The sequence below is a fragment of the Cupriavidus sp. GW823-FHT07A04 genome (assembly GCF_058794615.1).
Genome location: NZ_JBXAHA010000005.1, coordinates 282,503 through 395,465, shown reverse-complemented (window position 1 = coordinate 395,465; position 112,963 = coordinate 282,503). Strand labels below are relative to the sequence as shown.

99 protein-coding genes (2 of these 99 cut by a window edge) are annotated in these 112,963 nt (G+C 66.4%); 59 read left to right on the top strand and 40 right to left on the bottom strand.

Features of this window, described 5'->3' with window-relative positions:
* The 16 genes from AC1Q7Q_RS11655 to AC1Q7Q_RS11580 form a co-directional block, all read left to right on the top strand.
* A protein-coding gene (locus AC1Q7Q_RS11655) for a pyridoxal phosphate-dependent aminotransferase (RefSeq protein ID WP_492372765.1) crosses the window boundary here: on the top strand, window positions 1-1,214 show its 3' portion. It extends 13 nt beyond the left edge of the window; only the last 1,214 of its 1,227 coding nucleotides appear in the window; its start codon lies off the left edge, out of view; its stop codon occupies window positions 1,212-1,214.
* Window positions 1,169-1,993 carry a 5-oxoprolinase subunit PxpB gene (gene pxpB / locus AC1Q7Q_RS11650; RefSeq protein WP_492372764.1) on the top strand — a complete coding sequence of 275 codons (825 nt, stop codon included), beginning with the start codon at window positions 1,169-1,171 and terminating at the stop codon, window positions 1,991-1,993. The genes AC1Q7Q_RS11655 and pxpB (AC1Q7Q_RS11650) overlap by 46 nt, the downstream gene beginning before the upstream one ends.
* Window positions 1,990-2,994 (top strand): 5-oxoprolinase subunit C family protein, encoded by a 1,005-nt coding sequence (locus AC1Q7Q_RS11645; RefSeq protein ID WP_492372763.1) that lies wholly within the window; start codon window positions 1,990-1,992, stop codon window positions 2,992-2,994. The genes pxpB (AC1Q7Q_RS11650) and AC1Q7Q_RS11645 overlap by 4 nt, the downstream gene beginning before the upstream one ends.
* Before the next feature lie 17 nt (window positions 2,995-3,011).
* Window positions 3,012-3,764, top strand: a complete 753-nt coding sequence (locus AC1Q7Q_RS11640) for a LamB/YcsF family protein (protein ID WP_492372762.1) — start codon at window positions 3,012-3,014, stop codon at window positions 3,762-3,764.
* A gap of 91 nt (window positions 3,765-3,855) precedes the next feature.
* On the top strand, window positions 3,856-5,451 hold the full coding sequence (locus AC1Q7Q_RS11635; protein WP_492372761.1) for an ABC transporter substrate-binding protein: 1,596 nt from the start codon (window positions 3,856-3,858) through the stop codon (window positions 5,449-5,451).
* A 78-nt stretch (window positions 5,452-5,529) separates the two neighbouring features.
* Window positions 5,530-6,516, top strand: coding sequence for an ABC transporter permease (locus tag AC1Q7Q_RS11630; RefSeq protein WP_045242101.1), 987 nt, complete (start codon window positions 5,530-5,532; stop codon window positions 6,514-6,516).
* Between the two features lie 10 nt (window positions 6,517-6,526).
* Window positions 6,527-7,363, top strand: a complete 837-nt coding sequence (locus AC1Q7Q_RS11625) for an ABC transporter permease (RefSeq protein ID WP_492372760.1) — start codon at window positions 6,527-6,529, stop codon at window positions 7,361-7,363.
* 4 nt (window positions 7,364-7,367) lie between these two features.
* Window positions 7,368-9,083, top strand: coding sequence for an ABC transporter ATP-binding protein (locus AC1Q7Q_RS11620; protein WP_492372759.1), 1,716 nt, complete (start codon window positions 7,368-7,370; stop codon window positions 9,081-9,083).
* Window positions 9,080-10,342, top strand: coding sequence for a Zn-dependent hydrolase (locus tag AC1Q7Q_RS11615; RefSeq protein ID WP_492372758.1), 1,263 nt, complete (start codon window positions 9,080-9,082; stop codon window positions 10,340-10,342). The genes AC1Q7Q_RS11620 and AC1Q7Q_RS11615 overlap by 4 nt, the downstream gene beginning before the upstream one ends.
* A gap of 55 nt (window positions 10,343-10,397) precedes the next feature.
* Window positions 10,398-11,426 carry a hydroxyacid dehydrogenase gene (locus AC1Q7Q_RS11610; RefSeq protein ID WP_492372757.1) on the top strand — a complete coding sequence of 343 codons (1,029 nt, stop codon included), beginning with the start codon at window positions 10,398-10,400 and terminating at the stop codon, window positions 11,424-11,426.
* Window positions 11,423-12,247 carry an N-formylglutamate deformylase gene (gene hutG / locus AC1Q7Q_RS11605; RefSeq protein WP_492372756.1) on the top strand — a complete coding sequence of 275 codons (825 nt, stop codon included), beginning with the start codon at window positions 11,423-11,425 and terminating at the stop codon, window positions 12,245-12,247. The genes AC1Q7Q_RS11610 and hutG overlap by 4 nt, the downstream gene beginning before the upstream one ends.
* Before the next feature lie 123 nt (window positions 12,248-12,370).
* Entirely contained in the window at window positions 12,371-13,327 is a 957-nt protein-coding gene (locus AC1Q7Q_RS11600; RefSeq protein ID WP_492372755.1) for a LysR substrate-binding domain-containing protein, read from the top strand.
* 262 nt (window positions 13,328-13,589) lie between these two features.
* Window positions 13,590-14,576: an N-carbamoyl-D-amino-acid hydrolase gene (locus AC1Q7Q_RS11595; RefSeq protein WP_253927682.1), complete on the top strand. Its 987-nt coding sequence runs from the start codon at window positions 13,590-13,592 to the stop codon at window positions 14,574-14,576.
* Between the two features lie 42 nt (window positions 14,577-14,618).
* The gene (locus tag AC1Q7Q_RS11590) at window positions 14,619-15,701 is read left to right on the top strand and encodes a threonine ammonia-lyase (RefSeq protein WP_492372754.1); all 1,083 of its coding nucleotides are present in this window, start codon (window positions 14,619-14,621) and stop codon (window positions 15,699-15,701) included.
* An 81-nt stretch (window positions 15,702-15,782) separates the two neighbouring features.
* Window positions 15,783-16,769: a Bug family tripartite tricarboxylate transporter substrate binding protein gene (locus tag AC1Q7Q_RS11585; protein ID WP_492372753.1), complete on the top strand. Its 987-nt coding sequence runs from the start codon at window positions 15,783-15,785 to the stop codon at window positions 16,767-16,769.
* Window positions 16,770-16,781: 12 nt separating this feature from the next.
* Window positions 16,782-18,242: an N-acyl-D-amino-acid deacylase family protein gene (locus tag AC1Q7Q_RS11580; RefSeq protein WP_492372752.1), complete on the top strand. Its 1,461-nt coding sequence runs from the start codon at window positions 16,782-16,784 to the stop codon at window positions 18,240-18,242.
* 68 nt (window positions 18,243-18,310) lie between these two features.
* Here the strand turns inward: AC1Q7Q_RS11580 and AC1Q7Q_RS11575 are convergent, their stop codons facing one another.
* The 8 genes from AC1Q7Q_RS11575 to AC1Q7Q_RS11540 all read right to left on the bottom strand — a co-directional run bounded on the left by AC1Q7Q_RS11575 (window position 18,311) and on the right by AC1Q7Q_RS11540 (window position 25,763).
* Window positions 18,311-19,138 carry a putative hydro-lyase gene (locus tag AC1Q7Q_RS11575; RefSeq protein ID WP_492372751.1) on the bottom strand — a complete coding sequence of 276 codons (828 nt, stop codon included), beginning with the start codon at window positions 19,136-19,138 and terminating at the stop codon, window positions 18,311-18,313.
* Between the two features lie 20 nt (window positions 19,139-19,158).
* Complete coding sequence (locus AC1Q7Q_RS11570; RefSeq protein ID WP_492372750.1) at window positions 19,159-20,502, bottom strand: MFS transporter; 1,344 nt, start codon at window positions 20,500-20,502, stop codon at window positions 19,159-19,161.
* Window positions 20,503-21,038: 536 nt separating this feature from the next.
* Entirely contained in the window at window positions 21,039-21,278 is a 240-nt protein-coding gene (locus AC1Q7Q_RS11565) for an acyl-CoA carboxylase biotin carboxyl carrier protein subunit (RefSeq protein ID WP_492372749.1), read from the bottom strand.
* A gap of 17 nt (window positions 21,279-21,295) precedes the next feature.
* Complete coding sequence (locus tag AC1Q7Q_RS11560; RefSeq protein WP_492372748.1) at window positions 21,296-22,060, bottom strand: LamB/YcsF family protein; 765 nt, start codon at window positions 22,058-22,060, stop codon at window positions 21,296-21,298.
* Entirely contained in the window at window positions 22,053-23,024 is a 972-nt protein-coding gene (locus AC1Q7Q_RS11555; RefSeq protein ID WP_492372747.1) for a 5-oxoprolinase subunit C family protein, read from the bottom strand. Before AC1Q7Q_RS11555 ends, AC1Q7Q_RS11560 begins: the two co-directional genes overlap by 8 nt.
* Entirely contained in the window at window positions 23,021-23,782 is a 762-nt protein-coding gene (gene pxpB, locus AC1Q7Q_RS11550) for a 5-oxoprolinase subunit PxpB (protein WP_492372746.1), read from the bottom strand. The genes AC1Q7Q_RS11555 and pxpB (AC1Q7Q_RS11550) overlap by 4 nt, the downstream gene beginning before the upstream one ends.
* The gene (locus AC1Q7Q_RS11545) at window positions 23,779-25,191 is read right to left on the bottom strand and encodes an acetyl-CoA carboxylase biotin carboxylase subunit (RefSeq protein WP_492372745.1); all 1,413 of its coding nucleotides are present in this window, start codon (window positions 25,189-25,191) and stop codon (window positions 23,779-23,781) included. Before AC1Q7Q_RS11545 ends, pxpB (AC1Q7Q_RS11550) begins: the two co-directional genes overlap by 4 nt.
* 137 nt (window positions 25,192-25,328) lie before the next feature.
* Entirely contained in the window at window positions 25,329-25,763 is a 435-nt protein-coding gene (locus tag AC1Q7Q_RS11540; RefSeq protein WP_253930999.1) for a VOC family protein, read from the bottom strand.
* A gap of 164 nt (window positions 25,764-25,927) precedes the next feature.
* On the opposite strand from AC1Q7Q_RS11540, the gene AC1Q7Q_RS11535 reads away from it, so the two are divergent.
* The 3 genes from AC1Q7Q_RS11535 to AC1Q7Q_RS11525 all read left to right on the top strand — a co-directional run bounded on the left by AC1Q7Q_RS11535 (window position 25,928) and on the right by AC1Q7Q_RS11525 (window position 28,286).
* Complete coding sequence (locus tag AC1Q7Q_RS11535; protein WP_492372744.1) at window positions 25,928-26,806, top strand: LysR family transcriptional regulator; 879 nt, start codon at window positions 25,928-25,930, stop codon at window positions 26,804-26,806.
* A gap of 238 nt (window positions 26,807-27,044) precedes the next feature.
* Window positions 27,045-27,749: a methyltransferase family protein gene (locus AC1Q7Q_RS11530; RefSeq protein ID WP_492372743.1), complete on the top strand. Its 705-nt coding sequence runs from the start codon at window positions 27,045-27,047 to the stop codon at window positions 27,747-27,749.
* A 216-nt stretch (window positions 27,750-27,965) separates the two neighbouring features.
* Window positions 27,966-28,286, top strand: a complete 321-nt coding sequence (locus AC1Q7Q_RS11525) for a calcium-binding protein (RefSeq protein ID WP_183031142.1) — start codon at window positions 27,966-27,968, stop codon at window positions 28,284-28,286.
* Between the two features lie 465 nt (window positions 28,287-28,751).
* On the opposite strand, the gene bglX is transcribed toward AC1Q7Q_RS11525, so the two are convergent.
* Window positions 28,752-31,040, bottom strand: a complete 2,289-nt coding sequence (gene bglX, locus AC1Q7Q_RS11520; RefSeq protein ID WP_492372776.1) for a beta-glucosidase BglX — start codon at window positions 31,038-31,040, stop codon at window positions 28,752-28,754.
* Between the two features lie 241 nt (window positions 31,041-31,281).
* On the opposite strand from bglX, the gene AC1Q7Q_RS11515 reads away from it, so the two are divergent.
* On the top strand, window positions 31,282-32,829 hold the full coding sequence (locus AC1Q7Q_RS11515) for a glucan biosynthesis protein G (RefSeq protein ID WP_492372775.1): 1,548 nt from the start codon (window positions 31,282-31,284) through the stop codon (window positions 32,827-32,829).
* A 70-nt stretch (window positions 32,830-32,899) separates the two neighbouring features.
* Here AC1Q7Q_RS11515 and AC1Q7Q_RS11510 read toward each other — a convergent pair whose 3' ends face one another.
* Both AC1Q7Q_RS11510 and AC1Q7Q_RS11505 read right to left on the bottom strand, forming a co-directional pair.
* Window positions 32,900-34,243, bottom strand: a complete 1,344-nt coding sequence (locus AC1Q7Q_RS11510) for an aspartate aminotransferase family protein (RefSeq protein ID WP_492372742.1) — start codon at window positions 34,241-34,243, stop codon at window positions 32,900-32,902.
* Between the two features lie 29 nt (window positions 34,244-34,272).
* Window positions 34,273-35,739 carry an N-acyl-D-amino-acid deacylase family protein gene (locus AC1Q7Q_RS11505; protein WP_492372741.1) on the bottom strand — a complete coding sequence of 489 codons (1,467 nt, stop codon included), beginning with the start codon at window positions 35,737-35,739 and terminating at the stop codon, window positions 34,273-34,275.
* Window positions 35,740-36,072: 333 nt separating this feature from the next.
* On the opposite strand from AC1Q7Q_RS11505, the gene AC1Q7Q_RS11500 reads away from it, so the two are divergent.
* Entirely contained in the window at window positions 36,073-36,966 is an 894-nt protein-coding gene (locus tag AC1Q7Q_RS11500) for a MurR/RpiR family transcriptional regulator (protein WP_492372740.1), read from the top strand.
* Between the two features lie 15 nt (window positions 36,967-36,981).
* Here AC1Q7Q_RS11500 and AC1Q7Q_RS11495 read toward each other — a convergent pair whose 3' ends face one another.
* Genes AC1Q7Q_RS11495 through AC1Q7Q_RS11480 form a run of 4 tightly spaced genes read right to left on the bottom strand, consistent with a single transcriptional unit; the run spans window position 36,982 to window position 40,828 of the window.
* Window positions 36,982-38,364 carry an AtzE family amidohydrolase gene (locus AC1Q7Q_RS11495; protein WP_492372739.1) on the bottom strand — a complete coding sequence of 461 codons (1,383 nt, stop codon included), beginning with the start codon at window positions 38,362-38,364 and terminating at the stop codon, window positions 36,982-36,984.
* Entirely contained in the window at window positions 38,354-38,557 is a 204-nt protein-coding gene (locus AC1Q7Q_RS11490) for a hypothetical protein (RefSeq protein WP_492372738.1), read from the bottom strand. Before AC1Q7Q_RS11490 ends, AC1Q7Q_RS11495 begins: the two co-directional genes overlap by 11 nt.
* A gap of 1 nt (window position 38,558) precedes the next feature.
* The gene (locus AC1Q7Q_RS11485; RefSeq protein WP_492372737.1) at window positions 38,559-39,893 is read right to left on the bottom strand and encodes an MFS transporter; all 1,335 of its coding nucleotides are present in this window, start codon (window positions 39,891-39,893) and stop codon (window positions 38,559-38,561) included.
* A 23-nt stretch (window positions 39,894-39,916) separates the two neighbouring features.
* A complete protein-coding gene (locus AC1Q7Q_RS11480; protein WP_492372736.1) occupies window positions 39,917-40,828 on the bottom strand; it encodes a glutamate/aspartate ABC transporter substrate-binding protein in 912 nt (303 codons plus the stop codon).
* A 259-nt stretch (window positions 40,829-41,087) separates the two neighbouring features.
* On the opposite strand from AC1Q7Q_RS11480, the gene AC1Q7Q_RS11475 reads away from it, so the two are divergent.
* The 7 genes from AC1Q7Q_RS11475 (at window position 41,088) to AC1Q7Q_RS11445 (ending at window position 48,361) form a co-directional block, all read left to right on the top strand.
* Complete coding sequence (locus AC1Q7Q_RS11475) at window positions 41,088-42,005, top strand: LysR substrate-binding domain-containing protein (protein WP_492372735.1); 918 nt, start codon at window positions 41,088-41,090, stop codon at window positions 42,003-42,005.
* A gap of 129 nt (window positions 42,006-42,134) precedes the next feature.
* The gene (locus tag AC1Q7Q_RS11470) at window positions 42,135-42,608 is read left to right on the top strand and encodes a RidA family protein (RefSeq protein ID WP_492372734.1); all 474 of its coding nucleotides are present in this window, start codon (window positions 42,135-42,137) and stop codon (window positions 42,606-42,608) included.
* Between the two features lie 26 nt (window positions 42,609-42,634).
* Window positions 42,635-43,846 carry an aminotransferase class V-fold PLP-dependent enzyme gene (locus AC1Q7Q_RS11465; protein WP_492372733.1) on the top strand — a complete coding sequence of 404 codons (1,212 nt, stop codon included), beginning with the start codon at window positions 42,635-42,637 and terminating at the stop codon, window positions 43,844-43,846.
* Between the two features lie 288 nt (window positions 43,847-44,134).
* Window positions 44,135-45,271 carry an efflux RND transporter periplasmic adaptor subunit gene (locus tag AC1Q7Q_RS11460; protein ID WP_492372732.1) on the top strand — a complete coding sequence of 379 codons (1,137 nt, stop codon included), beginning with the start codon at window positions 44,135-44,137 and terminating at the stop codon, window positions 45,269-45,271.
* A complete protein-coding gene (locus tag AC1Q7Q_RS11455) occupies window positions 45,268-45,963 on the top strand; it encodes an ABC transporter ATP-binding protein (RefSeq protein WP_492372731.1) in 696 nt (231 codons plus the stop codon). Before AC1Q7Q_RS11460 ends, AC1Q7Q_RS11455 begins: the two co-directional genes overlap by 4 nt.
* The gene (locus AC1Q7Q_RS11450; protein ID WP_416052122.1) at window positions 45,950-47,158 is read left to right on the top strand and encodes an ABC transporter permease; all 1,209 of its coding nucleotides are present in this window, start codon (window positions 45,950-45,952) and stop codon (window positions 47,156-47,158) included. The genes AC1Q7Q_RS11455 and AC1Q7Q_RS11450 overlap by 14 nt, the downstream gene beginning before the upstream one ends.
* A gap of 3 nt (window positions 47,159-47,161) precedes the next feature.
* On the top strand, window positions 47,162-48,361 hold the full coding sequence (locus AC1Q7Q_RS11445) for an ABC transporter permease (RefSeq protein ID WP_492372730.1): 1,200 nt from the start codon (window positions 47,162-47,164) through the stop codon (window positions 48,359-48,361).
* A 608-nt stretch (window positions 48,362-48,969) separates the two neighbouring features.
* Here the strand turns inward: AC1Q7Q_RS11445 and AC1Q7Q_RS11440 are convergent.
* The 6 genes from AC1Q7Q_RS11440 to AC1Q7Q_RS11415 all read right to left on the bottom strand — a co-directional run bounded on the left by AC1Q7Q_RS11440 (window position 48,970) and on the right by AC1Q7Q_RS11415 (window position 52,844).
* The gene (locus tag AC1Q7Q_RS11440) at window positions 48,970-49,326 is read right to left on the bottom strand and encodes a calcium-binding protein (protein ID WP_492372729.1); all 357 of its coding nucleotides are present in this window, start codon (window positions 49,324-49,326) and stop codon (window positions 48,970-48,972) included.
* Window positions 49,327-49,543: 217 nt separating this feature from the next.
* Window positions 49,544-50,830 (bottom strand): RNA polymerase sigma factor, encoded by a 1,287-nt coding sequence (locus AC1Q7Q_RS11435; RefSeq protein ID WP_492372728.1) that lies wholly within the window; start codon window positions 50,828-50,830, stop codon window positions 49,544-49,546.
* 5 nt (window positions 50,831-50,835) lie between these two features.
* Window positions 50,836-51,252, bottom strand: coding sequence for a VOC family protein (locus AC1Q7Q_RS11430; protein ID WP_492372727.1), 417 nt, complete (start codon window positions 51,250-51,252; stop codon window positions 50,836-50,838).
* Window positions 51,253-51,310: 58 nt separating this feature from the next.
* The gene (locus tag AC1Q7Q_RS11425; RefSeq protein ID WP_492372726.1) at window positions 51,311-51,847 is read right to left on the bottom strand and encodes an SRPBCC family protein; all 537 of its coding nucleotides are present in this window, start codon (window positions 51,845-51,847) and stop codon (window positions 51,311-51,313) included.
* A gap of 57 nt (window positions 51,848-51,904) precedes the next feature.
* Complete coding sequence (locus tag AC1Q7Q_RS11420) at window positions 51,905-52,318, bottom strand: YciI family protein (protein ID WP_492372725.1); 414 nt, start codon at window positions 52,316-52,318, stop codon at window positions 51,905-51,907.
* Between the two features lie 172 nt (window positions 52,319-52,490).
* The gene (locus AC1Q7Q_RS11415) at window positions 52,491-52,844 is read right to left on the bottom strand and encodes a YciI family protein (RefSeq protein WP_492372724.1); all 354 of its coding nucleotides are present in this window, start codon (window positions 52,842-52,844) and stop codon (window positions 52,491-52,493) included.
* 215 nt (window positions 52,845-53,059) lie between these two features.
* Between AC1Q7Q_RS11415 and AC1Q7Q_RS11410 the strand changes: the two genes are divergently transcribed.
* From AC1Q7Q_RS11410 to AC1Q7Q_RS11385, 6 genes are all read left to right on the top strand, one after another.
* Entirely contained in the window at window positions 53,060-54,577 is a 1,518-nt protein-coding gene (locus tag AC1Q7Q_RS11410; protein WP_492372723.1) for a hypothetical protein, read from the top strand.
* A gap of 68 nt (window positions 54,578-54,645) precedes the next feature.
* The gene (locus tag AC1Q7Q_RS11405) at window positions 54,646-55,698 is read left to right on the top strand and encodes a helix-turn-helix domain-containing protein (RefSeq protein WP_492372722.1); all 1,053 of its coding nucleotides are present in this window, start codon (window positions 54,646-54,648) and stop codon (window positions 55,696-55,698) included.
* A gap of 118 nt (window positions 55,699-55,816) precedes the next feature.
* A complete protein-coding gene (locus AC1Q7Q_RS11400) occupies window positions 55,817-57,052 on the top strand; it encodes a SpoIIE family protein phosphatase (protein WP_492372721.1) in 1,236 nt (411 codons plus the stop codon).
* Between the two features lie 28 nt (window positions 57,053-57,080).
* Window positions 57,081-57,650 carry a SiaB family protein kinase gene (locus AC1Q7Q_RS11395; protein ID WP_492372720.1) on the top strand — a complete coding sequence of 190 codons (570 nt, stop codon included), beginning with the start codon at window positions 57,081-57,083 and terminating at the stop codon, window positions 57,648-57,650.
* A gap of 29 nt (window positions 57,651-57,679) precedes the next feature.
* Entirely contained in the window at window positions 57,680-58,069 is a 390-nt protein-coding gene (locus tag AC1Q7Q_RS11390; RefSeq protein WP_043354443.1) for a DUF1987 domain-containing protein, read from the top strand.
* A 7-nt stretch (window positions 58,070-58,076) separates the two neighbouring features.
* Window positions 58,077-58,814, top strand: coding sequence for a GGDEF domain-containing protein (locus tag AC1Q7Q_RS11385; RefSeq protein WP_492372719.1), 738 nt, complete (start codon window positions 58,077-58,079; stop codon window positions 58,812-58,814).
* Between the two features lie 88 nt (window positions 58,815-58,902).
* Here the strand turns inward: AC1Q7Q_RS11385 and AC1Q7Q_RS11380 are convergent, their stop codons facing one another.
* The 3 genes from AC1Q7Q_RS11380 to AC1Q7Q_RS11370 all read right to left on the bottom strand — a co-directional run bounded on the left by AC1Q7Q_RS11380 (window position 58,903) and on the right by AC1Q7Q_RS11370 (window position 61,629).
* A complete protein-coding gene (locus tag AC1Q7Q_RS11380; protein WP_492372718.1) occupies window positions 58,903-59,871 on the bottom strand; it encodes an ABC transporter substrate-binding protein in 969 nt (322 codons plus the stop codon).
* Window positions 59,872-59,891: 20 nt separating this feature from the next.
* Window positions 59,892-61,001 (bottom strand): LLM class flavin-dependent oxidoreductase, encoded by a 1,110-nt coding sequence (locus tag AC1Q7Q_RS11375; RefSeq protein WP_492372717.1) that lies wholly within the window; start codon window positions 60,999-61,001, stop codon window positions 59,892-59,894.
* A gap of 238 nt (window positions 61,002-61,239) precedes the next feature.
* Complete coding sequence (locus tag AC1Q7Q_RS11370; protein ID WP_492372716.1) at window positions 61,240-61,629, bottom strand: hypothetical protein; 390 nt, start codon at window positions 61,627-61,629, stop codon at window positions 61,240-61,242.
* 207 nt (window positions 61,630-61,836) lie between these two features.
* Here AC1Q7Q_RS11370 and AC1Q7Q_RS11365 point away from each other — a divergent pair, with 207 nt between their 5' ends.
* Window positions 61,837-62,694, top strand: coding sequence for a hypothetical protein (locus tag AC1Q7Q_RS11365; protein ID WP_492372715.1), 858 nt, complete (start codon window positions 61,837-61,839; stop codon window positions 62,692-62,694).
* A 247-nt stretch (window positions 62,695-62,941) separates the two neighbouring features.
* Window positions 62,942-63,796 carry a hypothetical protein gene (locus AC1Q7Q_RS11360; RefSeq protein ID WP_492372714.1) on the top strand — a complete coding sequence of 285 codons (855 nt, stop codon included), beginning with the start codon at window positions 62,942-62,944 and terminating at the stop codon, window positions 63,794-63,796.
* Window positions 63,797-63,833: 37 nt separating this feature from the next.
* On the opposite strand, the gene AC1Q7Q_RS11355 is transcribed toward AC1Q7Q_RS11360, so the two are convergent.
* Window positions 63,834-65,246, bottom strand: coding sequence for a lysozyme inhibitor LprI family protein (locus AC1Q7Q_RS11355; protein WP_492372713.1), 1,413 nt, complete (start codon window positions 65,244-65,246; stop codon window positions 63,834-63,836).
* Window positions 65,247-65,407: 161 nt separating this feature from the next.
* Between AC1Q7Q_RS11355 and AC1Q7Q_RS11350 the strand changes: the two genes are divergently transcribed.
* The 6 genes from AC1Q7Q_RS11350 to AC1Q7Q_RS11325 all read left to right on the top strand — a co-directional run bounded on the left by AC1Q7Q_RS11350 (window position 65,408) and on the right by AC1Q7Q_RS11325 (window position 72,379).
* A complete protein-coding gene (locus AC1Q7Q_RS11350) occupies window positions 65,408-66,838 on the top strand; it encodes a leucyl aminopeptidase family protein (RefSeq protein ID WP_492372712.1) in 1,431 nt (476 codons plus the stop codon).
* Between the two features lie 35 nt (window positions 66,839-66,873).
* A complete protein-coding gene (locus AC1Q7Q_RS11345) occupies window positions 66,874-68,463 on the top strand; it encodes an ABC transporter substrate-binding protein (protein WP_492372711.1) in 1,590 nt (529 codons plus the stop codon).
* Between the two features lie 16 nt (window positions 68,464-68,479).
* Window positions 68,480-69,445: an ABC transporter permease gene (locus tag AC1Q7Q_RS11340; protein WP_492372710.1), complete on the top strand. Its 966-nt coding sequence runs from the start codon at window positions 68,480-68,482 to the stop codon at window positions 69,443-69,445.
* A 16-nt stretch (window positions 69,446-69,461) separates the two neighbouring features.
* Window positions 69,462-70,412, top strand: coding sequence for an ABC transporter permease (locus AC1Q7Q_RS11335; protein WP_492372774.1), 951 nt, complete (start codon window positions 69,462-69,464; stop codon window positions 70,410-70,412).
* Window positions 70,409-72,136 carry a dipeptide ABC transporter ATP-binding protein gene (locus AC1Q7Q_RS11330; protein ID WP_492372709.1) on the top strand — a complete coding sequence of 576 codons (1,728 nt, stop codon included), beginning with the start codon at window positions 70,409-70,411 and terminating at the stop codon, window positions 72,134-72,136. The genes AC1Q7Q_RS11335 and AC1Q7Q_RS11330 overlap by 4 nt, the downstream gene beginning before the upstream one ends.
* 69 nt (window positions 72,137-72,205) lie before the next feature.
* Entirely contained in the window at window positions 72,206-72,379 is a 174-nt protein-coding gene (locus AC1Q7Q_RS11325; protein ID WP_416052102.1) for a hypothetical protein, read from the top strand.
* Between the two features lie 80 nt (window positions 72,380-72,459).
* Here AC1Q7Q_RS11325 and AC1Q7Q_RS11320 read toward each other — a convergent pair whose 3' ends face one another.
* From AC1Q7Q_RS11320 to AC1Q7Q_RS11295, 6 genes are all read right to left on the bottom strand, one after another.
* A complete protein-coding gene (locus AC1Q7Q_RS11320; protein ID WP_492372708.1) occupies window positions 72,460-73,230 on the bottom strand; it encodes a ferredoxin--NADP reductase in 771 nt (256 codons plus the stop codon).
* Between the two features lie 235 nt (window positions 73,231-73,465).
* Window positions 73,466-75,352, bottom strand: a complete 1,887-nt coding sequence (locus AC1Q7Q_RS11315; RefSeq protein WP_492372707.1) for a family 2A encapsulin nanocompartment cargo protein cysteine desulfurase — start codon at window positions 75,350-75,352, stop codon at window positions 73,466-73,468.
* Complete coding sequence (locus AC1Q7Q_RS11310) at window positions 75,327-76,259, bottom strand: family 2A encapsulin nanocompartment shell protein (RefSeq protein WP_492372706.1); 933 nt, start codon at window positions 76,257-76,259, stop codon at window positions 75,327-75,329. Before AC1Q7Q_RS11310 ends, AC1Q7Q_RS11315 begins: the two co-directional genes overlap by 26 nt.
* 183 nt (window positions 76,260-76,442) lie before the next feature.
* Window positions 76,443-76,703, bottom strand: a complete 261-nt coding sequence (locus tag AC1Q7Q_RS11305; RefSeq protein ID WP_150986150.1) for a helix-turn-helix domain-containing protein — start codon at window positions 76,701-76,703, stop codon at window positions 76,443-76,445.
* Window positions 76,700-77,653 (bottom strand): serine O-acetyltransferase EpsC, encoded by a 954-nt coding sequence (epsC, locus tag AC1Q7Q_RS11300; RefSeq protein ID WP_492372705.1) that lies wholly within the window; start codon window positions 77,651-77,653, stop codon window positions 76,700-76,702. The genes AC1Q7Q_RS11305 and epsC overlap by 4 nt, the downstream gene beginning before the upstream one ends.
* Window positions 77,654-77,756: 103 nt before the next feature.
* The gene (locus AC1Q7Q_RS11295) at window positions 77,757-78,224 is read right to left on the bottom strand and encodes a rhodanese-like domain-containing protein (RefSeq protein WP_441639719.1); all 468 of its coding nucleotides are present in this window, start codon (window positions 78,222-78,224) and stop codon (window positions 77,757-77,759) included.
* 301 nt (window positions 78,225-78,525) lie between these two features.
* On the opposite strand from AC1Q7Q_RS11295, the gene AC1Q7Q_RS11290 reads away from it, so the two are divergent.
* Window positions 78,526-79,374: a class I SAM-dependent methyltransferase gene (locus tag AC1Q7Q_RS11290; protein ID WP_492372704.1), complete on the top strand. Its 849-nt coding sequence runs from the start codon at window positions 78,526-78,528 to the stop codon at window positions 79,372-79,374.
* Window positions 79,375-79,391: 17 nt separating this feature from the next.
* On the opposite strand, the gene uca is transcribed toward AC1Q7Q_RS11290, so the two are convergent.
* From uca to AC1Q7Q_RS11275, 3 genes are all read right to left on the bottom strand, one after another.
* The gene (uca, locus tag AC1Q7Q_RS11285; protein WP_492372703.1) at window positions 79,392-82,991 is read right to left on the bottom strand and encodes an urea carboxylase; all 3,600 of its coding nucleotides are present in this window, start codon (window positions 82,989-82,991) and stop codon (window positions 79,392-79,394) included.
* A gap of 13 nt (window positions 82,992-83,004) precedes the next feature.
* Window positions 83,005-84,858, bottom strand: a complete 1,854-nt coding sequence (gene atzF, locus AC1Q7Q_RS11280; protein ID WP_492372702.1) for an allophanate hydrolase — start codon at window positions 84,856-84,858, stop codon at window positions 83,005-83,007.
* Window positions 84,859-85,190: 332 nt separating this feature from the next.
* Window positions 85,191-86,177, bottom strand: a complete 987-nt coding sequence (locus tag AC1Q7Q_RS11275; RefSeq protein ID WP_492372701.1) for a LysR substrate-binding domain-containing protein — start codon at window positions 86,175-86,177, stop codon at window positions 85,191-85,193.
* A gap of 146 nt (window positions 86,178-86,323) precedes the next feature.
* On the opposite strand from AC1Q7Q_RS11275, the gene AC1Q7Q_RS11270 reads away from it, so the two are divergent.
* The 5 genes from AC1Q7Q_RS11270 to AC1Q7Q_RS11250 all read left to right on the top strand — a co-directional run bounded on the left by AC1Q7Q_RS11270 (window position 86,324) and on the right by AC1Q7Q_RS11250 (window position 93,189).
* Window positions 86,324-87,346: a tripartite tricarboxylate transporter substrate binding protein gene (locus AC1Q7Q_RS11270; RefSeq protein ID WP_492372700.1), complete on the top strand. Its 1,023-nt coding sequence runs from the start codon at window positions 86,324-86,326 to the stop codon at window positions 87,344-87,346.
* A gap of 6 nt (window positions 87,347-87,352) precedes the next feature.
* Window positions 87,353-88,876, top strand: coding sequence for a UxaA family hydrolase (locus AC1Q7Q_RS11265; protein WP_492372699.1), 1,524 nt, complete (start codon window positions 87,353-87,355; stop codon window positions 88,874-88,876).
* A 465-nt stretch (window positions 88,877-89,341) separates the two neighbouring features.
* The gene (locus AC1Q7Q_RS11260) at window positions 89,342-90,826 is read left to right on the top strand and encodes an NAD-dependent succinate-semialdehyde dehydrogenase (RefSeq protein ID WP_492387160.1); all 1,485 of its coding nucleotides are present in this window, start codon (window positions 89,342-89,344) and stop codon (window positions 90,824-90,826) included.
* Window positions 90,827-90,872: 46 nt separating this feature from the next.
* Window positions 90,873-91,676 (top strand): 4-hydroxy-2-oxoheptanedioate aldolase, encoded by an 804-nt coding sequence (hpaI, locus tag AC1Q7Q_RS11255; RefSeq protein WP_492372182.1) that lies wholly within the window; start codon window positions 90,873-90,875, stop codon window positions 91,674-91,676.
* Window positions 91,677-91,788: 112 nt separating this feature from the next.
* Window positions 91,789-93,189 carry an FAD-binding oxidoreductase gene (locus AC1Q7Q_RS11250; RefSeq protein ID WP_492372278.1) on the top strand — a complete coding sequence of 467 codons (1,401 nt, stop codon included), beginning with the start codon at window positions 91,789-91,791 and terminating at the stop codon, window positions 93,187-93,189.
* 151 nt (window positions 93,190-93,340) lie between these two features.
* On the opposite strand, the gene AC1Q7Q_RS11245 is transcribed toward AC1Q7Q_RS11250, so the two are convergent.
* The gene (locus tag AC1Q7Q_RS11245; protein ID WP_492372183.1) at window positions 93,341-94,540 is read right to left on the bottom strand and encodes an MFS transporter; all 1,200 of its coding nucleotides are present in this window, start codon (window positions 94,538-94,540) and stop codon (window positions 93,341-93,343) included.
* A gap of 93 nt (window positions 94,541-94,633) precedes the next feature.
* Between AC1Q7Q_RS11245 and AC1Q7Q_RS11240 the strand changes: the two genes are divergently transcribed.
* The 8 genes from AC1Q7Q_RS11240 to AC1Q7Q_RS11205 all read left to right on the top strand — a co-directional run bounded on the left by AC1Q7Q_RS11240 (window position 94,634) and on the right by AC1Q7Q_RS11205 (window position 103,654).
* Window positions 94,634-96,028 carry an aminotransferase-like domain-containing protein gene (locus AC1Q7Q_RS11240; RefSeq protein WP_492372184.1) on the top strand — a complete coding sequence of 465 codons (1,395 nt, stop codon included), beginning with the start codon at window positions 94,634-94,636 and terminating at the stop codon, window positions 96,026-96,028.
* 106 nt (window positions 96,029-96,134) lie between these two features.
* Window positions 96,135-96,680: a DUF1697 domain-containing protein gene (locus AC1Q7Q_RS11235; protein WP_492372185.1), complete on the top strand. Its 546-nt coding sequence runs from the start codon at window positions 96,135-96,137 to the stop codon at window positions 96,678-96,680.
* A gap of 38 nt (window positions 96,681-96,718) precedes the next feature.
* A complete protein-coding gene (locus tag AC1Q7Q_RS11230; RefSeq protein WP_492372186.1) occupies window positions 96,719-97,312 on the top strand; it encodes a thioredoxin domain-containing protein in 594 nt (197 codons plus the stop codon).
* Window positions 97,313-97,381: 69 nt separating this feature from the next.
* Window positions 97,382-98,191: a YbaY family lipoprotein gene (locus AC1Q7Q_RS11225; protein ID WP_492372187.1), complete on the top strand. Its 810-nt coding sequence runs from the start codon at window positions 97,382-97,384 to the stop codon at window positions 98,189-98,191.
* A gap of 482 nt (window positions 98,192-98,673) precedes the next feature.
* Entirely contained in the window at window positions 98,674-99,126 is a 453-nt protein-coding gene (locus AC1Q7Q_RS11220; protein ID WP_492372188.1) for a hypothetical protein, read from the top strand.
* Between the two features lie 299 nt (window positions 99,127-99,425).
* Window positions 99,426-99,800, top strand: coding sequence for a DUF2946 domain-containing protein (locus tag AC1Q7Q_RS11215; protein ID WP_492372189.1), 375 nt, complete (start codon window positions 99,426-99,428; stop codon window positions 99,798-99,800).
* 84 nt (window positions 99,801-99,884) lie between these two features.
* Window positions 99,885-102,203, top strand: a complete 2,319-nt coding sequence (locus AC1Q7Q_RS11210; protein WP_492372190.1) for a TonB-dependent receptor — start codon at window positions 99,885-99,887, stop codon at window positions 102,201-102,203.
* 11 nt (window positions 102,204-102,214) lie between these two features.
* On the top strand, window positions 102,215-103,654 hold the full coding sequence (locus AC1Q7Q_RS11205) for a PepSY-associated TM helix domain-containing protein (RefSeq protein ID WP_492372191.1): 1,440 nt from the start codon (window positions 102,215-102,217) through the stop codon (window positions 103,652-103,654).
* Here the strand turns inward: AC1Q7Q_RS11205 and AC1Q7Q_RS11200 are convergent.
* The 4 genes from AC1Q7Q_RS11200 to AC1Q7Q_RS11185 all read right to left on the bottom strand — a co-directional run bounded on the left by AC1Q7Q_RS11200 (window position 103,638) and on the right by AC1Q7Q_RS11185 (window position 109,177).
* Complete coding sequence (locus AC1Q7Q_RS11200) at window positions 103,638-105,761, bottom strand: TonB-dependent receptor (RefSeq protein ID WP_492372192.1); 2,124 nt, start codon at window positions 105,759-105,761, stop codon at window positions 103,638-103,640. The two genes, AC1Q7Q_RS11205 and AC1Q7Q_RS11200, sit on opposite strands and share 17 nt — an antisense overlap.
* 204 nt (window positions 105,762-105,965) lie before the next feature.
* Window positions 105,966-107,159, bottom strand: a complete 1,194-nt coding sequence (locus AC1Q7Q_RS11195; protein WP_492372193.1) for a CaiB/BaiF CoA transferase family protein — start codon at window positions 107,157-107,159, stop codon at window positions 105,966-105,968.
* Between the two features lie 52 nt (window positions 107,160-107,211).
* Window positions 107,212-108,180 carry a tripartite tricarboxylate transporter substrate binding protein gene (locus tag AC1Q7Q_RS11190; protein WP_492372279.1) on the bottom strand — a complete coding sequence of 323 codons (969 nt, stop codon included), beginning with the start codon at window positions 108,178-108,180 and terminating at the stop codon, window positions 107,212-107,214.
* A gap of 115 nt (window positions 108,181-108,295) precedes the next feature.
* Window positions 108,296-109,177, bottom strand: coding sequence for an HpcH/HpaI aldolase/citrate lyase family protein (locus tag AC1Q7Q_RS11185; RefSeq protein ID WP_492372194.1), 882 nt, complete (start codon window positions 109,175-109,177; stop codon window positions 108,296-108,298).
* Window positions 109,178-109,272: 95 nt separating this feature from the next.
* Here AC1Q7Q_RS11185 and AC1Q7Q_RS11180 point away from each other — a divergent pair, with 95 nt between their 5' ends.
* The gene (locus AC1Q7Q_RS11180; protein ID WP_492372195.1) at window positions 109,273-110,142 is read left to right on the top strand and encodes a LysR substrate-binding domain-containing protein; all 870 of its coding nucleotides are present in this window, start codon (window positions 109,273-109,275) and stop codon (window positions 110,140-110,142) included.
* A gap of 39 nt (window positions 110,143-110,181) precedes the next feature.
* Here the strand turns inward: AC1Q7Q_RS11180 and AC1Q7Q_RS11175 are convergent, their stop codons facing one another.
* Complete coding sequence (locus AC1Q7Q_RS11175; protein ID WP_492372196.1) at window positions 110,182-111,087, bottom strand: LysR family transcriptional regulator; 906 nt, start codon at window positions 111,085-111,087, stop codon at window positions 110,182-110,184.
* A gap of 149 nt (window positions 111,088-111,236) precedes the next feature.
* On the opposite strand from AC1Q7Q_RS11175, the gene AC1Q7Q_RS11170 reads away from it, so the two are divergent.
* Window positions 111,237-112,403 (top strand): serine hydrolase domain-containing protein, encoded by a 1,167-nt coding sequence (locus tag AC1Q7Q_RS11170; protein WP_492372197.1) that lies wholly within the window; start codon window positions 111,237-111,239, stop codon window positions 112,401-112,403.
* On the top strand, window positions 112,400-112,963 hold the beginning of the coding sequence (locus AC1Q7Q_RS11165; protein ID WP_492372198.1) for an MFS transporter. It continues 660 nt past the right edge of the window; 564 of the gene's 1,224 nt are visible here — the first part of the coding sequence; its start codon is at window positions 112,400-112,402; the stop codon falls past the right edge of the window. The genes AC1Q7Q_RS11170 and AC1Q7Q_RS11165 overlap by 4 nt, the downstream gene beginning before the upstream one ends.

The window sequence follows — 112,963 nt, the reverse complement described above, 5'->3', positions numbered from 1 at the left end:
GCTTAGATACCCGCCTGGCGTCCCGCCTGAGCGCCGCGCGGCCGTCGGCCACGGGGGCTGTTGCCGAAGCCGCCCGCCTCATGGTGGCGCAAGGCCGCGCAGTCATCAGCCTGGCCGAGGGGGAACTCGACTTCGATACGCCCGCGCACATACGGCAGGCTGCCGTCGCCGGCATCATGGACGGGCATACGCGCTACACAAACGTGGCAGGCACGCCCCAACTCAGGGCCGCGATCGTGCGCAAGTTCGTACGTGACAATGCCCTGCACTACGACGAGAGCGAGGTCATTGCCGCGACGGGCGCAAAGCAGATTCTCTTCAATGCCTTGCTGGCCACCGTCAACGACGGGGACGAAGCCATTGTCGTGGCGCCCTGCTGGGTGTCCTATTCCGAGATGGTGCGCATTGCCGGAGGCACGCCAGTGGCGGTGACGCCGGCGGCCGATGCCGGCTTCAAGCTGACGCCGGACGCACTCGCCGCCGCCATCACGCCCAGGACACGCTGGCTGATGCTGAACTCACCCTGCAATCCTTCCGGATCACTCTACTCCGCCGACGAACTGCGTGGGCTGGCGGACGTGCTGCGCGCACATCCCCGCGTGCTCGTGATGTCAGACGACATCTATGAAAAGATCGTGTTCGAGGGCGAGTTCTGCTCCTTTGCGCAGGCGGCGCCGGACATGAAGGCGCGCACGCTCACCGTCAATGGCGTCTCCAAGGCTTACGCCATGACGGGGTGGCGGCTGGGCTATGCCGGCGGCCCGCGGTGGCTGGTCAAAGCGCTGGAGATGTTGCAATCCCAAAGCACTAGCAACCCCAGCTCGGTTAGCCAGGCCGCGGCCATCGCCGCGCTCGACGGGCCGCAGGGTTTCCTGGAGGACTGGATGGCGCGCCTGCGCTGGCGCCGGGACCTTGCCATCGATCTGCTCGCGGGGGCGGCGCCGCTGTTGACCATGCGCACGCCGCCCGCGGCCTTCTACCTCTATGCGGATTGCAGCGGCACGCTTGGCATGCGCACGCCGGGCGGCAGCCTCATCGAAAGCGACCTGGACCTGGCGCGCTACCTGCTGGAGGAAGCGGGTGTCGCGGTCGTGCCTGGCACGGCATTCGGCCTGGCGCCGTACCTGCGGTTTGCCTATGCGGTCTCCGATGACCGTCTGCGCATGGCATGCGAGCAGATCGTCCGGGCCTGCCGCAGGCTGTCCAGGCCATGAAAGCGGCGGACATGGATGCACCGGCGCAACCCGGGAGCGTGGCGGAGCCCGGGCCTGCGCACCAGCGCCTGCGCGACGGATGGCACATCGAGCCCGCCGGCGACCGCTGCCTGTTGATCCGCCTGGGCAACCGGGTCGATGCCGAAGTCAGCCAGACAGTGCACGCGGTGACGGCATGGCTGTCCAGCCACGCCCTGCCTGGCGTCGTCGACGTGGTGCCGGCGTTCACCACGGTGGCCGTCCACTACCTGCCCGCCCAGTTGCCACGCGGCGAGGGCTCCGCCTCGCAGTCCCTGAGCGCGACCATAGACCATCTCCTGTCACAAGGCGTGCCCAGGATCGCGGGCTCCGCACGCCTGGTGGAAATTCCGGTGTGCTATGGCGGCGAGTACGGCCCCGACCTGGAAGACGTCGCGCACCAATGCAGTATCTCCACCGGCGAGGTCATCCGCCTGCATACCGCCGCGCCGCTCGTCCTCTATACGTTCTTCTTCGCGCCGGGCACCCCGTTCGCCGGACCGCTGGATCCCAGGCTGCAGGTGCCGCGCCGTGCGGTGCCGCGCACCCGTGTGCCGGCCGGGTCCGTGGCGATCGCCAACGGGATTTCCTCCATCTACCCAACTGAATCCCCCGGCGGGTGGAACCTCATCGGCCGTACGCCCTGGACCTTGTTCGACATCCGCAAGAGCCCGCCGACGCGCCTGCAGATCGGCGACCGCCTGCAATTCATGCCGATCACGCCACGCGAGTTCGAAGCGCTGCTGGAGCCGCACCAATGAACCATATGCTGGTTGAGAAGCCCGGGGTGTTTTCCCTCCTCCAGGACACGGGGCGCAACGGCTACCAGCGCTATGGCGTACCGGTCAATGGGCCGATGGACGAGTGGGCGCACCGCGTCGCCAATACCCTGGTAGGCAATGGCGAGGAGGCCGCCACCCTTGAGTGCACGCTGAAGGGACCCAGCATCAGCTTCTCCCGCAACACCCTGATCGCCCTGAGCGGCGCGGATATGCGGGTCACCGCGGGCGGTGCGCAGATACCGATGCACTGTGCCGTCGTGCTGCGCCACGGCGTACGCCTGGAGTTCGGCGAGCGCAGGTCGGGTGCCCGCTCCTATCTCGCGGTGCGGGGCGGATTCGATGCCCCGCTCGTGCTGGGCAGCCGCAGCACCTACGTGCGGGGCGGCTTCGGCGGCTTCGAAGGCCGCGCGTTGCGCCGCGGCGACCGGGTGCCGGTGGCATCGCCAAGGGGCGAAGTCCTGGAACTCGAGCGCATGATGATCCAGAGCGGCATGCCCTTCGTCGCCGCGGCGGCGCCGGACACCACACCACTGTCATCGGCCACGCAGGCGCTGCGCTTCGTACCTGGCCCGCAGTGGCAGTCCTTCACCAGCCAGGCGCGGCACGATTTCGAATCCGGGTGTTTCCGGGTTTCGGCGCAATCCGACCGCATGGGCTACCGGCTGGAAGGTCCCGAGTTGAGATTGGCGCAGCCACTGGAAATGATCTCCGAAGTCGTGACCTTCGGCACCGTCCAGGTGCCACCGGGCGGTAGTCCCATCGTGCTGATGGCCGACCGCCAGAGCGCCGGCGGGTATCCGAAACTGGCCTATGTCGCCAGTGCCGACCTGCCGTCGCTGGCGCAGGCCCTGCCAGGCGATGCGCTGCGCTTCCAGGCCATCACCCAAGCCGAGGCAGAGGCACTCTGCCTGGAAGTCGAAGATCGCTTTGCCCGCGTCAGCGTACTGGGCGCAAAGGCGCTTGGCCTCTCCATCCCATAACGCAAAAGGAATCCATCATGCCGTTCATCGATATCAACTGCGATATGGGCGAGAGCTTCGGGCCCTGGGTCATGGGCAACGACCGCGCGATCCTGCAGCATGTCACCTCCGCCAACATTGCCTGCGGATTCCATGCCGGGGATCCGGACACGATGCTCGAGACGGTCCGTGCGGCCGCGGCCGCCGGCGTGGCGGTTGGCGCGCATCCGGGACTCCCCGATTTGCAAGGCTTCGGCCGCCGCGCCATGGCCATGATGCCAGGCGAGGTCTATGCCCTCATCGTGTATCAGGTGGGAGCCATGCTGGGCGTCACCCGCGCGGTGGGGGTCCCCCTGCACCACGTGAAGACACACGGCGCGCTCTACAACATGACCGCGCGCGACCCGGCGCTTGCCCAGGCGGTAGCGCAAGCCGTGCACGACATCGATCCCAAGCTGATGGTCTACGTCGCCAACGCCAACATGGCGAGCGCCGCCCGCGCGATGGGCCTGCGCGTGGCCTTCGAGGTCTATGCGGACCGCAGCTACCAGGACGACGGCACGCTGACCCCGCGCTCCGAGCCGCACGCGATGATCGAAGACGTGGCGGAATCGATCGCCCAGGTCAAGCGCATGGTGACCGATGGCAGCGTGATCTCGCTCGCAGGCAAGACCGTTCCCATCGCAGCCGACACGCTCTGCATCCATGGAGACCAGCCCGGCGCGGCGGTATTCGCGGCGCGTATCCGCGCCGCGCTCGATGCCGATGGCATCGGCGTGCGGCCCGTCTGACGTATTCCGCCACCGATGCACGAAACGCTCACGAAACGCACACGCCCCGCGCCCCATTCCGACCGACCCTCCCCACACCAAGGTGATCCTCATGTCATCCAAGCTGACTCCGCGCCCCAAGCGCATGCTCAACCTCGCGGCGTGCGCCGTTGCGCTGGCACTCGGCACGCTCGCTGGCACCGGCGCGCATGCGCAGACGCGCGGCGGCACGTTGCGCGCGATCGCGCAGCCCGAGCCACCCACGCTCATGCTCGGCCTCAATCAGCAAACGCCCACCCAATACGTGGCGGGCAAGATCTATGAAAGCCTGCTGACGTGGACGCCGGACATGAAGCCGAAGCCGGGCCTGGCCAGGTCCTGGACCATCTCGCCCGACGGCAAGGTCTACACGTTTGAGTTGCAGCCGAACGTCAAGTGGCACGATGGCAAGCCGTTCTCGGCAGACGACGTTGTGTTCTCGGTCGACAAGTTCCTGCGCACGGTGCACCCGCGCGCGCGGGTCATCATCGAGCAGTTCGTGGACACCGTGAAGGCACTCGGCCCAAACAAGGTGCAGATCACGCTGAAGGCGCCATTTGCTCCGTTTCTGAAAGCCTTCGTCAGCGACAACATGCCGATCGTGCCCAAGCACATCTATGACGGCACCGACTACGCCAAGAACCCGGCCAACCAGACGCCAATCGGGACCGGCCCGTTCAAGTTCAAGGAGTGGAAGAAAGGCGCGTACATCATCCTCACGCGCAACCCCGATTACTGGCAAGCCGGCAAGCCTTACCTGGACGAGATCGTCTTCAACGTGATTCCCGATGCAGCCTCGCGCGCGGTTGCTTTCGAGCGCGGCGACGTTCAGGTGGTGAGTGCAGGTGACGTGGACAACGTGGAGGTGAAACGTCTCAAGGCGCTGCCGGGCGTGCAATACACGACGAAGGGCTGGGAGATGTTCTCCAAGCTGGCCTATATCCAGATGAACCAGCGCAAGCCGCCTTTCGACAACGTCAAGGTGCGCCAGGCCGTGATGGAGGCCATCAACCGCAAGTTCGTCGTGAACAGCATCTTCTTCGGTCTCGGCAAGGTTGCCACAGGTCCGATTTCTTCCACCACGCCCTTCTACGATGCCAACGTGCCGGCCTACAACTTCGAACTGAAGAAAGCACGCGCGCGGATCAAGGAGTCGGGTGTCGACCCCGCGAAGACGCCGATCAAGATCCTGTCGTATCCCTACGGCGCGACCTGGGACCGGCTCGGCGAGTACACGCGCCAGAGCCTCGAACAGCTTGGCTTCAAGGTCGAGATAGAGTCGGCGGATGCGGGCACGTGGGCCAAGCGCGTCTCGGATTTCGATTTTGACCTCACCTTCAGCTTCACGTCGCAATATGGCGATCCGGCACTGGGCGTCTCGCGTCTTTACCTGGCCCGCAACATGGTCAAGGGCTCTGCATTCGTCAACAACCAGGGATACCGGAACGACGCGGTTGACGCGATGTGGGACAAGGCAGCCGCCGCGACCTCTAACGACGAGCGCCAGAAGCTGTACTCCAGCATCCAGAAGACACTCGTGGAAGAGGTGGCGAACGGGTACCTGTTCGAGATGGAGATTCCGACGCTCTACAACGCGAAGGTGCACAACCTGATCCAGACGGCGATCGGTCTTAACGACACATTCGCCGATGCCTACATCGACAAGTAAGCACCGGTGCGCGGCGATGCGCCGGGCAAGTGGCACGGCGCATCGCTCCTCCTCGTCAACCTTCTTGGAATCTATCCCGTGGATAAGGCACTGTCAGTGTTCGCGCGGCTCGGCAAGGCAGCCCTGGTCGTGCTGGGCGTCGTCGTCGTCAACTTCCTGTTGATCCGCCTGGCGCCGGGCGATCCGGCCGCCGTGCTGGCGGGCGAATCGGGGGCCTCGGACCCCACCTACGTGGCACAGCTACGGCAAGAGTTCGGCCTCGACAAGCCGGTCTATGTGCAACTGGCGAGCTACCTGAACGGCGTGGCGCACCTCGACCTGGGCTACTCATACCGTGAGCGCTTGCCGGTGCTCGATATCATTCTCGACCGCCTGCCCGCCACGCTGCTGCTGATGTCGTGCGCGTTCGCCTTCGCGCTGGTGTTCGGCGTGTTGTTCGGTGTGGTGGCCTCGCGCAGCCGCTATCAGGGCACGCACCCATGGCTCGACAGCGTGCTGATGACGGGATCGCTTCTGATCTACGCCACGCCGCAGTTCTGGCTGGCACTGCTGGCCATTCTCTTCTTTTCCCTGCACCTGGGCTGGCTGCCGCCCTACGGCATGGAGACAGTCGGGGGCGCGTTGACCGGCTGGGCGCGCGTGCGCGACGTTGCGCATCACCTGGTGCTGCCTACCGCGTCGCTCGGCTGCTTCTTCATGGCGGTCTACGCGCGGCTGACGCGCGCTTCCATGCTCGAAGTGCTGGGCATGGATTTCATCAAGACGGCGCGCGCCAAGGGGGTTTCAGTGGGCGGGACCATCCGCCATCACGCGCTGCGCAATGCCTTGCTGCCGGTGGTGACTTTCGCGGGGATCCAGCTGGGGCAGATGGCCGGCGGCGCGGTGCTTACCGAAACCGTATTCGGATGGCCCGGCATCGGACGGCTGATGTTCGATGCGCTGCTCCAGCGCGACTATCAATTGCTGCTCGGTGTGTTCCTGGTGACATCGACGATGGTGGTGGTCTTCAACCTGCTCACCGATCTCGCCTACCGGCTGATCGATCCACGCATCCAGCAAGCCTGAGGAGCCTCACATGTCTTTCCTGAAACGATTCGTCGCCAACCGCGGCGCGGCCGTCGGCCTCGCGCTGCTACTGGTGGTGATCCTGACGGGCATCCTTGCCCCGACGCTCTATCAAGATCCCCCATGGATGATGGTGGCGGAGCCGCTGCTCGGCCCGTTCGCCGACACCGCGTATCCGCTGGGCACCGATATGTTGGGCCGCGACATCGCGGCGGGCCTCGCCTACGGCGCGCGGGTGTCGCTGATGATCGGCGTGATCTCTACGCTGGTGGCGGTCCTGATCGGCCTCGTGGTGGGTGCCCTGGCGGGCTACCACGGCGGCCGCGTGGACGACGCCCTGATGCGGGGGACGGAGTTCTTCCAGACCATTCCACAGCTGGCCATGGCACTCGTCCTGGTGGCGATCTTCAAGCCGTCGCTGTACTCGATCGTCGGGGCCATCTCCATGGTGTCGTGGCCGCCGGTGGCGCGCCTGGTGCGATCCGAGTTCATGACGCTCAAGCAGCGGGAATTCGTGCAGGCCGCCATCGTGATCGGCCAGAAGCCGGCCCGGATCATTTTCACCCAGATCCTGCCCAATGCCGCCTCGCCGATCATCGTGACGGCCTCGCTGATGACCGCGACGGCCATCCTGACCGAATCGGCGCTGTCTTTCCTCGGGCTGGGCGACCGCAACCTGATGAGCTGGGGATTCATGATCGGCGCCGCGCGCACGATGCTCCGCGAAGCGCCGTGGATGAGCCTCTGGCCCGGCATTGCCATCATGCTGACGGTGCTGGCCATCAATCTGATCGGCGAGGGGCTCAACGACGCCCTCAACCCTCAACTGCGCAAGCGGGGAGCTTAATACCGTGGCTACAGGCAATCCAGGCAATCCAGGCCAGGGCGCCGCCCTGCTCTCCATCCGCGGATTAAGCATCCCGCTTCCGGCTGGCGGCGACCGCCAGTATGCCGTGCGCGATGTGTCGTTCGACATCCGCGCCGGCGAGATCCTCTGCATCGTCGGCGAATCCGGATCGGGGAAATCGATGAGTGCCAACGCCATCATGGGCTTGCTGCCCACCTATCTGCGTCCGCAGCAGGGGCAGATCCTGCTGCACGGCGAGGATCTGCTCGGCATGGACGAGGCGGCGCTGCGCGGCATGCGCGGCAGGGACATGGCGATGATCTTCCAGGAGCCGCTGTCGGCGCTCAACCCGCTGCAGCCGGTGGGCGCGCAGATCGCCGAGGTCATGCGCGTCCATGCGGCCTATCCAGGTCCGGCACGCGAGGCCCGTGTACTAGAACTGCTCGACTTCGTCGGCTTGCCGGATCCGGCAGGGTTGTTTCATGCCTGGCCGTTCAGCCTTTCGGGTGGCCAGCGCCAGCGCGTGATGATCGCGATGGCGCTGGCGCTGGAGCCGGCGCTGCTGATCGCCGACGAGCCCACCACGGCGCTGGACGTCACCACGCAGGCGCAGATCCTCGCGCTGATCGCCCGCATCCAGCGCGAGAAAGGCATGGGTGTCATGTTCGTGACGCACGATTTTGGCGTCGTGGCCGAAATCGCGGATCGTGTCGTGGTGATGGAGAAGGGCCTGCTGGTCGAGGAGGGTACGGCCGACCAGGTGCTGAACCGCCCCCGCCATCCCTACACGCAGCGGCTGATCGCCAGCGTGCCGTCACGCCGGCCGGGCAATCGCGAAAACAAAGACCCGGCCGACGCAGCGAACGGATATCCGGTGCTGCGCGTCGAAGCGCTGCGCAAGACCTATGTCAGCCCGGGCGGGCTGTTCAAACGCAAGCGCGTGGTCGAAGCCGTCAAGGACGTGAGCTTCTCGGTCGGCGCCGGCAAGACGCTGGGTATCGTCGGCGAGTCGGGTTCAGGCAAGTCCACGATCGGCAAATGCCTGCTCAAGCTGACCGGAACCGACGGCGGTGGGATGTATTTTGATGGGCGCGACATCGCCCCGTTGAGCGAGCGGGAGTTCCGGCCGTTACGCCGCCATATCCAGATGATCTTCCAGGACCCGTTCGCCTCGCTCAATCCGCGCCATACGGTGGGGCGCATCCTCTGCGATGGCCCGCTCGCGTGTGGCGTGTCCCGGGAACAGGCACTGGCGAGAGCGCGCGAGCTGTTGCAGCTCGTCGAGCTCGATGCCTCGGCATTCGACCGCTATCCGAGCCAGTTCTCCGGCGGCCAGCGCCAGCGCATCGGCATCGCGCGGGCGCTGGCGATGGAGCCGCGGCTGATCGTGGCCGACGAATCGGTATCTGCGCTCGATGTCTCCGTGCAGGCGCAGGTGCTGCGGCTGCTTCGCGCCGTGCAACAGCGCCTCGGCATCGCGCTGGTCTTCATCACCCACGATCTGCGTGTGGCGGCGCAGATTTGCGACGCGGTGCTGGTCATGCACCGGGGCAGCGTGGTCGAACAGGGCAGCCCTGCCCAGATCTTCGAGACACCCCAGCATGCCTACACGCGCCAGCTCATCGACGCGATGCCGGGGCGTGACTGGGATCCGTCACTTGCCAAGCAGACGGCCACGCAAGCCGAGGTGCAGGCAGACACGATGGCAACCATCCCATGACCATCGCCGAACCGGATTTCGCCCTCGCCACCGCGCTGTTCGACCGCTTGCGCGAACAAAGTTTTGACGGCGTCGGCGTCACGCGAGACAGCTACGGCGCAGGCGAGCAGCGGGCGCACCGGCTTGTCGCCGACGCCGCCCGCGCGCTCGAACTGCAGGTGGCGACCGATGCGGCGCTCAATCTCTATCTGACATTGCCGGGCACGGATCGCGGTGCTGCAGCGGTCATGACGGGTTCGCATCTCGACTCGGTACCGCGCGGTGGTAATTTCGACGGCGCCGCCGGGGTCGTCGCCGGTCTCGCCGTGCTGGCTGGCTGGCGCAAGGCGGGCTTTGTGCCGCGTCGCGAAGTCACCGTAGCCGCAATCCGCGCCGAGGAGAGCGCTTGGTTTCCGGTGTCCTATGCCGGCAGCAAGGCCGCCTTCGGACTACTGGAGCCGCAGGCGCTTGACAGCGTGCGTGCCGACACCGGGCGCAGCCTGGCCGACCATCTGCGTGAAGCCGGCGGACGGCCGGACGACGTCCGCGCGGGCCTGGCGTATCTGTGCGCCGACCGCATCGATTGTTTTGTCGAACTTCATATCGAGCAGGGACCGGTGCTGCTGGAGGCGGGCGACGTCGTGGGCATCGTCACCGGCATCTGCGGCAGCCAGCGCTACCGGCATGCCCGCGTGCAGGGAGCCTATGCGCATTCCGGCGCGACGCCGCGCAGCCACCGGCAAGACGCCGTGGTCGCGACCGCGGCGCTGATCCACGCGCTGCAACAGGACTGGATCGCACTCGAGGCGCAAGGGCATGAACTCACGCTGACGTTCGGCCGCTGCATGACGGACCCGTATCAGGCCGACTTCAGCAAGGTCGCCGGCCTGGTCGAATTCAGTATCGACATGCGTTCCCGCAGCCGCGCCACGCTCGACCTGATGGATGCGCGGGTACACGCTGCCGCGGCAGGCATTGGCACGCAGCACCACGTGCAAGTCGATCTCGGTGCCGCGTCGTCCAGTGCCGCGGCACAGATGGATCCGTCGCTCCAGCACGCCCTGCTCTGCTCCGCGAGCCAGGGCGGCGTACGCGCGCGGGCCATGCCCAGCGGCGCGGGACATGACGCGGCACTGTTCGCCGCCCAGGGCATACCCGCTGCGATGATCTTCGTGCGCAATGCCCATGGCAGCCACAACCCCGACGAGTCGATGGACCTCGCCGACTTCACCGTCGCCACGCGGCTGCTGGCCGGCACGTTAGCAGCGCGTGCGGGCTAGGATGCCTGCAGCACGACCTGCAGCACAACCCACATCGCCATTCACAACACACCCCATGCCTGATTCCCGTGCAACGCCCATGCCAGTCTGCCTGATTACCCAGCCCATCCACCCCATCGGCGCGGAGCGCCTGCGCGCCGCGGGCTTCGATGTGCGCCCGGGCCAGGCCGGTGACGAAGCCGCTCGCATCCGTGAAGTCGCGGGCGCCGACGCTGTGATCGTGCGCGAAGGTCTGACCGCCGCGATGATCGATGCCGCACCGCGGCTCGCAGTCATCAGCAATCATGGCACTGGCACCGACAAGATCGCGGTCGCCCATGCGCATGAGCTGGGCATCCCGGTGGTGTCCACGCCCGACGCCAACATCGGCGCCGTGGCCGAACACACGCTGATGCTGATGCTCGCGGTCGCGCGCCGGGCGCCGCTGGCCGACGCAGCCACGCGGCAGTCAGACTGGCGCTACCGATACGCGGCACCGATGCTCTCGCTCCGTGGCAAGACCCTCGGCGTGATCGGCTTCGGCCGCACGGGGCGCCTGGTCTGCGACATGGCGCGCGCGGGACTCGGCATGCGCGTGCTGGTGTGGTCGCCCAGCGCGCCGACGTGCGAGGTCGAAGCGCACGGCGCGACGCGGGTATCGGCGCTGCCCGAGCTGCTGGCGGCCTCCGACGTTGTCTCCCTGCACCGTCCGCTGCGTGCCGACACGCGCCACACGCTCGATGCGAAGGCGCTGCGCAACATGAAGCCACGCGCCATCGTCATCAATACATCGCGCGGCGGGCTGATCGACGAAGCCGCGCTGGCCGCGGCGCTAAAGGAAGGCAGGCTCTTCGGCGCCGGACTGGACGTTTTCGCGCAGGAGCCGCTCTGCGCGGCGTCCCCGCTGGCCGGGCTCGACAACGTCGTGCTGAGCCCGCACCTTGCCGGCTCCACCGAGGAGGCGCTACATGCCACGGCACTCCAATGCGCCGAACAGATCATCGACGTGTTCGCGGGGCGGCAACCGAAACACCTTCTCGACGCGCGCGTGTGGTTGCGCAGGCGCGTTCCCGTTATCACGCCATCCAAGGAAGTCCAGTCATGAATCCCCCCGTTTGCAAGCTGACGCAGGGCACCATTCCCCTGGTAGTCTCGATTCCGCACGGCGGCGAGCTGTTGCCCGACGCGTTCGCCGCGCAAATGCAAGACGTGGCGCGCGTGCGTGCCGATACCGACTGGCATCTGGGGCGTCTCTACGCGTTCGCGACAACGCTGGGCGCCTCCGTCGTGGCAGCCAACTACTCGCGCTACGTGATCGACGTGAACCGCCCCGCCAACGGCGAAAGCCTCTATCCGGGCCAGAACACCACGGCGCTTTGCCCACGCGACACATTCCTGGGCGAGCCGCTGTATCCCGATCCCGAGTCTCCGTCCTCCGCCGAGATCGCGGACCGTATCCGCGATTACTGGAATCCGTATCACAGCACGCTGGCCGCCGAGATCGCGCGCCTGCGCCAAGTGCACGGGCACGTGCTGTTGTGGGAAGCGCACTCGATCGCCAGCGTGCTGCCCCGCCTGTTCGCGGGCCGCTTGCCAGATCTGAACATCGGCACCAACAGCGGTGCCAGTTGCGCGCCGGCGCTGCGCGAGGCCGTCATCGCCGCCGCGTCGGCCAGTCCCTTCTCGTGGGTCGCCGACGATCGTTTCAGAGGCGGGCATATCACGCGGCACTACGGCCAGCCGCAGCGGGGGGTGCACGCGGTGCAACTCGAAATGGCGCAGGCCATCTACATGGATGAAGCGGCACCGTTCGGCTACCGTGAAGACCTGGCCGCGAGGCTGTGGCCAACACTGCGCGACATGGTAGGCGGAGCGCTCGCGGCAATGGCAACGCTGCGGCCCGTCGCGGCCGACGCACAGGCTTGAATCAGGCTTGACACCTCGCTCGCGCCCGACGGTCGGCGTGGATCCGCCGCCCGATGGCGCGCTTCTTGCGTCGTCACGGGCCCCTCTTGCCGTTACCGCGCTTGTGCCTTGGCGCCACCTTGTATGTCAGCCGTTAGCAGGCCTCCCGCCATACCCCTGAACCTTCGCCAGATCGAAGTCTTCCACGCGATCATGGTCACCGGCTCGCTGAGCGAGGCCGGGCGCATGCTGTGCGTGTCACAGCCGGCAATCAGCCGGGTGCTGGCAACCGCGGAAAGCCGCCTGCGGTTCCTGCTGTTCGAACGGGTCAAGGGACGGCTGCAGCCCACGCCGGAGGCGCGCCGGCTGTTCGAGGAAGTCGAGGTCATCCTCAAGGGCGTCGCCCAGTTCAATGCGGTGGCCAGCAGCCTGGGCGAACAGAACCAAGGCAAGTTGTCGATTGTCTCTAGTCCGAGCTACAGCGAATGGCTGATGCCGCGCGCCATCCAGCGCTTCCGGCTGCGGCATCCCGCCGTCCGTGTCCACTACCGGCCCATGCCGTTCGACGCCTTGCTGCCGTTCGTGGTGCAGGGGCACGCAGACCTCTGCATTGCATCGATGGCGCCGCCCGACGGCGCGAATCTCCGGACCCGGGAAATCGGCGAGGGGCGGATCCTGTGCGCGCTGCCCAAGGGACACGCGCTAGCGGCGCTGGACGTTGTGACAACCAGCAACTTGCGCGGCCAGACCTTCATCGGCTATGGCGCAGACACCCCTTTCGGCCAGCTCTCCTCGCATTTCCTGTCGTCGGGCCAGGGGCCACTCACGCCGGACATCGAGATTCGCTCGACACCCGAAGCCATGGCGCTGGTGCGCCAGGGTGTCGGGGTGGCCTTGGTGGAGTCGTTCGGATACACAGCATCCGCATCGGACGACGTCGTGCTCAAGCCGATCAGCCCGGCGCTCAGTCACAAGATCTACCTGATCCATTCGCGGCAGAGCCCGATGTCGACCCTTGCCAAAGGCTTTCTTGCCACGCTCGTGCACCTGCTGGACGCCGCACCGCGTGGGGATGCGCAGCGCCCGCCGATGTTCGCCTGAGCGGCGGTTGGCGGCGCGGTGGCGCGATTGCCACAGACCACCACCGCGCCCCATCACATATTGCCCAGGACCCATAACGAGGGGCTATGAGGCGGCTGCGAACCGGGGCTGCTCCCGAGGCATTTGTTCCTTTCAAATCAATGCGTTGGGCTTGCGAGACGGCGCCAATGCGCGCACTGCCGGCGCGCGGGGCGCCGCATTTCAAGGGCGGTATCGCGTCCCTATACTCGACACCACCCCATCGCACCAGAGGCTCCAGTACATGTCCAGCATCATCACCGTCGCCGCCGCCCAGCTCGGGCCCATCCAGAAGTCCGAAGGACGCGAGATCGCGGTCGCGCGGATGGTCCAACTGCTCGAACGTGCCTATCGGCGCGGCGCACAGGTCGTCGTGTTCCCCGAACTCGCGCTGACCACGTTCTTTCCACGCTGGTACCACGAGGACCTCGACGAGGCCGACCGTTGGTTCGAGGCGGCGCTGCCCTCGCCGGAGACTGCGCCACTGTTCGAGGCAATCCGCCGCTTTGGCCTGACGGTTTATCTGGGCTACGCCGAGATCGCTTATGAACCCGATGAAGCCGGTGTCATGCGTAAGCGCCGGTTCAACACCTCGGTGATCATCGCACCGTCGGGCGAGGTGATCCTCAAGTACCGGAAAGTCCATCTGCCCGGCCACGCAGAGTACGCGCCGGCGCGCAAGGTACAGCACCTCGAGAAGCGCTATTTCGAAGTCGGCAATCTCGGCTTCCCGGTGGTCCGGGCGCCGGTCGGCGAGGCCGAGGGCGTGAACATGGGCATGATGATCTGCAACGACCGCCGCTGGCCAGAGGCCTGGCGCGTGCTCGGGCTGCAGCAGGTCGAGCTCGTCATGCTGGGCTACAACACGCCAAGCATGAACATGGAGAATCGCGGCTTCGAGGCTCATCACCTGCGCGTGTTCCACTCCCAGCTGTCGATTCAGGCGGGCTGCTATCAGAACGCGTGTTTCGCGGTTGCCGTCGCGAAGGCCGGGACCGAGGACGGCCACGAAATGTTCGGCCATTCGATCATCGTCAATCCCCAAGGCGAAATCATGGCGCAGGCCACCAGCTGGGACGACGAGCTCATCGTGGCCGACTGCAACCTGGACCTGTGCAAACTGGGCCGGTCTACCGTCTTCAACTTCGGTTTGCATCGCCGCGTCGAGGCGTATTCACGCATCACGGACCAGGTCGGCAGCGTGGCTCCGCCGACCTGGCCGGCGCGCTGATCCCGTTTCCTGTCTTTCTTCGACCACCCACGGGCCTTCTCCATGCAGCCAACCGAAACCCCGGATGTCCATCCGGCACGACCACGACCCGCGCACGCGATCCGGCACGAGATGCTGGGTGACATGCGCGTCCCCGATTTCACCGACGTCGAGCTGGCGGCCCTGGACATCGCGCCCCATGTCGTTCGCACGCCGTTGCTGCGTTCGGCGGCACTCGACGCCATTGCCGGCGCGCCGGTCTGGCTCAAGGCCGAGAACCTGCAGGTCACGGGCTCGTTCAAGGCACGCGGCGCCTTCAATGCCCTGCTGTCGCTGCGCGGCGACCAGCGCGCGAAAGGCGTGATCGCCTATTCCACCGGCAATCACGGGCAGGCGATCGCCTGGGCCGCGCGCCAGCTCGGTGTGGCGGCGACCATCGTGATGCCGATCGATGCGCCACGCAACAAGGTCGAGCGCGCGCTGGCCCAGGGTGCGCGCGTCGTTCACTACGACCGCCTCCATGAGAGCCGCGAGGCGATCGGGATGCGGCTGCTCGGCGAAACCGGCGGCACGCTGATTCCGCCGGGCGACCATCCTGCGGTGCTTGCCGCCCAGGGCACGGTGGCCCTCGAGGCGTTGCAGGACCTGCCCGAGGCCGCGCTCGACAACCTCGGCCTGTTCGCCGCGCCCTGCGGCGGCGGCGGGTTGATGGCCGGTTGCGGCCTGGTTGTCGACGCATTGAATCCAGGCACGCGGCTGATCGCGGCCGAGCCCGCCGGTTTCGACGACACGGTGCGCTCGCTGCGCAGCGGCCTCAGGGAAATCAATGCGGCGGGCGCCACAACGCTCTGCGACGCGTTGCAGGCCACCACGCCAGCCGAACTACCCTTCGAGATCAACAAGCGCTTTCTCGACGGCGCGGTGGCGGTCACGGATGCGCAGGCCCGCGCCGCCATTCGCTTCGCGCTCGAGGAGCTTCGGTTGCTGGTCGAGCCCGGCGGAGCCGTCGCGCTGGCGGCCTTGCTCGCCGGCGTGATCGATCTCGAAGGCCGCGACGGCGTCATCGTCCTGTCCGGCGGCAACATCGATCTGCCCTTGCTTCAAACGATGCTGCAGCCCACTGCAGCCGCCGTGCACGGTACCTAAGACAGCCGTGTCACCGGCCCTGCGCGCATTGGCGCGAGCCGGCCTAGATGCCAACTTGCCTACCACGAAAGGAATACCACCATGTCTCTCCTCCGCCATTTCGACCGGCTACTCAGGCGAATGTCGCTGACGGCCGCCGCCATGCTGCTCACGGCGAACGCCTTCGCAGCCTATCCCGAGCGCCCCATCACGCTGATTGTCCCATTCAATGCAGGTACGACGCCCGACATCGTCTCGCGCTTGCTGGCCGATGCGGTCGGCCATGAAATCGGGCAGCAGATCGTGGTCCTCAACCGCGTGGGCGCGTCCGGCATCATCGGCACGCAGGCTGTGATCAACGCGCCGGCCGACGGCTACACCATCGGCTTCGCGAACGCCGGCACATTGGCCATCAACCAGTCCCTGTACAAGAAGCTGCCCTACGACGCCGACAAGCAACTGGCGCCCGTAGCCCTGACCGGATTCGTGCAGAACGTGCTGGCCGTGCGCAAGGACCTCGGCGTGAAATCGGTCTCCGAACTGATCACGCTGGCCAGGAGCGCGCCGGGCAAGCTCTCCGTCGGCTCGGGCGGCAACGGCACCACGGGCCATCTGAGCGCCGAGATGTTCAAGGCGATGGCGGGTGTGTCCATTACACATATTCCATACAAGGGCGGTCCCGAAGCGGATCTGGCGCTGATGCGCGGCGAAGTGGATCTGGTCTTCGAGAACATTACGTCGATCTCGCCATATCTGAAGAACGGCAGCGTCGTGCCGCTCGCCGTCACCGGTGCACGCCGCGACAGCCGCCTGCCGAAGCTGCCGACCATGGCGGAGACGGGGTTGAAGGATTACCAGGCGGTGGCATGGACCGGCTACGTCGCGCCCGCCGCGACCGACCCGCAGATCCTCGACTTTCTCAACAAGGCCTTCAATAAGGCGGCCAACTCGGACGCCATGAAAGCGCGGCTGGCCGACATGGCGTACGAGGTCACCACGGGGCCGCGCGGCGCGTTCTTCGATCTTGCCCGCAAGGAGCGGCCGGTCTGGGCCGCAGTGATCAAGAGTTCCGGCGCGGCAATCGACTGAGGCGCAAGGAACATGGCGCAATTCGACATACTGATTCGCGGCGGCACGGTGATTGACGGCACCGGCGCACCGCGCAGGCTCGCCGACATCGGGGTCGACGGATCGCGTATCACGGCACTGGGCGCGCTGGCGTCCGACTCCGCGGCGGTGGTGATCGATGCGCGGGACCGCATCGTCGCCCCCGGCTTCATCGACTCGCATACGCACGACGACCGCTATCTGACGCTCGATCCACTGATGCCGGCCAAGCTCAGCCAGGGCGTTACCACGGTCGTGACGGGCAATTGCGGGATCAGCCTGGCGCCCTGGCGTGCGCCTCCGGGACAGACCGTTCCGCCGCCGCTTGACCTGCTCGGCGCCGACCCGGCCCTCTTTCGTTACCCCGCGTTCGGCGACTATCTCGCCGAGCTGGCGCAGCATCCCGCTGCCGTCAACGCGGCCTGCCTGGTCGGCCATACGACGCTGCGGGCCGCGGTGATGGACCGGCTGGACCGGGCGGCGACGGACGCAGAGATCGCGGCGATGCAGGCATTGCTGCGCGGCGCCATGGAGAGCGGCGCCATCGGGCTCTCGACCGGGGCCGCCTATCCTGCCGCGATGTCCGCCACGACTGGCGAAATGGCCGCCGTGGCGGCGGTCATGCGCGGCTACGGCGGTGTCTACGCCAGCCATATCCGCGATGAGGGCGATCGGATCCACGAGGCGCTTGACGAAGCGTTCGAGGTCGGCGCGGCGGGCGGCGCGCCAGTCGTGGTCTCGCATCACAAGCTGATCGGCCCAAAGAACCACGGACGCTCGGTCGACACGCTGAGGCACATTGCTAACGCGGCGCAGCGTCAGCCGATCGGACTCGACTGCTATCCATATAACGCTGGTTCCACAATTTTGCGAAAGGACCGGCTCGCGGTGTCGAGCCGCGTCATCGTAACGCGCTCGGTACCACATCCCGAGTTCGCCGGACAGGACCTCGACGTCATTGCGGCAACGATGGGCCTCTCGCCCGAGGACGCCGTCGACGCGTTGCAGCCGGCAGGCGCGATCTACTTCCTGATGGACGAGCAGGATGTGCAGCGCATCCTCGCCTATCCCGAAACCATGATAGGCTCCGACGGGTTGCCCCACGACGCCGCGCCGCATCCGCGTCTCTGGGGCACGTTTGCGCGCGTGCTGGGGCACTACTGCCGGGACCTCGGCCTTTTCCCGCTCGAGCAGGCCGTGCACAAGATGACGGGCTTGACGGCCCGCTACTTCAGGCTACCGGGGCGCGGGATACTGTCACCCGGGAATTTCGCGGACATCACCATCTTCGATGCCGCCAGCGTGGCCGATATGGCGACTTTCGCGCGCCCTGTCGCGCCCGCGAGGGGCATCGAGACGGTGATCGTCAATGGCGCCATCGCGTGGAGCAGCGGCGAGAGCACCGGCGCCCGCGCCGGGGCGGTGATCCGCCGCAACGATACCGCCCGAGCTTAGCGCACGCATTTGCGTGCGGTTCCCGCTAGCTCCAGTGCCATCCTTCGTGACACCTCATCTCCCTGCGCTCAGAGTAACCTCAACCCATCGGCAGGCACGTCGCACACCAGCATGTGCCCCGGCGCATGGGTGATGCACAGCGGCGGACGCGCCATCATGGCCGCCGCCTGCGGCGTCACCCCACACCCCCAGAACACCGGAATCTCCCCGGCCAGGATCGCGGTCGGCTCGCCTTCGTCCGGGCGGCCGATGTCCGCGATGCCGATCGCGGCGGGGTCGCCCATATGCACCGGCGCCCCGTGCGCCCCCGGCAAGCGGGTGCACACGGCCGAGGCGATGGACGCCTCTTCCGGCGTGTAAGGCCGCATCGACACCACCATCGGCCCATGGAAGGCGCCGACGCGCGTGGTCTGGATGCTGGTGCGGTACATCGGCACGATCTTGCCTTCGTCCACGTGCCGCACGCGCAAGCCAGCGCGTTCCAGCGCGTCCTCGAACGACAGCGAGCAGCCCAGCACAAAGCCCACGAAATCGTCCTGCCAGAGCGTGCTGATATCGTCGCGCTCCTCCACCAGTTCGCCATGGCGCCACACGCGGTAGCGCGGCACGTCGGTGCGCAGGTCGATATCGCCGCCGAGCATCGGCACCGCCGGGCTGCCCGCTTCGGTCATGCCGATCAGCGGGCATGGCACCGGGTTGGCCCGGCAGTACCCGAGGAAATCCCCGGCCCAGGCCTTGGGCAGGATCATCAGGTTGCCCTGCCCATGGCCGGGCGCCATGCCGCTGGTATTGCCGTTGTACCGGCCGCTGCGGATGCCGGCACGGGCGCCAGCCGGCGTGGCGGCCCAGCCGGGGGCAAGCCCGGCCGCGGCGTGGATGCTTCTTTCCATCTCCATGCTCCGGTTGCGCTCCGTCATCAGTCGAGGGCCTGGCGGGCGGTTTCCTTCACGCCCAGCAGGGCCAGCAGGCTGACTGCCGCGCCCCCCATGAGCAGGTAGGCCGGGCTGAGCAGGTTGCCGGTGCTGCCGATCAGCGCGGTGGCCACATACGGCGTGAGCCCGCCGCCAAGGATGGCGCCGATGTTGAAGCTGAACGCCATGCCGGTGTAGCGCACGCGGGTCGGGAACTGCTCGGCATAGGTCGGGTAGCCGACGGACTGCACGATGGGCATGGGCAGCGCCACCACCATCATCGCGAGAAAGGCCAGGCCGATGCTGTGGTTGTCCATCAGCATCATCATCGGCAATACCAGCACCATGTAGGCGCAAAAGCCGATGGCAAGCACCTTGCGCCGGCCGAGCCGGTCGGACAGCCCGCCCCACAGCGGCATCAGCATGGCCATGGTCAGGCTGACGAACGCCATGATCCAGTACACCGTTGCCTTGTCGTACTTGAGATAGGTGGTCATGTAGATGTTCATGAACACCAGCCCCACCCAGTAGCCCACGTTCTGGCCGAAGGACAGCAGCACCACCTTGACCACGGCGGGCATGTGCGCGGTGAAGACTTCCTTGAGCGGCGCCTTGGGCGGCTCGCTGTGTTCCTGGAACTGCTTGAAGGCCACGGACTCTTCCACGCGCTTGCGCACCATCGACGAGATCACCACCATCGGGATCGCCATCAGGAACGGAATGCGCCAGCCCCACGCCTGCATCTGCGCAGGCTCCAGCAAGCCGGTGGTGATGCCGCACACGGTCGCAGCCAGCGCGCCGCCCACGGCCACGCCCACCGGCGTGAAGGCGCCGTAGAAGCCGCGCTTGCCCTTGGGCGCGGACTCAGCCACATAGGCAGCCGCGCCGGTGACTTCGCCGCCGGCGAAGAAGCCCTGCGCCAGGCGAATCGCCAGCAGCAGCAACGGCGCGACGATGCCCGCGCTGGCAGCCACCGGCAGCAGGCCGATGATGCCGGTGGCGATGCCCATGCCGATCACGGTGACCAGTAGCACGGCACGGCGGCCAACGCGGTCGCCCAGGCGCCCAAGCACGATGCCGCCGATCGGGCGCATCAGGAAGGCGCTGCCGAACACGGCCAGGATGGCCAGCAGCGAAGCCGTGGCGCTGTCGCTAGGGAAGAACAGCGGGCCGATGGTAGAGGCCATATAGCCGTACACGCCGAACTCGTAATACTCGATGGCGGTACCGGCGGCGGCGGCCATGGCGGCTTTGCGGGCGACGGCATTGCCGGTTGCCGGCGCCGTGGCAGGGGTGGATGCCGGCGCCACGTCGGGCATCGGCAGGGATGAGGTGGGGGCGTTGGACATATTGTCAGTTTCCAGGATGCAACGGGGTAGAAAATCCAGTCCAGGCGTGGTGAAACGCCTGGATGAACCAGCGCTGAAGCACGAATACCTGCCGCGATGGCCGTCCTGTGCCTGAAACTTCCTGGCGCACAGGGCGGGCTCGCGTCTTGTTTTTATTTCCGGAGAGCTAACCACCTGCCGGGAATCGCGGGCCTTTAAATGCCGCCGGGATTCATGCTTCATCGATTACACCGGATACTTTGCAACAAGCATGCCAGCGGCTATTTCGTTAAAAACACGGAATTCCGGGCGTTACGATTCCTGACTAAAAAAAGCCATCTGACTCGGGGATTCAATGCGCCCCGCCGCACCACAACAATGAACCTTTCGTCCCGCCTGGGGCATGGAACGCACCGAAACCGGTATCGTTCACAGCCAGCTGGTGATTAATCTCCCAACCCACGGAATCATTGAGAAAACAGCCAGGCCGTGCGGCCGGGCCGACGCCACAAAATCAATGTCAGCGGCGGATTTACAGCTTTATCAATAGCGCGATTTCAAGCAGCGGGAATAAAACTGCCCAATACCTGCCCTTCTTCCACCATCTCACCCTCGGCCACGCAATACGATTCAATATAACCAGCCGATCCGGCCTCAAGCGGTATTTCCATTTTCATGGATTCGATAATCAGCAGCGTGGCATCCTTTACCTGCATCTCGCCAGGCTGCGCCACGAGTTTCCAGAGGGTGCCGGCGGTGTCTGCCACGATGGATATGGGGGATTTTGTGTGGGGCATATTCTGTTTGTCCGTTGCTATCGTGATTGCGGTGCACGCACCGTGATACCTTCCGCCTCCAGCGCGGCGCGGATGCGGCGGGCAAACCCGGCCGCACCCGGCTGGTCGCCGTGGATGCAGAGCGTGTCCGCCCGGACCGGCACGTCCACGCCACCCAGCGAGCGCACCACACCGTCGCGCACCATGCGCAATACCTGCGCGATGGACGCCTCCACGTCGGTGATCATGGCGGCGGGATGGCTGCGCGGGGTCAGCGAGCCATCGTCCTGATACGTGCGGTCGGCAAAGACTTCCTGCGCCACCGCGAGTCCGGCCTCGCGCGCGGCCGTGACCAGCGCGGAGCCGGCCAGGCCGTAGAACACCAGCGACGGATCCACATCGCGCACCGCCTCGCACAGCGCGCGCGCCATGACGCCATCGCGCGCGGCCTGGTTGTACAGCGCACCGTGCGGCTTCACATGCGCGAGCCGGCTGCCGGCCGCGGCGGCAAACGCCTGCAGGGCGCCAACCTGGTAGACCGTGATGTTGTAGACCTCCTCGCGGCCGAGCTGCATGGCGCGCCTTCCAAAACCCTGCAGATCCGGAAAGCCCGGATGCGCGCCGAGCGAGACGCCGAGCGCACTGGCGGCGCACACGGTAGCTGCCATGGTCTGCGCATCGCCTGCGTGAAAACCGCAGGCGATGTTGGCGGAGGTGACATGCGGCAGCACGGCCGCATCGTCGCCAAGGCGGTAGATGCCGAAGCTCTCGCCCATATCGCTGTTGAAATCGATCTCATCCATGCGCGTGCTCCCCTGCCGTTTGCGTATCCATGGCGTCGAATACTGCGTCTTGCAGCATGGCAAGGCGTTGGGCTTCCGGCAGATCGATCAAGGCAAAGCGCACCGTCTCGCCCGGCATCTTTTGCGCCAGGCGCGGCAGGTCCACCGCGCACACATGGGCAATCTTGGGATAGCCGCCAGTGGTCTGGCGGTCCGCCATCAGCACGATGGGCTGGCCGTCGGGCGGCACCTGGATCGTGCCGAAGGCCACGGCCTCGGACAGCATCTCGGCAGGCGCAGCCAGCGCGAGCGGCAAGCCTTCCAGGCGATAACCCATGCGGTCCGATTGCGCGCCAATGCGAAACGGCTCGCTGACAAGCGCATGCCTGGCGGCGTCGGAGAAGCGCGCCCATTCGCGCCCGGCGACGATGCGTACAGGCTGATCGGGCGCGGTGAGGACATCGGCCGGAAACGCCGGAAGCGCCGGGAAACCGGCATCGCGGACCGGTGCGGGCACGCCGCCACGCAAGGCAATGCGGTCGCCCTTGCGCAACGGCTTGCCGGCCGCGCCGCCATAGCCGCCGCGCACAAAGGTGCTGCAACTGCCCATCACCGGCGTCAGCGCAAAGCCGCCCTGCGCCGCAAGGTAAGCGCGCAGGCCGCTGCGGCGCTTGCCGAAGGCCAGCACCGCGCCTGCGGCGACGGGCACCGCACGGTTCATCGGCACGGGCGCGCCGTCGAGCATGGCATCCAGATCCGCGCCGCACACGGCAATCACGGCCGGCACATGGAACCGCAGCGTGGGGCCCATCAGCGTGATCTCCAGCGTGGCTTGCGCCGCGGCGTTGCCGGCCAGCGCGTTCGCCAGCCGGTGGGCGCGCTCGTCCATGGCGCCATTGGCCGGCACGCCGAGTTGCTGGTAGCCGTTGCGGCCGAGATCCTGGAAGGTGCTCAACGCACCGGGCTTGATGACTTCGATGCTCATGGTTGCACGCCTCCGCCCGCCAGCATGGATTCAAATACGTCGGAAGAGATCGGCACGAAGCGCACACGATCGCCGGCGGCCAGCAGGCACGGCAACGCGCGATGCGGGTCAAACAGCGCCACGGGCGTGCGCCCGATCAGGTTCCAGCCACCCGGCAAGGTCATGGGATAGATCACGGTCTGCCGATTGGCCAGGCCAATCGAGCCCGCCGCCACCGCGGTACGCGGCGTGCTGCGGCGCGGCGGCGAAAGGCGCGCGTCGAAGCGGCCCACATAGGGATGCCCCGGTGCGAAGCCCAGCATCAGCACATCGACCGGCTCGGCACCATGCAGCGCGATGACCTGCTCGGGCGACAGGCCACAGGTGGCTGCCACATCGTCCAGGTCGGGACCGTGCTCGCCGCCATAGCAGACGGGAATATCGATCACCAGCGGCGCGCCCGCGTTTGACGAAAGCCCTTCGCACAGGAGTTCGCCGATCATGGCCGAAAGCGCCTCGAACGGGGCGCTGGTACCCATCGCGCGGGCCACGGCAATCGGCTGGTAGTGCACGCCCACGGTGGTCAGGGCGGGCACGATGTCGGTCACGCCGGGCAAGGCCGCGGCGGCGATCCGCACCGCTGCCGCGCAGGCTTGGCGATTGATGGCGATTTCCGCCACCGTGCCGAACTCGACAATCAGGCAGCGATCGCCGGACGGCGCGATCCGCCAGGACGCTTGCGCGTCCGGCGCGGCATGTTGCGTGTCCTGCGCGATCATGCCCGCACCGCCACGGCGGATGGCGCGGGCACTGCCACCGGCGCGGCCGACTCGCCCACCAGCACCGCCAGCTCGCGCTCCACAAAACCGGTATCGACGCGGCCGGCCCGGAAGTCCGCATGGTCCAGCACGCGGCCAAGGAACACGGCGTTGTGCCGGATGCCTTCGATCACGGTTGCACCGAGCGCCGCCTGCATGGTGGCGATGGCGGCTTCGCGGTCGGTGCCATAGGCAATCAGCTTGGCGATCATCGGATCGTAGAACGGCGTGATCGCATCGCCCTGGCGCACGCCGGTGTCCACGCGCAGCCCGGCCATGCCCGTCGGAAGGCAAAAGCGCGCCAGCTTGCCCGGCGATGGCATGAAATGGCGCGCCGGGTTCTCGGCATAAAGCCGGCACTCGATGGCCGCGCCTGCCCGCCGGATATCATGCTGCGCGCTGGGTGCGAGCGTGCCGGCGGCGAGCCGGATCTGCGCCTGCACCAGGTCCCAGCCGGTGATGGCCTCGGTCACGCCATGCTCCACCTGGATGCGCGTGTTCATCTCCAGGAAGAAGTACTCGCCGCTGTCCGCGTCGAGAATGAACTCGACCGTGCCCGCGCCGCTGTAGCGCTGGTGCGCGGCCAGCGCCACCGCAGCCGCGCTCATGCTGGCCAGCACGGCGGCCGGCACATTGGGCGCCGGGCTTTCTTCAATGATCTTCTGGAAGCGGCGCTGCACCGAGCATTCGCGCTCGAACAGGTGCACCGCCGTGCCGTCACCGAAGCCAAACACCTGCACCTCGATATGCCGGGCGCGCGGCACGTAGCGCTCCAGGTAGATGCTGGCGTCGCCAAAGGCCTTCAGGGCCAGCGCCTGGGTGGACGCCACCGTGGCCGCCAGCGTGTCTGGCCCGTCGACGCGTTTCATGCCGATGCCGCCACCGCCGCCGGCGGCTTTGACCAGCACGGGATAGCCAACGCGCCGGGCCTCGGCGTGCAGGCGCGACAGGTCTTCGGGCAGGAAGCGGATACTGCCGGGCAGCACCGGCACGCCGCACGCGGCGGCAATATCGCGGGCGCGGTTCTTGTCGCCCATGTTCTCGATCGACTCGACGCACGGGCCGATCCACTGCATGCCTTGCGCTTGCGCCGCACGGGCAAACGCGGTGTTCTCGGAGAGGAAGCCATAGCCTGGGTGCACGCCATCGGCGCCATGCGCCGTGCCCGCGGCGAGCACCGCCTCCACATTCAGGTAGCTCTGCGCCGCCGGCGCGGGCCCTACCGCGACGGCAATATCGGCCATCTCGCAGTGCAACGCGCCGGCATCGGCGGCGGAATGCACGGCGATGGTTTCCATGCCGAGCGCCTGCGCGGCGCGGATGATGCGGCAGGCAATCTCGCCACGGTTGGCAACCAGGATTCTTCGCATATCGACTAACTCTTGCAGCTACTGCGTGGGGGCGATGCACGCGGGGCGGGTAAGCCCTGCCCCCGCGTGCGGCGGCCGGCCTTGTGGCCGGTCTCACTCTGGTCTGACGTGGATCCGATGTGGATCCGATGTTCGTGTTACTTGGCGAACAGCGAAGCGATATTGGCAAAGGCCTTGAGCTCCAGCGCATTGCCCGACGGATCGAGGAAGAACATCGTGGCCTGCTCGCCTACCTCGCCCTTGAAGCGGATATGCGGCTCGATGATGAACGACAGGTTGGCGGCCTTGAGCTTGTCGGCAGCGACATGCCACTGATCCATCGGCAGCACCACGCCAAAGTGGCGCACCGGCACGGCATCGCCATCCACGGCGCTGGTGTGGCGGTGGCCTGCTTCTTCCGGCGCCAGGTGGGCCACGATCTGGTGGCCGTAGAAGTTGAAATCCACCCAGTCCGGCGCGCTGCGCCCTTCGGGGCAGCCCAGCAGGTCGCCGTAGAATTCGCGCGCGGCGGCGATGCTGTGGACGGGGAAGGCAAGGTGGAACGGGGCGAGGACGGGAGTGATTTCGCTCATGGCGCTTGGGGATCGAAGTGTTCGAAGTGTTGTGTGGGTCGGGTCTTGGCCCGCCGCCGGCAACGCCGGCCGGTGAACCAATGAGGGAAAGTCTAGGCATGGCAACCAATTAAAAAAAGCGATATATTTTTGACCTTAGCTACACGAAAATTGATGAAACGATCATGCTGCGCGAATTCAAGACCTTTATCGCCGTAGCCCGGCACGGCACCTTTGCCAGCGCGGGCGCGCGCATCGGGCTGACCCAGTCGGCTGTCAGCGCGCAGATCCACCGCCTCGAGCAAGAGCTTGGCTTCTCCCTGTTCGACCGCACGGGCCGCTCGGCGCGGCTGAACGCCGCCGGCCGGGAAACCCTGGCGCTGGCGGAGGAACTGATGGCGCTCTACGCGCGCATCGGCGAGCACGGCGGCGCCACGGAGCGCAGCGGCATGGTGCGGGTGGGCTCGATCGCCTCGGCTCAGGTGTCGTTCCTGATCGACGCGATGGCCGCCTTCCGCGCCGAGCTGCCCGGCTGCAGGATCCGCGTTGTGCCGGGCGTGTCCCTGAACCTGCTTGGCCAGGTGGATGCGGGCGAGATCGATATCGCGGTGATGATCCGGCCTCCCTTTGCGCTGCCGTCGGAGCTGGAGTGGCGCACGCTGGTGATGGAGCCGTTCGTGCTGCTGGCGCCGGCCGCCATGGCAGGCCAGGCCTGGAGCGACGCGCTGGAATCCGCGCCCTTTATCCGCTATGACCGCAGCTCGTTCGGTGGCCGGCTGGTCGACCAGTTCTTGCGACAGTCACGGCTGGCGGTACAGGACGCCATCGAGCTGGACGAGCTGCAGGGCATCGTGCAACTGGTGGCGCGCGGCCTTGGCGTGGCGCTGATTCCGCAAACGGCGGCGCAAGGCCCTTGGCCCCACGGCGTGACTGCCCTGCCGCTTGGCGACGATACCTTTCACCGCGAGATCGGCCTGGTGGAGCGGCCACGCCATAGCCGTCAGCCGGTGGCAAGCCGGCTCGCCGAGTACATCAGCGAGGCGGCGTCGGGCAGCAAGGTGTAGGCAGGCGCACATCCCGCCCGCCACCGGCTTGCACGATGTCGCCCCCCTCCCGCGCGCCCCGCGGCTGCCTGACACGCGAGGCGCAAGGTTGTCCCCTCGTTAGGGGGATATGGGTTGCACCCGCATCCCGGCGTAATCTCTGCTCATGATTGGCACGCTGAATCCATCCGACGCGGCATGACGATGTCCCGCGCGGGTCATGCAGGCTTGCCTTATAAAAACAGAGAGGTCTCAGGGAATGCATAACGATAGCGACGCAAAGTCGCGTAGCGCCAATCGGGTCAATGCGCGCAACGGCGGTGGATTCTCTATCAGATTCATCCGGCCACAAGTGCGTGAGATGGTGATGGAGGTGTCCGCGCGCCTGGGCGTCGTCCTGTTGCTGAGCCTGTTCGCCTATAGCGCTTACGCGCAGTGGCGCCTGGCGCCCGAGCGCATCACCTTGCTGCTGCTCGTGGTTGCCACGGTGCTGACCGTAGGTTTGTCGCTGTTCTCGCGGATCCCCGAAAGGCGCGACATGCGCCCCTTGAGCTTTGTGATGTCGATTGGCGGCAGCTTCTACTATCTCGGGATCGAACTCGACCCCGGCGTTCGCCTTGTCCCCGAGACAGTCGGCGCAACGCTGGAAATCACCGGCATCCTGTTCCAGCTATTCGCCAAGCTATCGCTGCGCGGCTCCTTCGGCATCCTGCCCGCCAATCGCGGCGTGGTGTCGCGCGGCGCGTACCGGCTCGTGCGCCACCCCATTTATCTCAGCTATCTGGTGACGGACCTTGGCTTCCTGCTGGCCAACTTTGGCTGGCGCAATGCACTGCTCTACGGCGGCCTTTATGCCTTGCAAACGGGCCGGATGTTCAGGGAAGAACAACTCCTGGGCCAGGATCCCGCCTATCGCGCGTATCAGGCCAATGTGCGATATCGCGTCATTCCCGGCGTGTTTTAAGTGGCGCTAGGGATTACCCGGCTCGCCCCCCTGGATTGGGAAAATTCTAATCTCAGATCCCGAAATATCTAAATACCCGAACACCGGAAAGCCAACGATGATCATAGCCAAGGATCTGGGGGAATCGATTGCTCCCCGATTCCTGCAAAAGCCCGCCGATCGCGGACATCCGCCAGACCGGCAGGCCCCACCATCGAAGTGTTCAAGGAGACGCTAATGATTCCACGGCTAGTATCAACAGCCAGCCTGGCGCTGCTCGCCTTTTTCGCCGCCGGCAGCGTCGGCGCGCAACAGCAGCCGATGAATGCAAAGGAAGCCAAGGCAAAATTCGCGGAAAAGTTCGCTGCTGCCGACACTAATCACGACGGCAAGCTGACGAAAGAGGAAGCGGAGGCGGGCATGCCCGAGGTCTACAAGAATTTCGACGCGATCGACGCCAAGAAGAAGGGCGAGATCACGCAGAAGCAGATTGGCGCGTACTGGGCGGCCAAGTCCAAACAGCGCGCTGCGGCACAAAATCCGGGAAGCCTGAACTGAGCTGACGGCGCTGGCCCTCAAGGTAGGGTCAAGGCGAGTTCCCCGGCGTGCTGGCCAGAACCAGGCCAGTGCCGGGGAGCTTTAGTGCTTATTTAATGCTTATTTAATGCTTATTTAATGATGGACGGTCCCTGGCGATATTCCAGTCAGGTCAGGAGGTTGAAGGCGAACCCTAGCGCAATCGCGCCGCCTAGCGCTTCCACTGCCGCCAGCGCGAGAAGGTTTTTCAAAACGAATGCATCGTCCTGCTTGGTCACCATGGTGTTGTCTCCTGAAGTAGGAATCCACGGCTGATCATTTGTGGAAAGCACGGCAGTATCTGTTCCACACGCCAGCCACGTCTCAACTCGCTTTCAGTAGACCGCAACGCGGCGCCGGCGAAAAGCTGGCATAAACCCCTATTCAGGCCAGCGGGCTGAGACCGCGCGCGCAATCAACGCACTTTCCCAAGCCCTCACCTCTCCCCTACTGCAGCACAAAGCCCTGCTCACGCACAGCTTGCGAATCCAGCCCGATCTGGACCTTGAACTCCCCCGGCTCGGCGGCATAGTCAAGTTTGGCATTGAAGAACTTCAGCTTGTCCTCATCGAGGGCAAAACGCACCACGCGCTCCTCGCCTGCCTTGAGCATGAGCTTGTGGAAGTCCTTCAGTTCCTTCACCGGCCGCACCACGGAAGCGGCAACGTCCTGGATATAGAGCTGGACCACGGTTTCGCCATCGCGCTGCCCGGTGTTCTTCACCGTCACGCTCGCCTCGATGCGGCCACCGCGCGGCATGGTGGGGCTCGACAGCGTGATGCCGGATACGCTGAAGTCCGTATAGCTCAGTCCGTAGCCGAACGGGTACAGCGGACCGGACGTTTCCTCGAAGTATTGCGAGGTGTAGTTTGGCGGCTGGCCCGGCACGAACGGGCGCCCGATACGCAGCTGGTTGTAGTAGGTGGGGATCTGCCCGAGCGAGCGCGGGAAGGAAACGGGCAGCTTGCCCGAAGGGTTGTAGTCCCCGAACAGCACGTCGGCAATGGCATGGCCGCCTTCGGTGCCGGCGTACCAGGTCTCGAGCACGGCGTCGGCGTTGTCCTTCACCCAGTTGATGGTGAGCGGGCGGCCGTTCATCAACACCACCACCATCGGCTTGCCGGTGGTCTTGAGCGCCTTGAGCAGCGTCTCCTGGCTGCCCGGCAGCGACAAGGTGGTACGACTCGAGGCTTCATGCGACATGCCGCGCGACTCGCCCACGGCCACCACGATCACGTCGGCGCCGCGCGCTGCCGCCACGGCTTCGGCAATCATGTCCCCCGGGGCACGCTTATCCTGGACAATCTCGGGCTTGTCCCAGTTCATGAAGTTCAGGTACCCGACCACGCCAGCGTCGTCGGTCACGTTCGCGCCGCGGGCATAGACCACGCGGCCATTGCCGCCGAGCGCGTCGCGCACGCCTTGGAGCAGCGTCACCGTCTGCGCGGATTTGCCGGCAGCCGACCAGCTCCCCATGGTGTCGATGGGCGCATCTGCCAGCGGCCCGACGAGCGCGACCGTGCCGGCCCTCTTCAGCGGCAGCGTGCGCTCGCGGTTCTCGAGCAGCACCAGCGACTTGCGCGCGGCGGCGCGTGCGGCCTCCCGATGCAGGCGGCTCGGCGCGTCGACGTCGGCCGGGTCCTGCTCCGCGGCGCCGATGCGCTTGAAGGGTTCCTGGAACAGTCCCAGGTCGTACTTGGCGCCCAGTATCTCGCGCACCGCGTCGTCAATGACGCGCATGGGCACTTCGCCGGATTTCACCAGTTCGGGCAGGTGGTCCCGGTAGGCGGAGTCGTGCATGCTCATGTCGACGCCGGCCAGGATGGCGAGCTTGGCGGACTCGCGCGCATCCTTGGCCACGCCATGCTTGGTCAGCTCGTCGATGGCCCCGTGGTCGCTCACCGTGATGCCCTTGAAGCCCCAGCTCTTGCGCAGCAGGTCCCGCAACAGCCATGTGTTGGATGTGGCCGGCACGCCGTTGATCGAGTTCAGCGCAATCATGACGCCGCCGGCGCCGGCATCGATGCCGGCGCGGTACGGCGGCAGGTAGTCCTGGTACATGCGCAGCGGGCTCATGTCGACCGTGTTGTAGTCGCGCCCGCCTTCCACCGCGCCGTACAGCGCGAAGTGCTTGACCACCGCCATCACGCTATCTGCGTTGGCCAGGGAGGTTCCCTGAAAGCCCCTGACGCTGGCCTGCGCGCACAGCGAGACCAGGTACGGATCCTCGCCAAACCCTTCCGACGTGCGCCCCCAGCGCGGATCGCGCGAGATGTCGACCATCGGCGCGAAGGTCATGTCGAGGCCATCCGCGCTGGCTTCGATGGCCGAGACGCGCGCGCTCTGCGCCACGGTTTCCATGTCCCAGCTCGATGCCAGGCCCAGGCTGATCGGGAAGATGGTGCGTTGCCCGTGCACCACGTCGTAGGCGAAGAAGATGGGGATCTTCAGGCGGCTGCGCTCCACCGCCGCCTGCTGCATCGGCCGGTTGTCCTTGCGCGTCACCGAGTTGAACGTGCCGCCTACCCGGCCCGCCGCGATCTCCTTGAGCAATTGGGGCTGGGGCATGTCCTCGCCGATGCTGATCAGGCGCAATTGCCCGATCTTCTCCTCCAGCGTCATCCGTCCTATGAGATCGGCGACGAAGGCATTCTTGTCGCCGGCGGCAGCCGGCGCGGTACCGGCAAGAACCGGGGAACAAACCAGGCTGGCCGACAGGGCCAGCAAAGAGAGCATTCTCATCTGAGTGTTATCCAGGTGGCGCGACAAGGTAGCTGCCCCGCAGGTGGTGCGCGTTTCCTGCCTGACAGGCACGCGAAGCGAAATACGCTATCGTTTATCTTTCTGCACTGCGAGCGCAGTTTACCGCCACTACACTATCTGCTGCCGCCGCATGTGACGCGGCAGCCTTGCTTAACCTGTTTTTCTGGAGAGATTCGTGGTTCTTGCCGTCATCGCCGCGTCGTTTCGTAACAAGATGCAAATCGCCTTGCCAACGCTGCTGGCCGCGGGGGCGTTGCTGGCGGGCAGCCAGGCCAGCGCGTTCTCCCTGGACGACGTGGTGCCCCGCGCCAAGACCCTGGCCGACAAGCCCTATGCCGCACCGGTCAGCAACCTGCCCCCGGTGTTCAGCCAGATGCAGTTTGCCGACTACATCAAGATCCAGCCCCAGCGCGACAACCTGGAGTGGAAGGACCAAGGCACGCCGTTCCGCCTGGGCTTCTACCACCAGGGCATGCAGTTCGGCAGCCCGGTACGCATCAACGAGATCGTGGGCGGCGCGGTCCATGAGATCAGGTACGATCCCGCGCGCTTCGACTTCGGCGACCTGAAGCTGGACAAGTCCGCGACCGGCAAGCTCGGCTATGCCGGCTTCCGGGTGCTCTACCCGATCAACCGGGCCGACAAGCTCGACGAGATCATGAGCGTGCTGGGCGCCAGCTACTTCAGGGTCATCGGCAAGAACCAGGTCTATGGCCTGTCCAGCCGCGGCCTGGCCATCGATACCGGGCTGCCCATCGCAGAGGAGTTTCCGGCCTTCCGCGAGTTCTGGATCGAGCGGCCGGATCCACAGGACAAGCACCTGGTGTTCTATGCGCTGCTTGATTCCCAGCGTGCCACCGGCGCCTACCGCTTCGATCTCTACCCCGGCGAGGACGCGGTCCTCAAGGTGCAGGCGCGCATTTTCCTGCGCGGCCCCGTCGCCAAGCTCGGCGTGGCGCCACTGACCAGCATGTTCCTGTTCGGGCCGAACCAGCAGCGCGACCAGTACAACTTCCGCCCGGCCCTGCACGACTCCAACGGCCTTGCCATCCATACCGGCAGCGGCGAATGGCTGTGGCGCCCGCTGAACAATCCGCGCAACCTCGCCATCAGCACCTTCCAGGTCACCAACCCCAGGGGCTTCGGCCTGCTCCAGCGGGGCCGCGAGTTTTCCTCGTATGAAGACCTGAAGGACCGTTATGACCTGCGGCCAAGCGCCTGGATCGAGCCCCAGGGCGACTGGGGCAAGGGCAAGGTCGAGCTGGTGGAAATCCCCACGCCTGACGAGACCAACGACAACATCGTCGCCTTCTGGACGCCGGACCAGTTGCCGCCCAAGGGCCAGCCCCTGAAGGCGGACTACACGATGCACTGGACCCTTGACGAGCGCGCCCTGATGGACAAGAACCTGGCCTCGGTCAGGCAGACGCTGCGCTCCGCAGGAGAAATCACGCAGGCCAACCTGATCCGCCACCTGGATGGCAGCACAGGCATCGTGGTTGACTTCGAAGGCCCCGTGCTGGCGAGCCTTCCCCCGGGCACGCAGGTGGGCGCGCAGGTCAGCGTGAGCAGCAACGCCGAGATCATCGACAGGGTGGTGGAACCCAATCCCGTCATCAAGGGCTGGCGGCTGAACCTGCGGATCAAGGTCAAGGATCCGAAGCAGGTGGTGGAAATGCGCGCGGCGCTGGTGTCCGGCGACAAGACGCTGAGCGAAACGTGGAGCTACCAGATGCCGCCGTATTCGGTCGGCGGCAAATAATACGGGCAATACGAAATACGACCGCCTGTTGCGCCGTGCCGCCCCCCCGTCCTGCGCCTGGCGTCCCGGCTCAGGCGAGCGCGCCGCGGGTCGCCGGCATCACGGTCTGCACCGACGCGGCAAAGCGCTCGACGATGCGGTCGATATCCTGCGCCGTGCAGATGAACGGCGGCGCAAAGAGCACGTGGTCGCCCCGCACGCCATCCACGGTGCCGCCCATCGGATAGATCAGCAGCCCGTTGTGCATGGCGGTGGACTTGAGCCGGGCATGCATCTTCAGGGCGGGGTCCAGCGTCGCCTTGGTCTCGCGGTCGGCCACGAACTCCACGCCGACAAAGAGGCCGCGGCCGCGGATGTCGCCAACGTTGGGGTGGTCGCCCAGCGTTTCGCGCAGCCGCGCGCGGAGCTGCTCGCCGCGCGCCAGCACGTTCTCCAGCAGATGGTCCCCGGAGATGGTGCGCTGCACGGCCAGTGCCGCCGCGCAAGCCGTGGCATGGCCGATATACGTGTGCCCATGCTGGAAGAAGCCGCTGCCGCCCACCACCGCGTCATAGATGCGGCTGCTCGATATCATTGCGCCGATCGGTTGATAGCCCGCGGCCAGGCCCTTGGCGATGGTCACGATATCGGGCACCACGCCATCCTCCTCGCACGCGAACAGGTAGCCGGTGCGGCCCATGCCGGACATGATTTCGTCGAGGATCAGCAGCACGCCGTACTTGTCGCAGACAGCGCGAATACGCCTGAGATAGTCCGCCACCGGCGGCACCGCGCCGGCGGTCGCGCCCACCACCGTCTCCGCCACGAACGCGGCGACGCTCTGCGGGCCAAGTTCGAGGATCTTGGCTTCGAGCTCGTCGGCCAGGCGCTGCGCGTACTGCTGGTCGGTCTCGCCCGCTTCCTGGTCGCGGTAGGCGTAGCACGGCGCCACATGGTGCGCCGGCACCAGCAGGGGCAGGAACGGCTCGCGACGCCATGCATTGCCGCCGATGGCCAGCGCCCCCAGCGTGTTGCCATGGTAGCTCTGGCGGCGCGCGATGAAGTGGCGGCGCTGCGTTTGCCCGATCTCCACGAAATACTGCCGCGCCAGCTTCAACGCGGCCTCGACCGCCTCCGAGCCGCCCGAGACAAAGTAGACGTGGTTCAGATCGCCGGGCGCCGCTTGCGCCAAGGTGCGGGCCAGTTCTTCCGACACTTCGGTGGTGAAGAACGACGTATGCGCGTAGGCGAGCGAGTCGACCTGCTGCTTGATCGCCTCGATCACCCTGGGATGCCCGTGGCCCAGGCAGGACACCGCGGCCCCGCCCGAAGCGTCGATATAGTGCTTGCCATTGCTGTCGATGAGCTCGATGCCCTTGCCGGAAACTGCCACGGCAAGCGTCTGGCGGGGATTGCGGTGGAATACGTGGGTCATGGTGTCTGGTGTGGAAACGAAATGTCGAATTAGGGACGCGGGCGGTGCGTCAGAACCTGGCCGGAAAATGCCGGGATAACGTGTGTGTTTTCCCACACGCGCTGGCCATTGACCCAGACGCCGTGGATGCCCTCGCTGAGGCGGATCGGATCCTCGAAGGTGGCGTGGTCCTGCACACGTTGCGCGTCGAACAGGACCAGGTCGGCGAACTGGCCGGCCCGGACCAGCCCGCGGTCCGTGAGTCCGTATTGCTCGGCGGCAAGCCCGGACATCTTGTGAACGGCTTGCTCAAGCGTCATCAGCCCGGACTCACGCACCATCCGCGCGAGGATGCGCGGGAACGTACCCCACTGGCGCGGGTGGGGCCGTGGGTCGAACGGGAGCCCGTCCGAGCCAAAGATGGTCAGGGGAAAGCTGGCGATGCGCTCGACGTCCGCCTCATCCATGATGAAGTAGATGGCGGCGGCGGGCTTCAGCCGTTCCAGCAGGCCATGTTCGTCCAGCCCCAGTGTCTGCATGAGTTCCTGGAAATCCCGGCCACCCGCTTCCGGGTAGCCTTTGGACCAGGTGATCATGGTGCGTGTGGATTGCCGTACGCGGTCCAGCCGGAGCATGGTCGAGGTTGCGGGATAGGGATGGCAGTCCAGGCATAGCGGCTGCAGCCTGGAGGCTTTCTCCAGGATGGCCAGGGTCTCCACGGAGCGGCCATGATTGCGTTTGCCTGCCACCTTGTGATGCGAGAAGACGATGCGGCAATCCAGCGCCCCACCGATCCTGAGCGCCTCTTCGATCGAGGGCACGATATCGTCGGTCTCGTCACGCAGGTGGGTGGAGTAGATGCCCCCGAATGCCCGCAGCGGCTCGCAGACCTGGATGATCTCCTGCTCCGTGGCGGCAGCGGCCGGCGGATAGAAGGTGCCAGTGGATACGCCGAAGGCGCCTGCCTGCATGGCTTTTTCCACCTCCACGCGCATGGCGGCCACTTCCTGCGCATTGGCCTCGCGGCTCACGTCCGGCATGGCCTTGACGCGCAGCGTCGAGTGGCCGAGCAACGGCACCACGTTCACGTTGGCCGGCTTGGCGCGCATGGCATTCAGCCAGTCGGCGAACTCGGCGAACCGGAACAGTTCCGCCGGCCCCAACAGGTCCAGTGGCTGTGGCGGATCGCCGATGACCAGCGGCGCCACGCTGATGCCGCAGTTGCCTGTCACCACCGTGGTGATGCCCTGCGAAACCTTGGGTTCCATCTCCGGATGCACCAGCAGGTACCCGTCGTCGTGCGTGTGGGAATCGATGAAGCCCGGCGCCAGCACGCGGCCCGCCGCGTCGATCACTGCCCTGGCCTGCATGCCGGCCAGGTCGCCGACGGCAACGACCCGGCCGCCGGCGACGGCGACATCCGCGATCCGCCGCGGCGCGCCCGTGCCATCGACCAGCGTCGCGCGCCGAAACAGCAAATCTGCAATGCTGGCGGCCTCCATGGGTAATGCCGACATGACTTCTCTCCCCTGCTTACCGTGGTTCGATTCCCGCTTGCTTGACAACCTCCGCCCACCTCACGCCCTCCAGGGCCGCAAAGCTGGTCCGCGCCTGTGCGCCTGTGCGCATTGGGGCCGCGAACTTCGCCTTCAAGGCGGGACCGGCCAAAGAAGCGCTGCCGGCGTCGGTGAAGTATAAGAAAGCGCGCCCGCTTATGCAACATATGTTTCTTTGCAAATAAACGAGATTCACTCGATTCATTCCGCACCAAGCCACGCCGGAGGCACGCCCCGTGCGTCGGGTGACTAGTTGTGCAACAATCGTTACATCCGTCAATCAGGACACCACCCATGCCTACCGAAGTCTCCATGCCGCCGCAGAGCCTGGATGAACTACTTGTTCATCTCCGGGAGAACTTCGCTACGCTTAGTACGCAGTTCCAGGGCGGGGCGCGCTACCTGCTCGATCATCCGCAGGAGATTCCCATCCTGTCCATGCGCAAGATTGCCGCGAATGCAGGTGTCCAGCCGGCCACCCTGGTGCGCCTGGCGCAGTTCCTTGGCTTCGAGGGCTGGCAGGGCCTGCGCGAGCTCTTTGTCGAGTCGATCCGCGGCGGCCCGCAGCCCTACGCCAAGCGTGCCAAGAAGCTGGTACGCGAGAGCGGGTCAAGCCGGATGCTCACGGAAATGCTCGACGCCCAGCACCGCAACCTGGACCTGACCGGGGCCAACAATGCCGAGTCGATGCCGCAGGCTGCTGACCTGCTCAGCGCCGCGCCCAATGTGTATGTAGCGGGCTTTCGCTCGTGCTACCCCATCGCGTTCACCCTGCACTACGTGTATCGGCTGTTTCGCCCAACGGTGCACCTGATCCGTGGCGATGCGGGCACGCTCGAGATGGAGCTGCGCGCCCTGACGGCCAAGGATGCCGTGGTGGTCGTGAGCTTTGCGCCCTACTCGCAGGAGAGCATCCGCGTGGCCGATGCCGCGCGCGAGGCCGGCTGCCGCGTGGTGGCCCTGACCGACAGCACCGTGGCGCCGATTGCCTTGCATGCCGATTGCACCCTGCTGTTCTCCATCGACAGCCCGTCGTTCTTTCCCTCCATCACGGCCGGCGTGGCGGTGGCGGAAGCCCTGGTCGAGCAGTTGCTGGCCAAGAAGGGCAAGGGCGCGATCAAGGCGCTCGAACTCGCCGAAGGCCAGTTGCACCAGACCGGCGCCTATGTCCCGGCCAGGCGGGGCTAGCTGGCCGGACATGCGCTAGGCGAGCTGGCTGCAGCCGGCCCGCGCATTGCGGCAAAGCCCTTGCGCTTCCAGGAACAACGCCACGTCCAGGCACCTAGTTTCCTGCCACGGCGGCGCGATTAGCTGTACGCCGAGGGGCAGGCCGGCCACGGCGCAAGGCGCGGCGACCACGGGCAGCCCCGCCAGCGAGACAGGGCGAGTCAGGTGGCCGGCATCTGCGCGCGGCACGTAGCCCCGCTTGCTACCAACGATCTGCTCCGCCCCGATCAGGGGTGCGGCGTACGGCGTGGTGCACGCCAGCAGCAGGTCAACCTCGTCGAACAGTGCTTCCAGCTTTTGGCGCCACACGGCCTGGTAGGCCTTGGCCAACTGGTACCAGCCCTCGGGGATGGACAGGCCGGCCAGCATGCGCCGGCGCACAAAGGCGCTATAGCCAGGATGGCGCTCGGCGAATCCGCGCTGAACATGGTTGCGCCCGACTTCAAACGCGGAAATGATCGACGCGGCGTCGCGTGCAAGATCGGCTTCGGGTAAATCGATCTTCCGTACAGCATCAAACGCCGAGGCAACGCGCAGCACGGCATCCTGGGCCTCGTCCTGCGCGAAATCGCCAAAGCCGGCTTGCAAAATCCCCACGCGCAGGCCAGCCATCGACACGCCGGCAGGCCGCATCGGCTCGCCGGGTCCGGGTCCGGCTCCGGACCCCAGCATCGCGCGGTACGCCATTGCCAGCCCGGTTGCATCCGAGGCCATCGGACCCACCGCGTCCAGGCTCTCGGCATACGGAAAGCACCCTTGCGCCGAAATGCGGCCCGTGGTCGGCCGCAGGCCCCAGATGCCGCAGAACGACGCCGGCGCGCGAATGGATCCGTTGGTATCGGACCCGATGCCAATCGGTGCGATCCCGGCTGCAATCGCCGCGGCGGTGCCCGCCGACGATCCGCCGGCGATCCTGGACGGATCCAGCGGATTGCGCACCGGTCCGCCGATCACGTTCTCGCCAGTAGCGCCGCAGGCATACTCGTCCATCTGAGTCAGCGCCACCGGGATCGCGCCGGCCGCCATCAACGCCTGCACCACGGCGGCGCTGCGGGTGGCGGGCGGCTCGTTCGCCCGCGCATGGGCGCCGGCAAGCGTCGCGTGGCCTGCCACGTCCAGCAGGTTCTTGACGACAAAAGGCACGCCAGCCAGGGGAAGCGGGGCCTCGCCGGCGAGGCGGGCCGTGTCACAGGCGCCTGCGCCGACAATGGCCTCCCGCGCCAGCAGCCGGGAGACACAGTTCAGCGACGCCACCTGCGCCGCCCTGGCAAGGCTGGCCCGAACCACGTCTTGCGCGGTATGACTCCCGCCGCGGAGCTGCGCCGCGATGCCAGTGACGGACTGCAAATCAAGCGCCATCGCCGCCCCCCACCCTGCTCCGCGCCTGCCCGCTTGCCAAGGCATTGGCAAGCCCCTGCGCCATGCCCTCCATGCCCTGCACCAGCGCCACAACAGCCTCGATATCCTCCGCCGAAACCGGCGGCAGGACTTTGCCGATGGCGGTATCGACGGCAGCCAGCAGTTCCGCCTGCGTCATGCGTTGCGTCGCCATCTCACACCTGCCGGTCGGACATGAGTTCGCGCGGAATGGCGAGGATCAGCGCCGCGGCAATCAGCATCATGGCGGCCAGTGCCAGCACCCCCAGCGAGATGCTGCCGGTGGACTGCTTGATGCCACCCATGAGCACGGGGCCGATCAAGCCAGCGAGGCTGGCGGCACTGTTGATCATGGCGATGCCGCCTGCGGCGGCCGTACCGGCCAGCACGCGGCCCGGCAGGCCCCAGAACATTGCCAGCGTCGCCATCAGGCCGGAGATGCCGATGGTCAGGAACACCATGGCCATGACGGTATTGTGCGCAAACAGCGTGCTGGCCCACATGGCGGCGGCCGCGACAAAGAGCGGGACGGCGGCATGCAGGCGCCGCTCGCCCACGCGCTGCGCATGCGCCGCGTTGCGGTTCATCACCACGCAGGCAACGCCATACGGGATTGCCGTCAGCAAGGCAATCTCGAGGGGAGACTGCATGCCCGTGGACTGGATGATGGTCGGGAGCCAGAACACCAGGCCATAGTTGCCGATATTGAACAGCAGGCAAATGCCCATCAGCATCCACAGCACCGGAGACTTGAGCGCGGCCACGAAGCTCGTGTTCTTGCGGGCGTTCTCCGTGGATAGCGTGGTGGTGATCGCCGCCGCTTCCGCCTTGGTCAGCCAGGGCGCGGCCTGAGGCGACTCCGGCAGCATCTTGAGCACGAGCAGGCCCAGCACGATCGCCGGCAACGCTTCGATCAGGAACATCCACTGCCAGCCCTGCAAGCCATGCAGATCATGCGTGCCGGACATCAGCGCGCCAGAAATCGGCCCGCCCAGCACCATCCCCAGCGGCATCGCCAGGAACAGGATCGACATGATCTTCGACTGCCGGGCCGCCGGATACCATTTGTTCAGGTACATGACCGCGGCAGGGAAGAAGCCGGCTTCCGTCACGCCCAGCATGAAACGTGCGAAGTAGAACTCCGCTGGCGTGCTCACCAGCATGGTCGCGGCGGAAACCAGCCCCCACACGATCATGATGGCGGCCATGCTCTTGCGCATGCCCAGCCGGTAGATCAGCAGGCTGCTGGGCACCTGGCAGAGCATGTAGCCCCAGAAGAAGATACCGGCCCCGATGCCGTACACCACGTCGCTCAGCCCCAGCGCCTGCTGCATCTGCAGCTTGGCAAAGCCAACATTCACCCGGTCCAGGTAGCTGAAGAAATAGCAAAGGACGATGAACGGCACGATGCGCCTGGTCACCTTGGCGAAGGCGGCGGCGTCCAGCCCGCTCTCAACGCGGGGCGCTTGCCCCGCGTCACCCAGGGTGGCGGGGTTCTTGACAACGGTCATGCTGGTCTCCTGCTGGTACGGGATTACTCAAACGCTTCGTCGTTGGGCTGGTCGTAAGCTCTCTTGACCGCGGCGCTCATCGGGAACTCGAAATTGATGTTCTTAGGCGGCACCGGCTTGCTGAACCATTTGTCGTACAGGCCTTTGATCTCGCCGCTCTTCATCAGGCCGGTGATCACGCCGTCGACCAGCTTCTTGAACTCGGGATCGTCCTTGCGCATCATGAAGCCGTAAGCCTCGAACGATTGGGGCGTGCCAACCACTTCCCATTCCGCCGGGTTCGGCGCCAGCGTTTTCGCGCCCGACAGCAGCACGTCGTCCATCATGAAGGCCCAGACGCGGCCCGATTGCAGGATCAGGAACGACTCGCCGTAGTCCTTGGCGCTCTGGATCGTGATGTTGGCCTTCTTGTCGTCGTTGAGCTTGCGCAGGATCCGCTCGGACGTGGTGCCCGCGTTGGTGACCACGGCCTTGCCGCTAAGGTCCGGGAAGTCGTGGACCGGGCCGCCCTTCTTGACCAGCAGGCGCGTGCCGGCAACAAAGAAGGTGGTGGAGAACGCCACCTGCTGCTGGCGCGCTTTCAGGTTGGTGGTGACCCCGCACTCCAGGTCGACTGTGCCGTTCTGGACCAGGGATATGCGGTTCTGCGACGTGACCGGCACCATGCGCACGTCAAGCTTGGCCAACCCCGCCTGCTTCTTGACCTCGGCCACCACCTTGTCGCAGATGTCCTGCGAGTAGCCGATCACCTTCTGGTTGCTGTCGTAGTAGGAAAACGGGATCGAGGTGGTGCGATGCCCGATCGTGATCGTCCCCGACTCCTTGATCCGGGCCAGCGTGGGGCTGGCAGCCACATCCGAGGCCTGGACCGCCCCCACGCCAAGCATCGCTCCCAGCATTGCCAATCCGAGGCAGGTGGCTTTCACAGCTTTCATTTATCGCTCCTTGTTTAGCAGACATGCGACGGGCCATCGCGTTTGAATACTATTCACTGAGCAACAACTGTTCCATCATGGATAACCATGAAACATATGTATTTTTTACGGGAAAAATGAAGTAACAGACGCATCACGCACCAAATAAGGCGATACAAATGGTGCATGACCAGCCTCGTTTTGAGGCATGACGGAACCAGCAGGCCTGCGCAACCAGGCGTAGCATGTCGCGCTCGCCTCCAGCTTTTGACCCAGCCTCATGCGTTCCATGCGATCCCTGCCGCCTCTCGTCACCCTGCGCGCGTTCGAAGCTGCCGCCAGGCGCCTGAGCTTCAGCCTGGCGGGCCAAGAGCTTTTTGTGTCACAAAGCGCCGTCAGCCACCATATCCAGCGCCTGGAGAACGACCTGGGCGTGACGCTGTTCGAGCGGCGCGCGCGCGCGGTTGCGCTGACGCCCGCGGGGCAGGCGTATTACGCCAAGGTGCACGCGGCGTTCGAACTGCTGCGCGACGGCACCGAGCAGGTACGGGCGCCCAGCACGGCGCGCACGACGCTGACCGTGGGGCTGCTGGCGTCGTTTGGCACGCGCTGGCTGGCGCCACGCTTGCAGGCGTTCTCGCTGGCGCATCCCGGCATCGACCTGCAATTGCGGCCCGATATCGGCCTGGCGGATGTGGCCGGCGGCGAGGTCGACGTGGCGATCCGCTACGGGCGCGGCGCCTGGCCGGGCGTGCAGGCGCAGCAACTCATGCCGGAGCGCCTGTCGGTGGTCTGTGTGCCCGGCCTGATCGCCGGGCCGGATCGGCCCGCCAAGCCACAGGACCTGCTGCGCTTTGCGTTTTTATCGTCGCATGCCCGGCAGCCGTTCGAGTGGGACGCCTGGTCGCGCCGCTTTGGCCTGGACCTGAGCCAGGCGCAGACCGTGCATCTGCACGACTACAACATCGTGGTGGAAGCGGCGCTCGCCGGCCAGGGCATCGCCATGGGCCGCCACCGCCTGATCGCCCAGCAACTGGCCAGCGGCGCGCTGGTGCAGGCCCTGCCCGACGCGGTACTGGATGATCCCGGCATCGGCTGGTGGCTGGTCGCGCCGCGCGGCGCGCTGGGCGAGGCCGCGTCGGCATTCCGTGGCTGGCTGATGGCGGTGGCCACCGAGGATGCGCTGGACCGCGCCTGACGCCGCGTGGCGCCACGTGATCACCCACGGATTAGTTTTGCTCATGTGTGGCGAAGCAAGAATTGATTGGTTTCCCGGCCACCAAGCCGATAGGATGGGCCTTCCCAATCCCTTTCCCGCGCAACCCACATGACCCTCTCCCTCTCCGCCCGCGTGGCCGAACTCGGGCTGACCCTCGAAGCCGCGGCCGCGCCCGCTGCCAACTACGTATCGTTCGTGCAGGACGGCAACCAGCTCTATATCTCCGGCCAGATCTCCCGCGAAAATGGCCAGGCCGCGTACCTGGGCCGCCTGGGCGACACTATTTCGGACGAAGACGGCGTGCGGGCGGCGCGGCTGTCGGCGCTCGGCATCCTGTCGCAGATCGCCGCCGCCACGGGCGACCGGCTCGACCGGGTGGCCCGTGTGGTGCGGCTGGGCGTTTTCGTGGCTTGTACGCCGGACTTCAATCGCCAGAGCGCCATCGCCAACGGTGCGTCGGACCTGATGGTGCAGGTCTTCGGCGATGCAGGCCGCCATGCGCGCAGCGCCGTGGGCGTGGCCTCGCTGCCTGCCGGCGTTGCCGTGGAAGTCGAAGCGGTCATCGCGCTGACCTCGCCCTGAACCGGACACGCATCCCAGGAACCCCCATGCCAGCCCCCCTCACCGCTGCTCCCCTTTCCGCTGCCGCCGTCGACGCCCTGCGCGCCCTTACCCCGGGTGCGCAAGGCACCACGCACTTCAACCACGGCGGCGCCTCCCTGCCGTCAGCGGCCACGCTCGAGGCGATCTACAGCCACCTGCAGCGCGAGGCCACGCTGGGACCGATGGAAGCCGGCGTCGCGGCGCGCGAACAAACGGAACGCGCGCGTACCCTCGCCGCGCAACTGCTCAACGCCCAGCCGGCGGAGATCGCGCTGACCACGGGCAATTCGCCCGGCTGGGGCGCCGCGTTCGCCGCCCTGGGAGCCTGGCAACCCGGCGACCGGATCCTGGTCGGGCGCCACGAATGGGGCGGCAACCTGGCCGCCATGCGCCTGACTGCGCAGCGCGCGGGCGCGTCGATCGAAGCCATTCCGTCCGATAGCAGCGGCGCGGTGGATCCCGAGGCGCTGGAGGCCATGCTGGACGACCGCGTGCGCCTGATTGCGCTAACCTGGCTGCCGGCCAACGGCGGGCTGATCAACCCGGCAGCGGCCATCGGGCAAGTGGCGCGGCGCAACGGCGTCCCCTACTTCATCGACGCGGCGCAGGCGGTGGGGCAATTGCCGATCGATGTGGCCCAGTTGGGCTGCGACGTGCTCAGCGGCGCCGGACGCAAGGCACTGCGCGGCCCAAGAGGCACCGGCCTGCTGTATGTGCGGCAGGACTTCCTGCCTCGGCTCACGCCGGCATTCGTCGACACGTACTCCGCGCCGCTGGACGCGGACGGCGAGCCGGTACTGCGGGCCGGCGCGGCCCGCTTCGAATCGGCGGAAGCATCGATGGCGCTGCGCTGCGGCCTGGCCAACGCCTTGCAGGAAGCGCTGGAGATCGGCCTTGAGAACATCCGTGCGCGGATCGATGCCACCGCGCAGGCGCTGCGTGCGCAACTGGCCGGCATACCCGGCGTGACGGTGCTGGACCAGGGCCACGAGCGCTCCGGACTGGTGGCGTTCAACCTGGCCGGCCAGGACCCAGTGTCGGTGCAGCGTAGCCTGGCGGCGCAGGGCGTGGTGATCGGCAGCAACGGCGTCGCTTATACCCCCCTGGATATGCACGCCCGCGGACTCAGCCAGATCGCCCGCGCCTCGGTCAGCTACCTGACCACCGAGGCAGAGATCGGGAGGTTGCTGGAGGGCTTGCGGGCGCTGGTGCGTTAGGGTGCCGGACCGGGCTTCTCATCGTGATGCGCATCGTGCGACATCGAGGCCAGTCATGCTAGCCAACTTGGGCGAACGTCCAATTCCTGGGGAGGCGGCGGGGCAGATGCCTCATGTGGCGCTTGATGGCGCGACGGGCTAGGATACAGAGACTGCGGGACGGTGAGGCTGATGCATCGCAGCATTCGCAGCCGACGTCTTCGCATCTCTTACCCTATGCCAGACAAGCCCCTGTCTCCGCCAGGAACGCTGACTCGCAACCGCCTCGTCAGGCGCATCGCGATTGTCGTGGCGATACTCGCAGGCCTCGTTGGCACAAGCTGGTACGCAACCCGAGCCAAGCCGGTAGCGGTACTGACGGCCAAGGTCGAGCAGGGGCGCGTCGAGGCCACTGTCGCCAACACACGGGCGGGCTCGGTCTCAGCCTGCCGGCGGGCGAAGCTGGCGCCTCCGGCGGCCGGACGCATCGAGGTGCTGAATATCCACAAGGGCGATCGCGTGAAGGCTGGCCAGGTACTTCTCGTCCTGTGGAACGAAGACCTGGTCGCGCGCGAACAACTCTCGCAACACCAGTTGCTGACAGCCACCGCGCACGTGCGCGAAGTGTGCGAACTAGCCAAGGTGGCGGCAAGCGACGCCAGGCGCTCGCGGGAACTGGTGGCGAAAGGCTTCGTCTCACCCCAGGCGGTGGAGCGGACCGATGCCGACGCCGACTCCAGGCGTGCCGCGTGCGAATCCGCGAAGGCGCAGGTGAAGGAGGCCGGGGCGCGTATCGCCGCCTCGCGCGCGGATACTGCGCGCACGGTGCTGAAAGCGCCCTTCGACGGCGTGGTGGCCGAAGTCAACGGCGAGATTGGCGAGTACCTGACGCCCTCGCCGCCCGGCATCCCGACGCTGCCTGCCGTGGACCTGATCGATGATTCGTGCCTCTATGTATCCGCGCCGATCGACGAGATCGACGCGGCTCGCCTGCAGGTAGGCATGCCGGCGCGGGTCACCCTGGACGCCTATCGCGGCAGGCATTTCGAGGGCAGGTTGCGGCGCGTCGCGCCCTACGTCCTGGCGCTGGAGAAGCAGGCCCGCACCGTTGAGGTCGAGGTCCAGTTCGACAGTCCCGACCTAGTCCGCCATCTCCTGGTGGGCTATAGCGCCGATGTGGAAATCGTGACCGATGCCCGCGACCAGGCGCTGCGCATCCCTACCACGGCGCTGGCATCCGGCAACCGCGTGCTGGTGCTGACCCCCGCCGGCAGGCTGGAAGCGCGCACGATCGGCACCGGGATTGCCAACGCGGAGTTCACCGAGGTGACCGCGGGGCTCAGGCGCGGCGAGCGCGTCGTCACCTCACCGGAACGGATTGGTCTCCAGGCGGGCATCGCCGCTGTCGAGGAAGAACCGGCTACAGCGGAGATGCGAGCAAAATGATCCGGCTCGACGGCATCGGGCGGACGTTCGTGCTGGGCGGCGAGGCTGTGCACGCGCTTCATGGCATCGACCTGGCGGTTGCTCAGGGAGAGTACCTTTCCATCATGGGCCCATCGGGCTCCGGCAAGTCCACCTTGCTCAATATCCTGGGCCTGCTGGACCGCGCCGACACCGGGGCTTACCAGTTGGGCGGCCGCGACGTCACCGCTCTCCCGGACGACGAACTGGCGCGCCTGCGGCGTGAGAAGATCGGCTTTGTATTCCAGTTCTTTCACCTGGTGCCGCGCCTCACCGCCGCCGCGAACATCGAGCTGCCGATGGTGCTCGCAGGGATGGACCCGGCCGAACGCCGGCGCCGCGTGGACGCGCTGCTAGGTGAGTACGGCCTGCAAGACCGCGCCCGGCACCGGCCCGACGAGCTCTCGGGCGGGCAGTGCCAGCGGGTTGCCATCGCCCGTGCCATGGCCATGCGCCCGGCGATGATTCTCGCCGATGAGCCCACCGGCAACCTGGACCGGCATACCGGCCAGGAAGTCATGGCCGTGCTGGAAGGCCTGCATGCACAGGGGGCAACGCTGATCGTGGTCACGCACGACCCGGAAATTGGCGCCCGCTCCCGGCGCAGGCTGCGCATGGTGGATGGCGGCATTGCCGGTGACGAGGCGCGGCAGGATAGCCATGCGGCTCACTGACGTTCTCGACTTCACCTGGCAGGTACTGCGCGGCTACCGCTCACGCAGCCTGCTGATCCTGCTCGCGATGGGCATCGGCGTTGCCGCCGTGGTGGCGGTGAGCGCGCTCGGCGAGGGGGCAAGGCTATATGTGGTGAACCAGTTCGGCGCACTTGGCACCAACCTCGTTATCGTGCTGCCCGGGCGCAGCGAAACAGCCGGCGCAGCGCCAGGGATCGTGCTGGGCGCAACCACGCGCGACCTGACGCTGGACGATGCGCTCGCACTCAGGCGCAGTCCCGCCGTCGCGCGCATCGCGCCGCTCATTGTCGGGAATGCGGATCTGCATGTCGGCGCGCGGCGACGCGAGGCGCCGGTGCTGGGGTCCACCGCCGAATTGCTGGCGGTGCGCCATATGGCGCTGGCCCAGGGCAGCTTCCTGCCCGAGGGCGATCCGCACCATGGCCAGCCCGTATGCGTGATCGGCACCAGGGTAGCGATGGAGCTGTTCGGCACGCGCCAGGCGCTGGGTGAGTGGCTGCGCATCGGAGATCGGCGCTTTCGCGTGATCGGGCTGCTGGCCGGCCAGGGTGAATCGCTGGGCTTCAACACGGACGAGCTGGTCATCGTTCCCCTTTCCGCGGCCCAGGCGCTGTTCAACACCGACTCGCTGTTCCGCATCCTGATCGAGGCCAAGACCCGCGAGCAGATCCAGGGCGCCAAGGCCGACGCCGAGGAGATCATTCGCCAGCGCCACGAAGGCAAGCGCGACGTGACCGTCATCACACAGGACGCGGTACTCGCCACGTTCGACCGCATCCTGCGCGCGCTCACGCTGGCGGTGGGCGGCATCGCGGCCATCAGTCTTGCCGTGGCCGGCATCCTCATCATGAACGTCATGCTGATTGCCGTGACCCAGCGGCAGCGCGAAATCGGGTTGCTCAAGGCGCTCGGCGCCACCGCCGGCCACATCCGGCTGCTCTTTCTCACTGAAGCCGTACTGCTGGCGCTCGGTGGCGTGGCCGCGGGCCTGGCTGTGGGCGAAGCCGCGTGCAGGCTTGCCGTACAGCTCTATCCGGCGATTCCCTTCACGCCGCCTTGGTGGGCCTTGCTGGGGGCGCCGGTCATCGCCGTCGTGACCGCCATCGCCTTCACCGTGGCACCGGCCCAACGCGCGGCAAAGCTGGATCCGGTGCTGGCCCTGTCGGGACGGTGACCCATGCGCTACGCAGACTTCATCCATTTCACCGTCGCCTCGCTGGCTGCTCACCGGCTACGCACCTCGCTCACCGCGCTGGGCATTGCCGTTGGCATCGCCGCGGTCATTTTGCTGACCTCGATCGGCGAAGGGCTGCATCGCTTCGTGATCGAAGAGTTCACCCAGTTCGGCACCAACCTGATCGGCGTGACGCCAGGCCGCACCCAGACCCACGGCGCTTCGCTCGGGTCGATCAACACCGTGCGCCCGCTCACGATCGAAGACGCCATCGCCCTGCGCCATGCCCCCCACGTGCACGTGACCAACCCACTGGTGCAGGGCAATGCTGAAGTCGACTACCTCGGCAAGAGCAGGCGGGTGACGCTGTATGGTGTCGGGCCCCGCTTCACCGAGGCGCTGAGCATGCGCGTGGCCACCGGGCAATTCCTGCCGGATGACGATCCGCGCGCCGCGCGGACGCTGGCGGTACTCGGCGCAAGAGTGGCGCGCGAACTGTTCGGCGGCGACAACCCGCTGGGCGCACGCATCCGCATAGGCGGTGAACGGTATCGCGTGGTGGGCGTGATGGAAGCGAAGGGCCAGATGCTGGGCTTCGACCTGGACGATACGGTCTATATACCGGCTGGCCGTGCCCTGGACCTGTTCAACCGGGAAAGCCTGGTCGAGATCGAGGTCACCTACGATCCCACCGCCCCGCTCCCCGACGTGGAGGACGGCATCAAGCGCCTGTTGAGCGCGCGCCATGGTGCCGAGGACTTCACCGTCACGCCCCAGCAAAAGATGCTAGAGGTGTTCGGCACCGTGCTCGATGCCATCACCTTCGCGGTAGCAGCGATCGGCGCCATCTCGCTGATCGTGGGCGGCGTGGGAATCCTCACGATTCTCACCATCGCTGTGGCCGAACGCACATCCGAGATCGGGCTCTTGCGCGCCATCGGGGCGACCGAGGCACAGGTCATGCTCCTCTTTCTTGGTGAAGCCGCGCTGCTCGCCGCCATCGGCGGCATAACCGGACTGCTGCTGGGATGGGGCATCGCGCTGGTGCTCGCGGCGGCGTTGCCGACGCTGCCAGTCCACACACCGTGGTCCTACGCCGTGCTGGCTGAGCTGGTGGCGGTGGTGATCGGTCTGGCTGCCGGGGTGCTGCCGGCACGCCGGGCGGCACGGCTTGCTCCGCAGGAGGCCTTGCGCTCGGAATAGAAACTGGAAACTGGAAACTGGAAACTGGAAACTGGAAACTGGAACCCGAACCGCAGCTTTCTCGGCTTCCAGGCCAGCGCTCCTCCGGCTGCCTGAATAGGGGTTTATGCCAGCTTCTCTCCGGCTCCGGGTTGCGGTCTACTGGAAGCGAATCAAGACGTGGCTGGAGCGTGGAATGGCACTGCTTAGCTTGCCACTACATACCAGCCGTGGGATTCCGACTCCAGGAGACAACACCATGGTGACCAAGCAGGACGAAAGCTTCATCTTGAAGAACCTTCTCGCGCTGGCAGCAGTGGAGGCGCTCGGTGGCGCGATTGCGCTAGGGTTCGCCTTCAATCTCCTGACCTGACTGAAAGAACAACAGAGATCCGCCGTCGTTGTCAGGTATCAAAGGTATAAAGAGAATCCAGGAAGCAAGGAATCTAGGCATCAAGGAATCAAGGAATCAAGGAATCGTTAAAGCTCCCCGGCACTGGCTTTGATCCGGCCAGTTTTCCGGGGATCTCTGTCGTCAGGGACCCGCATTTGCGATACTGTCCCACCGTCCGCTGCCGGCGGAACCTGGGCGCATTTCAGCTCGCAAGCTCCCTGCCGGCACCGCCAGGTCAGTTCAGGCTTCCCGGATTCTGCGCCGCGGCTTTCTGCTTGGCCTTGGCCGCAAAGTACGCACCAATCTGCTTCTGCGTAATCGCGCCCTTCTTCCTCGTATCGATCTTGTCGAAGTTCTTGTAGACCTCCGGCATGCCAGCCTCTGCTTCCTCGCGGCTCAGCTTGCCGTCGTGGTTGGTATCGGCGGCAGCGAACTTCTCTGCGAATTTCGCCTTGGCTTCCTTTGGATTCATGGGCGCTTGCGGCGCCGCCTGGGGTGCGGGTTGTGGCGCGGGTTGTTGCGCGCCGACAGTGCCGGATGCAAGGAATGCGACCAGCGCCAGGCTGGCGGTCGACAGTAGCCGTGGAATCATTAGAGTCTCCTGGAACACTTCGATGGTATTGCCCGCCGGTCCCGCGGGCGTGGGCGACCGGATGGCTTGTGCAGAGATCGGGAGCAATCGATCCCCCGGGCCCGTGGCTAAGATCATCGTCGGCTTTCCGGCATTGCGGAATTTAGTTATTTCGGTATCTGATATTAGCGTTTTGCCAGTCAGGCGGTGGTGACGCGCGGCAATGCGCGCTGGCGGGTCAGGGCCGGGGAGCCCCCGCATCCCGCGCCCGCCCCAGCAAGAATTCGCGCTCGCGGGTGTTGCGGGTCATGCCGGCCGCGCGCTCGAACTCGGCGCGGGCCTCGGCGAAGCGGCCGAGCTTGTACAACAAGTCGCCGCGCACGCTGGGCAGCAAGTGGTACTTCGCCAGCGAGGATTCGGTGAGAAGCGCATTCACCAGTTCCAGGCCGGCCTCGGGGCCGAAAGCCATGCCGATCGCCACCGCGCGGTTCAGCTCCACCACGGGTGACGGCGCCACCTCCGACAGCGCGTCGTAGATGGCGGCGATCTGCGCCCAGTCGGTATCAGCCGCGGCGCTGGCGCGGGCGTGGCAGGCGGCCAGCGCCGCCTGCAAGGCGTAGGGGCCGAGCGCCCCGCCCAGCTCTTGCGCGCGCGCCAGCGCCGCCTGCCCGCGCCGGATCAGCAGGCGGTCCCAGCGGCTTCGGTCCTGTTCCAGCAGCAGCACCGGGCGGCCTTGCGCATCGACCCGTGCATGCGTGCGCGAGGCCTGGATCTCCATCAGCGCTACCAGGCCGTGCACCTCGCTTTCCTGCGGCGCCAGGCCGGCCAGCGTGCGGCCCAGGCGCAGTGCTTCCTCGCATAGCGCGGGGCGCATCCAGTCATCGCCAGCGGTGGCGGAATAACCTTCGTTGAAAATCAGGTAGATCACCTCCAGCACCGACGCCAGGCGCGGCGCGCGTGCCTGCGGGCCGGGCACTTCGAAAGGCACGCGGGCCGCACCGAGGGTGCGCTTGGCACGCACGATGCGCTGGGCAATGGTGGCCTCCGGCGTGAGAAAGGCGCGCGCGATTTCCTCGGTGGTCAGCCCGCCCAGCAGGCGCAGCGTCATGGCAACCCGCGCATCCGTGGAGAGCACCGGGTGGCAGGCGGTGAAGACCAGCCGCAGCAGATCATCGCCGATGTCATCCGCGCGCGCGGCATCCAGCGCATCGACAAAATCCGGCACCACGTGAGCCTCCATCGCTTCGAGATCCTGGCCGATCTGCTCGTGCTTGCGGGCGTGCAGCGCTTGCTGGCGCAGATGGTCGAGCGCGCGGTTCTTCGCCGTGGTCATCAGCCAGGCGCCCGGGTTGTCCGGCACGCCGGTCTCGCTCCAGCGCTCCAGCGCGGCAACGAGCGCATCCTGCGCCAGTTCTTCGGCCAGGCCCACGTCGCGCACCACGCGCGCAACGTGGGCGATCACCTTGGCGGATTCGATGCGCCAGACGGCTTCGATCGCCCGCTGCGTCGGTGTCGTCGTCACCATGTGTTTCAGGCCGCGCTGGTCGCGCCGGGTGCCGAGGGCTCCATATACACCAACTCCCAGATATGCCCGTCGAGATCATCGAACCCGTGCCCGTACATGAAGCCGTGGTCCTGCGGCGCGCGCGGCGCCGTTGCGCCGGCGGCCACGGCTTTGGCGACCAGGGCGTCCACCTCGGCGCGGCTCTCGCAGGAGATGCAGATCAGCACTTCGGTGCTCTCGGAGGTATCGCACAGCTTGCGGGTGGTGAAGGTCTGGAAGAATGCATGCTTGAGCAGCATCGCGTGGATGTTCTCGCCGATGACCATGCAGGCAGCGCTGTCGTTGGTGAACTGCGGGTTAAAGGTGAACCCCAGGCCCTTGAAGAAATCCTGCGAGCGCTGCAGGTCGGCCACGGCGAGGTTCAGGTAGATTTGCTTATGCATGATTCGTCCTAGGATTCGGTTTCGCGTGATTGGGTGGAAGCTCGGCGGGTTGCCCCGCTTACCGGGCCGCCGGCGCCTCGGCCAGTGTCTTCAGGTTGACCAGCCCTTGCTCGAAATCGTTGCCGACCATCTTGTCCATATTGAAGACCAGGTGCATCAGCTTTGCAAAGTACGGCACGCCACCTTCCATCGACCAGGTCACGTTGGTGGCATCGGCCTGCGGCCTGAGCGTGAATTCGACGGTGTTGTGCGCCTCGAACGGCTTGATGAAATCCAGCCGCATCGTGACCTTGGAGGCCGGCACCGCATGGAGGATTTCCATGCTGCCCACGCCCACCTTGTCGCTCTCCCAGGCGTAGGCGGCGCCCTGCCCGCTGCGCGTGGCGCCGTAGGTGCCCTTCAGGGACGGGTCCTTCTTTTCATAGGGGTTCCACTGGTTGAAGTTGTGGAGGTCGTTGATGAGCGCGAACACGCGCTCCGGCGGCGCCTTGACGCTGGCGCTGCGCTCGACCCGGAAGGTATCGGGCCGCGTGGCGGCGTAGATCAGCAGCAGGGCAATGGCGCCGAAAGCGGCGAGCAGGATGGGCTTGAGCATGGTGTCGGATCCGGCAAAGGGTGGGTTGGGCTAGAGTGAGATCGTGGGATCGTTGGCTCAGTGCTGGCCGACATCCAGGTCGCGAATGCGCTCCACCGCAGGGCTCGGCGCGAAGTCCTCCAGCTCGAACAGCTGCCGTACCTCGATCTCGCCGTCGGCCATATCGCCATGCGGCGACGGGAAGCGCCGCGCCCATTCCATGGCTTCCTCGCGGCTGCGCACCTGGATCAGCGTGTAGCCCGCCACTATCTCCTTGCTTTGCGCAAATGGCCCGTCGATGACGGTGCGCTGGCCGGCGGCATAACGGATGCGCCATCCATTGGCGGTGGGCTTGAGGCCAGCGGCGTCCAGCAGCACGCCCGCCTTGGCCAGTTGCTCGTGATACGCGGCCATCGCCGCGAAGAGGCTTTCGTCCGGCATCGCGCCGGCCTCGCTGTCTTGCGTGGCCTTCACCAGGATCATGAATCGCATCGCGGTTCTCCTTAGCTTGAGTTTGTCGGTGGTAAGCCATGGCGGTGGCAGGGCGCTGCCATCTCGCTGGCTCTTACCGGTACGACGAACCGCGCGCCGCCGGATCGACATCCGAGGCAAAAAAACCTCAAGACCAAGGGTAATTACCTAGGAAAGCCCCTCGCCGGCTGCCTTACAGGAAGCAAGGCCCGACCTCGCGGACCTCCACGGCGCACCATGCCGCGGCGGGGCACTCGGCGGCGATGGCAATGGCCTCGTCCTGCGTGGCGCAGTCAAGCAGGAAGTAGCCGCCGATCATCTCCTTGGCCTCGGCAAAGGGGCCGTCGAGCAGGTCGCGGCGGCCTTCGCGCACCTGCACGCGCACGCCATTGGCCTGCGACGTGAGCGAGTTGACACCCAGCAGCAGCCCGCGCTCATTCAGGCCTTCGGCAAAACGCTGCATGCTGGCGTAAGCCTGGCGCCCTTCTTCCGGCGAACGCTCGGCGCGCTGGCCAACGGGTTCGACAATCAACAGCATGTACGACATAGGGTCTCCACTTTGATTTGCGCATTTTCGGGTATGGCTTACCGCCCACATCCTGCACGCCGCGGCCGCCGGCCGCAAGCGGCCGGCGCGCCACTGATGGATGGCAGAAATGCTTGGCCGTTAATTGCAATGGCCGAGGATTCGCCAACCATTGCCGATCTGGGCGGACAGTTTAATATGTCGACCTTGCTCCACTCGGCACCCAACGCCTTCCCATGACCGCATCGCGCCAGCCAACCAACCATCCTTCGTACTTCATCGAGGGCGACACCGTGATCTGGTCGCACGGCGACCGGCCGCTCTGGGCCAAGGACGGCAGCCCGCTGCCCATTGCCCATCCACAGGCGTTCCGCTGCATCGCCGGGCGCTGGTTCACCGACGGCGAGCACGTCATCGTGCAGGCTCAGCAAGGCAGCGGTGCGGCCTGGTACTACTTCTACCGGATCGAGAACGCCGACATCGCCACCTTCGAAGTCCTCAACGAGCGCTACGCCCGCGACGCCCGCCAGGCTTACTTCATTACCGGCAAAACCATCCGCACCCGCAGCCCGCAGGCTTTCCGGCCGCTGGTCTATCAGGACTGGCGCTGGCCGGAGAATGGCCCGCTGGAGCCGGTGACCTACATGCATGACTACTACGCCGTGGACGCCGAGTCGGCCTACTTCAACGGCAAGCGCGTGATCGGCGCGGATGGCGCCACCGTGGTGGGCTTGCCGGGCAACTACATTGCCGATGCTGGACATGTGTACTACTTCGGCCAGCGCATCGAAGCCGACCGCGCCAGCCTGGTGGTAGCGCCCAGTGGTGACGGCCCGCTGCGCATGACCGACAAGATCGGCCCCATCGACGACGGCCAGCGCATGACCGCGCTCGACCACCGCCAGGTCGAGCACTGGCGGGACTTCTTCACTGCCCTGCCCGCGCTGCAGGACTACTGGTGGCACCGCCTGCAGGCGCCAGCCGCGCAAGCCACGCCAGTGCAAGAAGTGGAATACGAGGGCCATCGCCTCACCGGGCTCGATCCGGCCACCTTTGCCGCGAGGGAAATGCCCGTTGGCCACGGCCTGATGGGCGTGTTCTGTGGCGATGCGCATGGCATCCACTGGCTGCACTGGTACGCCAACGGTCCGTGCGAGCTAACCTTGCTTTCCTCGCGGCCGATCACCAGCCTGCAAGCGCTGGGGGATGGCTATCTCAGTGACGGCGTCACCGTGTTCTACGCGCCGAACCATTACCAAACGCCGCAAGCCCTGCGCAAGGTCGATCCCGCCGGGTTTACCGTGCTGCAGGGCTCGTGGGCCCGCGATGCCAGCCGTGCCTTCTATCGCGGCAAGGCCAAGAAAGGCGTGAACCCGGATGCCTTGCGCATCGCAGGCTGCTACGCGTGGGACGACGCGCAATTGTTCTGCGACGACAAGCCGCTCAAGGTAGCCGTGCCGCACGATACGCTGCAGGTACCGCACCCTGGCTTCCTGCTGGCGGGCGACCAGTTGTTCTTCGGGCGCCGGCCGGTCTCGGCCAAGCGCGTGCACCTGCCCACACTGGAGTTCCTCGACGCGGACTTTGCGCGCGACCGCAAGCACGCCTATATCATCGGCTATGTGAACCTGGTAGCAATCGACGGCGCCGACCCGGCCAGCTTCCGCGTGCTGGAAAACGGCCGCGCCGCCGATGCGGCGCGCGAGTACGACGCGGCCGCACTGAAGGAAGCGAGCGCACCGGCAACCGACTAGCCTCTGAGCGTCATCGGTACAATGGCTCGGACTAGGGACGCGAGCTATTTCCTGACCCCGACGCCATCATGACCCAGGCTTATTCAGACACCGTCAGCCGGATCCTGGCTTGCCATCTGCAAAGGCATGCCCAGCCGGCTGCGTCCGCCAGCCCTGCCACCGCCCCGGCGCCGATCGTGCACCAGCATTTCACCGTCGCGAACGAGGCGGTGACGCTGCAGTTGCCGGCCTGGCGCGACTATGTCGGCCGCATACTCGATGTCCCGGTTTCGCGCGCGCAGGTTGCCGGCGGCTTCCGGGGCGAGATCGATACCTATGTGCTCAAGGACCTGACCTACCTGGACAGCCGCACCGATCCGGTGGGCCAGATTCGCACTACCGCGCGCATCTCCACCGACAGCGTGCGCGACTACGTCTTCCATGTGGCCGTGGACGGGATCGCCGAAACGGTGACGGACTTCTCCCGGCAGCGCAAATCCGCCCAGTTCGTGCCTGGCATCCTGGCGCTCGACATGAACCAGCCGATGCACATGCACCGCCCCACGCGCGCCCGGGTGCTGGCTTTCTTCGTGCCGCGCGCCACGGTGGAGGCGGCCATTCCCGATGCCGAGTCCATCCATGGCCGCGTGGTGACCTATACCTCGCCGCTGACGCGCCTGATCTTCGATCACGTGACGGCGCTCTGCCGCAACCTCCCGGCACGGTCCGAGGCCGATGCGGAAACAACCATCCGCGACTGCGCGCACCTGATCGTTGCCGCATTCGGCAAGCAGGCGCGCCTTGCCGGCAACGCGCGCGCGGCCGCCCGCGCCGCCATGCTGGAGCAGGTGCAGCGCTACGTGCAGGCCAACTTGCACCACGAGGACCTCTCGCCCGAGAGCATCCTGCAAGCGTTCGGGCTGCCGCGCCCAACCCTGTACCGGATGTTCGAGCACGAAGGCGGCCTTGGCGCGTATATCCGCAACTGCAGGTTGCGGGCGGCGGCCGACGATCTCCTGCGCCTTGCACACATCAGCATCGGCGAGATCGCCTATGGGGCCGGCTTCAACAGTGCCTCTGACTTTACCCGCGCATTCCGTCGGGCCTACGGCGTGTCCCCAAGGGATTTCCGGGGATTCTGAGCGCTGGCGACGGCGTCCGCGAGATGCCCCCGGACGGGCCGCATGCGCCATATGTCACATGACTGTCATGCGCGAGCCATACAATCGGCGGCTTCCCAATAGTCCGAATGCCCTGGCGATGCCTGACGTTCCGGTTGACTCACACTTGGCTCGTTCCCGCTTCCGGCAGCCCTGTGCCGAGGATCTCTGCGTCGCCACGCCATCGGTGACCACGGAACAGAACAATCAGGAAGTCCTCGATGTGTTCGGCAAGCACCGGGACCTTGCCAGCTTGCCGGTGACCGAGAACGACACGCCGATCGGCTTGATCAATCGCGCGATCTTCATGTCGCAGATGAGCAAGCCCTATCACCGCGAGCTGTACAACCGCAAGAGCTGTATCGCCTTCATGGACAAGGAGCCGCTGGTGGTCGATGCGGCGATGAGCATCGAAGCCCTGACCTTCAAGGCGGTGGAGTACGGCGAGAAGGCGCTTGCCGACGGCTTCATCATCGCGCGTGACGGCCGCTTCCTTGGCATCGGGCATGGCTTGCAGCTGATGCGCGTGGTCGCGGACATGCAGGCCGAGAAGAACCGCCAGATCATGCACAGCATCGACTACGCCAGCACCATCCAGCGCTCGATGCTGCGCCCCTCGCGCGAGGCGCTGGCCAGGACGCTCGGCGACGCTGGCCTGGTGTGGGAGCCGCGCGATGTGGTTGGCGGAGATTTCTATCACTTTGCCGCGTTCGAGGACGGCTGGTTTGCCGCGCTGGCCGATTGCACGGGCCACGGCGTACCGGGCGCGTTCCTGACCTTGATCTCCTCGTCCATCCTGATCCAGGCCATCGAGCAGCGCGGCCCGCGCGACCCTGGCGCGCTCCTGATGGCGGTGAACCGCGGCATCAAGCAGATGCTCGGGCAGCTCGACGGCGATGATGAAACGCCTGGCTCGAATGACGGCATGGATGCGGCGTTCTTCTGGTTTGACAACGCCAGCCGCCAGCTCGTGTTCGCCGGCGCCAAGAGCGCCCTGTTCGTGCTCCAGCCCGGCGAGGAGGAAGGCGAGATCGTGGACGGCGAGCGCATGGGCGTCGGCTATGTGGACACCGACCTGGACTTTGCCTGGCAGAACCGCTTTATCCAGACCCAGCCGGACAGCGTGGTGTTTGTGACCACCGATGGCCTGATCGACCAGATCGGCGGCCCCAAGGAAATCGCCTTTGGCAAGCGCCGCATCCGCGAAGCGATCCGCGGCAGCCGGCATGCCTCGGCGGCGCAGATCAACGACGCCGTGCTGGACCAGTATCGCGCGTGGCAAGGCCATCACCGCCGCCGCGACGACCTCACGTTTTTCTGCTTTCGCGTTCAATAGTCCTGCAATGGCCTGCTATAGCACTGAGATGAACGGTAATTCGATTGACCATGAATATGGGCCATTCTTTGAAATGGCCCGGGAACGCAACGTGATCTTCTACTACGTCGGCTACTTTTCCCAGAACATCATCGCGGCAATGTCCGATGCAGTCCGGCTGCAACTGACGGTGAGTGGCGTCGATGGCTCGACCCGGCGCAAGCTGTTCTCCTCGTTCGTGGAGATGGCGCAGAACATCGTCCACTATTCGTCCGACGCGCTCACGCCGCCCACCCAGGACACCAACCAGCTGCGCCACGGTTCGGTGTGCATCTGCATGGTGGAAGACCGCTACCGGCTGATGTGCTCCAACCCGGTGGCGCTCACCCGCGTGGGGCAACTGCGCGCCGCGCTGGAGCCGTTGCGCACCATGACGCTGGACCAGATCAAGCAGGCCTACAAGGAAACCATGCGCGCCGAAGCGCCGGAAGGCAGCAAGGGCGCCGGCCTGGGATTCCTGACAGTAGCCCGCGACGCCAGCGCGCCGCTGGAGTACAGCTTCCAGCCCATCGACGCGGACCCGGTATCGACGATGTTCTTCCTTACCGCAACCATCTGAATGACTGAACGGGATCGAAAGGGAAACTGATGGAAAACCTGTTCATTGCCGCCACACCGACCTCGCCCGAGGTGAGCTTTGATTTCAAGCAGCACACGCTCTCCCTCAAAGGCGAGTCCTATCCGGAAAACGCCGCGGTATTCTACGGCGACGTGATCCTGCGCCTGCGCAAATACCTGGCGGCCTGCGAGGACACCGAAGTCACCGTGCATGTGGCGCTGACGTACTTCAACAGCTCCAGCACCAAGGTGCTGTTCAGCATGTTCGACGCCATGAACGACGCAGCCGACAAGGGCAACCGGGTCATCGTGCACTGGTATCACGACGTGGACGACGACACGATCCTGGAATTCGGCCAGGACCTGCACGCCGACTTCCCCGCCATCGATTTCCTCGACCACGCCACCACGGCGAGCTGAGCAGCGCATGTCCGAGCCAGATCTCTTCGAGTCGGAAAACGGCGTCCTGGCGGGCGCCAGGGCGGTATTCGGCAATCCTGATGCCGGTGCCCAGGCATACCGCGACACGCTGGGCGAGCTGATCGGCTACTACGAGCGGCTGATGCGCGAAACCCGGCGCCTGATACGGCGCAGCGACCGCGAAGAGCTGGAAATGAACCGGCTCAACCATCGCCTGCAGGACCTGGCCCGCGAGCTGGAATTCCGCGCCACGCGCGACACGCTCACCGGCGCGCTGAACCGTGGCGCCATCATCGAGCGGGCCGGTGCGGTGCTGGCGAGGGACAGCCTGTCATTGATCGTGCTCGACATCGATCACTTCAAGCGGGTCAACGACTCGATGGGCCACCCTGTCGGCGATACCGTGATCTGCGGCGTCGTCGACTGCCTGGAGCGGTCGGTGCAAGGCGCGGGCGTCATCGGCCGGGTGGGCGGCGAAGAGTTCGCTGCGCTGCTGCCGGCGCGCGCGCTGGACGCCGCTGTCGAACTGGCGGAGCGCATGCGGCTGCAGATCGAGCAGCACGTGTTTCCGGTCAAGGCGGGGCTGCAGGTGACGGCTAGCTTCGGCGTGAGCTGGAGTCCCCCTGGGACGAGTTTCGAGCAGGCCTATGCGCGCGCTGATGAGGCGTTGTATCAGGCCAAGCGGAGCGGGCGTAACCGGGTTGTCAGTTTGCTGGAGAGCGAACTGGTGGTGCCGTTGCATTGAGGCGCCGCGCCGGTCAGGTTCACGCAAGACGCCAAGCCACAACATGCCGCGGCGCGCTCGGCGCCACCTGCGGCCCCCTGCGGCCCGGTCAGCTCGCCGGGTTGACCTGCACCGCCAGCGGAAAGCCGGCATCGAACGTGGTCCGCACATCCAGCCGCTGCTTGAGCAGCCCTGCCTTCAGGTAGAAATCCGCCGTGCGCTGCTGCTCGGCAATCACTGCCGCATCGATGTTGCGCCACCGCGTACGGCGCCGCTCAAACTGCAGCCGTGCGGCTTCCGGCGAGATGCCGATGATGCGCGCCAGCGCAGCGGAAAAGCCGTCCACATGCTGGTACGACCACACCTGCGCGCGCACCACGCGCTGCAGGAAGTCGCGCAGCACCTCGCGCTTGGCGGCCAGCGCGCTGTCCGTCGCCGCAAGATAGCTCAGGCCGGACCACAGCCCGCGCCCGCTCACCAGCACGCGTGCATGGCCGCTGGTCTCGGCCAGCGCGGTGTACGGCTCCCATGTGGCCCACGCATCGATCGAGCCGTTGACCAGCGCCAGCTTGGCGTCCGCCGGCGGCAGGAAGCGCAGGCTGGCGTCCTCGGGCTTCAAGCCGGCCGATTCGAGCGCCTTCAGGGCGACGAAGTGACCAATGGAGCCACGGTTGGTGCCGATATTCTTGCCGCGCAGGTCCGCCGCCGTCTTCAAGGGCGAATTGGCGCGTACCAGCACGGCGGTGCCGAACGGGTCCGAGCGGTTGGCGCCGATGATCTTGATCGGCGTGCCAGCGGCCAGCGCGAAGATGGCGGGCGCATCGCCGATCGGGCCGGAATCCACCGCGCCGGCGTTCAGCGCCTCGGCCAGCGGCGCGGCGGCGGGAAACTCCGTCCACTGGATGTCGTAGGCCAGGCCCTTGAGCTCGCCGGCGCTCTCCAGCAGGGCACGCAGGCCACCCTTCTGGTCGCCGGCCTTGAGCACGGGCCGGCCCTGGGCCGACACGGTAAACGGCAAGGCGCCGCTGGCCGCCGCCAATGCGGCGTAGCGCAGGAATTGTCTTCGGGATGCCGTCATGTTGCCGCTCGCCATCCCCTTCAGGCTGCCTTGCGGCCAGCACCGGCACCAGCGCCGGCCGCGGCATCGCGCTGCGCCACCAGCGCGCGCACGCGGGGAATCAGCTCGCGGCCGTAGTCCACGGCATCCTCGAGCGGATCGAAGCCGCGGATCAGGAACGTGGTCACGCCAAGGTCGTAGTAGTCCAGCAGCGCGTCGGCGACTTGCTCCGGCGTGCCAACCAGCGCGGTGGAGTTGGAGCGCGCGCCGGTGAGCTTGGCGATCTCCGTCCACAGGCGCTTGTCCACACGCGGGCCCTTGTCGGCGGCGGCCAGCAGGCGGCGCGCGCCTTCGCTTTGCTGCGGGCCGCCCTGCCCCAGGCCAGCCGCTTCGCGCAGGCGGCGCGTTTCTTCGAGGATGGCATTGGCGCGTGCCCATGCCGCCGTCTCGGTTTGCGCCAGGATCGGCCGGAACGAGACCGAGAAGCGCACCTGCCGCCCATGCGTGGCCGCCTCGGCGCGCACCCGCGTGGTGATGTCGCGGACCTGCTCGAGCGATTCGCCCCACAGTGCGTAGACATCGGCGTGACGTCCGGCGACTTCAATCGCCGCGTCCGAAGCCCCACCGAAGAAGATCGGCACGTGTGGCTTCTGCGCCGGCTTCACTTCGGAGAAGCCCTGGGTGAAGCGGTAATACTTGCCTTCGTGGTCGAACGGCTTGTCCTGCGTCCAGATGCGCCGCAGGATGCCAAGGTACTCGTCGGTGCGCGCATAGCGCTCGTCGTGGCTGAGGAAATCGCCGTCGCGCTGCTGCTCGGAATCGGAGCCGCCGGAGATGAAGTGCACGCCAAGCCGGCCACCGCTGAACTGGTCAAGCGAGGCGATCTGCCGGGCCGCCAGCGTGGGCGCGGTAAAGCCCGGCCGGTGCGCGAGCATGAAATGCACGCGCTCGGTCACGGCGGCCGCATAGGCAATGGTGAGCGTGGCGGACGGGCCGGTGGAGTGATGCGGCACCAGCACGCGGTCGAAGCCGGCGTTCTCATGCGCTTGCGCAAATGCCCGCACATAGTCGCGATCCACGACCGGTCCGCTGGCCGGATGGATCTCCGACTGCTTCTGGCTCTGGATCATGCCAATGATTTCCACGCTCATCGTAGGCTCCTGTTCCTGGTTTGCGATGATTTGAAGCGGCTGCGGGGGAGTTGCGCGCCGTATCGCCAAAGCATGAACATACGCCGTGGATAAGCGATTCTTAAGGAATAAGAACGAGGGAAGATATGCGGTTTTGCACGATGAGGGGCAGCCCTTGCCTGGCTGGCGCCGAACCAGCGCCATCTTCCGTTAGCGCTGGTTCAGGCAGCCGAATGCGATCTTTTTCGGCGCTGCGTGATTAGCCGGCAGCCGCGCTCTTCAAACCGTCCGACACGCCTTGTGCCGAGTCTTTGCACCACTGCTTGGCGCCAAGCGGGCTGCCTTCAATCCCTTCTTCCTTGCCGTCCGGCATCAGCACGTTACCGCGCAGCCCCGCGGCCTCGCTGGCCTCGCCACCACTTGTATCTACCCCCGGGATCCCCGCGATCAGACCGACCATCTTCCTGGCGTTCTTGACACTGTCGGCTTTCAGGAAGCCCTTTCCGACACAGTAGCTGGTGAGACCAGCGACGTTGCGGGACATGTCATACATGCCCTTGAGCACGGCCGGGTCTGCTTGCGCATGCGCCGGAGCGGCAAGCACGATCGTGCTTGCCGCCATCAGGATTGCTGGCATCTTCTTGTTCATGGTTCTCTGTGTTTCCCATCATTGGTGCCCGGCTTCAATTAGCCGGATTTGCCAAGTATACTGGCAGTCACATCGGGCTTCGTGGCCTGCCGTCAAAGCGGACCCTTCGGGGCCCGCTTTCTTGTTGATCGGACTGACACCCTCCTACCTTTTCCTCCTCTCTGCATGGCTCTTCGATTTCGTCCCATCCCCTTCGCTCTATCGGCCTTGCTTCTTTTCGCCGTCGCCGCCTCGCCCCATGCCCTGGCCAACGATTACGTCCTGGTCCCGATCACCGGCAGCGAGCCGGAGACCAGGGAGGTTTCCGTGCTGGAACCGGCCGTGGCCCGATTTGCCGGCCTGGCTTCCGGCTCCTACTACTGGGAGGACGGGCTGCTGGCCGAGCAACTGCTGACCGGCCTGGCATCGCGCCCGCACAGGTTGGAGCAGGCGCTGCCTGATGGCCTGCGCCTGGTGGCGTCGCGCCGGGAGTTTTCCGACGGCGCCGAGCGCGCGGCCGTGCTGGTCGACGCGCGCGGCGCCGTGCTGGCCGCGGCGCTGGTGCACCGGCAGTGCGGCAAGGAATCCGTCTGCCAGGACAGCCAGCACGCCGTGCTGTCGGTTTTCCTGCGGCCCGGCTTCGACCGCGCCCAGGCGCAGCCGCTGGTCGCGTGGGGCCAGGATGTGCCCAAGGACCTGAAGCTTGGCAGGGGCGAGACGATCGCCACGGTGGAGACCATCACGCTGGATGCCAGCCGCACAGGCGCCAGCCCGGTCCAGCGCCCCACGGGATTCCCGGCGCAGGTGCCGCTGTACCCGAGGGCCATCCTCTATCGCACCGGGCAGAATGCATTGAGCGACGCCAGGGCCAGGCGCGTGGTGCGGCTGCAGACCACCGATAGCATCGAACAGGTGCTGGCCTTCTACAAACGGTTGTCGCCGCCGATGGGGCAACTGGAGACCGGCAAGAATGACAACAGCGGCTACGTGAGCGGCAAGCGCAAGGGCGTGGCGTTTTCTGTCGAGGCGCAGCGCAATGAGCACTTCCCAAGCCTCACCAACGTGGAGGTGGAGATCGCCGACTGAGCGCGGCGAGCACGATGTGGGAGCCATGTCAAGCCGGTCGCCGCCGTCGCTGTCGGCCCCGCATCGATCGCCCCGGCATTACAAAGTATACTTACGATCACATCAGGCTTCGCAGCCTCCCGTCAAAACGGACCCTCCGGGGCCCGTTTTCTTGTTGAGCGGACTGACAATCCCTACCATTTTTCCTCTCCTTTTTCCTTTCCGTATGGCTCTTCGATTTCGTCCCGCCTCCTGTGCAGCGCTGGCATTGCTGCTTTCCACCCTCGGCACCGCGCCCCTTGCCCTGGCCGCGGATGCCGTCCTGGTCCTGGACACCAGCCACCAGCAGGAAACCCGGGAAGCCCCCGCGCTGGATCTCGCCATCACCCGGTTCGCCGGCAATGCGTCCGGTACTTACTACTGGGAGGACGGCCTGCTGGCCGAGCAGATCCTGTCGGGGCTGCAGTCGCGCACCAACCGGGTCCAGCAGGAACTGCCCGATGGCCAGCGCGTGCTGTCGTCGCGCCGCCAGCTATCCCATGGCGCCGAGCGCGCGGCCGTGCTGGTAGACGAGCGCGGTGACGTGCTGGCCGCTGCGCTGGTGCACCGCGAATGCGGCAAGGATGGTTGCCAGGACGACCAGCACGGCCGGCTGTCCGTCTTCCTGCGGCCTGGCTTCGATCGTGCCAAGGCGCAACCGCTGGTTGCGTGGAGCCAGGACGTGCCCGAAGACCTGCAGACCGACTCCGGCGAGAAGATCGCCAAGGTGGAGACCATCACGCTGGATGCCGCCAACACCGCGGCCAAGCCGGTCAAGCTCCCCAAGGGATTTTCGTCGCAAGTGCCGCTATACCCGCGGGCCATCGTTCACCGCACCGCGCAGGATGCGCTGAGCAACGCCAAGGCCAAGCGTGTGCTCCGGCTGCAGACCACCGACAGCATCGAGCAGGTGCTGGCCTTCTACAAGCAACTGACGCCGCCGCTGCAGGATGCTGTGTCCGACCTGGATCGCAACACCGGCTTCATGGCGGGCAAGCGCAAGGGGGTGGCGTTTACCGTCAACCTGAAGGAGGACAAGCACTTCCCGACCATCACCAACATGGAGGTCGAGATCAGCGAATGATCCGGCTGCCGGGCGACGAGCGGCGGCAAGCGGTAGATTACATGCCGTTGTCGCCCTCCACCTTGCCGATCGACGCCTTGATCCCGACAGCGGTGCGCAAGCCCTTGACGGAATACGTCCGCGCTTGCGCCTGCTCTTGGTCCTCCGGCTTGCGCATCCACAGTTGCGCGAACAGCCCGTCCTTGGGTGAATAGCCGCCAAACCAGTCGACCAGTTGCCCGATGTAGCACTGGCGCCCTACCCAGACGGGCATGTCTGCCACGATTTCAAAGGTGTAGTGGCCCGGGCCGTAGCTGTAGTAGACACCACGGTCATCGCCCTTGACCGTGTCCGGAACCGGGCAAAGGGGCTTGTCCATGGTGCCGGCATCGCGTGCCACCTCGCTGCTTGCCTGCGCAAGCGCGCGCGTCAGGGCGGCATGCAGGGTGCTGTCCAGCGTGGTCACCGCGCCCTTCTCTTCGTCCTTCTGGATCCTGGGGATGGAGAGCTGGTAGCGGTATTGCACAGCAAGCCTTGGCACCTCGCCAACCACCGTCAGCGGCCTGAGCAGGTGAACGTTGTCCACCCCGTAGTAACTGCTCCGGTACGCTACATATACGCGTCCGCGCAGGCGGACCCAGTCCGCCGCCTGGTTGGCGCCGCGTCCGTTGACCGAGTAGAGGTAGCTTCCTTGCTCCAACGCGTCGGCCCGGCCCGTCGAGCCATCGGCGCCTGCGAATTTTCCGCCCTCGCGCCGCAGCGCGCTCACGTAGGAAAACAGCCCGGTCCCACCGGAATAGGTGTCGATGATGAGATCACGCTGGCCGTCGCCGTCGATATCCATCAGCGTGTAGGAAGCGTTGCCGTTCTCCCCTCCGCCTTCGATGCCGGAGGCCTGCAAAGCGCGCCATTCGTCGCTGGTGACGCCCGGGGGGCGCGTCGCCGGGAAATGCGCGTCGTCGCCCGTCTGCTTGCCGTCTTTCACGTTGGCGAACGTCGTCACGCCCGTCTTGATGCGGATCGCATCGAGGGCCTTCTCAAGCGGGAATACCGGCTCGGTCTTGCGCATGGCTTCCACGGCTTGGCGCAGGTCCTCCAGCGCCTGCCGGTCCACGCTGTCCGGCTTGTAGGCGGCGGCTTCGCGCAGCTGCGCCTGCAATGCCGCAAGCCGCTCGTCATACTGCGCGTTGATACAGCTCTTGTCCGCGCCACACTGATCCCGGGTCTTCAGCCACGCAAGCTGGGCTTGCCGTAGTGCGGCACGCTGCTGGGCCTGGGCGCTGGCGAGTTTGCCATACACGGCCGAGAGCTTGCCATCGAGCTTGCGCAGATCCTCGTTGGCGCAGATCGCGATCTCCGTGCTGCTCGCCGCGCGCTCGCATTGCATGCCGGCCTGCGCCGCCTGTGCGGCAGGGACATACAGCGCCAACAAGGCGATCAGCGACGAGTAATTCCTGATTTTCACATTCACAACGCGCGTTCTCTTCTGAGTGGTTCCAGCCTGGGAAGGCAAGCAGGCACTGCCCCCTCAACAAGCGCATATGGAAGCGCAATATGCTTCTTTGTGCCGATGCGCACCGGCCGGTAGTCTAGCAAGTCCTTGTTCATGGCAAGCCTGCCGCTACCTGCTCCATGCCTCAAAGCTTCTCCGCGCTGCCCGATGGCGCCATCCCGCTCCACGTGGCGGCACCGCAAACGCTTGCGGCCTTGCTGGAACAACTGCCGCCGGTGCAAGCGCAGTGGGCACGCGCAACCGGCTTCGTCCCGTTGCCTGGCAAGACGCTGCTGCTGCCGGATGCCGAAGGCGCTCTGGCGGGCGTGATCGTTGGCGCCGATCCGGCCCAGCCGTTGTGGCAACTGGCGGGCCTGCCGAAGCAGTTGCCACCGGGGCGCTATGCCATCACCGCCGCGCAGGACGAACCGCCGCTGGCCGCGCTCGGCTGGGCCATCGGTGCCTTGCCCGCGAGCTGGGACGACACCGAGGACGACACGGTGGACGACGCGGCGAATGGCGCCGAAGACCTCGCGCAACTGGTCGTGCCACAGGCCACGCTGCAAGCCCTCCAGCCCCTGGCCGCGGCCATCGGCCTGGTACGCCGGCTGGTCAACACACCGGCCAACGTCCTCGGCCCAGCACGCTTGTCGGAAGAAGTCCGCGCACTGGCGCGGGCGCATGGCGCCGAGTTCCGCGAATGGATCGGCGACGCCCTGCCGGATGCGGGCTTCCCGCTGGTCCACGCCGTCGGCCGCGCGGCTGCCGAAGCGCCGCGCGTGGCCACGCTGCATTGGGGCGACCCGGCTGCGCCGCGCGTGGTGCTGGTCGGCAAGGGCGTGTGCTTCGATTCAGGCGGGCTGGATATCAAGCCGGCGCAGGGCATGCGCTGGATGAAGAAAGACATGGGCGGCGCGGCCCACGCCATTGCGCTGGCGCGGCTGGTGATGCAGGCGCGCCTGCCCGTGCGGCTGACCCTGGTGGTGCCGGCCGTGGAAAACGCCGTCGGCGCCGGCGCGCTGCGCCCAGGCGATGTGATCCGCGCTGCCAATGGCACGTCGGTGGAAATCGAAAACACCGATGCGGAGGGCCGGCTGGTGCTGGCCGATGCCCTGCATCACGCGCTGGGTGAGCGCCAGGAGAGCGCCGCCATCGCCATCGACCTGGCCACGCTGACCGGCGCGGCCCGCGTCGCGCTTGGGCCGGAGCTGCCCGCGCTGTTCAGCAATGACGACGCCCTTGCAGCTGACCTGCTCGCGCAGGCCCAGCGACTGGCCGATCCGCTGTGGCGCATGCCACTGTGGCAGCCCTATCGCGCCATGCTGAAGTCGTCGTTCGCGGATACGCAGAATGCCGCCGCCGCGCCGCTGGCCGGTGCCATTACCGCTGCCCTGTTCCTGCAGCGCTTTATCCCGGACGGCACGCCCTGGCTGCACCTGGACCTGTTCGCCTGGAACCAGGAAGACCGCCCGGGCCGCCCGCGCGGCGGCGAGGCGCAGGGACTGCGCGCGCTCTTTGGCTTGCTGGCGCAGCGCTTTCCCGCGGTTGCCGGCGAGCCCACGCATTCCTGATGACAAGACAACTACCGTAAGTGAGAACAACCGACATGATCCAACGACTGGCGCTGGCCGCCACCCTGGCCGCCGCATTGCTGGCCGCTCCCGCGCTGCACGCCGAAACCCTGCGCTGGGCGCGCTCGGCCGACGCATCCACGCTGGACCCGCACGCCGTCAACAACGGGCCCAACCACAACCTGCTGCACCAGGTCTACGAGCCGCTGATCATCCGCACCGCCGATGGCAAGCTGCTGCCCACGCTGGCCAGCTCGTGGCGGCGCACGGACGACCCCACGGTATGGGAGTTCCAGCTGCGCAAGGGCGTGAAGTTCCACGATGGCAGCGTATTTACCGCCGACGATGCGGTGTTCTCTCTGTTGCGCGCCAAGTCGCCCACCTCGGACATGAAATCGCTGCTGGTCTCGATCACCGAGGTGACCAAGGTTTCTCCCTTCGTCATCCGCATCAAGACCGCCGGCCCCAACCCGCTGCTGCCCGACAACCTGACCAATATCCAGATCCTGAGCGCGGCATGGTCCAAGTCGCACAACGTGGAGCAACCGCAGAACGCCTCGGCCAAGGAAGAGACCTACGCCACGCGCAATGTGAACGGCACCGGCCCGTACACGCTGGTGTCGCGCGAGCAGGACGTGCGCACGGTGCTCAAGCTCTTCCCGCAGTACTGGGGCCGCGGCCAGTTCCCGCTGGAGATCGACGAGCTGGTCTACCTGCCGATCAAGTCGCCCGCCACCCGCGTGGCCGCGCTGCTCTCCGGCGAGGTGGACTTCGTGCAGGACCTGCCGATCCAGGACACGGCGCGGCTGCGCGCCGACCCCAGGCTGCGCGTGAACCAGGCGGCGGAAAACCGTGTGATCTTCTTCGGCCTGAACGTGGGCAACGCGCCCTTGAAGTACTCGGACGTGAAGGACCGCAACCCACTGGCCGACCGCCGCGTACGCGAGGCGTTCCAGCTCGCCATCGACCGCAATGCCATCAAGACGGCCGTGATGCGCGGCCTGTCGGTGCCGACCAATATCATCGCGCCGCCGTTCGTGCATGGCTATGACAAGGCCTTCGACGTGGTCGGCAAGCCCGACGTGGCGCGCGCCAAGGCGCTGCTGGCGCAAGCAGGCTATCCCAACGGCTTCGGCATCACCCTGCATTGCACCAACGACCGCTACCTCAACGACGAAGCGATCTGCCAGGCGGCTGCCGGCTTCCTGGGCCGCATCGGCGTAAAGACCACGGTGGTCTCGCGCCCGCTGGCGATCCAGACCGCCGCCATCAACAACCTGGATACGGACTTCTACCTGTACGGCTGGGGCGTGCCGACCTACGACTCCGCCTACATCTTCGACTACCTGGTCCACACGCGCGGCAAGAATGCGCGCGGCGCCACCAATGCCACGCGCTACAGCAACCCGGAGCTGGATGCGAAGATCGTTTCGCTCTCAAGCGAGGGCGACCAGAAGCAGCGCGACGCCACCATCAAGAGCATCTGGACCACGGTGCAGAACGAACTGGTCTACCTGCCGCTGCATGACCAGATCCAGACCTATGCCATGGTGCGCAAGTTCGACATCCCGGTGAACCCGTCGAACACGCCCTACTTCAAGCTGTTCAAGCTGGCGAAGTCGTGACAATGGGCGCGCGCTGATGCTGGTCCACCTTCTCCGCCGCCTCGGCCAGTCGCTGCTGGTGCTGCTGGCCGTGTCCTTTATCGCCTTCCTGGTGTTTCGCCATATCGGCGATCCCACGGTCAGCCTGCTGGGCGAGGATGCCTCGATCGAAGACCGCCAGGCGCTGGTGGCCGAACTGGGCTTCGACCGGCCCGTGCCGGTGCAGTACGCGCGCTATCTCGGCAACGTGCTGCATGGCCAGTTCGGCATCTCGTACCGGGTCAAGCGGCCGGTGACGCAAGTCATCCTGGAGCGCGCGCCTGCCACGCTGGAGCTGGCGCTGGTGGCGGCGGTGGTCGCCGTGCTGGGCGGCGTGGCGCTGGGCGTCTACACGGCGATACAGCGCGACGGCTGGGCCAGCCGCGTGCTGATGACGGTGTCGCTGGTCGGTGTCTCGCTGCCGACCTTCCTGATCGGCATCCTGCTGATCTACCTGTTTGCCGTGGAGCTGCGCTGGCTGCCCTCGTTCGGGCGCGGCGACACCATAGCCGTGGGCGGGTGGAACACGGGCCTGCTCACGCGCTCCGGCTGGGCCTCGCTGGTGCTGCCGGTGGCCACGCTAGGCCTGTTCAAGCTGACACTCATCATGCGCCTGGTGCGCGCGGAAATGATGGAGGCGCTGCGCACCGACTACGTGCGCTTTGCCCGCGCGCGCGGCCTGCCCGAGCGGCGCATCCACTACGGCCACGCGCTGCGCAATACGCTGATCCCGGTGGTCACCATCACCGGGCTGCAGATCGGCTCGCTGATCGCCTTTGCCATCGTCACCGAGACGGTGTTCCAGTGGCCCGGCGTTGGGCTGCTGTTCATCTCATCGATCCAGGCGGTGGACGTGCCGGTGATCGCCGCCTACCTGCTGATGATCGCGGTGCTGTACGTGTGCATCAACCTGGCGGTGGACCTGGTCTACCTGCTGGTGGATCCGCGCCTGCGCCGTGCCTGATCTCTCCATGACCTCAATGCAAAACGCCCCCGCTCCTGCCGCCCCGGCCGCCCCGGCGCAAGCCCGCTGGCGCAATGCCGAGTCGCCCGTGGTGCGGGCGCTGGCGCGCTCGCGTACCACGCAATTTGCCGTGCTGCTGCTGGCGCTGCTGGTGCTCGCCGCCCTGTTCGCGCCCTGGCTGGCGCGGCAGAACCCCTTCGATCCCGCCGGGCTGGAGTTGCTCGATGCCTTCACGCCACCTTGGCAGCATGGCGCGTCCGGCGCGTTCTATCCGCTTGGCAGCGACGACCAGGGGCGCGACATTTTCTCCGCCATCCTCTACGGCTTGCGCATGTCCCTGCTGGTGGGCACGGCGGCGGTGGCGCTATCGCTGGCCATCGGCGTCACGCTTGGCCTGGTGGCCGGCTATGCCGGCGGCTGGTTCGATACCGTGGTGATGCGCCTGGCCGATGTCCAGCTCACCTTTCCGGTGCTGCTGGTGGCGCTGCTGATCTTTGGCATCGCACGCGGCATCCTGCCCGCTGGCTACCGCGACGAGATGGCGCTCTACGTGATCGTGACCGCCATCGGCCTGTCGGAATGGGTGCAATACGCGCGTACCGTGCGCGGCGCGGTGATGGTGGAAAAGCACAAGGATTACGTGCTGGCGGCCCGCATCATCGGGCGCTCGCGCACGGCGATCCTGCTGCGCCATATCCTGCCCAACCTGCTGGCGCCGGTGCTGGTGATCGGCACCATCAGCTTTGCGCTGGCGGTGGTGGCAGAGTCCACGCTGTCCTATCTGGGCGTGGGCCTGCCGCCCACCCAGCCCTCGCTGGGCACGCTGATCCGCGTTGGCCAGGGTTTCCTGTTCTCCGGCGAGTGGTGGATCCTGCTATTGCCCGCGCTGGTGCTGCTGGCGCTGGCGCTCTCGGTCAACCTCGCGGGCGACTGGCTGCGCGACGCACTCAACCCCAAGCTCCAATGACCAAGATGCCTGTGAACCAGCCCGTCCTGAGCGTGCGCGGCCTGTCCGTGGCGTTCGACACCTATCGTGGCACGGTGAACGTGCTCGACGACGTGTCCTTCGAGATCGCACCCGGCGAGATCCTGGGTGTGGTGGGCGAATCCGGCGCGGGCAAATCGATGACCGGCAATGCCGTCACCGGCCTGATCGAGCCGCCCGGGCGCATCAGTGCCGGCAGCGTGACGTTGCGCGGGGAACGCATCGACACCTTGCGCGGCGAAGACATGCGCCGCGTTCGGGGCAAGCACATCGGCATGGTGTTCCAGGACCCGCTGACCAGCCTCAACCCGGTCTGCACCATCGGCCACCATCTCACCGAGACCATCCGCACCCACCTGCCGCTATCGCCCGCGCAGGCACGCCAGCGCGCGCTGGCATGGCTCACGGATGTGGAAATCCCCGACCCCGCCACGCGCTTCAACCAGTACCCGCACCAGTTCTCCGGCGGCATGCGCCAGCGCGTGGCCATTGCGCTGGCGCTGTGCGGCGAGCCCGAACTGCTGATTGCCGACGAGCCGACCACCGCGCTCGATGTGGTCGTGCAGGCGCAGGTGATCCAGGTGCTGCGCCGCGTCTGCCGCGAGCGCGGCACCGCCGCCATGCTGATCACCCACGACATGGGCGTGATCGCCGGGGCCGCCGACCGCGTCCTGGTGATGTACCAAGGCCGCGTGCTGGAAACCGGGGCGGTACGCGACATCCTCGACCACCCCCGCGCGGCTTACACGCGCACGCTGATGGCCGCCATTCCCTCCGTGCACCAGCGGCTGCACCGCCTGCCGGTGCCGGACGAAGGCGCCGTGGCGCCGCTGCCAGCGCAGGCATCCCGCCCCGAGGCCAGGCAAGACACCGCGCCACTGGTGCAGGTGCAGGGCCTGTCGCGCGACTTCGATCTCTCCGCCGGCTGGCTGCTGCGCACCCTCGCGCGCCAGCCGCGCAAGGTGCTGCACGCGGTGCGCGACGTCAGCTTCGCCATCCCGCGCGGCACCACCTTCGGGCTGGTGGGCGAATCCGGCTCGGGCAAGTCCACCGTGGCGCGCATGATTGCCGGCCTGACCCGGCCCGGCGCCGGACGCATCGTGATCGACGGCGTGGACCGCTGGGCGGACCGCCAAGCCGCAGCCACCCTGCCCGGGCGTTTCCAGATGATCTTCCAGGACCCGTACGCCAGCCTCAACCCGCGCTGGCGCATCGACCGCCTCATTGCCGAGCCGCTGCAAGCGCTGGGACTCAGCAAGAGCCCGGAAGACACCGCGGAACGCGTGGCGCAGGCACTGCGCCGCGTGCGCATGTCGCCGGACGCCGGCCGGCGCTATCCGCACCAGTTCTCCGGCGGCCAGCGCCAGCGCATCGCCATCGCCCGCGCCCTGGTCAGCCACCCCGACTTCCTGATCTGCGACGAGCCCACGTCATCGCTGGACGTCTCGGTGCAAGCCCAGGTACTCAACCTGATGCGCGACCTGCAGGACGAATTCGGCCTGACCTACCTGCTGATCAGCCACAACCTGGCGGTGATCCGCCAGCTATGCGACCAGGTGGGCGTGATGCAGCGCGGGCAATTGGTCGAAGTCGGGCCAGCGGATGCGGTCTTTGCGGCACCCCGGCATGGCTATACGCGCACGCTGATGGCTGCGGTGCCGGATGTGGGGCGGGTACGGGGGTTGCCGGTGGTGGCGGTGGCTTAGTGGTGGCTTAGTGGTGGCTTAGTGGTGGCGCACTTGGTGAGTAGCACTCGTCAGCGAAGGAACGCAAGCATGACGCAAGAGAACCATGGCAGGACGCGCAAATGGCACGGGCGTGCGGGCACGGCCGCCGGCGCTGCGGGGCTCTATCTGTCGCTGGGGACGGAACTGGCGTGGATACAGCTGGGGGGTGTCTTCCTGACCACCCTGGGGATTCACTTCTGGGTGATGTCCCGCCAGCAATGATGTCCCGCCAGCGGGATTGAGCGATCACCGGGGAACCCCGGCGATCGTCATGACGCAATGGCCTTCAGTGGCCGGTACGCTTAGCCAACAAATGCCTTTTCAAGCACAAAATGGCCAGGCTCGCTCATGTTACCTTCCGTGAAGTGCTGCTCGGTCAGCATCGCGCGGATGTCCTTGAGCATGTCCGGGCTGCCGCACAGCATGATGCGGTCGTTCTCCAGCGAGAACGGCTCCACGCCCAGGCGCTCGAACAGCTCGCCGTTGGCGATCAGGTCGGTGATGCGGCCCTGGTTGTCGAACTCTTCGCGGGTCACGGTGGGGAAATAGACCAGCTTTTCGCGGATCAGCTCGCCCAGGTGTTCGTGCTGCGGCAGGTGTTCCTGGATCAGCTCGCGGTAGGCCAGTTCCTCGACGAAGCGGCAGGTGTGGGTCAGCACGACCTTGTCATAGCGCTCGTACACTTCCGGATCGCGGATGATCGACAGGAACGGGGCCAGGCCGGTGCCGGTGGCCAGCAGCCACAGGGTCTTGCCGGGCAGCAGGTTGTCGACCAGCAGCGTGCCGGTGGGCTTCTTGCCGACGAAGATCTGGTCGCCTTCCTTCAGGTGCTGCAGGTGCGACGTCAGGGGGCCGTCCGGCACCTTGATGCTGAAGAACTCCAGCGTTTCCTCGTAGTTGGCACTGGCGATGCTGTAGGCACGCAGAAGCGGACGACCGTTCACTTCCAGACCGACCATGGCGAACTGGCCGTTTTCGAAGCGGAAACCGGGGTCGCGGGTGCAGGTGAAGCTGAAGAGCGTGTCGGTCCAGTGGTGGACGGAGAGGATGGCTTGCTGGTTGAGATTGCTCATGAATAAGGCGCTATATGCGCTGGATGGCGCCGGCGTCGATGGCCTGTTGTGGCCTGATACCAAAGGCTTGGCGGTAGCTTGCCGGTTGCGTTCAACAAGGCGGGCTCCGGTCCGAAGGCTGGAAGGCGCGCCGATCAAGGTGAGAAGATAGCGGATTTTAGAAGAAAACGCAGGGCGCGTCCCGATTCATGCAGTTTCAGGGGGGTTATAAGCCCCACGCCCTGCGTTTTCAGGCTCAACGGCGCCCCGAAAGCCGCCTGACCACCGAGATCAGCCGGTCCACCTCGTCCGTAGTGTTGTAGAAGGCCAGCGACGGCCGCACCGTGGCCTCCACGCCAAAGCGGCGCAGGATGGGCTGGGCGCAGTGATGCCCGGAGCGCACGGCGATGCCTTCCTCGTTGAGCGCGCGGCCCACTTCCTCGGTCTCATAGCCCTTGAGCACGAAGGACAGCACGCTGGCCTTGTCGCGCGCCGTGCCTACCAGCCGCACGCCCGGGATGGGCTGCAGCAGGTGGGTGGCGTACTCCAGCAGGTCGTGCTCGTAGCGGGCGATGTTCTCGATGCCTACCCGCTCCACGTAGTCCAGCGCGGCGCCCAGCCCCACCGCATCGGCGATGTTGCCGGTGCCCGCCTCGAAGCGGTTGGGCGGCGGCTGGAACACGGTGCGCTCGAAGGTCACGTCGGCAATCATGTTGCCGCCGCCTTGCCAGGGCGGCATGGCCTCCAGCAGCTCGCGCTTGCCGTAGACCACGCCGATGCCGGTGGGCCCGAACACCTTGTGGCCCGAGAACACGAAAAAATCCGCATCGATGGCCTGCACGTCCACCCGCATGTGCGAGACCGACTGCGCGCCGTCGACCAGCGCGCGGGCGCCGGCACGGTGAGCCAGGTCGACGATCTCCTTGACCGGCACCACGGTGCCCAGCGCATTCGAGACCTGCGTCACGGACACGATCCTGGTGCGGTCGTTGAGCAGCCGGCGGTACTCATCCAGCAGCACCTGCCCGGAATCGTCCACCGGAATCACCCGCAGCCTGGCCCCGGTCTGCGCGGCGAGCTGCTGCCACGGCACGATATTGGCGTGATGCTCCAGGTGCGAGACGATGATCTCGTCGCCCTCGCCCACGTTCTGCACGCCCCAGGTCTTGGCGATCAGGTTGATGGCCTCGGTGGTGCCGCGCACGAAGATGATCTCGTCGGGCGAGGATGCGCCGATAAAACGCTGCACCTTGCTGCGCCCGGCCTCGTAGGCATCCGTGGCGCGCCCTGCCAGTGCATGGGCGGCGCGGTGGATGTTGGAGTTCTCGTGCGCGTAGAAGTACGAGATGCGGTCGATCACCGACTGCGGCTTGTGCGTGGTGGCGGCGTTGTCGAACCACACCAGCTGGCGGCCGTTGACGCGCTCCTGCAGGATCGGGAAATCGCGGCGAATCGCGTTGACGTCGAACGGCACGCGCGCCGAAGACGATGCCCACGGCAGCGTCCGCTCTTGCTCGCGCCCATAGCCGTAAGCGCCCGCCCCTTGCTGCGGCAGATGCAGCGAGAGCGGATCGCCGAACGCGGCGATCTCGCGCAGGCTCGACGCGCCGCCATGCAGGTCGCGGCCCGCGCCCTCCAGGAAGTAGTAGGCAGGCGCGGCCGAGGACTGCGGCGATGGCGCCGCCGCATGCGGCACGCCCAGCGCCTGGCCGCCGAAGCGGCTTTCCACCGCGGGCGCCACCGTGGCGACCGTGTCGGGCAGGCCATTCTGCGCCACCGAGGCCGGCCGCAAGGCCGGCGCGCGATTAGCCAGCGAGAGCACATGGGTCGGCGCGGCGGGCAGCAGGTTGGCGCCGGGCACGTGGCCCTGCGGGATCGCCGCACCCGGCACGCCGGTGCCCGTGCCGCCAGGACCCGCCACGGGCGAGCCAGGCGGCGCCGGGTTGTTTACCACGGGCAGCGACTGCGCGGCAGCCGGCGATGTCCCCGGCAGGGCCGAGAAAAACGCCCCCGCCAGGCGCGCCAGCACCGCCGGATCCGGCAGGCCGGGCGGCACCGAAGGCGCGCCCGGCAGCGCGGCCGACGGGCCGGCCGGCGGATTCGGCGGATTCACCGGATTACTTGTAGGTGTCAGGATAGTCATGGTACTTGCCGATCTCCACGTCATCGAGAACCGCCAGCGCATCCGGCGCGTGCACGGCCAGCGAGCAGTACAGCGAGATCAGGTACGAAGCGATAGCCTGGTCGTTGATGCCCATGAAGCGCACCGACAGGCCCGGGCCCTGCTCGCCCGCCACGCCCGGCTGGAACAGGCCGACCACGCCCTGGCGCTTGTCGCCCACGCGCAGCAGCAGGATCTTGCTCTTGCCATCAGCCACCGGCACCTTGTCCGACGGGATCAACGGAATGCCGCGCCAGGTGATGAACTGCGAGCCGAACAGGCTGACGGTCGGCGGCGGCACGCCACGGCGCGTGCATTCGCGGCCAAAAGCGGCGATCGCCAGCGGGTGGGTCAGGAAGAACGCGGGCTCCTTCCACACCTTGCTCAGCAACTCGTCCATGTCGTCCGGCGTGGGCGCGCCGGTCAGCGGAAATACGCGCTGATCTTCGGCCACGTTGGCCAGCAGGCCGTAGTCCGGGTTGTTGATCAGTTCGCCTTCCTGGTGCTCCTTGATGGTCTCGATGGTGAGACGCAGCTGTTCCTTGATCTGGTCGTGCGGGCTGCTGTAGAGGTCCGAGACGCGGGTATGCACGTCCAGCACCGTGCTGACCGCGTTCAGGAAATACTCGCGCGGCTGCTCTTCGTAGTTGACAAAGGTGCGCGGCAGCTTGCCTTCGTCGTCGCGCTGGGTGCAAGCAACCTTGACGGACTCGGGGTCCTGCACCTTGTTGAGGCGGTAGATACCGGCTTCCACCGGCACCCACTGCAGGAAATGCGTCAGCCAGCGCGGCGTGATGGTCGCGAGCTGGGGGATGGTCTTGGTGGCATTGGCTAGTTGCCGTGCTGCGTTATCGCCGAGCGCCGTCTGGCCGCTCCCGTTTACCGACATGTGCTACTCCGTTTAGCTGTGAGCTGATGGCTGATGGCTGATGGCTATATGAGAAAAACAAGAATCGTTATTACCGCAGCGATTATCGGGAGACGGCCCGGCCCGTTCAACATGCTATAGACGGCAATGCGCATGGATTTGCGCATGGATTTGCGCGTGGTTCGTGGCGATCCGCGGCGGTGGCTAAGACCGCGTGCCTACCACCTGCGCATCACGCAGCGAGACGTGTGCGGCGCCCGATCCGAGCAGCCACGAGATCGGCACGCCCAGCGCCACGGCCAGCTTTTCCACCGTGACGATCGAGGCAATCGCGCTGCCGCGCTCGATCTCGCCGATATACGAGCGATTCATGCCCGCGTGCTCGGCAAGCTCTTCCTGCGACCACGCATGCGCCTCGCGCAACTGGCGCACGGTGGCGCCCAAAGTCCGCACCAGGTCCGTCATGGCAAGCTCGCCTCGATCACGCGCGCCAGCTCGCCTGCGCCCGGCACCCTGGCGGTCTCGTTGCGCGATACGGCCTGCGTCACATGGGCGCCGGCGGCAACATCCTGCGTGACCCACACATTGCCGCCGATCACCGCGCCGCGGCCCAGCGTGACGCGGCCAAGGATGGTGGCGCCGGCGTAGATCACCACATCGTCCTCGACGATGGGGTGCCGCAGCAGGCCCTTCTCCAGCTTGCCCGTGGCGTCGCGCGGAAAGCGCTTGGCGCCGAGCGTCACCGCCTGGTACAGCCGCACGCGCTCGCCGATGATGGTGGTCTCGCCAATTACCACGCCCGTGCCGTGATCGATAAAGAAGCCGCCGCCGATCTGCGCGCCGGGATGGATGTCGATGCCAGTCTCCGCATGCGCCAGCTCCGCCACGATGCGCGCCAGCAGCGGCAGCCCGAGGCCATAGAGCGCGTGGGCGATGCGGTGATGGATCATCGCCAGGATGCCGGGATAGCAGAGCAGGACTTCATCCACGCTGCCGGCCGCGGGGTCGCCATGGAAGGCGGCGAGCACGTCGCTGTCGAGCAGGCCGCGGATGCGCGGCAACTCGGCGGCGAACTCGCGCACGGCCGTCAGCGCGCGCGTCCTCAGCGCGGCTTCATCGCGTTCGGCATGGCGTGCGGCGTAGTGGAACTCCAGCCTTGCCTGGGCCAGCAGCCCGTGCAGCGCCGCGTCCAATGAATGCGCGATATAGAGGTTCTCGCTTTCCTGGCGCAAATCGGGCGGCCCCAGCCGCATGGGAAACAGCACCCCCTTGAGGGTGGCGACCACCTGCGCCAGCGCATCGCGCGAAGGCAGGTCGCGCCCGCCCGGCTCCAGCAAGCGTTGCTGGCCTTCTCTCCATTGCTGGCGCACCTGCTGCAGGGCGAGCACGATCTCGCCGATCTCGAAGTCAGCCACTGTGGTACTCCCCGTTCTGCGTTGTCCGCGCGATGGTTCGCGCGGCTTGTTGATCGCCATGCTTGTGGATCTCTATCGATTGATTGCTTGCGCCAGCCGCGGCTCAGTCCTGGATCCACGGCAGATCGTGAAAGCGCCAGCCGCCGCTCTTGCCGCGCCGTTGCCGCTCGTCGATCTCGCCTTCGAAGCCTTCGAGCACGTTGAACACATGTGCGATCCCCGCCTTGGTGGCGGCTTCGGCAGCCAGCGCGGAGCGGTTGCCGCTGCGGCACAGCAGCAGCACCACGGCGTGCCTGCCGGTCTTGGCTTCCAGCTCGCGCGCAAAGCGCGGGTTGCGGGTCAGGCTGGTGCCGGTGGCCCAGGGCACGTGCAGGGTATCGGGCACATAGCCGACGAACTTGCGCTCTTCCGCCGTGCGTACATCGACCAGCACCGCATCGCCGGCGCTGAACAGCGCCCAGGCCTGCTGCGGCGTGACGCGGCCGGCATAGGGCAGGCCGGAGGAACGTGCCACGCCGCGCGCGGCTTCCAGCACGGGATGCTTGATCTTGTCTTCCAATGCGACTGTCATGAAACGCTCTCCTTGCAGCATGTTGTCCGCGTGCGGGCTAAGCCGGGCCTGCCCGATGCACGCTTTTTCGTTGACGGCAACCGCCTATAGCCATCACGGCTCAACTATGAAATGACGCTGCTGGATTGAGAACGAATAAAAACGCATTTCCTAAGACGCTTCCTTGAGGGCACCCTCGGCCAACGCGGGAAAGGCATGAACCGGCTTGACAAACCTGCCAGGCTGCGTCCAGATTCGAGGGCGGCTAGGGATAGCCACCGCTCACCGCGCCGTTCACCACTCACCTTCAGCAAGGAATGCCATGACTCCCTCCCCTGCCCGGCGCCGTTTCGTGCGGCACGCCCTGCTGCTGGCCAGCGCCGGCATGTTGGCCAGCGCGGCCAGCGCCGCGCCTGCCGCAGGAGACGAAGCCCTCGCCGCCGCCATCGCCGGCCCGCAGCGCAGTGCCGCCAACAAGGCCCGCGACGTGTACCGCCATCCGCTGCAAACGCTACGGTTCTTCGGCTTGCAGCCGGACCAGGCAGTGATCGAAATTGCGCCGGGCGGCGGCTGGTACACGGAGATCCTGGCGCCGGTGCTGCGCGACCACGGCAAGTTATACGCCGCGCACTACGATGTGAGCGCCGCGGATGCCAGCGAGCAAGGCAAGCGTTCAAGGGCGAACTTCGAGAAGAAACTGGCGCAGGATCCGGGCAACTACGGCAAGGTCACGGTGGGCACGCTGCCGGTGCGCGCCTTTACCGATATCGCCCCGCCGGGCGGCGCCGACCTGGTGCTGACCTTTCGCAACATCCACAACTGGATCAAGGACGGCCACCTGGACGACAGCCTGCGCGCCTTCTACGCCGTGCTCAAACCTGGCGGCGTGCTAGGCGTGGAGGAGCACCGGGCCACGCCCGGCACCTCGCTGGAGCAGATGATCGCCACCGGCTACGTCACCGAAGACTACGTCATCGACCACGCCCGCGCGGCTGGCTTTGCGCTTGCCGGGCGCAGCGAGATCAATGCCAACCCGCGCGACAGCCACGACCATCCCGATGGCGTGTGGTCGTTGCCGCCGACGTTGCGCGGCGGCGAGCGCGAGCGCGCGAGCTTCATGGCCGTCGGCGAATCGGACCGCATGACGCTGAAGTTCATCAAACCGCGCTGAGGCACGCTTCACGCTTGTCAGGCGATGGACGCCAGGCGGTCGCCCACCTTGATCGCCGAGCCCGCGCGGCAGCGCATGGCCAGCAGCGTGCCCGCCACCGGGGCCAGCACGGTCAGCTCCATCTTCATGGCCTCGACCACCAGCAGCGGCTGCCCGGCCCGCACCTGCTCGCCGGGCTGAACCAGCACCTTCCACACGCTGCCGCTCATCTCCGCCATCACGGCATGGCCGTCGTGCTCGTCATGGCGCAAGGCGGCCGGCACTTCGATGGGCGCGGCGTTGGCCTCATGGGCTTTCCAGTGCGCCACCTCCGCGCTGAAGGCCGCCTGCTGCCGCGCCTGGAAGGCAGCAATGCTGTGCGCGCTGTCCACGAGCGACTGGCGGTACGCGGCAAAGTCGAAGACATCGTGCTCGATGCACACCGTGGCGCGTCCTTCGCGGAAATCCTCGCGCAGCCGGTCCAGCTCCGCCTCTGACACGGGGTAGAACTGCACCTGGTCAAAGAAGCGCAGCAGCCACGGCGCGCCGGGCGCGAACACCGGGTTCTTGAGGAACTTGTTCCAGATCGGCAGTGTGCGCCCGATCAGCTGGTAACCGCCCGGGGAGTCCATGCCATAGATGCACATATAGACCCCGCCGATGCCGACCGTGCCTTCCGCGGTGAAGGTGCGCGCGGGGCTGTACTTGGAGGTGAGCAGCCGGTGGCGCGGGTCAAGCGGCACGGCGCAAGGCGCGCCAAGGTAGACGTCGCCCAGCCCCAGCACCAGATAGCGCGCCGCGAACGCAATGTCCCGCACCTCGTCGCGATGCGCCAGGCCGTTGATGCGCTGGATGAAGTCGACATTGTTCGGCAGCCATGGCGCGTCGGCGCAGACCGTCTCGCGGTAGCGCTGCACGGCATCCAGCGTGGCGCCATCCTCGAAGGCCATCGGCAGGTGCACCACGCGCGTGGGGATCTTCAGCATGGCCACGTCCGGCAAGCCGGCCTCGATGGCGAGCAGCGCCTCGATCAACGCCGCCTGATGGATGCGCTGGCCGTCGTAGCGCACCTGCAGCGAGCGCACGCCGGGCGATAGCTCCAGCACGCCGTCTACCGGCTGCGCCGTGAGCGCCTCCATCATCAGGTACACCCGCAGCCGCAGGCCGATGTCGAGCACGTTCTCGCCGTACTCCAGCAGCAAGTAGCCATCGCCCGCCTGGCGGTAGGCGATGGCCGGGTGATGCCCGCTGGCCGCGCGCCCGGCAAGGATGGCGGTGGAACGCGCCGGCGCCGGCAGCGGCGGCGCACGCGTTATTTGCCGCAGCCCGGCAATGTCCCGATCCTGCGCCGCCTGCAAGGCACGCGCGGCATCGAAGCTGATTGGCCGGAAGCGGATCCGGTCGCCTGGCTTGACCTGGCCAACCTTCCATAGCTCGGCCTGGGCGACCGTGACGGGACACACAAAGCCGCCGAGGCTCGGGCCATCATTGGTGAGGATCACCGGGAAGTCGCCGGTGAAGTTGATGGCGCCGATTGCGTATTCGCAGTCGTGCACGTTGGATGGGTGCAGTCCCGCCTCGCCGCCGTCGCGCCGCGCCCATTCGGGCCGGGGCCCGAGCAGGCGCACGCCAAGGCGGTTGGAGTTGTAGTGCACCTCCCAGTCCGTGGCGAAAAAAGTCTCCATCGATGCCGGCGTAAAGAAGTCGGGAGCGCCATGCGGGCCATGCAGGACCGCGATCTCCCAATGCTGGCCGTAGGCCGGCACCAGTGCCGCGGGTGCGGCCTGCGGCGCTGTCACCGGGGCCTCGATGCCGCTGGCAGCCAGATGTGGCTGGCCAAGCGGGAGCATGTCGCCCAACCGCAGCGTGCGGCCGGCATGCCCGCCGAACTGCCCGAGCGCGAAGGTGGACCGGCTGCCCAGATAGCGCGGCACATCGAAACCATTGCGCACAGCAAGGTAGGTGCGGCAGCCTTGCGTGGCCTTGCCGAGCGCCAGGACCTGCCCAGGGGCTACGCTGATTGGCGCCCAGAACGGGACGTTCATCCCGTCGAGTGTTGCCGTGCAAGGCGCGCCGGCCAGCGCCACCACGGCCGCGCCATGGAAACGCAGGCGTGGCCCCACCAGCGTGCATTCCAGCCCGGCCGCGCCCGGATGATTGCCAACGATGCGGTTGGCCAGCCGGAAGGCGTAGTCGTCCATCGGGCCGGACGGCGGCACGCCGATATGCCAGTAGCCCGTGCGGCCCGGCACGTCCTGGATGCTGGTGTAGGTGCCTGGCTCCAGCACCTCGATGACTGCCGGCGCGTAGGGAAAGCGGTCGAGCATGCGCGTGAAGGCGCGGCCCGTGGTGAACTCGGGCGAGTCGACGATCTGGCGCAGGTAGTCCAGGTTGGTGGCGATGCCGCACAGGCGCGTGGCGGCCAGCGCTGCCGCGAGCCTTGCGCACGCGGCAGCGCGGGTGGGGCCGTGGACAATCAGCTTGGCCAGCAGCGGATCGTAAAAGGCAGACACCTCCGTGCCGGTCTCGACCCAGCCGTCGACGCGCACGCCGTCCGGAAAGGCCACCTCGGTCAACGTGCCCGGCGAGGGCTGGAACTGCTTGAGCGGATCCTCCGCATAGAGCCGCACCTCCATGGCCGCACCCTGCGGCGGGCGGGAGATGGCATCCCAGTCCAGCGCATCGCCCGCGGCCACCTTCAGCATGCACGCGACCAGGTCCAGCCCGGTCACCAGCTCGGTCACGGGATGCTCCACCTGCAGCCGGGTATTGACCTCCAGGAAGTAGAAATCCTCCCGCTCCACGTCGTAGATGAACTCCACCGTGCCGGCAGAGCGGTAGCGCACCGATTCGCCCAGCTGGATCGCGGCCCGATGCAGCGCGTGGCGTGTGGTCTCGCTCAGGTGCGGTGCCGGGGTTTCCTCCACCACCTTCTGGTTGCGGCGCTGCGTGGAGCAATCCCGCTCGCCCAGCGCCACCACGCGGCCCGCGCCATCTCCAAAGATCTGCACCTCGATATGCCGCGCGCGGTCCAGGCAGCGCTCGATAAAGACGCCGCCATCCTTGAAGAATTGCTCGCCCAGCCGCTGCACGCTGTCAAAGGCCGCGCTCAGCTCGGCGTCATCAGCGCAGCGCGACAGGCCGATACCGCCCCCGCCGGCCGTGCTCTTGAGCATGACGGGATAGCCGATGCGCGCGGCCTCCCGCAGGGCTTGCTCCACGCTGGAGAGCAGGCCGGTGCCGGGCGTCATCGGTATCCCCGCTTCGGCGGCCAGCTCGCGCGCCCGGTGCTTGAGCCCGAACTCGCGGAGCTGGTGCGGCGTCGGGCCAATGAACACCAGGCCCGCCGCCTCGCAGGCCTCGGCAAACGCCGCGCTCTCCGACAGAAAGCCGTAGCCGGGGAAAACGGCTTGGGCGCCGGTATCCAACGCGGCTTGCAGCACGCGCTCGGCCACCAGGTAGCTATCCGCCGCACGCTCGCCACCCAGCGGCACGGCCACATCGGCCAGCCGGGCATGCGCGGCATTGCGATCGGCATCCGAATACACGGCCACGCTCTTGATACCTAGCGCACGCAGGGTGCGAATGGCCCGCACGGCGATCTCGCCACGATTGGCGATCAGTACGGTGTGGAACATCGGCGCTCCCGGGTCAGGTTGCGTTGGCGTCCGCGCTGGCGAGATAGGCGCGCCAGCCGCCAAATGCCGTGATATCGCTGGCGCCTTCCAGGCCTCGGGGTTCGCAGATGAACCCGGTAACTTGCCGGCCGTCTTCCAGCAGCAGCTTGCCGATGCCAAGGGGCGCGGGAATCTCCGCGACGAAGGCGCCAAAGCTGGCCAGTGGCACATCCCAGAGCTCGACTTCGATCGGCGCGCCCTGCCCTGTGCCGATATGCACCAGCCCGGGCTTGGGCGGGATCGTGTCCGCCAGCGCATAAAGCCGGTAGCACGGCGCCGTGTTGCAAGCCTCCACAAAGGCCGCGTGGCGCGTGAGCAGTTGATGGTTAAGCGGCATGCCGCTAAGGTGGGCGCCGACCACGGCCAGCCGCACCGATCCCGGCGTGACCGGCGTCGCGCGCTGCGCACCAACGGGACAAGCCCGCCCGGTGGCGCCCAGCGGCAACGCTTGCGCCGTCTGCCACTGCCGGCCAAAGCGGGCCAACGCGCGGTCCGCCCAGGCCGGGGCAATCAGCGTGATGCCGGCAGGCAGGCCGTCCTCGCGCGCACCGGCCGGCAGCGCCAGCGCCGACAGGTCAGCCAGGTTGGCGAAGTTGGTATAGGTGCCAAGCCGCGCGTTCAGGCGGATCGGATCGTCCTGCACCGCGGCCAGCGTATAGATCGACGGCGCGCTCGGCACCACCAGCGCATCGACCGTTGCCAGCGCCAGGTGGATAGCGCGGGTCAGCGCCGCGCGCCGGTACTCGGCGCTGAACGCGTCCATCGCGCTATAGCGGCCCGCTTCCTCCACGATCACGCGAACGACCGGATCGATGGCTTCCGGCTGGCTGGCGTGAAGCTGGCTCACCGCCAGGAAGCGTTCGGCCACCCATGGCCCCTGGTAGAGCAGTGCGGCCAACTCGGCGAATGGCGAAAAATCAATCGGCACCAGCTTGGCGCCCATGGCCTGCAAGTCCGTCAGCGCTTGCTCGAAACTGGCCTGCGCCTGCGTATCGCCAAAGAATGCCGGCGCATCGGGAATGCCCAGCACGGGCGATGGCGCCAGCGCGGCAGGCGCGCTCTGCGGATAGGTGCGCGAGTAAGGATCGTCGTGGTCGAAGCCGCCGGCGATCTCCGCCACCAGCGCGGCATCGTCGACCGTCAGCGCAAACACGCAGACGCAGTCCAGCGTGCGGCAGGCCGGCACCACGCCGGCGCTGGAGAACCAGCCCCGGGTCGGCTTGAGGCCCACGATATTGTTGAATGCCGCGGGAATGCGCCCCGAGCCCGCCGTATCGGTCCCGAGTGAGAACGGCACCCAGCCGCGCGCCACCGAAGACGCCGAGCCCGAACTGGAGCCACCGCTGACATATGCCGCATCGAAGGTGTTGGGCACCGCGCCGTAAGGCGAACGCACGCCCACGAGGCCCGTGGCGAACTGATCCAGGTTAGCCTTGGCCACCACAATGGCCCCGGCCGCGCGCAGCCGCGCCACCGCGCCGGCATCGCGCTCGGCCACATACGCAAACGCAGGACACGCCGCCGTGGTGGGCCACCCTGCCACGTCGATGTTGTCTTTCACCACGAACGGCACGCCGTAGAGGGGAAACGCATCGAGCTGGCCGCCCGCTTCTTCAACGCGCGCGGTCAGCGCAGCTAGCTGGGACTGCAGCCGCGCCGCATCCAGCCGCGCGATCCAGGCCGGGTCCGCTGCGTCCAGGTCCAGGAACGGCGCCAGCGCGTCCGCGGGCGAGGCGCCTCGCGTCTTGTAGAGCTGTTGCCAGTCAGGCAGCGTTCGGCAACTGCCAAGCCTGGCGGCGGATCGGCGCAGAGGCGTCTTGCTGGTCATCGCTTGTATCCCGGGTTGTATACATGAGGGCGTTGCAGACCAACAAAGCAGGAGACATGCCATGTAAGAAGGAAAATGTATTCAAATGTATTCCTCTTACATATCAGGGAGATTGGTCACCAGGGCGCCTTCGCGGGCCGAATACGCATGCAGGGCACCCGCGCAAGCCGCACCATGGGGCGGCTTGCGTGGACCTAAACAGTGCCTGTGGGAACGACCGAGCCGCAATGTGGTGCGTCGTGAGCCGGCTCCGCTAGCGCTTGGTTTATCCCGGCGTTTCACGCGCTGGCGAAGTACCTGCTGGCCAGGCCGCGCTGATCGCGGCAGGCTGGCTATTTCGTGCGCCGCGGCGCGCGCGCCGGCCTCTTCGCACCGGCCGGCGGCGCGGCCAATTGCCCGGCCGCTGCCCGCAGGCATTCGACCAGTTGGATGCTGCTGGGCGTGGGCCGCCCCTCGCGCAGCGTGATCACGCCCACTGGCGGCAGCTCCAGCGCTATGTCCATGGGCAGGATATGGAAGCGGCCTTCCCGCTCGAACTGCTGCCCCACCGACCTGGCCAGGAAGCCCACGGCATCTAGCTGGGAGACGAAGGTGGTGATGCCAAGGTAGGACGACGACTCGATCAGGTCGGTTGGTGGCTGCAACCCAAAGCGATAGAACTCCTGCTCGATCTTGACCCGTAGCGAGGCCCATGGCGGCGGCACCACGCAAGGCATGCCGGCCAGGTCCGCCCAGCCCGGTGCACGCTTGCTTGCCAGCGCGTGGCCGCTGCGCACCACCGCCACCATCGGCTCGTTATAGAGCGGCTCGGTGATGAGGTCCGGGGCGGCGTAGCCAGGCTCCAGCCGCCCCACGATCAGGTCCAGTTCGCTGATGCGCAGCTTGGGCAGCAGGTGGGGCAGGTCGCCCTCCTCCACCAGCACGGTGGCCTGCGCCGAGCGCTGCTTGAGCAGGCCTATGGCTTGCGCCAGCAGCACCGGCAGGGCCGCGCCCATCGATCCCACCCGGGTGCGCCCGGCGGCGCCGCTGGCTTCCACGGCGATCTCGTCGCGCGTGCGCTCGTATTGCGCCAGCACCGAGCGGGCAAAACGCACCAGCGACGCGCCGGCCGGCGTAGGCTCGGTGCCGCGCGTGGAGCGCGTGAAGAGCGTCAGGCCCAGCGTCTTCTCCACCTCGGTGAGCATCTTGGAGACGGCTGGCTGGCTGACGGAGAGGAACTCGGCGGTGTGGCCGAGATGGCGAAACTCCTCCAGCGCCACCACCAGCTGCAGGTGGCGTAGCTTGATATTGGAGCGCAGGGCGCGGTCGATCTGTGGCATGGCGCGATTCTACTTAACTTTAAGGTTATGAAGCCATTCCGATGATTGATTGGATTGTTATGAATGGCTTTGCCACAATCCGGCCTGACCGGTGGACATTGCCACCAGCCCATGACTCCAATAACGACACCCTGCGAGGACGACACATGATCGCATCCCACGGCATCAACCACGGGCGACGCCGCCTGCTCATCAGCGGCGCCGCTGCCGCCACGGCTGCGACGGCTGGCAGTGCCGGCCTGTTGCTGCCGGGCCTCGCACGTGCCGCCGACTATCCGGACCGGCCCATCACCTTCATCTGCCCGTGGCCCGTTGGCGGCACCGCCGACCAGTCCATGCGCGCGCTGTGCCAGGTGGCGTCCGGCGTACTCAAGCAATCCATCGTGGTGGAAAACCGCGCCGGCGCATCGGGCATGATCGGCACCAAGGCACTGGCCCGCGCCAAGCCGGACGGCTACACCATCGGCCAGGTGCCGATCTCGGTGACGCGCTTCTCGCAGCTTGGCATGCTGCAGTTGGACCCGCGCAGCGAGCTGACCTACCTGGCGCGCACCTCCGGCCAGACCTTCGGCATCGCGGTGCCGGCGAACTCGCGCTTCAAGTCGCTCAAGGACGTCGTGGCCGAGGCCAAGGCGCATCCGGGCAAGCTCACCTATGCGCATGCCGGCATCGGCGGCGCCACCCACGTGGGCATGGAAGAATTCGCGCAGGCCGCCGGTGTGCGCTTCAATGCCATCGCCTACAAGGGCGGCGCGCAGGCCTTGCAGGACGTGCTCGCCGGGCAAGTGGACCTGCTGGCCGATTCCAGCTCGTGGGCGCCCCACGTGGAAGCCGGCAAGCTGCGCCTGCTGGCCACCTGGGGCGACCAGCGCACGCCGCGCTTCAAGGACACGCCGACGCTCAAGGAACTGGGCTACAACGTGGTGGTGGAAGCGCCCAATGGCATCGGCGCGCCCGTCGGCCTGGATCCGGCGGTGGAAAAGAAGCTGCGCGACGCCTTCCGCCAGGCCGTGGCTAGCAAGGAATTCCAGCAGGTCGCCGCCCGCATCGACGCGCCGGTGATGTACCTGGACGGCCCGGAATACAAGCGCTACATCAGCACGGTGTACGACCAGGAAACCCACCTGATCCAGCGCCTCAAGCTCAAAGAACTGCTGCAACAAGGCTGACCCAACGTGAACTCCGCCGCCCTGATCCGCCTGCATGCGAACGACAACGTCCTGATTGCCCGGGACGCCCTGAGCCTTGGCCAGCACCTGCCTGAACTGGGGCTGCGCGTGCGCGCCCAGGTGCCCGCGGGGCACAAGATTGCCGCCTGCGCCATTGCCAAGGGCACCCAGATCCGCAAGTTCGACACCGTGATCGGCGTGGCCGAGCGCGACATCGAGGCCGGTGATCATGTGCATTCGCACAACCTGGCGCTGGTGGATTTCTATCGCGACCCGGGTTTCTGCCAGGACGTGCGGCCGGTGGACTATGTGCCCGAGGCCGAGCGCGCCACCTTCATGGGGTTCGTGCGGCCCGACGGCCGGGTTGGCACGCGCAACTTCATCGGCATCTTGTCGTCGGTGAACTGCTCGGCCACGGTGATCCGGCATATCGCTGACCACTTCACGCCCGAGCGCATGGCGGCCTTTCCCAATGTGGACGGCGTGGCCGCCTTCGCGCAAAGCAGCGGCTGCGGCATGTCCTCGCCCAGCGAGCACTTCGACGTGCTGCGGCGCACGCTGGCGGGCTATGCACGCCACCCCAACCTGGCCGGTGTGCTGATCGTGGGCCTGGGCTGCGAGCGCAACCAGGTAGCGGGCCTGATGGAGTCGCAAGGCCTGGTGCCCGGCAGCCACGTGCGCACCATGGTCATGCAGGACAGCGGCGGCACGGCGGCCACCATCCAGGCCGGCATCCGCGCCATCGAGGCGATGCTGCCCGGCGCCAATACCGCCACGCGCCAGCCCGTGCCCGCCAGCCACCTGAAGATCGGCCTGGAATGCGGTGGCTCCGACGGCTTCTCCGGCATCAGCGCCAACCCGGCGCTCGGCGCGGCCATGGACATCCTGGTGCGCCACGGCGGCACCGCCATCCTGTCGGAAACCCCCGAGATCCACGGCGTGGAATACATGCTCACGCGCCGCGCCGTCACGCCGGAAGTCGGCCAGAAACTACTGGACCGCCTGGCCTGGTGGGAGCGCTACACCGCCGGCCAGAACGCCCAGTTCAACGGCGTGGTCGGCCACGGCAACCAGCAAGGCGGCCTCGCCAACATCTTCGAAAAATCACTCGGCTCCGCCATGAAAGGCGGCACCACGCCGCTGCAGGCCGTCTATGAATACGCCGAGCCCATCGAGCAAGCCGGCTTCGTCTTCATGGACTCCCCCGGCTACGACCCCGTCGCCGCCACCGGCCAGATCGCCAGCGGCGCCAACCTGATCTGCTTCACCACCGGGCGCGGATCGATGTTCGGCTCCAAGCCAGCGCCGACCATCAAGCTAGCGAGCAATACGCCGATGTACACGCGGCTCGAAGGCGATATGGACATCAACTGCGGGCTGGTGCTGGACGGCGAATTGACCGTGGACGAGATGGGCCAGCGGATTTTTGAGCACATCCTGGAAGCGGCCTCGGGACAGCCAACCAAGAGCGAGGCGCTCGGGCTGGGGGACAACGAGTTTGTGCCTTGGCACTTGGGGATTGTCAGTTAGAAAGTAGAAAGCCTCGCAGCCTGGAACCATTGCGAAATTGCGATCACCCGCCCTCTCCCCCGCCCCTCCCGCAGGCGGGAGAGGGGAGCAAACCAGCGGCAAGATCAACCAACTGGTGTAGCCGTGTTTCCCGCCCGAATGGGCGGGAAACACCCACGCGCGATGCGAAGCGAGCCGTCAAGGTGTGCCAAGGCCGTATGGGGCGCCTCGGGATTCGGCGAAAAGAGCGGAAACGAGGGACCCATGTCTGAGTATCGCCCTAAGGCGATGCGAGTTTGGGTCCCGGCCGCTCTTTTCGTCGAAGCCCGAGGGGGTGTCGCCCCATCCGGCGCGCCTTCTTTGCCTACTTTCTTGGCAAGACAAGAAAGTAGGTCGCCGCCCCGCAGGGGTGGTGAAACTGCAGTTGCAGTTGTCATTGAATTCAAGCAGTTGCAGTTGCAGTCAACCCCCCATATCCCAAAAACCATGCCATCCACCCCACTCCCCCTAACCCACCCAGCCCTGCTCCGCACCGGCAACCTAATCGGCCAAGCGTGGTCAGCCGCCCACACCGGCCACCGCCTGGATGTCACCAACCCTGCCACCAACACCGTCTTCGCCTGCGTGCCCGACAGCGACGCCCAGGATGCCATCCAGGCAACCGATGCCGCAGCCGCAGCTTTCCCAACCTGGAGCCGCCGCACCGCCCGCGACCGCGCGCAGATCATCAAGCGCTGGCACGCCCTGATCCTCGAACACCAGGAAGACCTGGCCCAGATCATCTCCGCCGAACAGGGCAAGCCCATCAAGGAGGCCCGCGGCGAAGTGCTGTACGGCGCCTCCTACGTAGAGTGGTTCGCAGAGGAAGCCACCCGCATCAGCGGCGAGATCGTCGCCGAGTCCGTCCCCGGCCGCAAGATGCTGGTGCTCAAGGAACCGGTTGGCGTGGTAGCCGCCATCACGCCGTGGAACTTCCCGCTCGCCATGATCGCCCGCAAGATCGCGCCCGCGCTGGCCGCCGGCTGCACCGTGGTAGCCAAGCCCGCGGAAGACACGCCGCTGACCGCGCTGGCGCTGGTCTACCTGGCGCAGCAAGCCGGCCTGCCCGCCGGTGTGCTCAACATCGTCACCGCCTCGCGCGCCAATACCCCCGCCGTGGTCGATGCCTGGCTGGCCGACAGCCGCGTGCGCAAGATCACCTTCACCGGCTCCACGCCGGTGGGCAAGCACCTGGCCCGCGAATCCGCCGGCACGCTCAAGAAGCTGTCGCTGGAGCTCGGTGGCAATGCGCCGTTCATCGTGTTCGACGACGCGGACGTCGATGCCGCCGTCGATGGCCTGATGGCCTCCAAGTTCCGCAACGGGGGCCAGACCTGCGTCTGCCCGAACCGCGTCTATGTACAGGCTGGCGTGCACGACCATTTCGTCGCGCGCCTGTCGCTGCGGGTGGCCGCGCTGCAGGTCGGGCCTGCCACCGAGGACGCGTCGCAGATCGGCCCCATGATCAACGCGCGCGCCGTGGAAAAGATCGCCCGCCATGTCGAAGATGCCGTCGCCAAGGGCGCCGTGGTGATGACCGGCGGCGAACGCGTGCGCCTGGCAGACGGCCCGCACTATTACGCGCCCACGGTGCTCACCAACGCCACGCCGCAAATGGCGCTGTCGTGCGAAGAAACGTTTGGCCCGGTAGCCGCCGTGTTCCGCTTCACCGATGAAGCCGAAGTGATCCGCGACGCCAACGACACGCCCTTCGGCCTGGCCGCCTACTTCTACTCCAATGACGTGCGCCGCATCTGGCGCGTGGCGCAGGCGCTGGAAACGGGCATTGTCGGCGTCAATGAAGGGGCCATCGCCTCGGAGGCCGCGCCCTTCGGCGGCGTCAAGGAATCCGGCTACGGGCGCGAGGGCTCGCGCCACGGGCTGGACGACTACATGCACACCAAATATATTTGCCAGGGCCTGCTCGGCTAAGACCCGGCGGCATCCCACCCACGCCCACGACATTCCTCGGAACACCATGCCCGCACAAAACGCATTCAAGGCCGCGCTGGCGGCCAGCCAGCCCCAGATCGGCCTGTGGCTCTCGATGGCATCGCCTTATCTCGCCGAAGTCTCGGCCACGGCCGGCTTCGACTGGCTGCTGATCGACGGCGAGCACGCGCCCAACGACCTGCGCGGTACGCTAAATGCGCTGCAGGCGATCGCCCCGCACCGCTCGCAACCGGTGGTGCGCTGCGTGGCCGGCGAAGTCCCGCTGATCAAGCAGTTGCTGGATATCGGCGCGAAGAACCTGCTGGTGCCGATGGTGGATACCGCCGAGCAAGCCGCCGCGCTGGTATGCGCCACCCGCTACCCGCCGCAGGGCATCCGCGGTGTGGGCAGCGCCGTGGGCCGTGCCTCGCAATGGAGCGCACGCGCCGATTACCTGGATGTGGCCGACGATGAGATCTGCCTGCTGGTGCAGGCCGAAACCGTGAAGGCCCTGGCGAACCTGGATGCCATCTGCGCTGTCGACGGCGTCGACGGCGTCTTTATCGGCCCCGCCGACCTGGCCGCCTCCATGGGCCATCGCGGCAACCCGGGCCACCCCGAGGTGCAGGCCGCCATCGAAGGCGCCATGCGCACCATCGCCGCCAGCGGCAAGGCCGCGGGCACGCTGAGCTCCGACCCCAAGCTGGCGCGCCGCTACCTGGATCTGGGCTGCACCTTCGTGGCGACAGGCGTGGATGTGCTGCTCTATGCCGGCGCGGCACGCCGGCTGGCCGCGGACTTCATCGGCACCGGCGCCGCGCCCGCGGCAGGGCCATCTGCCGCATACTGATGCCCGCCACCGCAATCACAGAACACGACAGAACACGACAAAGCACGCCAACATGCCGACTGATTCCCACACCGCCCCTGACACCAGCGCCACCAGCGCCACCCTGGCCGCGATGCAAGCCATCGTCGGCGCCGGCGCCTGCCTGAGCGGCGACGCCGACACCGAGTCCTACGTCACGGATTACCGCCGCATCTATCGCGGCAAAGCCCAGGTGGTGGTCATGCCATCCACCACCGAACAGGTCAGCCAGGTCATGGCCTGGTGCCACGCGCACGATGTGCCGGTGGTGCCGCAAGGCGGTAATACCTCGCTGATGGGCGGCGCGGTGCCCGACGACAGCGGCACCGCGGTGCTGCTCAGCCTGGGCCGCATGAACCGCGTGCTGGCCGTGGACACCATCAACGACACCATGACGGTGCAGGCCGGCGTCACGCTCAACGCGGCCCGCACCGCAGCCGAGCAGGAGCAGCGCCTGTTCCCGCTGCGCATCGGCTCGGAAGGCTCCTGCCAGATTGGCGGCAACCTGGCCACCAACGCAGGCGGCACCGCCGTGCTGCGCTACGGCAATATGCGCGACCTGGTGCTGGGCATCGAGGCCGTGCTGCCCGATGGCCGCATCTACTCGTCGCTGCGCGGCCTGCGCAAGGACAACACCGGCTACGACCTCAAGCAACTCTTCGTCGGCTCGGAAGGCACGCTCGGCATCATCACGGCGGCCGTGCTCAAGCTGATGCCGCAGCCGCGCGCCAATGCCGTGGCCTTCGTGGCCGTGCAAAGCCCCGAAGCCGCCGTGCGCCTGCTCGGCGTGGCCAAGCAGCATGGCGGCCAGGCCGTCACCGCGTTCGAACTGATCTCGGCGCCCGCGCTGGAGCTGGTGCTCGAATACCTGGGCGACGTGGCTTCGCCGCTGCCCGCGCGGCACGACTGGATGGTGCTGATCGAGCTGACCTCCGGCGGCAGCGACGAAAGCCTCAATGCCACGCTGATGGAAATCCTCGAAGCCGGGCTGGCGCAAGAACTGGTGCTGGACGCCGCGGTGGCCGCCAGCCTGGCCGACGCCCAGCGCTTCTGGCGCATCCGCGAGGAAATCTCGGACGCGCAGACCCGTACCGGCGGCAGCATCAAGTGCGACGTGTCGGTGCCGTTGTCGCGCATCGCCGCGTTTATCGGCGACGCCTCGGCCAAGGTGCTGGCACTGGAGCCCGCCGCGCGCATGGTGATCTACGGCCATATGGGCGACGGCAACGTGCACTTCAACCCGCTGCGCCCCAAGGACCGCAGCGCCGCGGACTTCCTCGGCCAGTGGTACGCACCGATCTCCGAGGCGGTGGACACCCTGGCCCACGCGGAGAACGGCTCGATCTCCGCCGAGCATGGCATTGGCGTGGCCAAGCGCGACGACCTGAAGCGCTACAAATCACCCGTGGAGCTGGAACTGATGTGGCAGGTCAAGCGGGCACTGGATCCGAAGAACCTGCTCAATCCCGCCAAGATGCTGCCAAGGCTGGACTGACGGAAAGCGGGCTCCGGCGGCCTATCAATGCGGAACATTCTCACTGATAATCCGCCGGTTCCTGCCTTTGAAAAAAACGGAAGCCGGTGGTTATTGGTTTCTCACCATGCGCAGGTAATTCCGAATTACAGGCTGTCGTTGGGAAACCGGGCTAAATCGTCCGATATCTCCTGATAGACGATCGCAGCGCCATGGACAGCGCGAGCAAAACGGTCGCCGCAATGATTCCGCCGTCGAAGATCCAGAGCGCCGAATGCACACCGACCCGATCCGCCAGCGCACCGCTCGCGATGACCGGCACGCTGAATCCGAAATACGCGAAGAGGAAATAGCCGGACGTTGCCCGAGCCCGGTTGGCGTCGGTTGAACAGGTTGAATTCGCGGCGAGGCCTGCGAGATAGGTAAAGCCGTAGCAAGCCGCGCTCGCGAGCATCGCGCCTGACAGCAGCAACGGCAACGACGAGAAGACGACGCCCACGATCAATACGGTGAAGCCGCAGGGTACGAGCAGCATGCCCAGGCGCAACGACCGCGGAGGCGATAGCTTGCGCGCCACAGGCTGGACAACGAGTCCGGTTGAAATCACGAAGAACGTGGAGAACCCCGTCCACGCATCGTGCCCATGCGCGGCGAGCGCCACCGGGACCAGAGCGATCACCATCCCGACGGCCGACCAGGCAATGAGGATCGCAATGCTATAGATGAGCGTCTGCCTGGGAAAAACGGGCATGCGAAGCCACGCCGACGACCGCGGGAACGATGGCTCCCGGATCATGGCGAGCAAAACCACCCCGCAAGCGGCGCAAAATATGTAAGCACCGTAGGTCGCGGGGGTCTGTTGAGACGGCACCGCCAAGAGACAGAGGCCGGTCGCCAGCGCGCCGCAGCCGAAGCCCAGCGAGGTGGCCGCCGCAACGATGCGCGCGGCCCGCGCAGCCGCCGCTGGCCGAGGCCCGATCAGTTCGACAAGGAACTGCGTGCCGCTTCCGGCCATCAGCCCGGTCGCGATGCCGCACAATCCGCGTGCCGCTGCTAGCGCCTCCAGCCGGGGCCACATCATCGGCAACGCGGTTGCTGCGGATGTCAGCAGCAGCGCGCCGATCAAAGGCAATTTTCGCCCTACGCGATCCGATAGCCCGCCAAGGAAAACCAGCGTGGGCACCAATCCGGCCACGTAACAAGCGAAGGCAAGCGTCTGCGCCCCCGCGCCCATCTGGCTTGCCCGTGCGTAAGTCGTGTAAAGCGGCGCCTGCAGATTCACCGCACCGGTAATCAGGAACAGCGTCAGGGCCACCACCCGGACGGGCCATGGGCCCGCCTTCGCGGTGGAACGGACCAGGGGATCAAGCATGGATTCGTGGGCAAGGGATCGAGGGAACTTAGTATTGGCCCTCGGGGATATTAGTGCAATAATTTCATTGCACTAATATCAATCCAAGAAACGATGGCTGCCCCTGCGCGATACCTGGAACACGTTGAAAGACTTGCGTCGCTGATACAGGACGGCACGCTCGAAGCGGGCAGCCGGTTGATGGCGCATCGCGATTACGCGGATGAGCATGGCATCGCCGCCGCGACTGCCGCCCGCGTTTATCGGGAACTCATTGACCGCGGACTGGCGATTGGCGAAGTTGGGCGGGGTACCTTTGTCCGCGCACAAGAGACACAGGCCGCTGCCGAGTTCTCTCAAATCAGCGAACGCGAGCCCGGCCTGATCGACCTGGCATTCAACTATCCGGTCCTGCCTGAGCAGGCCGCACAGTTGCGTCATGCGCTTCGCCATCTCTCCGACAAGGGGGACCTGTCGACCCTGCTGGACTATCACCCGCATCCGGGGCGTCGCGAAGACAGGGAGATGGCGGCAAAGTGGTTCTCCACCGCCAGCGCGCCAATCGATGCCGCGGGCATCATGGTCTGTGGCGGCAGCCAGCACGCCCTGAGTGTCATTCTCGCAAGCCTTGTCACGCGGCGTGATCTGGTTGCCGTGGAATCCCTGACCTACCCCGGTTTCAAGAGCGCGGCAAAACTGTTGGGCATCCCCTTGGTCGGCGTACCAATCGACGACGACGGCATCGTGCCGGAGTCCCTCGATGCGGTTTGCCGCAAGCATGCAGGCCGGGTACGCATCGTCTACACGATGCCCACGGTTCACAATCCCACCGGGAGCGTGATGCCGCTCGAGCGCAGGCTCGCCTTGATCGAGGTCGCGCGTCGCCACGACTTGCTACTGGTCGATGACAGCGTGTACGGCTTTCTCGAGGCTTCGCCTCCGCCAACGCTGCGCAGCCTGGCGCCAGATTGCGTAATCGAAATTCACAGCCTGTCGAAGAGCGCGGCCCCAGGCTTGCGAGTGGGCTATATTGTCGCACCCGAACGGCTCAGGGAACGGCTCCATGAGGGACTTCGCGCCACGTTGTGGTCCGCAAGCGCCATGACGGCCTCACTGGCCACCGCATGGATGCGGGATGGCACGCTGGCGCACTGGATCGTGGCGAAGCGCGACGAGGCGCGCTTGCGGCAAGACCTCGCGCGGCGCATCCTCGGGGCGTGGCCCATCAAGGCGCACCACACCAGCTTTCATCTTTTGCTCGACCTGCCGAAACACTGGAGACCCGATGACCTCGTCGTCGCGTTGGCACGGCAAGGCGTGACAATCACCCCCCTGGCCGCCTTTGCCGCGCCTGATGTGTCGGCAAGCCGTACGATAAGAATCGCCATGGCGGCGCCTGCCACAATCCGGCAACTGGAAGCCGGGCTCCTGGCCGTGGCGCAGACGTTAGACGGACCACGCCAGCGTGACGCGTTGCAGACGGCCAGGAACGTACGCCCCAGCCCTTGACGCGGGCCTCGATGTGATAGAGCTCGGTCAGCCGGGCCACTATGGTCGCCTCCTACATAGAAGCGACGCAGTCTATACTTGCCGTTTAGCAGCCGAGACATTCACGATGGCGTCGAACCATGAAGACAAGATCATTCTGTTGCGCGGTGTAACGCCGACGGGAAAGAACAAGGTGCTCATGGCACCGCTGCGCGCTGCGCTGGAAGAAGCGGGGCTCGGCAACGTGAGAACCTACATCCAGAGTGGCAACGTCATTGCTTCCACGAACCTGAGCCAGTCCGCCATCGAGGACCTGGTTCACGATGTCATCAAGGAACGGTTTGGTGGCGATATCAAGGTCCTGGCAAGGTCGGCGCCGTACTTCAACAAAGCGATGGAGAACAACCCGTTCAAGGGCGCCGATCCCGCCAAGCTCTATTTCACGCTGCTGTCAGCCGGGCCTGAAGATGCGTTGCTCGAAGCGTTCCATGCGCTTGGACATGCGCCAGACCAGGTACAAGTGGTCGGCGACATGGCGTATGTGTTGTGCGCCACGAAATACAGTGACCTGAAGGCCAACAACAATTTCATCGAGAGAAAGCTCAAGGTGGCCGCGACGACGCGTAATTTCAATACGATCTCGAAGCTCATTGCGCTCGGTGCTATTGGCTGACGGCTTTCCCGCTGAATTTTCTTTGAAACGATCTCCATATGAAAAGAACACTACTGCTGCCGATCTGCGCAGCGCTCATCGTCCAGATTCATGGTTGCGGAGAGAAAGCCAAAGTCGACGCGAATCCCGCGCCGTCCAGCGTTGCCCAGCAGCCGGCTGTCACGCTGTCGATCGAGTCCGTGGCAAGCAACACGCACGGTTTCAATGCCGGCAATGTGCTCAGCGCCAGGAAGATCTATATCTTCTTTGATCCGCAGTGCCCCCATTGCGGTGAGCTCTGGAAGGCAGCGAAGCCACTGCTGTCGTCCGCGCATTTCATCTGGATCCCGGTCGGACTGCTGACCCCGGAAAAATCCGCGCTGCAGAGCGCCTACCTGCTCGGTAGCCAGAACGCCGTCAGGGAAATGGACAATCATGAAGCCTTGCTCGATGCGCGCAAGGGTGGGCTTGAGGTCTCCGCCGCACAGACTCCGGAAAATGCCGTGAGCCAGGTCAAGGCCAACACCGAGTACTTTCTACGTTTGAATCTGGACAGCGTGCCGTTTGCCGTATATCAGGGCCCTGGGGGCGAGATGTTGACGTTTTCGGGAGCGCTGACTACCGATGCACTCAAAGAGCGGCTTGGCATATAGTCAGCCGTTGTTTCCCAACCTGGCAAACTACCTGATCGTGATGGCATGAACGCTTCACGATTCCACCCAATGAACCTGAGAACAGACAAGACCATGTGGAAGCACCCCGTACGCCAAACCCTTGCCGCATTCGCTGCCACCCTGGCGTTACCTGCGCTGGCCGGTATCGTGACGGGCACGGCGACTTATCGTGAGCGTATCGCGCTGCCTCCCGATGCCGTGTTCGAAGTCACGCTGCAAGATATGTCGCGCGCCGGCGCGCCAGCCCTGGTTATCGGCCGGTCCACGCTGGATCCGGCGGGCCAGCCGCCCTTCCATTTCGGGGTTGCCTACCAGGACCAGGCGATCGAGCCTGGCCATCGCTACGCCGTGCGGGCGGTGATCCGGCAGCATGGCCGCTTGCTGTTCACCACCGACACGCATGTCCCGGCACTGGGCGGCAACAACGCGCCGCTCCAGTTGCAGCTGGTATCGGCTTCCAGGGGCGAGGGGAAGCCATCGGGAAAGCCAACAGCCCAGGTGCCTGACAGCCCGTTGCGGGGGACCTACTGGAAGCTCACGCGGCTGGGCGATGCGCCGGTCAGCGTGGCGGAGCACCAGCGCGAACCGCACCTGATCCTCGCCACGAACGACGCGCGGCTGTCTGGCAATGGCGGCTGTAACAGCCTGATGGGCGGCTATGAAGCCGATGGCGACCAGCTTCACTTCAAAGGCCTGGCGGGCACCATGATGGCCTGCGCGCAGGGCATGGCCCAGGAAACGCAGTTCCTGCACGCTCTGGAAACGGTACGGCGCTACCGCATTGCGGGCCGCCAGCTCGACCTGCTCGGCACCGGCAATGCCGTGGTGGCGAGCTTCGAGGCTGTAGCGCTGCGGTAGAAGAGGCTGTCCATCTAAGGGGGGCAGCTGCTCGCTTGAGTGTTGTCATGCACGGCCCAGGCTGAAGTCCAGGCCTGGCTTGGGCGCAGGTGACTGCGGCCACCTCACAGCGGATACAGGCCTGACCGCAAGCCGTGATGCACGTCAATTCGCATCATCTGGTGCTGGGCGCGCTGCGCGACCGGCGCCTGTCAGCGGTCGCGGATCGCATGGGACTGGCCGCGCGGTCAGCGCGCTAGCCACTGGTTGCCCCCGCCGAGAACCATCAAGAAAGCGCCACTTTTTGCAGACAAGCCACACAGGTCACGGGTAAAGTGCAGCTTCCGTCGCGTGCCACCACGCCACGTGCTGGGTCGCATCGCCCGTCAACCCGATCGACGGATTGCCACCGTGGGCGGTAGCGCTCAGGCCTCACTCAAATCGGCTTTTCTGACCGGCTTTCCGACTTCTTACCTATTTACCTATTACTCCGGAGCGTGACGATGAATCTAGATTCCGATTCAATTTTTTCCAACCTCGACAAGGCGGCCGCAGAGGCCCGCGCACAGGGTGACAAATGGATTGTGATCGATCGCATCTACGAACACCTGGATGCGCTAGAAAGCCAAGACTATCAAGATGTCCTGGCGCGCATATTGGCCCTGATCGAAAAGTATCCCGAGCTGGATTATGGTGGTCCTGGCCCCTTCGGGTCGCTGATTGAGCGCCAGCCCGTCGGCGCCTATGCGGCGCAGTTGCTGGCGTCGTTAAAGCGGCAGCCGAGCACGCAAGTGGTAGCGCTCCTGGACCGCATGATGCGCATGGACGAAGCTGAGCGAGAGGAGCAAGGCGGCCCAACCGTTGCGGCCTTCCTGGATGCGCTTGACGCGGTGCTGCGGCATCCCGCCGCGAACGACGATTGCAGAGAGTTTGCGCGGATGTGCCTGACTCCGTGAGCGCCAGGACCTGCTGTTTGGAAGCCGCATATCTGCTACGCGAGCTCACAGTAGAAATGCCGTATCAGGCGCACTAACACAACCTCTTTGCCATTGAGCGCCGGAATGGCGCGGATGCCCACAGTGGCGCGGCTTCGGTTATCGCGCCACAATCGCGCCACTTCTGAGGGGAATCGCGCCAATCTCCTGTGCCTTCGGTACATATCCCGGTTGCGCCTGTGTCAAAATGACGCGCAGCCTGCCTGATCGCACCTCGCCTTGGCTGGGGTAGACTGCGCCGCGCCCGCTCGCAACTAACAATGACGCTTATCCGCCGCATCCGCTTGACCGCATGGCTTGGCCTGATCGCCATGTGGCTCATCGTGCTTGCGCCGGCAGTCAGCCAGTTTGTGGCCGCGGCCCAGGCCAGCGATCCCGAAGCCGTCATCTGCTCGGCCGCCCACCCGGGCGATGCGCCGCATGACATGCCGGGCAGCTCGCTGAACGCCTGCGGCTATTGCGATCTGCTGGCGGACCATGTGCCGCTGCCTACCCTAGCGCCTGCGGCGCTGTCGGCGATCCCGCTGCTGGTGGTCGCCACGTCGCACGTGCTGGTCACCCGCTTCACGCCACTCGGGGCTTTTCCTTCAGGACGCCCCAGGGACCCTCCGGCCCTGCCTCAATCCAGTCTGTAAGCAACGCACGCCCTTTGGCGTGATCGTGGCGTCCGCGCGCACCTGCGCACGGGCGCCGGACAACGATTTGAGGTAGACCCAATCATGCGCACGCTGCTGCCCCTAGTCATCCTTGGCACCATCGGCACGCTGGCCGAGGCCGCCGACGAACAGAGCCTGCCGGCGGTCCAGGTGACCGAAACTCGCTCGTTTGCCGAGAAAAACCAGTTGCCGCAGACCACCGCGAGCATCACCGGCGAACAAGCCGCGCAGGCCATCAACGTGATGGGCGCGGAAGACGCCCTGAAATACCTGCCCGACGTGCTGGTGCGCAAGCGCTTTATCGGCGACACCCAGTCCCCGATGGCGACCCGCACCACCGGCATCAACGCCAGCGCGCGCAGCCTGATCTATGCCGACGGGGTCTTGCTGTCGACCCTGATCAACAACAACAACAACGGCAACGGCTCCCCGCAGTGGTTCATGGTGACGCCGCAATCGATCGACCGGGTCGACGTCATGTACGGCCCGTTCGCCGCGGCGTATCCGGGCAACTCCTACGGTGCCGTGACCGAGATCACCACGCGGATGCCGAAGACGTTCGAGGGCAGCCTGGAAGTCACGGGCGCCATCCAGCAGTTCAGCAAGTACGGCACCGACCAGAACGAGCCGGCGCAGCAGGTCAGCGCCACGCTGGGCGACCGCACCGGAAAGTTCTCGTGGTGGTTCAGCGCGAACCACCTCAACAGCTTCAGCCAGCCGCTTAGCTTCGCCACGGTCGGCCAGTCGACGGCCGCCGCCGGTGCCGCCCTGCCGGTCATCACCGGCGCGTACGCCGACCGCAACCGGACCGGCGGCGCCATCCAGGTAATTGGCGCTGGCAATTTCATCCATACGCTGCAGGACAACGCCACCGTCAAGCTGGGCTACGATTTCACGCCAACGTTGAGCGCGGTCTACACGCTGGGCTATTGGCAGAACAGTTCAAAAGCGAGCGCGCAAACCTACCTGAGCACGACATCCGGGTCGCCCTTCTACGGCGCGTCAGCCGGCAACGTCAATATCGGTGGATTCGCGTACAGCGCCAGCACCATCGCGGGCCAGTTTTCCAGCAACAACGTCGATCAGGAACACCTGATGCAGAGCCTCAAGGTCGGGACCCGGACGCAAGGGCTGTTCGACTGGGAGGCCATAGTCAGTAATTTCTACTATCTGCAGGATTCGAGCCGCTTGTCCACCGGGCTCTATCCGGCGGCGCTGACGGGTGGGCCTGGCCGGACCACCGACATGAGCGGCTCCGGCTGGTCCACCTTCGACGTCAAGGGCATCTGGCGGCCGCAGGGCATCGCCGGCGCGAACATCGTCAGCTTCGGCGCCCACTACGACCAGTTCAAGCTGAGCAGCCCGACCTACAACACCACCAACTGGGTCTCCGGTGGCAATGGCGCCCTGTTCAGCACCTCGCAGGGCAAGACGCAGACCGGCGCGCTCTGGCTGCAGGACGTTTGGCGCATGACACCAAGCCTGCAGGCAACGCTGGGCGGCCGCTATGAGATGTGGCGCGCCTATGACGGGTTCAACTACGCCATTGGCAGCAACGGCGTGGGGGTGCCGATCCAGCAGCCCAGCCTCGACAAATCCGGCTTCTCCCCCAAGGCGTCGCTGACATGGGAGGCCAGCCAGCTGTGGTCGGTGACCGGCTCGTTCGGCAAGGCGCTTCGCTTCCCGACGGTCGGCGAGCTCTACCAGAGCGTGCAGACCGGGACGACGTTCACCCAGGCCAATCCGTTCTTGCAACCGGAGCGCGTCCTGTCTGGCGAACTTGCCATCGAGCGCCACACCAGCGAGGGCAAGCTGCGTGTTTCCGCCTTCAGCGAGTACGTCAAGAACGCGCTGATCTCCCAGACCTCGACAATTGCCGGGTTCGCCACGCCCGTCTCCTTTACGCAGAACGTGGGCAAGACACGGCAACTGGGGCTCGAGCTGGCCGGCCAGCAAGACCATGTGCTGATCAACGGCCTGACGCTCTCGGGCAACGTCACCTATGTCAACTCCCGGATTCTCTCGGATGACAGCTACGTGCCGACCACCCCTGGCGCGACGGCGGTCGGCAAGCGCGTGCCCTACGTGCCCACGTGGCGCGGCACGGTAGCGGCAACCTATCGGCCTGACAACAAATGGGCTTACACGCTGGCCGCGCGCTATAGCAGCCGCGTGTACGCGACGGTCGACAACACCGACATCAACCCCGCGACCTACCAGGGCTTCGAGAGCTTCTTCGTGATGGATGCGCGCGTGCACTACCAGCTAGACAAGCATTGGAGCGGTGCACTGGGCGTGGACAACCTGAACAATCACAAATACTTCCTGTTCCACCCCTTCCCGCAGCGCACGTTCTACCTGAGCCTGAAATACACCCTTTGACAGATCCCGCCATGTCCCAGCTTCTCGAACGGCCGCCCATGCCCGCGCAAGCCACACAGACCTCGCCGGCAGCAGCGGCGTCTTATCGCATGCTCTGGCGGTGGCACTTCTACGCCGGGCTCTTCGTCGCGCCCTTCCTGGTCGTCCTGGCGATCACCGGCACGATCTACTGCTTCCAGCCGCAGATCGAATCGCTGCTCTATCCGCAGTTGCTGCGCGTGGAGCCCGTGGGCGTGAAGCTTGCCGCCCAGTCCTTGCTGGACCGGGCATGGGCCCAGGCGCCAGAAGGCGCCGTGGCGACGACCTACACCGTCGATTCGTCCCCGCGCGCCAGCGCCGAGTTTGTCTTTCGGCTGTCGTCGGGCAAGAGCGAAAGCCTGTACCTGGACCCGTACACCGGCAATTTTCTCGGCAGCCTGAGCGTGGAGGACCGGCTGATGAAGCAGGTGCGCATGCTGCATCGCGCGCTGCTGCTGGGCAAGACCGGGGAGTTGCTGATGGAGCTGGCGGCATGCTGGTCGCTGGTGATGATTGCCACGGGCGTCGCGATGTGGTGGCCGCGGCTGCGCGACAAGGGCGGCAAGGCCTTCGTGATGGGCAAGGCCGCCGGCGGGCGCGGCTGGTGGAAGGAAGTCCACCTGGTCATCGGCGCCTGGATGGTCATCGGCGCCGTGGCGTTCGTGTTGTCCGGTTTGCCCTGGACCGCATCGTGGGGCAAGCAATTCAAGGCGATCGCGACCGCAGCGCGGCTGGGCAATCCGGCCGGCGCATGGGGCGACGCGGGGGTCCGGTCGACACCGGGCGCGGCCAGCATGGATGCGCTTCCCCTCGCTGCAGTCCCCTGGGCGGTCGGCATGGCCAAGGTTCCGTCCGGCACGTCGCCGGCAGTGGGCGCTGCCACGATCAGCCTGGACCGTGCGGTGGCGATCGTGGCCGAGAACGGTGTGTCGAGCGGCTACCAGCTCGTGCTGCCGAAGTCAGCCACCGGCGTGTTCACCGCCTCCTATTTCCCCGCGGATCCCAAGGTGGAACGCACGCTGCATATCGACCAGTACACCGGCAAGGTGCTCAAGGACATTCGCTACGGCGATTACGGCGCGGTGGCGCAGGCCATCTCCTACGGCACGTCCCTGCACATGGGCCGCTACTTCGGATTGGCCAACCAGATTGCGTGCACGGTGATCTCGCTGGGCCTGATGCTGCTCGCCGTGACGGGCCTCGTGATGTGGCTAAAGCGCCGGCCCGCGCGCGCCCTGGCCGCGCCGTCATTCCCGCGCACGCTCCCGCCCATGCGGGCGTGGGTGATTGGCCTGGGTCTGCTGGGCGCGGTGTTCCCGATGATGGGCGCCACGCTGGCGATGGTCTGGCTGCTGGATCGCTGGTTCGCACGGCCGGCCGCCGTGCGGCGGGCTGCGCCAGACGCTGCCAGTCCGCTCAGAAGCGGTAGTTGACGCTCAGTTCGACCCGCCGGCCAGATCCTTGCAACCATTGCGTGGCGTTGTAGTAGGCGGTGGTGACGTAGCGCTTGTCGAAGACATTGAACCCGCGCAGCGCCAGCGTCGTGTCCCGGCGCGCGCGCCATTGGAGCGACAGGTCGGTGGTCGTATAGGCCGGCATCTCGAGCGTGTTGGCGCGGTCGGCGAAGCGCCGGCCCACATAGCGCAGGCCTGCGCCGGCGGTCCATGCCGGGTGGAAGCGCCACGTCACCCAAACGTTGGCCAGCCGCTCGGGCACGTCCGTGGGCACATTGCCACTACGGGAGACCGCTGCGCCCCCCACGGACTCCGTGAAATCGTCATAGCGCGCCTGCAGCAAAGCGGCATTGGCATCCACGCGCCAGCCGGAGAGAAACGCCAGCCCGAAGGTGGCTTCCAGCCCCTTCGACGACTGCTGGCCCACCTGCACGCTGGCCGAAGGATTGGCAACGTCACGCGTGACCAGGTTCTTCTTGACGATCCGATAGGCGGCCAGCGTCAGCTCGCCCTTGCCCTGCCAGAAGCCCTGCTTGACGCCGACTTCAACCTGGCGACCGGTGGAGACGTCAAAGTTGCTGTTGGCCGGCGTCAGCATCAGCAAGGCGCTGACCGGATCGGCCGCTTGCGCGTACTGCGCGTACACGGCGAGATCCGGCGTCAGGTTGTATACGGTGCCAGCACGCCAGCCAACATTGGAAAACGTCCTGTCGAAGGCCGCCTGCCCGGCCACCAGGTCACGGCGCGACAGGTCGGCGCGGTCATAGCGCAACCCGCCCAGCACGGACCAGCGCGGCGTCACCTCAAGGCGATCCTCGGCAAACAGCGCGTATTGCGTCGCCTCGTTGCGATAGCGCGGCGTGGTGCCCGCCACGTTGATGAACGTACCGCGATCGAACACATAGGGATCCACCGCCGATGTGCCTGAGTACGGCGAATTATTGGTATGCGTGAACGACGCCCGGTTGACGTCGAAACCCACCGACACGCTGTTCTTCATGCCAAAAAGATGGTGCCGGAACGTGGCATCGGTAGTATTGCCGACCTGCCACTGCTCGTGCAGGATCTCCGTATAGGACGAACGGCTGACCAGCCCCGTGGCCGGCACGTAGTTGTAGTACTCGGCATTGCGCCAGTGCCGCTTGCTGTCGATGTAGTAAAAGCGCGAGCGCACCGTGGCATCGGCATTCGGTGTCCACTGCGCGGCGAGCTCCGTCCATTGGTCATCGAACTTGAGCAGGCTGTCGCCCACGTTGTAGTTCTTGCTCCGCAGCGCCGCGTCCTGCTGCCCGTTGACCAGCGGCACGCCGAAGTAGCGCTGCGGCTCCTGCCAGCCTTTGGCATAGCTGAGCTTCAGGCTCAGGTCCGGCGTGGCGTCCCACTGGATGGCACCGGACAGCGACAGGTTCCGGGAGTCGCCGAGATCGACGGATCCGTCGGACCGGTTGCCGCTCACATCGAGCCGGTAGGCGAGCTTGTCGTTGATGGCGCCGCCGCTGCCGAACGCCAGCCGCTGTGTATTCTCCGTGCCCAGCGCGGCCTGGATTTCACTCTCGACCGGGCCACGCGCTGGCTTCTTCGGCACCACGTTGACCACGCCGCCGATGGCGCCCTCTCCGTAGATCACCGAAGCCGGGCCGCGCAGCACCTCGATGCGCTCGACGGACCAGGTATCGAAGGGGAACGTGATGCCGATGCCGCCATACTGGCGAATCCCGTCATAGAGCTGCATCACCGAGGTCGAGCCCGTGAAGCCGCGCGCCGACAATGCGGCGCCGCCGTTGCCGGGGTGGCCGAGGCCGGACAGCCCGGGCGCGCGGGTGATGGCATCCACGAGCGATGCGTCGCCGCGTTCTTCCAATTGCTCGCGCCGGATGACGTCGACGCTGGCCGGGGTCTGCATGGGCGTCAGTCCGAGATTGGAGCCCGTGGATGCCCGCCCGCGCAACGCAGAATCCGGCGCGGCGGAGACAGTGACCGGGGCAAGGTCGGGCGCTTCGCGAAGTGCGTCCTCAGCGTAGGCGGGAAAGCCGGCGGTTGCGGCGGCGAGTGCAAAGCAATGATGTCGAAGCGAGGTGGGGAGCATGAATGGAGGCGCGCTGAGTCCGGAGAGTTGTCGGCTCGGAGCGCCACTCGTGCGAGTGGCGCTAGAGGCGCGAAAGTCTACCCAGCGGCCTGACATCAAAGGAATGCGGCAATGCGACGCATTGGGCGCAATGCGTGGTCGCGCCATCCATGCAGCGACCATTTGCCACGGGCTTGTCGATGAATCGAAGCCCAGCGAGATCGGCTACATCTCCTCGCTCACCAACCTGTCCGCCTCCGCCTTCACCCTCTGCCCATGCTGATCCAGCACCGGCGCCGCGAACGGCTCGGGCCCGGGCGTGCGCCCGAACTTGATGGCACGGGTAAAGCCGCGATACCGGCCCACGGTGGGATGCTCGAACGTGGTCACCATGCCTTCCGCCTGCACCTGCGGGAAGTCGAACATATCTTCCACGGAGCGCGCGGCAGCGCAGGGCACCGCTTCGCCGAAGTGCGCCTCCCATTCCAGCGCGGTGCGGGCTGCCAGCGCGCGGTGCAGCATGGGGACGATCTCATCCTGATGCTGCGCGCGCTTGCGCACGCTGTCATAACGCTCGGTGGTGAGTTCAGCCAGGCCGGTTTTCTCGCAAAGCGCCGCCCAGAAATGCGGCGTGTTCGCGGAGATGTAGAGATAGCCTTCCTTGGTCGGATGGATGCCGGTGATGCCGCCGGAGCGCATGTCGCGGCCAACCTCCCTGGGTTCGTTGTCCGCCCAGACCATGCGGGCCGATTGCATGGTCAGCGCCGCGCGCAAGAGTGAGATGCCGACATACTGGCCTTCGCCGCTTTTCTCGCGCTCGTAGAGTGCGGACGCGACGCCGCCGGCGACCAGCGCCGAGCCGTAGTAGTCGACGACCGAGCCATAGAGAATCTCTGGCGCGCCGCCCTGCTTGCCCTGCAGCGTGCACATGCCGGTCATGGTCTGCAAGACCTGGTCGTAGCCGGCCTTGTCCTTGAGCGGGCCATCTTCCCCATAACCGGTCACGGCGCAATAGATCAGGCGCGGGTTGACCAGCTTGAGCTGTTCGTAAGCGATGCCCAGCCTGGGCGGCACGGTGGGCCGGAAGTTGTGCACCAGCACGTCGGCGGTGCGCACCAGCGCCATCAGCCGCTGCAGGTCGTCGGCTTGCTTGAGGTCCAGCACCACGCCCAGCTTGCTGCGGTTCACGCCCAGGAAGGCGCGGCTCTCGGTCTCCAGCGAGGAAGGGTACTTGCGCAGGTTGTCGCCGGCGGGCGGCTCGATCTTGATGACCTCGGCACCCTGGTCGGCCAGCAGCGAGCAACCATAGGGGCCAGCTATGTAGGCGCTCAGGTCCAGCACGCGCAGGCCGGACAGCGGGCCCGGCTTGCCGGTGCGCTCGCTCAGTGGCGCGGCGCGGTCATCAAAGGGGGGACGCATGGAAATCTCCGGAAACAGGAAATAGAGGCAGTAGAGGCAAGGCGGGCGAGCATCAGTCCACGACGATGTTCTGGCGCTTGGCGAGCGTCTTCCACCGTTCCACGTCCTGCCCGATGATGGCGGCGAACTGGGCCGGCGTGACGGGCCTGGCTTCGGCGCCCTCCTTCAGGAAGGCCGCTTTGATCTCGGGCTTGGACAAGATGGTGTTGACGGCGGCGTTGAGCTGGCTGACGATCGCCGGCGGCGTGCCGGCCGGCGCCAGCAGGCCCCACCAGAGTTCGAATTCATAGCCCGGCACCGCGCTGGACATGGGCGTGAGATCCGGCGCGATCGGGCTCGGCTTGAGGCTGGTGATGCCAACGGCGCGTACCTTGCCGGCGCGCACCATCGGCAGCAGCGAGGGGCCGCTGGAGATCAACAGCTGTGTCTGGTCGCCGATCAGGTCGGTCACGGCGGGACCCATGCCGCGATACGGGATATGCGTGATGAACAGGTTCCCGGCCCTGGCCTTGAGCAGCTCGGTGCCAAACTGGTTGACGCTGCCCGGCCCGCTTGAGGCGTAGTTGTACTTGCCCGGCCTGGCGCGGATCGCCGCGATCAGTTCCTGCGGCGTCCTGGCGGGAAACGCATTGTTGACTGCGACAATGAACGGCCCTTGCGCAAACATCGCCACCGGCACAAAGCTCTTGACCGCATCGAACGGCAGCTTGGCCTGCACCGCGGCATTGGTCGTCATGCTGGACGACACGGCGACCAGCGTGTACCCGTCCGGGGCGGACTTGGCCACGATGCCCGTGCCGGTATTGCCGCTGGCGCCGGGCCGGTTGTCGATGACCACGGGTTGCTTGAGCTCCTCGCCGATCTCCCTGGCGACGATGCGAGCGAAGATATCGTTGGAGCCGCCCGGCGGATAGGGCACGACGATGGTGATGGGCTTGCTTGGATATCCGCCCTGTGCGAACGCCGCGCCGGATACCAGGCTGGCAATGGCCGTGGCGGCCAAGGCCACGCTACGGGAAATGGATACGAATGCGGATGCGGATGCGGATGCGGTTGGTGTAGTCAAAGTGTCTCCTTCTGTTTTTTTGTTTGCCCCATGCGATGCAGCCTGATCCCGGCAGCGGATCCCGGCGGAGTCAGGCAGGCAGCAATCCAAGGCGCCTGGCGGTAGCCACGATGGCTTGCGCCCGCTTCAGGAACGGCGGGTCGATCATCTTTCCGTCCACCACGTAGGCGCCCACGCCCCTGGCCATCGCATCGCGCGCGGCCTCCAGTACCCGCGCCGCATGCCCGATCTCCTCATCGCTCGGGCGGAAGGCCTGGTTGGCCAGGGGGACCTGGCTGGGATGAATGCAGCTCTTGCCAAGAAAGCCCATGCGGCGCGACAGCTCGGCCTCGGCACGGAAGCCGGCTTCATCCTTGATGTTGGCAAACACCGTGTCGTAGGCGAATACGCCGGCCTCGCCGGCTGCCATGCGCACCGCGTACATGGCCTGCTGGATCGCCGCGCTTTCGCGCCGGGCGATGCCCAGCGGCTCGAACAGGTCGCCCAGGCCAAGCTGCAAGCCAGCCACGCGCGGGTGGGCCGCGGCCAGTTCGCCGGCCAGGCGCAGCGCCTTGGGCGTTTCAATATTGAGCAGCAGGCGGACCGGGCTGTCCACGCCATGCGCAAACCCGTTGACCCGTTCCGCCTGCTCGATGGCGGCGGCAGCGCGGCGCACGTCGTCGGCGCTCTCGGGCTTGGGCAGGTTGATCAGGTCCAGGCCGGGCTGCACCACTGCGGCCACGTCGGCCGCAAAGTGAGGGGTGTCCATCGCGTTGACCCGGACGATCAGGGTCTTGCCGCTGGCGCGGGCCTGGCCCGAGCGCAGCAGCTCGCGCAGTGCCTCGCGCGCTTGCGGCTTGCGCTCCTGCGCCACCGCGTCCTCGAGGTCGAACGAGAGCCCGTCCGCGGCGCTGGCCAAGGCCTTGTCGAACAATTCCGGGCGGGAGCCGGGGACGAACAGTTTGCTTCTCATGGCAACGTGAACCGATGGCTTTGGAGTGCGCCAGTGTGTGTCACGCCATAACAAAGATAAACTATGCATCTCTTTCTTTAATCGATAGAAAATGTATGGAGACAGCCTACCTCAACGCGTTCCTGGTCGTCGTGGATACCGGCTCCCTCGCGCAAGCCGCCCGGCGGCTCAACGTGACGCCCGCCGCCATCGCGCAGCAGATCCACGTCCTGGAGCGGGAGCTGGGCACTGCCCTGCTGGGCCGTGCCGGCCGCACCGTGGCGCCGACCGAGTCGGGCGCACGGCTCGCCGAACGCGCGCGCACCTTGCTGCGGGACTTCAGCCAATTGCGGGATTGGGTGAATGAGGTGGAAGCACCGCGCGAACTGCGCCTGGGCACGATCAACACTGCGTTGCACAGCCTGCTGCCGGAAACGCTAGCCGGGTTCGCCGCGGAGCATCCGGGTGTCTCCGTGTTTATCCAGTCGGACAAATCGGCGGCGCTGTATGACGCCGTGAAAAACGCAGAGCTGGATGCGGCCGTCTGCCTGCACCCGCCCTTCGCGCTGCCCAAGACCATCGTGTGGGAACTGCTGCGTGAGGAACCCCTGGTTGTACTGGCGCCCGCCCGGCTGGCCCGGCGCGATCCGCACGAACTGCTGCGCACCGAGCCGCTGATCCGCTACGACCGCAGCGTGGGCGGCGGCAAGCAGGCCGACCGGTACCTGCGGCAGGCCGGCATCGCCGCGCACGAGCGGTTCGAGCTCAGCTCGCTGGTGGCGATCGCCATGATGGTCGACCGGGGGCTGGGGGTGTCTCTGGTGCCCGACATAGCGTCGCCGCTGACGGCAGGCCTGCGCATCGCCAAGCTGACGCTGCCCGAAGCGACCGAGCCGCGCCGGTTCGGCATCTTGTGGCAACGCTCGTCTCCCCGCACGCCGTTGATCCACTCGTTGCTGCGGCACGCGCGGCAGGCAGCCGCCTGAGCGCTTACTGGCGCCGATCCGGCGCCGATCCGGAGATGCTCAAACGGCATGATCCGCGCCGCCCGGAAACACCCGCTCGCCCAGGAAGTCGATGAACACGCGCAATTTGGGCGACGGGTGCCGGCTGGCAGGCCACAGCACGCGGAAGGTGCCGCTACGGTCCACGTAGTCGTCCAGCACGGTGCGCAACCGGCCGTCGGCCAGCGCCTCGCGGATGGCAAAGTCCGGCAGGCAGGCGATGCCGAGGCCCTGCAACGCAAAGCTCACGCGGGTCTCGATGTTGTTGCAGATCATCGAGGTAGGCAGGTTCAACTCCGGATCGACGGCTGCGCGGCGCAACGGCCAGGCTTCCAGCTTGCCGCTGTTCGGGAAGCGGTATTGCAGGCAGGCATGCCCGGCCAGGTCCGCGGGCTGCCGGGGCTCCCCGCGCTGCGCGAGATACGCTGGCGACGCCACCAGCAAGATCCGGAACGCGCCGAGACGCCGCGCCGATAGCCGGGAGTCGCTTGGCTCGCCGGTGCGCACCACGGCATCGAAACCCTCTTCGATCACGTCCACCATGCGGTCGGTGAAATCCAGGTCCAGCTCGATTTCCGGGTACTGCCGCATGAAGTCGCCCAGCACCGGCAGCACCAGCGAACTCACCAGCGGCAGGCTGACGCGCAAGCGCCCGCGCGGCGCTTGCGCTGCGCGCGACAGCTCCTGCTCCGCCGCCTCGATCTCGGCCAGGATGCGGCGGCTGCGCTCCAGGAACTGCGCGCCTTCCGCCGTCAGGGTAATGCTGCGCGTGCTGCGGTGAAACAGCCGCGCGCCGAGCTTTTCTTCCAGCCTTGCGACGCTCTTGCCCACGGCCGACGCCGACACGCCCATCAGGCGGCCGGCGGCCACGAAGCTGCGGGTCTCGGCGACCTGCACAAACACCGTAAAGCCACTCAGGCTGTCCATCGGCTTTCCCCTCATGCCAAGCGCCTCGATCCTCGATTACGGATAATTATGTCCGGATAACCAGGAACTCTAGCCTACTTTTTCCCGAGTCAAATGTTTCTTATCGTTTGCTTGATCCCATCCCTGTCTTGCGACGAAGGAAAACACGCATGTTGTCACCCCTGTCCCCCCTGTCCGCCCGCGTTGACGCGGCGATTGAACAAGCCCTTGCCGCCCACCGCCTGGTCGGCGCCGTCGTGCTGGTTGCCCGCCACGGCGAAGTCATCCACCGCCGCGCCGCGGGCCTGGCCGACCGTGAGGCCGGCCGGCCCATGCGCACCGATACGCTGTTCCGCCTGGCGTCGGTATCCAAGCCCATCGTGTCGAGCGCAGCGATGGTGCTGGTGGCGCAGGGCCGCCTGGGGCTCGACGAGGCCGTGACGCGCTGGCTGCCGGATTTCACGCCGCGGCTGGCCGACAGCAGCCCCGCCATCCTCACCGTGCGGCAGCTGATGACCCATACCGCCGGGCTGGGCTACCGCTTCTTCGAAGCCGACGAGCACGGGCCCTATGCCCGCGCTGGCGTGTCGGACGGCATGGACCAGCCGGGCATCACGCTTGCGGAGAACCTGCGCCGCATCGCCAGCGTGCCCTTGCTCTATAAGCCGGGCACCGCCTGGGGCTATTCGCTGGCCACGGACGTGCTTGGCGCCGTGATCGAACGCGTTTGCGACGCGCCGCTGGCCGACGCGGTGCACGCGCTGGTCACGGGTCCGCTGGGCATGGGCGACACCGGCTTTGCCGCGGCCGATGCCGAGCGGCTAGCCACCGCCTACGTCAACGACACGCCAGTGCCGCGCCGCATGCGCGCGCACGATGTGGTCCCCGTCGTCGACGGCACGGCCGGCATCCACTACGCGCCGGCGCGCGCATTGGACACCAGTGCCTTCCCCTCCGGCGGCGCCGGCATGGTTGGCAGCGCCAGCGATTTCCTTCGCTTGCTGGAGACCCTGCGCCAGGGCGGCGAGCCATTGATGCCCGCGGCCTGGGTCGATGAAATGGGCCGCAACCAGACCGGCGCATGGGGTCCGCCGGATGCGCCGGGCACCGGCTTCGGCCTGGGCTTCTCGGTGCTGCACAATCCGGCTGCGGCCGGCTCGCCGGAGTCGGCCGGCACCTGGCGCTGGGGCGGCGCTTACGGGCACTCTTGGTTCGTCGACCGCGCCCGGGGCCTGAGCGTGGCCGCGTTCACCAACACCCTGTATGAAGGCATGTCCGGCCGCTTCGTGACGGACCTGCGCGACGCCGTCTATGGGCAAGAGGCGGTGGCGCGATGAGCGATGTGGCACCCATGAAGGCCATCGATGCCGGCCGCTCCCTGTTCTTTATCGCGCTCGGCCTGTTTGGCCTTTACACCATCGAGTTCGGCGTGGTCGGCATCCTGCCCGCTATCGTCGCGCGCTACGGCGTCACGGTCGCCCGGGCAGGCTGGCTGGTCGGCCTGTTCGCGCTGGTGGTGGCCATGTGCGGGCCGTTCATGGTGCTGTGGCTGTCGCGCTATGCCCGGCGCAGGGTGCTGGCGGGCTCGCTGTTCGTGTTCGCCGTGTGCAGCGTGCTGTCGGCGTGGGCGCCGAACTTTGCCGGGCTGATGGCGCTGCGCATCGTCCCCGCGCTGCTGCATCCGGTGTTCTTCTCGCTGGCGTTCGCGGCGGCCGTGTCGCTGTACCCGAAGGAGCGAGCCACGCATGCCACGGCGATGGCCTTCGTGGGCACTAGCATGGGCCTGGTGCTGGGCGTGCCAATCACCGCGTGGATCGCGGCGCGCTTTTCCTATGAAGCCTCCTTCCTGTTCTGCGCCGCCGTCAACGCGGCGGCGGGAATCGGCCTGCTGGCCATG

What these genes read in the sequence shown, in the direction of transcription:
- pxpB (WP_492372764.1), top strand. Translation starts at nt 1,169, where the DNA reads ATGCGAGCAGATCGTCCGGGCCTGCCGCAGGCTGTCCAGGCCATGAAA.
- AC1Q7Q_RS11645 (WP_492372763.1), top strand. Translation starts at nt 1,990, where the DNA reads ATGAACCATATGCTGGTTGAGAAGCCCGGGGTGTTTTCCCTCCTCCAG.
- AC1Q7Q_RS11640 (WP_492372762.1), top strand. Translation starts at nt 3,012, where the DNA reads ATGCCGTTCATCGATATCAACTGCGATATGGGCGAGAGCTTCGGGCCC.
- AC1Q7Q_RS11635 (WP_492372761.1), top strand. Translation starts at nt 3,856, where the DNA reads ATGTCATCCAAGCTGACTCCGCGCCCCAAGCGCATGCTCAACCTCGCG.
- AC1Q7Q_RS11625 (WP_492372760.1), top strand. Translation starts at nt 6,527, where the DNA reads ATGTCTTTCCTGAAACGATTCGTCGCCAACCGCGGCGCGGCCGTCGGC.
- AC1Q7Q_RS11615 (WP_492372758.1), top strand. Translation starts at nt 9,080, where the DNA reads ATGACCATCGCCGAACCGGATTTCGCCCTCGCCACCGCGCTGTTCGAC.
- AC1Q7Q_RS11610 (WP_492372757.1), top strand. Translation starts at nt 10,398, where the DNA reads ATGCCTGATTCCCGTGCAACGCCCATGCCAGTCTGCCTGATTACCCAG.
- hutG (WP_492372756.1), top strand. Translation starts at nt 11,423, where the DNA reads ATGAATCCCCCCGTTTGCAAGCTGACGCAGGGCACCATTCCCCTGGTA.
- AC1Q7Q_RS11600 (WP_492372755.1), top strand. Translation starts at nt 12,371, where the DNA reads ATGTCAGCCGTTAGCAGGCCTCCCGCCATACCCCTGAACCTTCGCCAG.
- AC1Q7Q_RS11595 (WP_253927682.1), top strand. Translation starts at nt 13,590, where the DNA reads ATGTCCAGCATCATCACCGTCGCCGCCGCCCAGCTCGGGCCCATCCAG.
- AC1Q7Q_RS11590 (WP_492372754.1), top strand. Translation starts at nt 14,619, where the DNA reads ATGCAGCCAACCGAAACCCCGGATGTCCATCCGGCACGACCACGACCC.
- AC1Q7Q_RS11585 (WP_492372753.1), top strand. Translation starts at nt 15,783, where the DNA reads ATGTCTCTCCTCCGCCATTTCGACCGGCTACTCAGGCGAATGTCGCTG.
- AC1Q7Q_RS11580 (WP_492372752.1), top strand. Translation starts at nt 16,782, where the DNA reads ATGGCGCAATTCGACATACTGATTCGCGGCGGCACGGTGATTGACGGC.
- AC1Q7Q_RS11575 (WP_492372751.1), bottom strand. Translation starts at nt 19,138, where the DNA reads ATGGAGATGGAAAGAAGCATCCACGCCGCGGCCGGGCTTGCCCCCGGC.
- AC1Q7Q_RS11570 (WP_492372750.1), bottom strand. Translation starts at nt 20,502, where the DNA reads ATGTCCAACGCCCCCACCTCATCCCTGCCGATGCCCGACGTGGCGCCG.
- AC1Q7Q_RS11565 (WP_492372749.1), bottom strand. Translation starts at nt 21,278, where the DNA reads ATGCCCCACACAAAATCCCCCATATCCATCGTGGCAGACACCGCCGGC.
- AC1Q7Q_RS11560 (WP_492372748.1), bottom strand. Translation starts at nt 22,060, where the DNA reads ATGGATGAGATCGATTTCAACAGCGATATGGGCGAGAGCTTCGGCATC.
- AC1Q7Q_RS11555 (WP_492372747.1), bottom strand. Translation starts at nt 23,024, where the DNA reads ATGAGCATCGAAGTCATCAAGCCCGGTGCGTTGAGCACCTTCCAGGAT.
- pxpB (WP_492372746.1), bottom strand. Translation starts at nt 23,782, where the DNA reads ATGATCGCGCAGGACACGCAACATGCCGCGCCGGACGCGCAAGCGTCC.
- AC1Q7Q_RS11545 (WP_492372745.1), bottom strand. Translation starts at nt 25,191, where the DNA reads ATGCGAAGAATCCTGGTTGCCAACCGTGGCGAGATTGCCTGCCGCATC.
- AC1Q7Q_RS11540 (WP_253930999.1), bottom strand. Translation starts at nt 25,763, where the DNA reads ATGAGCGAAATCACTCCCGTCCTCGCCCCGTTCCACCTTGCCTTCCCC.
- AC1Q7Q_RS11535 (WP_492372744.1), top strand. Translation starts at nt 25,928, where the DNA reads ATGCTGCGCGAATTCAAGACCTTTATCGCCGTAGCCCGGCACGGCACC.
- AC1Q7Q_RS11530 (WP_492372743.1), top strand. Translation starts at nt 27,045, where the DNA reads ATGCATAACGATAGCGACGCAAAGTCGCGTAGCGCCAATCGGGTCAAT.
- AC1Q7Q_RS11525 (WP_183031142.1), top strand. Translation starts at nt 27,966, where the DNA reads ATGATTCCACGGCTAGTATCAACAGCCAGCCTGGCGCTGCTCGCCTTT.
- bglX (WP_492372776.1), bottom strand. Translation starts at nt 31,040, where the DNA reads ATGCTCTCTTTGCTGGCCCTGTCGGCCAGCCTGGTTTGTTCCCCGGTT.
- AC1Q7Q_RS11515 (WP_492372775.1), top strand. Translation starts at nt 31,282, where the DNA reads ATGCAAATCGCCTTGCCAACGCTGCTGGCCGCGGGGGCGTTGCTGGCG.
- AC1Q7Q_RS11510 (WP_492372742.1), bottom strand. Translation starts at nt 34,243, where the DNA reads ATGACCCACGTATTCCACCGCAATCCCCGCCAGACGCTTGCCGTGGCA.
- AC1Q7Q_RS11505 (WP_492372741.1), bottom strand. Translation starts at nt 35,739, where the DNA reads ATGTCGGCATTACCCATGGAGGCCGCCAGCATTGCAGATTTGCTGTTT.
- AC1Q7Q_RS11500 (WP_492372740.1), top strand. Translation starts at nt 36,073, where the DNA reads ATGCCTACCGAAGTCTCCATGCCGCCGCAGAGCCTGGATGAACTACTT.
- AC1Q7Q_RS11495 (WP_492372739.1), bottom strand. Translation starts at nt 38,364, where the DNA reads ATGGCGCTTGATTTGCAGTCCGTCACTGGCATCGCGGCGCAGCTCCGC.
- AC1Q7Q_RS11490 (WP_492372738.1), bottom strand. Translation starts at nt 38,557, where the DNA reads ATGGCGACGCAACGCATGACGCAGGCGGAACTGCTGGCTGCCGTCGAT.
- AC1Q7Q_RS11485 (WP_492372737.1), bottom strand. Translation starts at nt 39,893, where the DNA reads ATGACCGTTGTCAAGAACCCCGCCACCCTGGGTGACGCGGGGCAAGCG.
- AC1Q7Q_RS11480 (WP_492372736.1), bottom strand. Translation starts at nt 40,828, where the DNA reads ATGAAAGCTGTGAAAGCCACCTGCCTCGGATTGGCAATGCTGGGAGCG.
- AC1Q7Q_RS11475 (WP_492372735.1), top strand. Translation starts at nt 41,088, where the DNA reads ATGCGTTCCATGCGATCCCTGCCGCCTCTCGTCACCCTGCGCGCGTTC.
- AC1Q7Q_RS11470 (WP_492372734.1), top strand. Translation starts at nt 42,135, where the DNA reads ATGACCCTCTCCCTCTCCGCCCGCGTGGCCGAACTCGGGCTGACCCTC.
- AC1Q7Q_RS11465 (WP_492372733.1), top strand. Translation starts at nt 42,635, where the DNA reads ATGCCAGCCCCCCTCACCGCTGCTCCCCTTTCCGCTGCCGCCGTCGAC.
- AC1Q7Q_RS11455 (WP_492372731.1), top strand. Translation starts at nt 45,268, where the DNA reads ATGATCCGGCTCGACGGCATCGGGCGGACGTTCGTGCTGGGCGGCGAG.
- AC1Q7Q_RS11450 (WP_416052122.1), top strand. Translation starts at nt 45,950, where the DNA reads ATGCGGCTCACTGACGTTCTCGACTTCACCTGGCAGGTACTGCGCGGC.
- AC1Q7Q_RS11445 (WP_492372730.1), top strand. Translation starts at nt 47,162, where the DNA reads ATGCGCTACGCAGACTTCATCCATTTCACCGTCGCCTCGCTGGCTGCT.
- AC1Q7Q_RS11440 (WP_492372729.1), bottom strand. Translation starts at nt 49,326, where the DNA reads ATGATTCCACGGCTACTGTCGACCGCCAGCCTGGCGCTGGTCGCATTC.
- AC1Q7Q_RS11435 (WP_492372728.1), bottom strand. Translation starts at nt 50,830, where the DNA reads ATGGTGACGACGACACCGACGCAGCGGGCGATCGAAGCCGTCTGGCGC.
- AC1Q7Q_RS11430 (WP_492372727.1), bottom strand. Translation starts at nt 51,252, where the DNA reads ATGCATAAGCAAATCTACCTGAACCTCGCCGTGGCCGACCTGCAGCGC.
- AC1Q7Q_RS11425 (WP_492372726.1), bottom strand. Translation starts at nt 51,847, where the DNA reads ATGCTCAAGCCCATCCTGCTCGCCGCTTTCGGCGCCATTGCCCTGCTG.
- AC1Q7Q_RS11420 (WP_492372725.1), bottom strand. Translation starts at nt 52,318, where the DNA reads ATGCGATTCATGATCCTGGTGAAGGCCACGCAAGACAGCGAGGCCGGC.
- AC1Q7Q_RS11415 (WP_492372724.1), bottom strand. Translation starts at nt 52,844, where the DNA reads ATGTCGTACATGCTGTTGATTGTCGAACCCGTTGGCCAGCGCGCCGAG.
- AC1Q7Q_RS11410 (WP_492372723.1), top strand. Translation starts at nt 53,060, where the DNA reads ATGACCGCATCGCGCCAGCCAACCAACCATCCTTCGTACTTCATCGAG.
- AC1Q7Q_RS11405 (WP_492372722.1), top strand. Translation starts at nt 54,646, where the DNA reads ATGACCCAGGCTTATTCAGACACCGTCAGCCGGATCCTGGCTTGCCAT.
- AC1Q7Q_RS11400 (WP_492372721.1), top strand. Translation starts at nt 55,817, where the DNA reads ATGCCTGACGTTCCGGTTGACTCACACTTGGCTCGTTCCCGCTTCCGG.
- AC1Q7Q_RS11395 (WP_492372720.1), top strand. Translation starts at nt 57,081, where the DNA reads ATGAACGGTAATTCGATTGACCATGAATATGGGCCATTCTTTGAAATG.
- AC1Q7Q_RS11390 (WP_043354443.1), top strand. Translation starts at nt 57,680, where the DNA reads ATGGAAAACCTGTTCATTGCCGCCACACCGACCTCGCCCGAGGTGAGC.
- AC1Q7Q_RS11385 (WP_492372719.1), top strand. Translation starts at nt 58,077, where the DNA reads ATGTCCGAGCCAGATCTCTTCGAGTCGGAAAACGGCGTCCTGGCGGGC.
- AC1Q7Q_RS11380 (WP_492372718.1), bottom strand. Translation starts at nt 59,871, where the DNA reads ATGACGGCATCCCGAAGACAATTCCTGCGCTACGCCGCATTGGCGGCG.
- AC1Q7Q_RS11375 (WP_492372717.1), bottom strand. Translation starts at nt 61,001, where the DNA reads ATGAGCGTGGAAATCATTGGCATGATCCAGAGCCAGAAGCAGTCGGAG.
- AC1Q7Q_RS11370 (WP_492372716.1), bottom strand. Translation starts at nt 61,629, where the DNA reads ATGAACAAGAAGATGCCAGCAATCCTGATGGCGGCAAGCACGATCGTG.
- AC1Q7Q_RS11350 (WP_492372712.1), top strand. Translation starts at nt 65,408, where the DNA reads ATGCCTCAAAGCTTCTCCGCGCTGCCCGATGGCGCCATCCCGCTCCAC.
- AC1Q7Q_RS11345 (WP_492372711.1), top strand. Translation starts at nt 66,874, where the DNA reads ATGATCCAACGACTGGCGCTGGCCGCCACCCTGGCCGCCGCATTGCTG.
- AC1Q7Q_RS11340 (WP_492372710.1), top strand. Translation starts at nt 68,480, where the DNA reads ATGCTGGTCCACCTTCTCCGCCGCCTCGGCCAGTCGCTGCTGGTGCTG.
- AC1Q7Q_RS11335 (WP_492372774.1), top strand. Translation starts at nt 69,462, where the DNA reads ATGCAAAACGCCCCCGCTCCTGCCGCCCCGGCCGCCCCGGCGCAAGCC.
- AC1Q7Q_RS11330 (WP_492372709.1), top strand. Translation starts at nt 70,409, where the DNA reads ATGACCAAGATGCCTGTGAACCAGCCCGTCCTGAGCGTGCGCGGCCTG.
- AC1Q7Q_RS11325 (WP_416052102.1), top strand. Translation starts at nt 72,206, where the DNA reads ATGACGCAAGAGAACCATGGCAGGACGCGCAAATGGCACGGGCGTGCG.
- AC1Q7Q_RS11320 (WP_492372708.1), bottom strand. Translation starts at nt 73,230, where the DNA reads ATGAGCAATCTCAACCAGCAAGCCATCCTCTCCGTCCACCACTGGACC.
- AC1Q7Q_RS11315 (WP_492372707.1), bottom strand. Translation starts at nt 75,352, where the DNA reads ATGACTATCCTGACACCTACAAGTAATCCGGTGAATCCGCCGAATCCG.
- AC1Q7Q_RS11310 (WP_492372706.1), bottom strand. Translation starts at nt 76,259, where the DNA reads ATGTCGGTAAACGGGAGCGGCCAGACGGCGCTCGGCGATAACGCAGCA.
- AC1Q7Q_RS11305 (WP_150986150.1), bottom strand. Translation starts at nt 76,703, where the DNA reads ATGACGGACCTGGTGCGGACTTTGGGCGCCACCGTGCGCCAGTTGCGC.
- AC1Q7Q_RS11295 (WP_441639719.1), bottom strand. Translation starts at nt 78,224, where the DNA reads ATGACAGTCGCATTGGAAGACAAGATCAAGCATCCCGTGCTGGAAGCC.
- AC1Q7Q_RS11290 (WP_492372704.1), top strand. Translation starts at nt 78,526, where the DNA reads ATGACTCCCTCCCCTGCCCGGCGCCGTTTCGTGCGGCACGCCCTGCTG.
- uca (WP_492372703.1), bottom strand. Translation starts at nt 82,991, where the DNA reads ATGTTCCACACCGTACTGATCGCCAATCGTGGCGAGATCGCCGTGCGG.
- atzF (WP_492372702.1), bottom strand. Translation starts at nt 84,858, where the DNA reads ATGACCAGCAAGACGCCTCTGCGCCGATCCGCCGCCAGGCTTGGCAGT.
- AC1Q7Q_RS11275 (WP_492372701.1), bottom strand. Translation starts at nt 86,177, where the DNA reads ATGCCACAGATCGACCGCGCCCTGCGCTCCAATATCAAGCTACGCCAC.
- AC1Q7Q_RS11270 (WP_492372700.1), top strand. Translation starts at nt 86,324, where the DNA reads ATGATCGCATCCCACGGCATCAACCACGGGCGACGCCGCCTGCTCATC.
- AC1Q7Q_RS11260 (WP_492387160.1), top strand. Translation starts at nt 89,342, where the DNA reads ATGCCATCCACCCCACTCCCCCTAACCCACCCAGCCCTGCTCCGCACC.
- hpaI (WP_492372182.1), top strand. Translation starts at nt 90,873, where the DNA reads ATGCCCGCACAAAACGCATTCAAGGCCGCGCTGGCGGCCAGCCAGCCC.
- AC1Q7Q_RS11250 (WP_492372278.1), top strand. Translation starts at nt 91,789, where the DNA reads ATGCAAGCCATCGTCGGCGCCGGCGCCTGCCTGAGCGGCGACGCCGAC.
- AC1Q7Q_RS11245 (WP_492372183.1), bottom strand. Translation starts at nt 94,540, where the DNA reads ATGCTTGATCCCCTGGTCCGTTCCACCGCGAAGGCGGGCCCATGGCCC.
- AC1Q7Q_RS11240 (WP_492372184.1), top strand. Translation starts at nt 94,634, where the DNA reads ATGGCTGCCCCTGCGCGATACCTGGAACACGTTGAAAGACTTGCGTCG.
- AC1Q7Q_RS11235 (WP_492372185.1), top strand. Translation starts at nt 96,135, where the DNA reads ATGGCGTCGAACCATGAAGACAAGATCATTCTGTTGCGCGGTGTAACG.
- AC1Q7Q_RS11230 (WP_492372186.1), top strand. Translation starts at nt 96,719, where the DNA reads ATGAAAAGAACACTACTGCTGCCGATCTGCGCAGCGCTCATCGTCCAG.
- AC1Q7Q_RS11225 (WP_492372187.1), top strand. Translation starts at nt 97,382, where the DNA reads ATGAACCTGAGAACAGACAAGACCATGTGGAAGCACCCCGTACGCCAA.
- AC1Q7Q_RS11220 (WP_492372188.1), top strand. Translation starts at nt 98,674, where the DNA reads ATGAATCTAGATTCCGATTCAATTTTTTCCAACCTCGACAAGGCGGCC.
- AC1Q7Q_RS11215 (WP_492372189.1), top strand. Translation starts at nt 99,426, where the DNA reads ATGACGCTTATCCGCCGCATCCGCTTGACCGCATGGCTTGGCCTGATC.
- AC1Q7Q_RS11210 (WP_492372190.1), top strand. Translation starts at nt 99,885, where the DNA reads ATGCGCACGCTGCTGCCCCTAGTCATCCTTGGCACCATCGGCACGCTG.
- AC1Q7Q_RS11205 (WP_492372191.1), top strand. Translation starts at nt 102,215, where the DNA reads ATGTCCCAGCTTCTCGAACGGCCGCCCATGCCCGCGCAAGCCACACAG.
- AC1Q7Q_RS11200 (WP_492372192.1), bottom strand. Translation starts at nt 105,761, where the DNA reads ATGCTCCCCACCTCGCTTCGACATCATTGCTTTGCACTCGCCGCCGCA.
- AC1Q7Q_RS11195 (WP_492372193.1), bottom strand. Translation starts at nt 107,159, where the DNA reads ATGCGTCCCCCCTTTGATGACCGCGCCGCGCCACTGAGCGAGCGCACC.
- AC1Q7Q_RS11185 (WP_492372194.1), bottom strand. Translation starts at nt 109,177, where the DNA reads ATGAGAAGCAAACTGTTCGTCCCCGGCTCCCGCCCGGAATTGTTCGAC.
- AC1Q7Q_RS11180 (WP_492372195.1), top strand. Translation starts at nt 109,273, where the DNA reads ATGGAGACAGCCTACCTCAACGCGTTCCTGGTCGTCGTGGATACCGGC.
- AC1Q7Q_RS11175 (WP_492372196.1), bottom strand. Translation starts at nt 111,087, where the DNA reads ATGGACAGCCTGAGTGGCTTTACGGTGTTTGTGCAGGTCGCCGAGACC.
- AC1Q7Q_RS11170 (WP_492372197.1), top strand. Translation starts at nt 111,237, where the DNA reads ATGTTGTCACCCCTGTCCCCCCTGTCCGCCCGCGTTGACGCGGCGATT.